The sequence below is a fragment of the Polynucleobacter sp. JS-Safj-400b-B2 genome (assembly GCF_018881975.1).
Classification (GTDB): Bacteria; Pseudomonadota; Gammaproteobacteria; order Burkholderiales; family Burkholderiaceae; genus Polynucleobacter.
Window position 1 is genome coordinate 1 of the sequence record NZ_JACVPJ010000009.1, and the last position, 107,114, is coordinate 107,114.

104 protein-coding genes, 7 tRNA genes and 1 riboswitch are annotated in these 107,114 nt (G+C 46.6%); of the genes, 49 read left to right on the top strand and 62 right to left on the bottom strand.

Annotated features, from left to right (window positions below; genetic code table 11):
* Window positions 1-76: 76 nt before the first annotated feature.
* Window positions 77-153, bottom strand: a tRNA-Arg gene (locus tag ICN48_RS09905).
* A gap of 18 nt (window positions 154-171) precedes the next feature.
* Here ICN48_RS09905 and greB point away from each other — a divergent pair.
* A complete protein-coding gene (greB, locus tag ICN48_RS09910) occupies window positions 172-672 on the top strand; it encodes a transcription elongation factor GreB (RefSeq protein ID WP_216153534.1) in 501 nt (166 codons plus the stop codon).
* Window positions 673-684: 12 nt separating this feature from the next.
* On the opposite strand, the gene ICN48_RS09915 is transcribed toward greB, so the two are convergent.
* From ICN48_RS09915 to ICN48_RS09930, 4 genes are read right to left on the bottom strand one after another with little or no spacing between them, the layout of a single operon-like run.
* Window positions 685-3,078, bottom strand: coding sequence for a RelA/SpoT family protein (locus ICN48_RS09915; RefSeq protein WP_216153535.1), 2,394 nt, complete (start codon window positions 3,076-3,078; stop codon window positions 685-687).
* A 15-nt stretch (window positions 3,079-3,093) separates the two neighbouring features.
* Window positions 3,094-3,297: a DNA-directed RNA polymerase subunit omega gene (gene rpoZ / locus ICN48_RS09920; protein ID WP_011902918.1), complete on the bottom strand. Its 204-nt coding sequence runs from the start codon at window positions 3,295-3,297 to the stop codon at window positions 3,094-3,096.
* 44 nt (window positions 3,298-3,341) lie between these two features.
* Window positions 3,342-3,980, bottom strand: a complete 639-nt coding sequence (gene gmk / locus ICN48_RS09925) for a guanylate kinase (RefSeq protein ID WP_216153536.1) — start codon at window positions 3,978-3,980, stop codon at window positions 3,342-3,344.
* 15 nt (window positions 3,981-3,995) lie between these two features.
* Window positions 3,996-4,925 (bottom strand): YicC/YloC family endoribonuclease, encoded by a 930-nt coding sequence (locus ICN48_RS09930; RefSeq protein WP_216153537.1) that lies wholly within the window; start codon window positions 4,923-4,925, stop codon window positions 3,996-3,998.
* Between the two features lie 55 nt (window positions 4,926-4,980).
* On the opposite strand from ICN48_RS09930, the gene rph reads away from it, so the two are divergent.
* From rph to hemW, 3 genes are read left to right on the top strand one after another with little or no spacing between them, the layout of a single operon-like run.
* Window positions 4,981-5,721: a ribonuclease PH gene (gene rph / locus ICN48_RS09935; protein WP_216153538.1), complete on the top strand. Its 741-nt coding sequence runs from the start codon at window positions 4,981-4,983 to the stop codon at window positions 5,719-5,721.
* 19 nt (window positions 5,722-5,740) lie between these two features.
* On the top strand, window positions 5,741-6,331 hold the full coding sequence (rdgB, locus tag ICN48_RS09940; protein ID WP_216153539.1) for an RdgB/HAM1 family non-canonical purine NTP pyrophosphatase: 591 nt from the start codon (window positions 5,741-5,743) through the stop codon (window positions 6,329-6,331).
* A complete protein-coding gene (hemW, locus tag ICN48_RS09945) occupies window positions 6,282-7,511 on the top strand; it encodes a radical SAM family heme chaperone HemW (RefSeq protein ID WP_370624200.1) in 1,230 nt (409 codons plus the stop codon). Before rdgB ends, hemW begins: the two co-directional genes overlap by 50 nt.
* On the opposite strand, the gene ICN48_RS09950 is transcribed toward hemW, so the two are convergent.
* Both ICN48_RS09950 and ICN48_RS09955 read right to left on the bottom strand, forming a co-directional pair.
* Window positions 7,508-8,305 carry an enoyl-CoA hydratase/isomerase family protein gene (locus ICN48_RS09950; RefSeq protein ID WP_216153540.1) on the bottom strand — a complete coding sequence of 266 codons (798 nt, stop codon included), beginning with the start codon at window positions 8,303-8,305 and terminating at the stop codon, window positions 7,508-7,510. The two genes, hemW and ICN48_RS09950, sit on opposite strands and share 4 nt — an antisense overlap.
* A gap of 7 nt (window positions 8,306-8,312) precedes the next feature.
* The gene (locus ICN48_RS09955; protein WP_216153541.1) at window positions 8,313-9,302 is read right to left on the bottom strand and encodes a tripartite tricarboxylate transporter substrate binding protein; all 990 of its coding nucleotides are present in this window, start codon (window positions 9,300-9,302) and stop codon (window positions 8,313-8,315) included.
* 76 nt (window positions 9,303-9,378) lie between these two features.
* Between ICN48_RS09955 and ICN48_RS09960 the strand changes: the two genes are divergently transcribed.
* On the top strand, window positions 9,379-10,629 hold the full coding sequence (locus tag ICN48_RS09960; protein ID WP_216153542.1) for a CaiB/BaiF CoA-transferase family protein: 1,251 nt from the start codon (window positions 9,379-9,381) through the stop codon (window positions 10,627-10,629).
* Window positions 10,630-10,705: 76 nt separating this feature from the next.
* Here ICN48_RS09960 and ICN48_RS13890 read toward each other — a convergent pair whose 3' ends face one another.
* From ICN48_RS13890 to ICN48_RS09970, 3 genes are all read right to left on the bottom strand, one after another.
* Entirely contained in the window at window positions 10,706-11,815 is a 1,110-nt protein-coding gene (locus tag ICN48_RS13890) for an alkyl sulfatase dimerization domain-containing protein (protein ID WP_255539534.1), read from the bottom strand.
* 42 nt (window positions 11,816-11,857) lie between these two features.
* Entirely contained in the window at window positions 11,858-12,811 is a 954-nt protein-coding gene (locus ICN48_RS13895; protein WP_255539535.1) for an MBL fold metallo-hydrolase, read from the bottom strand.
* A 94-nt stretch (window positions 12,812-12,905) separates the two neighbouring features.
* Window positions 12,906-14,354: a sensor histidine kinase gene (locus ICN48_RS09970; RefSeq protein WP_216153543.1), complete on the bottom strand. Its 1,449-nt coding sequence runs from the start codon at window positions 14,352-14,354 to the stop codon at window positions 12,906-12,908.
* 45 nt (window positions 14,355-14,399) lie between these two features.
* On the opposite strand from ICN48_RS09970, the gene ICN48_RS09975 reads away from it, so the two are divergent.
* Window positions 14,400-15,353 carry a hypothetical protein gene (locus ICN48_RS09975; protein WP_216863790.1) on the top strand — a complete coding sequence of 318 codons (954 nt, stop codon included), beginning with the start codon at window positions 14,400-14,402 and terminating at the stop codon, window positions 15,351-15,353.
* A gap of 99 nt (window positions 15,354-15,452) precedes the next feature.
* Entirely contained in the window at window positions 15,453-16,034 is a 582-nt protein-coding gene (locus tag ICN48_RS09980) for a hypothetical protein (RefSeq protein WP_216153544.1), read from the top strand.
* A 103-nt stretch (window positions 16,035-16,137) separates the two neighbouring features.
* On the opposite strand, the gene ICN48_RS09985 is transcribed toward ICN48_RS09980, so the two are convergent.
* Both ICN48_RS09985 and ICN48_RS09990 read right to left on the bottom strand, forming a co-directional pair.
* Window positions 16,138-16,227 (bottom strand) — tRNA-Ser (locus ICN48_RS09985).
* A 33-nt stretch (window positions 16,228-16,260) separates the two neighbouring features.
* Window positions 16,261-17,397 carry an NAD(P)/FAD-dependent oxidoreductase gene (locus ICN48_RS09990; RefSeq protein ID WP_216153545.1) on the bottom strand — a complete coding sequence of 379 codons (1,137 nt, stop codon included), beginning with the start codon at window positions 17,395-17,397 and terminating at the stop codon, window positions 16,261-16,263.
* A 100-nt stretch (window positions 17,398-17,497) separates the two neighbouring features.
* On the opposite strand from ICN48_RS09990, the gene pgi reads away from it, so the two are divergent.
* The 6 genes from pgi to nadC all read left to right on the top strand — a co-directional run bounded on the left by pgi (window position 17,498) and on the right by nadC (window position 23,166).
* Entirely contained in the window at window positions 17,498-18,988 is a 1,491-nt protein-coding gene (gene pgi / locus ICN48_RS09995; protein WP_216153546.1) for a glucose-6-phosphate isomerase, read from the top strand.
* A gap of 75 nt (window positions 18,989-19,063) precedes the next feature.
* The gene (locus tag ICN48_RS10000) at window positions 19,064-19,324 is read left to right on the top strand and encodes a PbsX family transcriptional regulator (RefSeq protein ID WP_216153547.1); all 261 of its coding nucleotides are present in this window, start codon (window positions 19,064-19,066) and stop codon (window positions 19,322-19,324) included.
* Window positions 19,324-19,692, top strand: coding sequence for a type II toxin-antitoxin system PemK/MazF family toxin (locus ICN48_RS10005; protein WP_216153548.1), 369 nt, complete (start codon window positions 19,324-19,326; stop codon window positions 19,690-19,692). The genes ICN48_RS10000 and ICN48_RS10005 overlap by 1 nt, the downstream gene beginning before the upstream one ends.
* Window positions 19,693-19,716: 24 nt before the next feature.
* A complete protein-coding gene (locus ICN48_RS10010) occupies window positions 19,717-21,102 on the top strand; it encodes a phosphomannomutase/phosphoglucomutase (RefSeq protein ID WP_216153549.1) in 1,386 nt (461 codons plus the stop codon).
* A 39-nt stretch (window positions 21,103-21,141) separates the two neighbouring features.
* Window positions 21,142-22,269 (top strand): quinolinate synthase NadA, encoded by a 1,128-nt coding sequence (gene nadA / locus ICN48_RS10015; RefSeq protein ID WP_216153550.1) that lies wholly within the window; start codon window positions 21,142-21,144, stop codon window positions 22,267-22,269.
* A gap of 42 nt (window positions 22,270-22,311) precedes the next feature.
* Window positions 22,312-23,166, top strand: a complete 855-nt coding sequence (gene nadC / locus ICN48_RS10020) for a carboxylating nicotinate-nucleotide diphosphorylase (protein ID WP_216153551.1) — start codon at window positions 22,312-22,314, stop codon at window positions 23,164-23,166.
* A 26-nt stretch (window positions 23,167-23,192) separates the two neighbouring features.
* On the opposite strand, the gene nadB is transcribed toward nadC, so the two are convergent.
* The 4 genes from nadB to ICN48_RS10040 all read right to left on the bottom strand — a co-directional run bounded on the left by nadB (window position 23,193) and on the right by ICN48_RS10040 (window position 30,109).
* A complete protein-coding gene (nadB, locus tag ICN48_RS10025; RefSeq protein WP_216153552.1) occupies window positions 23,193-24,851 on the bottom strand; it encodes an L-aspartate oxidase in 1,659 nt (552 codons plus the stop codon).
* Window positions 24,852-24,943: 92 nt separating this feature from the next.
* On the bottom strand, window positions 24,944-27,838 hold the full coding sequence (gene fdhF / locus ICN48_RS10030) for a formate dehydrogenase subunit alpha (protein ID WP_216153553.1): 2,895 nt from the start codon (window positions 27,836-27,838) through the stop codon (window positions 24,944-24,946).
* A gap of 41 nt (window positions 27,839-27,879) precedes the next feature.
* Window positions 27,880-29,682 (bottom strand): NADH-ubiquinone oxidoreductase-F iron-sulfur binding region domain-containing protein, encoded by a 1,803-nt coding sequence (locus tag ICN48_RS10035; protein ID WP_216153554.1) that lies wholly within the window; start codon window positions 29,680-29,682, stop codon window positions 27,880-27,882.
* A 202-nt stretch (window positions 29,683-29,884) separates the two neighbouring features.
* Window positions 29,885-30,109, bottom strand: coding sequence for a hypothetical protein (locus ICN48_RS10040; RefSeq protein WP_216153555.1), 225 nt, complete (start codon window positions 30,107-30,109; stop codon window positions 29,885-29,887).
* A 158-nt stretch (window positions 30,110-30,267) separates the two neighbouring features.
* Here ICN48_RS10040 and ICN48_RS10045 point away from each other — a divergent pair, with 158 nt between their 5' ends.
* Entirely contained in the window at window positions 30,268-30,861 is a 594-nt protein-coding gene (locus tag ICN48_RS10045) for a DUF1080 domain-containing protein (RefSeq protein ID WP_216153556.1), read from the top strand.
* A 1-nt stretch (window position 30,862) separates the two neighbouring features.
* Here ICN48_RS10045 and ICN48_RS10050 read toward each other — a convergent pair whose 3' ends face one another.
* The 4 genes from ICN48_RS10050 to ICN48_RS10060 form a co-directional block, all read right to left on the bottom strand.
* Complete coding sequence (locus ICN48_RS10050; RefSeq protein WP_216153557.1) at window positions 30,863-31,213, bottom strand: helix-turn-helix domain-containing protein; 351 nt, start codon at window positions 31,211-31,213, stop codon at window positions 30,863-30,865.
* Window positions 31,214-31,247: 34 nt separating this feature from the next.
* On the bottom strand, window positions 31,248-31,454 hold the full coding sequence (locus ICN48_RS14095) for a DUF6516 family protein (RefSeq protein ID WP_370624202.1): 207 nt from the start codon (window positions 31,452-31,454) through the stop codon (window positions 31,248-31,250).
* Window positions 31,455-31,625: 171 nt separating this feature from the next.
* On the bottom strand, window positions 31,626-31,931 hold the full coding sequence (locus ICN48_RS10055; protein ID WP_216153558.1) for a YciI family protein: 306 nt from the start codon (window positions 31,929-31,931) through the stop codon (window positions 31,626-31,628).
* A gap of 372 nt (window positions 31,932-32,303) precedes the next feature.
* Window positions 32,304-32,840: a hypothetical protein gene (locus tag ICN48_RS10060; protein WP_216153559.1), complete on the bottom strand. Its 537-nt coding sequence runs from the start codon at window positions 32,838-32,840 to the stop codon at window positions 32,304-32,306.
* Between the two features lie 83 nt (window positions 32,841-32,923).
* Between ICN48_RS10060 and ICN48_RS10065 the strand changes: the two genes are divergently transcribed.
* The 4 genes from ICN48_RS10065 (at window position 32,924) to ICN48_RS10080 (ending at window position 36,766) form a co-directional block, all read left to right on the top strand.
* The gene (locus ICN48_RS10065; protein ID WP_216153560.1) at window positions 32,924-33,301 is read left to right on the top strand and encodes a hypothetical protein; all 378 of its coding nucleotides are present in this window, start codon (window positions 32,924-32,926) and stop codon (window positions 33,299-33,301) included.
* 100 nt (window positions 33,302-33,401) lie between these two features.
* Entirely contained in the window at window positions 33,402-34,967 is a 1,566-nt protein-coding gene (locus ICN48_RS10070; RefSeq protein ID WP_223146600.1) for a recombinase family protein, read from the top strand.
* Between the two features lie 18 nt (window positions 34,968-34,985).
* Window positions 34,986-35,888, top strand: coding sequence for a ParB/RepB/Spo0J family partition protein (locus ICN48_RS10075; RefSeq protein WP_216153561.1), 903 nt, complete (start codon window positions 34,986-34,988; stop codon window positions 35,886-35,888).
* The gene (locus tag ICN48_RS10080) at window positions 35,885-36,766 is read left to right on the top strand and encodes a plasmid partitioning protein RepB C-terminal domain-containing protein (protein ID WP_216153562.1); all 882 of its coding nucleotides are present in this window, start codon (window positions 35,885-35,887) and stop codon (window positions 36,764-36,766) included. The genes ICN48_RS10075 and ICN48_RS10080 overlap by 4 nt, the downstream gene beginning before the upstream one ends.
* A 296-nt stretch (window positions 36,767-37,062) precedes the next feature.
* Here ICN48_RS10080 and ICN48_RS10085 read toward each other — a convergent pair whose 3' ends face one another.
* Window positions 37,063-37,359, bottom strand: coding sequence for a HigA family addiction module antitoxin (locus ICN48_RS10085; RefSeq protein ID WP_216153563.1), 297 nt, complete (start codon window positions 37,357-37,359; stop codon window positions 37,063-37,065).
* A gap of 10 nt (window positions 37,360-37,369) precedes the next feature.
* Complete coding sequence (locus ICN48_RS10090) at window positions 37,370-37,654, bottom strand: type II toxin-antitoxin system RelE/ParE family toxin (protein WP_370624203.1); 285 nt, start codon at window positions 37,652-37,654, stop codon at window positions 37,370-37,372.
* 125 nt (window positions 37,655-37,779) lie between these two features.
* Here ICN48_RS10090 and ICN48_RS10095 point away from each other — a divergent pair, with 125 nt between their 5' ends.
* Window positions 37,780-38,313, top strand: a complete 534-nt coding sequence (locus ICN48_RS10095) for an Rrf2 family transcriptional regulator (RefSeq protein ID WP_216153564.1) — start codon at window positions 37,780-37,782, stop codon at window positions 38,311-38,313.
* A gap of 17 nt (window positions 38,314-38,330) precedes the next feature.
* Here ICN48_RS10095 and ICN48_RS10100 read toward each other — a convergent pair whose 3' ends face one another.
* From ICN48_RS10100 to ICN48_RS10185, 18 genes are all read right to left on the bottom strand, one after another.
* The gene (locus tag ICN48_RS10100; protein WP_216153565.1) at window positions 38,331-38,618 is read right to left on the bottom strand and encodes a hypothetical protein; all 288 of its coding nucleotides are present in this window, start codon (window positions 38,616-38,618) and stop codon (window positions 38,331-38,333) included.
* Between the two features lie 29 nt (window positions 38,619-38,647).
* Window positions 38,648-38,723, bottom strand: a tRNA-Thr gene (locus tag ICN48_RS10105).
* A gap of 11 nt (window positions 38,724-38,734) precedes the next feature.
* A tRNA-Gly gene (locus tag ICN48_RS10110) sits at window positions 38,735-38,808 on the bottom strand.
* 2 nt (window positions 38,809-38,810) lie between these two features.
* Window positions 38,811-38,900, bottom strand: a tRNA-Ser gene (locus ICN48_RS10115).
* Window positions 38,901-38,977: 77 nt separating this feature from the next.
* A complete protein-coding gene (locus ICN48_RS10120) occupies window positions 38,978-39,127 on the bottom strand; it encodes a hypothetical protein (RefSeq protein WP_216153566.1) in 150 nt (49 codons plus the stop codon).
* Between the two features lie 106 nt (window positions 39,128-39,233).
* Window positions 39,234-39,593, bottom strand: a complete 360-nt coding sequence (panD, locus tag ICN48_RS10125; RefSeq protein WP_216153567.1) for an aspartate 1-decarboxylase — start codon at window positions 39,591-39,593, stop codon at window positions 39,234-39,236.
* 77 nt (window positions 39,594-39,670) lie between these two features.
* Window positions 39,671-40,897: a D-amino acid dehydrogenase gene (locus tag ICN48_RS10130; protein WP_216153568.1), complete on the bottom strand. Its 1,227-nt coding sequence runs from the start codon at window positions 40,895-40,897 to the stop codon at window positions 39,671-39,673.
* 166 nt (window positions 40,898-41,063) lie between these two features.
* A riboswitch (glycine riboswitch) is annotated at window positions 41,064-41,169 on the bottom strand.
* A gap of 20 nt (window positions 41,170-41,189) precedes the next feature.
* Window positions 41,190-41,561 carry a YkgJ family cysteine cluster protein gene (locus ICN48_RS10135; RefSeq protein WP_216153627.1) on the bottom strand — a complete coding sequence of 124 codons (372 nt, stop codon included), beginning with the start codon at window positions 41,559-41,561 and terminating at the stop codon, window positions 41,190-41,192.
* Between the two features lie 126 nt (window positions 41,562-41,687).
* Complete coding sequence (gene htpG, locus ICN48_RS10140) at window positions 41,688-43,589, bottom strand: molecular chaperone HtpG (protein WP_216153569.1); 1,902 nt, start codon at window positions 43,587-43,589, stop codon at window positions 41,688-41,690.
* A gap of 167 nt (window positions 43,590-43,756) precedes the next feature.
* The gene (locus tag ICN48_RS10145) at window positions 43,757-47,272 is read right to left on the bottom strand and encodes a DEAD/DEAH box helicase (protein WP_216153570.1); all 3,516 of its coding nucleotides are present in this window, start codon (window positions 47,270-47,272) and stop codon (window positions 43,757-43,759) included.
* A 122-nt stretch (window positions 47,273-47,394) separates the two neighbouring features.
* Complete coding sequence (locus tag ICN48_RS10150; protein WP_216153571.1) at window positions 47,395-48,801, bottom strand: DUF2130 domain-containing protein; 1,407 nt, start codon at window positions 48,799-48,801, stop codon at window positions 47,395-47,397.
* Window positions 48,802-48,805: 4 nt separating this feature from the next.
* Window positions 48,806-50,902: an ATP-binding protein gene (locus ICN48_RS10155; protein WP_216153572.1), complete on the bottom strand. Its 2,097-nt coding sequence runs from the start codon at window positions 50,900-50,902 to the stop codon at window positions 48,806-48,808.
* The gene (locus ICN48_RS10160; RefSeq protein WP_216153573.1) at window positions 50,899-52,329 is read right to left on the bottom strand and encodes an SIR2 family protein; all 1,431 of its coding nucleotides are present in this window, start codon (window positions 52,327-52,329) and stop codon (window positions 50,899-50,901) included. Before ICN48_RS10160 ends, ICN48_RS10155 begins: the two co-directional genes overlap by 4 nt.
* Window positions 52,330-52,677: 348 nt before the next feature.
* Window positions 52,678-55,710, bottom strand: a complete 3,033-nt coding sequence (locus tag ICN48_RS10165; protein ID WP_216153574.1) for a type I restriction endonuclease subunit R — start codon at window positions 55,708-55,710, stop codon at window positions 52,678-52,680.
* Between the two features lie 35 nt (window positions 55,711-55,745).
* A complete protein-coding gene (locus ICN48_RS10170; protein ID WP_216153575.1) occupies window positions 55,746-56,339 on the bottom strand; it encodes a hypothetical protein in 594 nt (197 codons plus the stop codon).
* Window positions 56,340-56,355: 16 nt separating this feature from the next.
* Window positions 56,356-57,672, bottom strand: a complete 1,317-nt coding sequence (locus tag ICN48_RS10175) for a restriction endonuclease subunit S (RefSeq protein ID WP_216153576.1) — start codon at window positions 57,670-57,672, stop codon at window positions 56,356-56,358.
* Window positions 57,672-59,909 carry a class I SAM-dependent DNA methyltransferase gene (locus ICN48_RS10180; protein ID WP_216153577.1) on the bottom strand — a complete coding sequence of 746 codons (2,238 nt, stop codon included), beginning with the start codon at window positions 59,907-59,909 and terminating at the stop codon, window positions 57,672-57,674. Before ICN48_RS10180 ends, ICN48_RS10175 begins: the two co-directional genes overlap by 1 nt.
* 35 nt (window positions 59,910-59,944) lie before the next feature.
* Window positions 59,945-60,844, bottom strand: a complete 900-nt coding sequence (locus ICN48_RS10185; protein ID WP_216153578.1) for a YafY family protein — start codon at window positions 60,842-60,844, stop codon at window positions 59,945-59,947.
* A gap of 126 nt (window positions 60,845-60,970) precedes the next feature.
* On the opposite strand from ICN48_RS10185, the gene ICN48_RS10190 reads away from it, so the two are divergent.
* From ICN48_RS10190 to terL, 4 genes are all read left to right on the top strand, one after another.
* Window positions 60,971-61,573, top strand: a complete 603-nt coding sequence (locus ICN48_RS10190) for a hypothetical protein (RefSeq protein ID WP_216153579.1) — start codon at window positions 60,971-60,973, stop codon at window positions 61,571-61,573.
* 109 nt (window positions 61,574-61,682) lie between these two features.
* A complete protein-coding gene (locus ICN48_RS10195) occupies window positions 61,683-63,089 on the top strand; it encodes a DNA methyltransferase (protein ID WP_216153580.1) in 1,407 nt (468 codons plus the stop codon).
* Window positions 63,086-63,589: a DUF5681 domain-containing protein gene (locus tag ICN48_RS10200; protein ID WP_216153581.1), complete on the top strand. Its 504-nt coding sequence runs from the start codon at window positions 63,086-63,088 to the stop codon at window positions 63,587-63,589. The genes ICN48_RS10195 and ICN48_RS10200 overlap by 4 nt, the downstream gene beginning before the upstream one ends.
* Window positions 63,586-65,037 carry a phage terminase large subunit gene (terL, locus tag ICN48_RS10205; RefSeq protein WP_216153582.1) on the top strand — a complete coding sequence of 484 codons (1,452 nt, stop codon included), beginning with the start codon at window positions 63,586-63,588 and terminating at the stop codon, window positions 65,035-65,037. The genes ICN48_RS10200 and terL overlap by 4 nt, the downstream gene beginning before the upstream one ends.
* Here terL and ICN48_RS13900 read toward each other — a convergent pair whose 3' ends face one another.
* Window positions 65,038-65,517: a helix-turn-helix domain-containing protein gene (locus ICN48_RS13900; RefSeq protein WP_255539536.1), complete on the bottom strand. Its 480-nt coding sequence runs from the start codon at window positions 65,515-65,517 to the stop codon at window positions 65,038-65,040. It abuts the gene before it with no gap.
* Between the two features lie 85 nt (window positions 65,518-65,602).
* Here ICN48_RS13900 and ICN48_RS10215 point away from each other — a divergent pair, with 85 nt between their 5' ends.
* The 6 genes from ICN48_RS10215 (at window position 65,603) to ICN48_RS10240 (ending at window position 71,360) form a co-directional block, all read left to right on the top strand.
* Complete coding sequence (locus ICN48_RS10215; protein WP_255539537.1) at window positions 65,603-66,649, top strand: DUF4268 domain-containing protein; 1,047 nt, start codon at window positions 65,603-65,605, stop codon at window positions 66,647-66,649.
* Complete coding sequence (locus ICN48_RS10220) at window positions 66,646-67,683, top strand: PDZ domain-containing protein (protein WP_216153583.1); 1,038 nt, start codon at window positions 66,646-66,648, stop codon at window positions 67,681-67,683. Before ICN48_RS10215 ends, ICN48_RS10220 begins: the two co-directional genes overlap by 4 nt.
* A 97-nt stretch (window positions 67,684-67,780) precedes the next feature.
* Window positions 67,781-68,512 (top strand): hypothetical protein, encoded by a 732-nt coding sequence (locus ICN48_RS10225; protein ID WP_216153584.1) that lies wholly within the window; start codon window positions 67,781-67,783, stop codon window positions 68,510-68,512.
* A 22-nt stretch (window positions 68,513-68,534) separates the two neighbouring features.
* Entirely contained in the window at window positions 68,535-69,488 is a 954-nt protein-coding gene (locus ICN48_RS10230) for a YafY family protein (protein ID WP_216153585.1), read from the top strand.
* Window positions 69,489-69,529: 41 nt separating this feature from the next.
* Entirely contained in the window at window positions 69,530-70,558 is a 1,029-nt protein-coding gene (locus ICN48_RS10235) for a PD-(D/E)XK nuclease family protein (RefSeq protein WP_216153586.1), read from the top strand.
* A gap of 46 nt (window positions 70,559-70,604) precedes the next feature.
* Window positions 70,605-71,360, top strand: coding sequence for a lysophospholipase (locus ICN48_RS10240; RefSeq protein WP_216153587.1), 756 nt, complete (start codon window positions 70,605-70,607; stop codon window positions 71,358-71,360).
* Window positions 71,361-71,543: 183 nt separating this feature from the next.
* On the opposite strand, the gene ICN48_RS13905 is transcribed toward ICN48_RS10240, so the two are convergent.
* Window positions 71,544-71,891 carry a hypothetical protein gene (locus ICN48_RS13905; protein WP_255539538.1) on the bottom strand — a complete coding sequence of 116 codons (348 nt, stop codon included), beginning with the start codon at window positions 71,889-71,891 and terminating at the stop codon, window positions 71,544-71,546.
* Here ICN48_RS13905 and ICN48_RS14100 point away from each other — a divergent pair.
* Genes ICN48_RS14100 through ICN48_RS10255 form a run of 3 tightly spaced genes read left to right on the top strand, consistent with a single transcriptional unit; the run spans window position 71,839 to window position 74,248 of the window.
* Window positions 71,839-72,069 (top strand): DUF3489 domain-containing protein, encoded by a 231-nt coding sequence (locus ICN48_RS14100; RefSeq protein ID WP_370624207.1) that lies wholly within the window; start codon window positions 71,839-71,841, stop codon window positions 72,067-72,069. The genes ICN48_RS13905 and ICN48_RS14100 overlap by 53 nt on opposite strands.
* Window positions 72,066-72,524: a DUF2924 domain-containing protein gene (locus ICN48_RS10250; protein ID WP_216153589.1), complete on the top strand. Its 459-nt coding sequence runs from the start codon at window positions 72,066-72,068 to the stop codon at window positions 72,522-72,524. The genes ICN48_RS14100 and ICN48_RS10250 overlap by 4 nt, the downstream gene beginning before the upstream one ends.
* On the top strand, window positions 72,521-74,248 hold the full coding sequence (locus ICN48_RS10255) for a recombinase family protein (RefSeq protein ID WP_216153590.1): 1,728 nt from the start codon (window positions 72,521-72,523) through the stop codon (window positions 74,246-74,248). Before ICN48_RS10250 ends, ICN48_RS10255 begins: the two co-directional genes overlap by 4 nt.
* Window positions 74,249-74,401: 153 nt before the next feature.
* On the opposite strand, the gene ICN48_RS10260 is transcribed toward ICN48_RS10255, so the two are convergent.
* Together ICN48_RS10260 and acs are read right to left on the bottom strand one after the other, a co-directional pair.
* Window positions 74,402-74,492 (bottom strand) — tRNA-Ser (locus ICN48_RS10260).
* Window positions 74,493-74,552: 60 nt separating this feature from the next.
* On the bottom strand, window positions 74,553-76,526 hold the full coding sequence (gene acs / locus ICN48_RS10265; RefSeq protein ID WP_216153591.1) for an acetate--CoA ligase: 1,974 nt from the start codon (window positions 76,524-76,526) through the stop codon (window positions 74,553-74,555).
* Window positions 76,527-76,713: 187 nt separating this feature from the next.
* Here acs and ICN48_RS10270 point away from each other — a divergent pair, with 187 nt between their 5' ends.
* Genes ICN48_RS10270 through ICN48_RS10290 form a run of 5 tightly spaced genes read left to right on the top strand, consistent with a single transcriptional unit; the run spans window position 76,714 to window position 80,919 of the window.
* Window positions 76,714-78,237, top strand: a complete 1,524-nt coding sequence (locus tag ICN48_RS10270; protein ID WP_216153592.1) for a fumarate hydratase — start codon at window positions 76,714-76,716, stop codon at window positions 78,235-78,237.
* A gap of 45 nt (window positions 78,238-78,282) precedes the next feature.
* A complete protein-coding gene (gene murI / locus ICN48_RS10275; RefSeq protein WP_216153593.1) occupies window positions 78,283-79,089 on the top strand; it encodes a glutamate racemase in 807 nt (268 codons plus the stop codon).
* Window positions 79,086-79,805 carry an energy transducer TonB gene (locus ICN48_RS10280; RefSeq protein ID WP_216153594.1) on the top strand — a complete coding sequence of 240 codons (720 nt, stop codon included), beginning with the start codon at window positions 79,086-79,088 and terminating at the stop codon, window positions 79,803-79,805. The genes murI and ICN48_RS10280 overlap by 4 nt, the downstream gene beginning before the upstream one ends.
* A gap of 5 nt (window positions 79,806-79,810) precedes the next feature.
* Window positions 79,811-80,503, top strand: a complete 693-nt coding sequence (locus ICN48_RS10285) for a MotA/TolQ/ExbB proton channel family protein (protein ID WP_216153595.1) — start codon at window positions 79,811-79,813, stop codon at window positions 80,501-80,503.
* A 2-nt stretch (window positions 80,504-80,505) separates the two neighbouring features.
* The gene (locus tag ICN48_RS10290; RefSeq protein ID WP_216153596.1) at window positions 80,506-80,919 is read left to right on the top strand and encodes a biopolymer transporter ExbD; all 414 of its coding nucleotides are present in this window, start codon (window positions 80,506-80,508) and stop codon (window positions 80,917-80,919) included.
* Window positions 80,920-80,947: 28 nt separating this feature from the next.
* Here ICN48_RS10290 and ICN48_RS10295 read toward each other — a convergent pair whose 3' ends face one another.
* Both ICN48_RS10295 and ICN48_RS10300 read right to left on the bottom strand, forming a co-directional pair.
* A complete protein-coding gene (locus tag ICN48_RS10295) occupies window positions 80,948-81,292 on the bottom strand; it encodes a hypothetical protein (RefSeq protein WP_216153597.1) in 345 nt (114 codons plus the stop codon).
* 138 nt (window positions 81,293-81,430) lie between these two features.
* Window positions 81,431-81,519: transfer RNA gene (locus tag ICN48_RS10300), tRNA-Leu, on the bottom strand.
* A gap of 125 nt (window positions 81,520-81,644) precedes the next feature.
* Here ICN48_RS10300 and ICN48_RS10305 point away from each other — a divergent pair.
* From ICN48_RS10305 to purU, 4 genes are all read left to right on the top strand, one after another.
* On the top strand, window positions 81,645-84,104 hold the full coding sequence (locus ICN48_RS10305; protein WP_216153598.1) for a penicillin acylase family protein: 2,460 nt from the start codon (window positions 81,645-81,647) through the stop codon (window positions 84,102-84,104).
* A gap of 102 nt (window positions 84,105-84,206) precedes the next feature.
* On the top strand, window positions 84,207-84,608 hold the full coding sequence (locus ICN48_RS10310; protein WP_216153599.1) for a surface-adhesin E family protein: 402 nt from the start codon (window positions 84,207-84,209) through the stop codon (window positions 84,606-84,608).
* A gap of 10 nt (window positions 84,609-84,618) precedes the next feature.
* Window positions 84,619-84,969: a hypothetical protein gene (locus tag ICN48_RS10315; RefSeq protein ID WP_216153600.1), complete on the top strand. Its 351-nt coding sequence runs from the start codon at window positions 84,619-84,621 to the stop codon at window positions 84,967-84,969.
* Between the two features lie 78 nt (window positions 84,970-85,047).
* Complete coding sequence (purU, locus tag ICN48_RS10320; protein ID WP_216153601.1) at window positions 85,048-85,902, top strand: formyltetrahydrofolate deformylase; 855 nt, start codon at window positions 85,048-85,050, stop codon at window positions 85,900-85,902.
* Between the two features lie 18 nt (window positions 85,903-85,920).
* Here the strand turns inward: purU and soxA are convergent, their stop codons facing one another.
* From soxA to ICN48_RS10350, 6 genes are read right to left on the bottom strand one after another with little or no spacing between them, the layout of a single operon-like run.
* Window positions 85,921-86,703: a sulfur oxidation c-type cytochrome SoxA gene (soxA, locus tag ICN48_RS10325; protein WP_370624205.1), complete on the bottom strand. Its 783-nt coding sequence runs from the start codon at window positions 86,701-86,703 to the stop codon at window positions 85,921-85,923.
* Window positions 86,700-87,029: a thiosulfate oxidation carrier complex protein SoxZ gene (locus tag ICN48_RS10330; RefSeq protein ID WP_216153602.1), complete on the bottom strand. Its 330-nt coding sequence runs from the start codon at window positions 87,027-87,029 to the stop codon at window positions 86,700-86,702. Before ICN48_RS10330 ends, soxA begins: the two co-directional genes overlap by 4 nt.
* Window positions 87,026-87,502: a SoxY-related AACIE arm protein gene (locus tag ICN48_RS10335; protein ID WP_216153603.1), complete on the bottom strand. Its 477-nt coding sequence runs from the start codon at window positions 87,500-87,502 to the stop codon at window positions 87,026-87,028. The genes ICN48_RS10330 and ICN48_RS10335 overlap by 4 nt, the downstream gene beginning before the upstream one ends.
* Window positions 87,503-87,513: 11 nt before the next feature.
* A complete protein-coding gene (gene soxX / locus ICN48_RS10340; protein WP_216153604.1) occupies window positions 87,514-87,954 on the bottom strand; it encodes a sulfur oxidation c-type cytochrome SoxX in 441 nt (146 codons plus the stop codon).
* Between the two features lie 27 nt (window positions 87,955-87,981).
* Window positions 87,982-90,198 carry a molybdopterin cofactor-binding domain-containing protein gene (locus ICN48_RS10345; protein WP_216153605.1) on the bottom strand — a complete coding sequence of 739 codons (2,217 nt, stop codon included), beginning with the start codon at window positions 90,196-90,198 and terminating at the stop codon, window positions 87,982-87,984.
* A 10-nt stretch (window positions 90,199-90,208) separates the two neighbouring features.
* Window positions 90,209-90,658: a (2Fe-2S)-binding protein gene (locus ICN48_RS10350; RefSeq protein WP_216153606.1), complete on the bottom strand. Its 450-nt coding sequence runs from the start codon at window positions 90,656-90,658 to the stop codon at window positions 90,209-90,211.
* Between the two features lie 139 nt (window positions 90,659-90,797).
* On the opposite strand from ICN48_RS10350, the gene ICN48_RS10355 reads away from it, so the two are divergent.
* Together ICN48_RS10355 and ICN48_RS10360 are read left to right on the top strand one after the other, a co-directional pair.
* Window positions 90,798-91,145, top strand: a complete 348-nt coding sequence (locus tag ICN48_RS10355; RefSeq protein WP_216153607.1) for a CidA/LrgA family protein — start codon at window positions 90,798-90,800, stop codon at window positions 91,143-91,145.
* On the top strand, window positions 91,138-91,866 hold the full coding sequence (locus tag ICN48_RS10360; protein WP_216153608.1) for an LrgB family protein: 729 nt from the start codon (window positions 91,138-91,140) through the stop codon (window positions 91,864-91,866). Before ICN48_RS10355 ends, ICN48_RS10360 begins: the two co-directional genes overlap by 8 nt.
* Before the next feature lie 15 nt (window positions 91,867-91,881).
* On the opposite strand, the gene ICN48_RS10365 is transcribed toward ICN48_RS10360, so the two are convergent.
* The 3 genes from ICN48_RS10365 to ICN48_RS10375 all read right to left on the bottom strand — a co-directional run bounded on the left by ICN48_RS10365 (window position 91,882) and on the right by ICN48_RS10375 (window position 93,887).
* The gene (locus tag ICN48_RS10365) at window positions 91,882-92,196 is read right to left on the bottom strand and encodes a HigA family addiction module antitoxin (protein ID WP_216153609.1); all 315 of its coding nucleotides are present in this window, start codon (window positions 92,194-92,196) and stop codon (window positions 91,882-91,884) included.
* An 8-nt stretch (window positions 92,197-92,204) separates the two neighbouring features.
* Entirely contained in the window at window positions 92,205-92,483 is a 279-nt protein-coding gene (locus ICN48_RS10370) for a type II toxin-antitoxin system RelE/ParE family toxin (RefSeq protein ID WP_216153610.1), read from the bottom strand.
* 63 nt (window positions 92,484-92,546) lie between these two features.
* Window positions 92,547-93,887: an aspartate aminotransferase family protein gene (locus ICN48_RS10375; RefSeq protein ID WP_370624208.1), complete on the bottom strand. Its 1,341-nt coding sequence runs from the start codon at window positions 93,885-93,887 to the stop codon at window positions 92,547-92,549.
* A gap of 88 nt (window positions 93,888-93,975) precedes the next feature.
* On the opposite strand from ICN48_RS10375, the gene ICN48_RS10380 reads away from it, so the two are divergent.
* From ICN48_RS10380 to ICN48_RS10395, 4 genes are all read left to right on the top strand, one after another.
* Complete coding sequence (locus ICN48_RS10380) at window positions 93,976-94,947, top strand: tripartite tricarboxylate transporter substrate binding protein (RefSeq protein WP_216153612.1); 972 nt, start codon at window positions 93,976-93,978, stop codon at window positions 94,945-94,947.
* A 39-nt stretch (window positions 94,948-94,986) separates the two neighbouring features.
* Window positions 94,987-96,576, top strand: a complete 1,590-nt coding sequence (locus ICN48_RS10385; RefSeq protein WP_216153613.1) for a gamma-glutamyltransferase family protein — start codon at window positions 94,987-94,989, stop codon at window positions 96,574-96,576.
* Window positions 96,577-96,979: 403 nt separating this feature from the next.
* Window positions 96,980-97,273 (top strand): ADP-ribosyl-(dinitrogen reductase) hydrolase, encoded by a 294-nt coding sequence (locus ICN48_RS10390; RefSeq protein ID WP_216153614.1) that lies wholly within the window; start codon window positions 96,980-96,982, stop codon window positions 97,271-97,273.
* 54 nt (window positions 97,274-97,327) lie between these two features.
* Window positions 97,328-97,678 carry a BrnA antitoxin family protein gene (locus ICN48_RS10395; RefSeq protein WP_255539539.1) on the top strand — a complete coding sequence of 117 codons (351 nt, stop codon included), beginning with the start codon at window positions 97,328-97,330 and terminating at the stop codon, window positions 97,676-97,678.
* Window positions 97,679-97,682: 4 nt separating this feature from the next.
* Here the strand turns inward: ICN48_RS10395 and ICN48_RS14035 are convergent, their stop codons facing one another.
* The 3 genes from ICN48_RS14035 to ICN48_RS10410 all read right to left on the bottom strand — a co-directional run bounded on the left by ICN48_RS14035 (window position 97,683) and on the right by ICN48_RS10410 (window position 100,622).
* Complete coding sequence (locus ICN48_RS14035) at window positions 97,683-99,014, bottom strand: ATP-dependent RecD-like DNA helicase (protein ID WP_216153615.1); 1,332 nt, start codon at window positions 99,012-99,014, stop codon at window positions 97,683-97,685.
* A gap of 109 nt (window positions 99,015-99,123) precedes the next feature.
* Complete coding sequence (locus ICN48_RS10405; protein ID WP_216153616.1) at window positions 99,124-100,173, bottom strand: diguanylate cyclase domain-containing protein; 1,050 nt, start codon at window positions 100,171-100,173, stop codon at window positions 99,124-99,126.
* A complete protein-coding gene (locus tag ICN48_RS10410) occupies window positions 100,170-100,622 on the bottom strand; it encodes an ABC transporter substrate-binding protein (protein ID WP_216153617.1) in 453 nt (150 codons plus the stop codon). Before ICN48_RS10410 ends, ICN48_RS10405 begins: the two co-directional genes overlap by 4 nt.
* A 478-nt stretch (window positions 100,623-101,100) precedes the next feature.
* Between ICN48_RS10410 and ICN48_RS10415 the strand changes: the two genes are divergently transcribed.
* Window positions 101,101-101,820 (top strand): response regulator transcription factor, encoded by a 720-nt coding sequence (locus ICN48_RS10415; protein ID WP_216153618.1) that lies wholly within the window; start codon window positions 101,101-101,103, stop codon window positions 101,818-101,820.
* A 67-nt stretch (window positions 101,821-101,887) separates the two neighbouring features.
* The gene (locus tag ICN48_RS10420; RefSeq protein WP_216153619.1) at window positions 101,888-102,988 is read left to right on the top strand and encodes a hypothetical protein; all 1,101 of its coding nucleotides are present in this window, start codon (window positions 101,888-101,890) and stop codon (window positions 102,986-102,988) included.
* Between the two features lie 15 nt (window positions 102,989-103,003).
* On the opposite strand, the gene ICN48_RS10425 is transcribed toward ICN48_RS10420, so the two are convergent.
* From ICN48_RS10425 to ICN48_RS10440, 4 genes are all read right to left on the bottom strand, one after another.
* Window positions 103,004-103,642 carry a hypothetical protein gene (locus ICN48_RS10425; RefSeq protein WP_216153620.1) on the bottom strand — a complete coding sequence of 213 codons (639 nt, stop codon included), beginning with the start codon at window positions 103,640-103,642 and terminating at the stop codon, window positions 103,004-103,006.
* A 23-nt stretch (window positions 103,643-103,665) separates the two neighbouring features.
* Window positions 103,666-105,132 (bottom strand): tetratricopeptide repeat protein, encoded by a 1,467-nt coding sequence (locus ICN48_RS10430; protein ID WP_216153621.1) that lies wholly within the window; start codon window positions 105,130-105,132, stop codon window positions 103,666-103,668.
* A gap of 11 nt (window positions 105,133-105,143) precedes the next feature.
* Window positions 105,144-106,454 carry a hypothetical protein gene (locus ICN48_RS10435; RefSeq protein WP_216153622.1) on the bottom strand — a complete coding sequence of 437 codons (1,311 nt, stop codon included), beginning with the start codon at window positions 106,452-106,454 and terminating at the stop codon, window positions 105,144-105,146.
* Window positions 106,455-106,900: 446 nt separating this feature from the next.
* The coding region (locus tag ICN48_RS10440; protein ID WP_216153623.1) for a hypothetical protein at window positions 106,901-107,114 on the bottom strand (214 nt) is incomplete at its 5' end.

The following is a 107,114-nucleotide window of genomic DNA, read 5'->3' on the forward strand; positions in this document are numbered from 1 at the left end:
TTTGGGGGATTCTATGATACAAAAGTACTTCTATGATACAAACTCAAAAGGGCATCGCCCGCTGAGCTATATAGGTTGGTGCGGCTGGCAGGAATTGAACCCACGACCCCTTGGTTCGTAGCCAAGTACTCTATCCAGCTGAGCTACAGCCGCAACAGCCATAATTATGCCATGGAAGAGAAGAACTACATCACCCCTGCTGGTCACGAACGGATTAAGACCGAGCTCTTACAGCTCTTAAACCTTGATAGACCGGAGGTTGTAAAGGTAGTCCACTGGGCCGCCAGCAATGGTGACCGATCCGAAAATGGGGACTATATCTACGGAAAAAAGCGCCTTAGGGAGATTGATAGGCGGATCCGCTTCCTCAACAAACGTCTTGAATTTGCAGTAGTTGTCGATAATGCCGCCCGAAAATCTGGTGAAAATGACGCTGAACAGGTTTTCTTTGGCGCTACTGTGACTTACTCAACCCTAGAGGGAGATCAGGCCGGCAAAGAAACCACCATCACCATTGTTGGTGTGGACGAGGTGGATTTAGATAAGGGGCACGTGAGCTGGGTATCACCTATAGCAAAAGCCTTGATCAAATCTCGGATCGGAGATTGTGTCTTTATTCAAACACCAACAGGCCCTGCTCAAATTGAAATCTTAGACGTTCAGTATCTATAGAACTTAAGAGGACTATGTTGCGCGAGTTCGAGTGACCCGCATGACATCAGGATTGGCGCGTAGGCTGCGCATCACTTTAGAGAGATGCAGGCGATCGTAAACCTGGATCGTAAAACGGATGGTGACGGAATCTTCTTTGAAGCGATCTTCCATCGATACATTCATGATGTTGGAATCTGCAGAAGTAACACTACTCGCTACTCTAGCCAACACACCCTTACCTTGTCGTGTATCAATAGCTAAATCCAATTCAAACTCACGATTGAGTTCTTTGCCCCACTCCACTTCAACCCATTTATCACTGTCCTTAGACAACATACGTAACGCTAACGGGCAATCATTGGTATGGACTTGCAGGCCCTCTCCTTTGCCGAGATAGCCAATGATGTTGTCGCCAGGAATAGGATGGCAGCAGGTTTGAAAGTGAATAGAGTTGCCCTCACGTCCATCTACCAATATGGCTTGACGTTGGTGGTGATGACCTATTTCTTGATTTGGTGCAACCCAATCTGCAACACCTAAACGCATCTGCTCAGTACCGCCCTCATCATCAATCAGAATTTTGAGGCGAATAGCTAGCTCTTGAGGTGAGCGCCTACCCAAAGCAATATTGACACAAGCTTCTTCACGCGTTTTATCACCGGTCCAGTGCATTAGCTTTTCCCAAATCTCAGGGCTCAGCAATGCAGCATCTACACCCTGCTGGCGCAATGCATTGGCTAATAGACGCTCGCCCAACTGAAGCGATTCAGAATAGTGTTTTGTTTTTAAAGAATGGCGAATTGAAGCACGTGCCTTGCCGGTACGCACAAAGGCTAACCAACCTGGGTTGGGCTGCGAGTTTGAAGAGGTAATCACTTCCACAATATCGCTATTTTTTAGCTCGCTGCGCAAAGGCAATTGCAGGCCATTAATCTTCACAGCCACGCAAGTATTACCCAAATCACTATGAATTGAATAGGCAAAGTCTAGGGCTGTCGCCCCTCTTGGCAATGCTCTGATCTGTCCAGTTGGCGTGAATACATAAACTGCATCGGGGAATAAATCAATTTTGACGTGCTCTAAGAATTCTTGAGAGTCGCCACTGCTGTCCTGTATATCAATTAAAGACTGTAGCCATTGATGAGCGCGGTTTTGCACTTCACTCATATCAGGAGAGCCGTCCTTGTAGGCCCAATGTGCTGCCACACCTGCTTCAGCTACCGCATGCATTTCAGTTGTACGAATCTGGAACTCTACCGGCACCCCAGATGGACCTAATAAGGTCGTATGCAAGGATTGATAGCCATTTAATTTAGGAATGGCAATGTAATCCTTAAACTTACCCGGCATGGGCTTATATAGCGCATGCAAGATACCAAGAGCGCGATAGCATTCGTCAATCGAATTCACCGTTACGCGGAATGCATAAACATCTAATACTTGTGAAAAGCTTAAATGCTTTGAGCGCATCTTGTGATAAATGCTAAAGAGGGTCTTTTCACGACCGCGGAGATCAACCTCTAAGTTGGCCTTAGCAAAAGCCATACGAGAGGATTGCAAAATCTTTTCAACCATCTCCTTGCGATTGCCACGCGCCCGCTTTACTGCGCCCTCAATAACCCTAAAGCGCATAGGCATGGAATAGCGGAAACTCAAATCCTGAAGGTCACGGTAAATCACATTTAATCCGAGACGATGCGCAATAGGTGCATAGATTTCGATTGTTTCAGCAGCTACACGACGACGCTTCTCCATCGGCACAGCATCTAGGGTACGCATATTGTGAGTGCGGTCAGCAAGCTTTACTAGAATGACGCGGACATCACGTGCCATTGCCATGAACATTTTGCGAAAGCTCTCTGCTTGAGCTTCTGCATGGCTTTGAAATTCTAATTTATCAAGTTTCGTTAATCCTTCAACTAGCTCAGCTACCTTATTGCCAAACTTTTCAACTAAGTCTGCTTTTGTACAGCCAGTATCTTCAATCACATCATGCATTAAAGCGGCCATGATGGATGGCGCATCTAAGCGCCAAGTCGCACAAAGCTCTGCTACAGCAACTGGGTGGGTTATGTATGGTTCTCCGCTATGACGGTATTGCCCTAAATGGGCGGCATCAGAAAACTGAAATGCCTTTTTGATTTGCACAATCTCTTCAGGTTTGAGGTAAGAGAGTTTTGCAAGCAAACCCTCTATCGAAACTACCTGATGTTTTAGTGGAAGGCTGGGCGCAGAAGTTGGGCCAAATAAATGACGGCTCGATTGCGCCAATAAGCTGGCGATAATCGATTTTTTACCACTTTGATTGGGTGTGTCGGAGTCTTCATCCAACAGCTGTGCTTGAGCTGAGCCAAGCGAAGCATCCTTAGACGAGACGCCTCCTACTTTTTCCGATGTTTTAACTATTCCTAAAGGAAGCTCCACACCGGAACTCCTTAATTACAGAGGTACTTTGGTCAACATGTCACGGTCAGTCACACCAGCAGCTACTTCACGCAAAGCAACTACGGTAGCTTTATCTCTGGACTCAACACGTGGGGAGTGACCTTGTACCAACTGGCGAGCGCGATAAGTCGCGGCCAAAACCAATTCAAAACGATTAGGGATAGTTTTAAGGCAATCTTCTACAGTAATACGTGCCATGCTGGACTCACTTAATTTAGCTTCAATACCTATAGGATAACTGATTAGACCCCAAGCCGCTTTAAAAGAGCTGGATTTCTGGCCATACTGGGCCCAGAACGTAGACGACTTGAAGCCAGAATGCGCTTTAAATCGACCAATGCTTGCTCAAAAGAATCATTTACCACAATGTAATCCGCCTCAGGAGCATGCAAAAGCTCTACGTGAGCAGCTGACAAGCGGCGCTGTATCGTTGCTTCATCATCTTGACCACGCTTACGAAGACGCTCTTCTAAAGCCTCTATTGAGGGTGGAAAGATGAAGATCCACTGCACCGAGGGAATTAACTTCCGAATTTGTTGAGCGCCCTGCCAATCAATCTCCAACATGACGTCGCTACCCGCCTGCATTTGGGATTCAATCCAAGGTTTTGAAGTGCCATAAAAATGGCCATGGACTTCAGCCCATTCCAAAAAATGACCTTGGTCGCGCTCTTGCAGAAAATCTTCTTTAGTCAGAAAGCGATAGTCCTTGCCATCCACTTCTCCAGGTCTTGGCGTGCGAGTGGTTGTTGATAAAGACAATTTAAGTCCGGCATCCTCTTTTAGCAAAGCATTTACTAATGAAGATTTTCCTGCGCCTGAAGGCGCAACAATCATCAGCATACTGCCTTGATAAGATGGGGTCAGGTTAGCGTTAGTCATAAATCAATCAATAGATTACTCGAGATTTTGAACTTGCTCACGCATTTGCTCGATAAACAACTTGAGTTCTAGGGCTGCTTGCGTGCACTCTTCGGATACAGACTTTGAACTTAAGGTATTGGCTTCGCGATTGAGTTCTTGCATCAGAAAATCCAAGCGCTTGCCAACTGGGCCTTTGCCTGCAAGTGCATTATCAACAGCCTGAAGATGGGTCTTTAAGCGCGCGAACTCTTCAGCCACATCAATCCGTACCGCGTATAGAACAACCTCTTGACGAATGCGCTCCATCAACTCAGTGCCAGCTTTCGCTTGCTCTTGTGTTGCCAGCGCTTCCGCCAAACGCTCGGTGAGCTTTTCTTGATACTGCGCTACATATTCTGGAATCTTGGGCTCTATGACCTTTACGATCTCACGCATCTTGCCGATAATGCTGGTTAATACGCCAACCAAGGCTTTACCTTCAGCATGACGACTTTCCATCAGAACGGCTAAGGCTGCACGCCCGGCTTCGACTGCAGCAGTAATCCAGCTATCTTCTTCACCCCGCGGTTCAGAAACAACGCCAGGCCAACACAGAACTTCAGCAATACTGAGCTCTTGTGCTTTAGGGAAAGATTCTTGGGCTTTTTCTTGGAGGGTATACAAAGCATCGAGACGATCTCGATTGATTGCTCCCAAGGCGTGCGGATTACTTTTGGCGGCGCCCGCAGCAGCGCTATTGACTCGCCATGCCGCCCTAAACTCCACCTTGCCTCGAGAAAGGCTTTGGGTAGCCATTTCTCGCAAGGCAGGCTCAGCCCCGCGACATTCGTCCGGAAGACGAAATCCAAGATCCAGAAAGCGGCTATTAACAGCCCGACATTCCACCTGCAGATCAGCAACTACACCCGCTCCTAAGGAGACTTGGCGAGAAGCGCTGCCATAACCAGTCATGCTCGATATCATATGGACATTGTAGATTCATTATTAATCTAGACACCAACCTTACAGGACCCCCTTTATGAGCACTGCTAACTCAGCCAATATTGCCCGCCCAAGCGGTCGTAAGCCAACCGATTTACGCCCAGTCACCATCTCCAGGGCCTTTACTAAGCATGCTGAAGGATCAGTATTGATTGCCTTTGGGGACACCAAGGTCCTGTGTACTGCCAGCATCCTGGAAAAGGTGCCTCCTCATAAGAAAGGCTCTGGCGAGGGCTGGGTAACCGCTGAGTACGGCATGCTGCCCCGCTCTACCCATACCCGCAGCGATCGTGAAGCAGCCCGCGGCAAACAGTCCGGTCGTACTCAAGAAATTCAGCGCCTGATTGGCCGCGCTATGCGTAGCGTCTTTGATTTAAAAGTTCTCGGCGAAAGAACGATTCACCTCGATTGCGATGTACTGCAAGCAGATGGCGGCACACGCACAGCTTCTATTACTGGCGCCTATGTTGCTGCTCGCGATGCAGTAAACCAACTTTTGAAAAGTGGCGCACTCGCTAAGGATCCCATCATTGATAGCGTTGCTGCAATTTCCGTTGGTATTTATCAAGGGGTGCCAGTGCTAGATTTGGATTACCCGGAAGATTCTTCTTGTGATACCGATATGAATGTCGTTATGACTGGTAAAGGCGGAATGATTGAAGTGCAAGGCACTGCCGAAGGCGTCTCCTTCTCAAGATCAGAACTTAATGCTTTATTAGATCTAGCTGAGCAAGGCATTGAAGAGCTCACGCAATTTCAAATTGACTCACTTAAATAAACTGATATTTACTTAAGCAATGCAAAAGCTCGTTCTCGCATCTAATAATGCTGGTAAGGTAAAAGAATTTCAGGCGCTATTAGCGCCCCTGAACTTTCAGGTCATTCCGCAAGGTGAATTGGGCATTCCTTCGGCCGAAGAGCCGCATCATACCTTTGTAGAAAATGCCTTAGCCAAAGCGCGTCATGCTAGCGCTGCATCTGGCTTACCTGCACTGGCTGATGACTCGGGTATTTGCGCCCATGCTTTAAATGACATGCCAGGGGTATTGTCGGCTCGCTATGCAGGAGATCAAGGCAATGATGCAGCCAATAATCAAAAACTCATCCAAGAATTAAAGGATCAGGTAGATCGAGGCGCTCATTATGTTTGCGCTTTAGTGTTTGTCAACAGCGTCAATGATCCCGAGCCCATCATTGTGCAAACCCGTTGGTATGGCCAGATTATTGAACAAGCAACGGGCGCTAATGGCTTTGGTTACGACCCCCATTTCTTCTTACCTGAGCAAAATCTCACTGCAGCACAACTAGATCCTGCGCAAAAGAATTTAATCAGTCACCGTGGCCAAGCCTTACGTGAACTTATTGCCCAACTCAAATCTCGTGCTTAATTCCACCCCCAATAAAGTCAGTCTTACTGCGTTGCCACCACTGGCTTTATATATTCACTTTCCTTGGTGCGAAAAGAAATGTCCCTATTGTGATTTCAACTCCCATCAAATTAAAGATAGTGTATCTAAAGCAGGCTTCGATGAGGATCGCTATATCAATGCACTCATCGCCGATTTAGAAACCGAATTGGCTAATACTTGGGGACGTCAGGTTCACAGCATCTTTATTGGTGGCGGTACACCTAGCCTTTTGTCTGCAGAAGGCATGGATCGATTACTCTGCGCTGTACGTGCCCGCGTTAACTTAGAGCCTGATGCTGAAATCACCATGGAAGCCAACCCAGGATCTATCGAAGCCGATAAATTTGCAGGGTTTGCAAAGGCAGGTATTAATCGAGTTTCGATAGGCGTTCAGAGCTTTCAAGATGAGCAGCTCAAAGCCTTGGGGCGTATTCACAATGGTGAAGAAGCTAGGCGCGCAATTGCAATTGCGCTGAAACACTTTAAATCAGTAAATCTTGATCTCATGTATGGCCTCCCAAAACAGACTTTAGAGTTAGCCAAGGCAGATGTGGAGACAGCACTTTCCTTCAAAACGCCACACCTATCTTTCTACAACCTCACGCTAGAGCCCAACACCTACTTCGCAAACTTTCCTCCGCAATTACCAAACGATGATGAAGTCGATGCCATCTTTGAGCAGAATTTGGATTTACTGACTAGGGCGGGCTACAAACGCTATGAGGTATCTGCTTACGCCCAAAAGAACCAAGAATGCAAACATAATCTGAACTACTGGCGCTTTGGTGATTACATTGGCATTGGCGCAGGTGCTCACGGCAAGATTTCCTATCCCGACAAGATTACACGCCAAGTACGTGAGCGCCACCCTGAAACGTATATGCAGGCAATGGAATCCAAGGGCAATGCCTTAATTGAATCCAAGTCGATTGAAGCCAAGGATCTCCCTTTTGAATTTATGCTCAATACCCTAAGACTGACTGATGGCGTTGCTACTAATACCTTTAGTGAACGTACAGGCCTACCTTTAAATGTGATTAGTAAGGGTCTTTCCGAGGCTAGTAATATGAAATTGCTCGATGAGAATCCCAGTCAACTCAAGGCCACTCCACTGGGAATGCGTTACCTGAACAATCTTCAAGAGATGTTTTTGGATTAGCTTCCAGTCCAATTAGGTGGCTGGCCTTTTAAGAACGATGCCACGCCATTCTTAAAATCATCGCTTCCGTAAGTTTCACTAATTAAGTCACTGCAATCGGGCAAATTATTTTTAATTAATCTTGCCAATACAAGTTTGCTGGATTTTTGTGTAATAGGCGCTAGATTGCTCAGGCGCTCTGCAAGCTTGTCAGCCTCATGACTCAATTGATCCTGCTCATGGATAGCAAGAACATGGCCTTGTTTTGCTAACTCTTCAGCAGAAATCATCTCCGCCAAAAGTAACATGCGCTTCACAATATTGATATTCAAATGGGCGACTAGCCAAGCCACATTGCCGGCAGATAAACAATTACCCAGGGTTTTAGCAATAGGCACACCAAACTTAGCGCCAGGAGTGGAGATACGGAAATCACAGCATGATGCAATTGCTAAGCCCCCGCCTATTGCCATGCCATCAATCACAGCAATTGTTGGAATAGGCAATGTTGCTAATGGCGCTAGGTAACTATCGATGCCCTCTTCGTATCGGACCCCATCATTACCATTTCGAAAATGAGCAAATTGGGCGATATCGCTACCCGAGACAAAGGACTTTCCGCCAGCACCACGAAAGATGGCTACACGTACCTTTGGATTCTTGGCAATATCTTCACAGATTGACTTTAAGCTCTGATACATGCTGACGGTCATCGCGTTGCGCGCCGCTACATGGTCAAAGGTAATGTGGGCAATGTTATCGCGTATCTCTAGTGTAACTTGCGCAATATTGCCCGCATTTTCTTGTTGTGTCATAAAACGCTTATTCAGCCTTGATGTTCAAACTCTTTACTAGACGCTGATACTTTGCAAGCTCCCCAGCCAAGAATAAGCTGAACGCTGCTGGTGTGGTAGGGCCTTCTGGCTGTAAGCCTTGCGAATTAAGTGTCTTTTTAATCTGTGGATCGGCCATGGCAGCCTTCACTGCCTGATCAATCTTGTTGACTACAACTGGATCCATCCCCTTCGGACCCATGACAGAGTACCAATTGGTGACATCAAATCCAGTGATGCCAACTTCATTAAATGTTGGCACGTTTGGAAGAATTGGCAAGCGTTTAGGTGTTGAAATCGCTAGCGCCTTCAAGCTACCATCCTTAATTTGTTGCAGGTTAGGCGGCAAGGTATCAAAGTTCATCGTGATCTGGCCACCAAGCAAATCAATAATCGCTTGACCGCTACCCTTGTAAGGAACGTGATTCAGTTGAATACCAGCAATCTTGGCAAATAAAGCGCCCGCTAAATGCTGAGTACTTCCAATGCCAGAGGAACCATAAGTCATCTGACCTGGATTTGCTTTTGCAAGTGAAATGAGTTGCGCTACTGAGTTCACGGGCAATGAAGCCTTCACAACTAGAACGTTAGGAACATATCCCAAATAAGTAATGGGCGTGAAATCTGTCGCTGGATTGTATTGAACATTAGTGAGAACAAAAGGTGCGATTGCATTGGAATTGGAATGCCCTACGAGCAAGGTATATCCATCAGGATTTGCTTTAGCAATTTGATCGGCTGCAATGGTGCCAGCTGCGCCAGATTTATTTTCAACAATCACACTTTGACCGAGAATCTCACCCATCTTAGGCGCAATTGCACGAGCAACTATATCTGTGCCACCGCCAGGTGCAAATCCAACAATCAGTCGAATCGGTTTTGTTGGGAAGGCTTGCTGTCCCAAAGCAAAAAATGGGGTCGTGGCTAGCGTAATTGCTAGCAAACTACGAACAGCCCATTGAGGCGTTTTAAGCAACATAAAGTCTCCAAAATTGTTTTTATTGTGTTTGATACTATTAGTAGTTAATTCTAAACATATAAGAACAATCGAGACAATGACGAAAACACCTATAAATGACGCATTAGATGATACTCATCAGCGATCATCAAAGCCATTACCCCTCTCTGGAGTGCGCGTTCTTGACGTAAGTCAAGTAATGGCCGGCCCCTACTGCTGCATGCTCTTGGCCGACTTAGGTGCAGACGTTATCAAGATTGAGCCTCCAGGTACTGGTGATCAAACACGTGGGGCAATGGGATTCAAAATGAAAGGTTCAGACAGCATGGGCTTTCTGAATATGAATCGCAATAAACGCAGTCTGACTCTTAATCTCAAAACTGAAGCGGGTAAAAAAGTATTTTTTGAATTGGTCAAGACTGCTGATATTTTGGTTGAGAACTATCGACCAGGCGTTATGAAGAAATTAGGGATTGACTATCCTTCTTTGCAAGCCATCAACCCGGGCTTGGTTTATGCCAGCATCTCTGGTTTTGGCCAAACCGGCCCTTGGGCAGATCGCCCTGGGTTTGATCTGATGGCGCAAGCAATGTCTGGCGTCATGAGCGTCACAGGTTATCCAGATGGACCTCCCGTCAAAGCTGGCGTGCCGGTAGCTGATATTGGTTGCGCACTCTTTGCGGTTTATGGAATTTTGTCAGCCTATATCGGCAAGACGAAAACTGGCGAAGGTCAATTTATTGATGCCTCACTCTTTGATTCTGCTTTGGCATTTTCTATCTGGGATACCGCTCAATATTGGGGTACTGGGGTGGAGCCTTATAAGCTTGGGACAGCAAATCATATGAGTGCGCCCTACCAAGCCATGAAAGCTTCGGATGGTTACTTTGTCATGGGCGCTACCAATCAAAAACTCTGGAAATTACTGTGTGACAAGATTGAACATCCAGAGTTATTTGATGATGCACGCTTCAAAACGAATCCATTGCGCTTGGCAAATCGTTTAGAGCTCGCCGCAGAACTAGAGAAGTCATTTGCAACTAAAACTGCTGATGAATGGGTTGATGCACTTCTGGCTGCAGGTATTCCAGCAGGTCCAATTAATACCTACCCAGAAGCATTTGATAGTGAACATGGTCGTCATCGCAAGATGCGTATGGAGATTGACCACCCTATTGAAGGCACAGTTCCCAACATTGGCTTTGCCGTCAAAATGAATGGCACGCCTCAGCAGGTATATCGTCACCCTCCTTTACTGGGGGAACACACCAGCGAGCTTCTAGCAGAACTGGGTATTGAAGGCGATGAACTGAAGTCTTTAGAAGCTGGCGGTGCTTTTGCACCATAGATTGCAACTTGATCAGCGAAGAGAATAAGTAAAAAGGGGCCCAACGGAGCCCTTTTTACTTGGCAAGAGTAACTCACTACTCGCCAGCTGTAATTGCCATCTCTTGTGCGGCAAATGGATCTTTAGCTGGGGATGCTGGTTTAGGGGCGACCTTTCCTTTTGTCCCTGGCATGAGTTCAAAATCAGGCACAAAGACAGTCAAGGTGCTTCTGAGCTGATCAAATGGCTTGCGATCGCCATCAAACTTTACCTTGCCTTCAGCTAAGAGTTTGTCAAAAGTCGTTTGGCCGCCCATTACTTGCTCAAGATCACTTCGATTCAGCGTAATAGTCAGATTAGGGTTCTTGGCCTGCTGACCCTTAATGTTGGTCAATGCAGAGTTACTCATTTCAATCACGAATTTTTCGCCATTGTCTGGAGTAGAAAGATTGATGACAAAATTCATACCTGCTGCTTTTTTACTATCCATGCTGATAGCTAAGGCATTGAGCCAGAGTTCGGTTGTCATGCCTTTGATCATGTCTGGGCCATTAGACTTTGGCGAGGCGCCTGATGGCATACCATGTCGAAGTTCGTAAGCAGCTCCCAAGAAGCTATTACGCATACTTGGGCTTTCTTTTTGGTAACCAATCTGCTCAAAGATGTCAGCAAGCAAGTCTTTTGCGGCAGTATTGTTCGGCTGTGCGTAGACCAACTTATTCACAATCTCCATAGCCTCGCGGTACTTACCCTGCTTATAGAGCTCTTTACCCTTTGCCATGATCTTGGCTGAACCACCCATCATCTCGACATACAGTGGCGCTGAGTCTTTTGGCGACAGTGGTGCCAGCGTTGCTGGATTAGCATCCCAATAACCCAGATAACGATTAATCACAGCGCGGCTATTGTGCTCTTCAGATCCATGATAACTATGGGCAGCCCACTGCTTCTTTAAGCTTTCGGGCTGCTTGTAGACATTCTGAATTTCATTAATGGTCACACCATTATTTGCTAGGTGAAGGACTTCATTATGCAAGTGAGCATAACTATCGCGCTGCGTACGCATCACTTCCTGAATACGTTCATTACCCCAACGTGGCCAAGTATGCGATGCAAACATGACTTCACTTTCATTGCCAGAGCGATATAAGGCGTTATTGATATTCTTAGACCATGCCAAGGAGTCGCGAACTAAAGCGCCGCGCAAGGTGTAAATATTGTGAATTGTGCCGGTGATATTTTCCGCAGCTCAAAAAGCTTTAAATTGCGGAAAGTAGGTATTCATCTCGGCAGGAGCTTCAGTACCAGGAGTATTTTGGAACTCCATCTCTACACCATCAACCGTCATTTTTTCGTATGGCTGATTGATATAGACGTTAGGCTCAATGAGGCCTAAATTGCCTGCTGCAGTATTTTTACCAATCGATTGATCCACGTGTCCAAAAGGACTTCTTGGCAATAACACTCCGTATTGGAAATACATTCTGCGGGTCATGGCATTACCGGCATAGACGTTCTCAGCAATCGCATGATCCATAAAGCCAGCCGGGGCAATGATCTTCACCTTGCCACTCTTAACATCCGCCTCATCCACTACGCCTCTCACACCACCAAAGTGATCTCCATGCGAATGGGAATACACCACAGCTACAACTGGACGTTTACCAAGCTTTTCATTTACCAACTCCAGAGCAGCACGCGCTGTTTCTTTGGCAGTCAATGGATCAAATACAATCCAGCCGCTATTGGTCTTCACAAAGCTAATATTGGCTAAGTCAAAGCCGCGAACTTGATAGATTTTTCCTGGCACCACTTCATACAAGCCATAACCCATGTTGAGGATGGCTTGACGCTGTAATGAAGGATGAACGCTATCAAAGTCTTTACCTTGTAATAAGAAGTCGTAGCTTCCCATGTCCCAGGCAACATTACCCGCATCGGCCATGATGGTTTTATAAGGAGGCGCAGCGATAAAACCTCTCTTTGACTCTTCAAAATCTCGCTTATCTTGAAATGGCAGCGTCTTGCGAAGCACATTTTGTAATTCAACCGTGTAACTGGATGGTGCCTTACCTTTCTCATCGAAGTGTTTACCCTGCATGGCGCCAGGATCAGCGACAACACCTCCGCCACCAGCTGCCATTGCGAATCCTGAAGTCATCATCATGATTGCAATTGAAATTTTGTTAAGTTTGATTTTCATAAGAGCCTAAAGAAAAGATGTTTTATTGCTTAAATGATATGTTTGAGTAAATCCATAGCAATTAGCCTTACAGCTAATAAGCAATATAGAAGGATTACGTTGAATAAACTGCAACCAAAGGTAAACGTACAAAAAAGGTAGCCCCCTTACGAGCAAATGACTCAAACCAAATAGAGCCGCCATGCCTAGAGATAATATGTTTGCATAACCAAAGGCCAATACCCATTCCCGAGCTTTTGGTCGTCGAGAGGAGTTCAAACATATGGGTCTGGACATCCTGGTCAATCCCTAAACCACTATCTGTGATCGATATTTGAATCTCAGATCCAATGTTCTTACCCAAAATGGTGATTGTTTTATCTGCTTTATCTGAGGACTTCAACGCATCAATGGCGTTAATCAATAGATTCAAAAGAACCTGTTGTAGCTCGCTCTTATTTGCCGTTATAAATAAATCTTTTTCTAACTTCAATACCATTTGAATATTTTGCTTAGCAATCTCAGGGCTAGCGATAGTAAGCACTAAGTCTATTAAATCAGCGACATCTACTTTGGATGTCAGAATTTTTTCATCAGAAAAAACAGATCTGAGAGAGCGAATGATGTTTGCTGCTCGCTGGTTATCCGATAGTAATGAATCTAGGATTTCTTTTTGCAACTCAGGATCTACACTTCCTTCAGTTAATTTTTTTTGCAGGAATTGTATATTTAGGTTTGATGCACCTAAAGGTTGATTCAGCTCATGAGCAATGGAAGCTGATAAGGCCCCAGTGCTAGCGGTCTTGTTAGCCTTTAATAATGAGGCAATCAAAAGGTCTCGCTCTTGCAATAGTTTTTTAGTTGTCTCATTTTCGGCTATCACATTGATATTGGCGACAACGACTTGCTCAGCCCAATAACTACCAATAGCAATGTACGAAAGCGTATTCATTACTAACTGAGAGATGGTGAATAAGATCAGTATTTGCGGAATTTGCTCAACACGCGTAATCGCAACAGCAGATGTAACTAATATTAAAAAACGGCCTATCGCAAAAAACATTTCTGCAAAGCTTGCACATTGCATATAAAGCAACTGTTTTGAGGGTGAAGTTTTTCTTTTGATGGCCAACTCATAAATTTGCCAGCAATAAAAAATACTGGCAATGGTAGCCATTACAGCAGTTCGAATCTCAAAAGTACCGTGTAGGCGCATGTATTCGAATGTAAGAATGAAAATGAGGACTGAAGCTAAGGCATAGATCTTTGTTTGCTTGGAGACCCCTCGATTAAGCGACTGACAAAATAAGACTTGCAATAACGCAGCGACATAAAAAAGGCTATTAGCTACCGTGAAATTAAATTCAGGGTTCACCATATTTTGTAGAGTGATGGCTCCAGCGCCAAAAGTTAATAAGCCCGCCACGCTAACTATTATTGAGAACATCCAATACAAACTAGGTTTAAGAAGGCTTTGGGAGCGGTAATAGTGATAAATACCCAAAAACAAGCCCATCTGAATGATGGCGAGAATAAAGAAGTAGATAGAAATTAGAGCCTTCATGTTCGCTATAGTACATCTACTAAATTGAATCGCTAAAATCGAATAATGCTGCCTTTTAGTAGAACCCAGCTCCTTTTCTTTGTCACCCTATTTGCCGCTGGGATTGACCTTGCACATGCCCAATCCGCCCTCTATAACGCCGCAAATAATTACCTTAAAAAGCGCGCTGATGCCTTTATGACGATTACTGGCTACTCTCTCACACCAGATGTCACTACGGGCCCCTTATCGATTCGCAACAATGGTGGCGATAACGCTGACTTACAGATGATCTCTTTAGGTGGTGGTGATCGTATTAGTGCAAATTTTCCACTCTACTTAGAAGGTACTATTGCGGTGAATCGCTACAACCCCACTTTTACCGACGGAATTGGGAACAGCTCTGTTACCGTACCGGTCCACTGGAATAGCGTAACTGGTACAGGGGGTATTGGATGGGATTTTCCGATTACGAATGAGCTGCGCTTTCGCCCTATTGCCAATGTCATGCTAGGTCACCTAGAGAGCGATCTTTCGATTGCCTCTCGAGTCATTCAAAATCAAAAAGGCGTTGACTTGCAATTCCTCAATGGTGGTCGCATGAACTCTTATGGCTTAGGCGGCTCAGTCATGCTCGATTATGAAAATTACAAACCTGATCAAGAAATTGATGTGGAATTGCGTTACACCAATATTCCGGTCCAAACATTTGCGACTTCTACCGCGGTCCAGGGATCAGCAGACTCGCAAAGTCTGGCACTTTGGGCCCGTAGTCGCATACCAACACCGATCATGCTATTGGATAGGCCATTAAGAGCCGTGTTTGAGCTAGCCCATACAGAATTTTTGGGTGACCTACGGGGGGCGCTGGGGTTTAATTCCCTTTCCTCCGTCGGCACTGGCATTGAATTGGATCGAAGCGCCTCTGACCCCATATTTACAAGGGTTAGGGTCGTATTTCGCTACCAATTTGGCCAAAATGTCCATGGAACCTCTATCGGATTAGCGGCAAGCTTCTAGCAATACAATAGACATAAGTACTAAATTGCTAGTATTTAGACATTCCCGCATCGCCATCTAATGGCGATGTACTTTAAATATCTTAAGGATCAAACGATTATGAAAAAAATTATCATTGCTGTCGTCATTGCTGCAATCGCAGTTGGCGGTTACTTTTACCTCACTAAACCAAAAGCACCTATTGCTGGTGTAGCCGCTCAAGAAGCCGCACTCATCTACGATGGTGAAGTAATTAAAATTGATGCTGCAACACGCACAGTTACTCTAAAAAATAAAGATGGCGAAACTTCTATCGTTGCCGGTCCTGAAGTGAAAAACTTTGCTGAAATTAACGTGGGTGACCATTTTGATGTTGTTTATGAAATGGCTGTAGCGATTGAATTAGTTAAGGTTAAAAATCCAGGCGTAACTAGCGAGCAAGTTACTACTAGCACCGCAACTGCCCCACAAGGTGACAAGCCAGGTATGATCACTACCAACACTGTTACTGCAACTGCCAATGTTGAAGCTATTGATACAGTTAAAAATGTTGTTTCATTAAAAGGCCCACAAGGAAACATCTTCAAGGTTAAGGTTCAGAACCCTGACTTGATGAAAGATATTGCCGTAAATGATCAAGTAAAAGTGGTTTACACAGAAGCAATTGCTGCAGTAGTAAGCGCACCAGCTGCTAAGAAGTGATCAAGCAATACTGTAGTTTTACGAAAGTTCCTTCATAGCTCTTTTCTAGGAGCTAGAAAGATAAAAGCCCAGCAAGTAGTTGCTGGGCTTTTTACATTCAATTTGGCGGAAGAGGTGAGATTCGAACTCACGGAGGACTTTCATCCTCGCCAGTTTTCAAGACTGGTGCATTCAACCGCTCTGCCACTCTTCCATTTACTTGAATCTGTTTGATTCAAGCCCTAGATTATAGAGAACTTTTGATTTGCCCTTCTAAATGCATGGCAATAGCTAGGCTGGAGGTCAATCCAGGGGACTCAAAGCCATATAGATTAAAGAGACCTTCCAAGCCATGGTCTTTAGGGGTATTGAAGCAGAAGTCACCTGCAGGAGTATTGGGCGGGACAATTTTAGCCCTCACTCCAGAGTAGTCTGGCTGCAAAGCATTGTCCTTAAGGCCTGGCCAGTAGCGCCTGACGGCCTCATAGAAGCCCTCGCCTCTTTTGGGATTGACTGTGTAATCAATCTGCTCTTCCTGGTCAATATCGAGCCACTCCACATCAGGACCAAATTTGGCTTGTCCACCCATATCTAAAGTGAGATGTACGCCGAGTCCACCAGGTTCTGGGATGGGATAAATCAAATGATTAAATGGTGATTTTCCGGAAAGAGAAAAGTAATTGCCTTTAGCAAAATACGCTTTCGGGATTTGATCTTTAGATAAAGATTCAATTTTTTGCGCCACTGCTGGTGCGCTCATACCCGCACAATTAATCAGAAGCTTTGTTTGAATTTTCATGCCATCGGCGCCACCGATTTCTAATTCAAATCCATCCTTGGCATTTTCGCCAATGGGCTTTGCACTGATCAGTGGTGATTGGTATGCCACCATGCCACCTGCATCTTCAAAGCCACCCAAGAGGGAAAGCATGTAGCCATGGCTATCAACAATGCCAGTACTAGATGACAAGATAGCTGCTACGCACTGCAACTGTGGTTCTAATGATTTTGCTTCATCACCAGAAATCATCTTGATCTCTGGTACGCCATTGTTCTGAGCTTTATACAAAATGGCCTGCAAGTCATCTATTTGGGATGCATCAGCAGCAACAATAAGTTTGCCGTAGGGTTGAGTTGCTACTTGATGGCTGCGGCAGTATTCATAAAGCAAGCGATTGCCTTCTACGCAGAGCTTCGCTTTAAGTGAATCCTTGGGGTAATAGATTCCGGCATGAATCACCTCACTGTTGCGCGCGCTACTAATCGTGCCAAAAGAAGCCTCACGTTCTAACAGAATCGTTTCCCTGCCTTGCAAAGCCATTTCCCTAGCAACAGCCAGACCAACCACCCCGGCACCAATGACGACACAATCAAGTCGCTCCATCTACTACGCTCGCTTTGTTTTTTTAGGTATTAACATACTTAAATCGTAACATTTTCAGTGTTTTAGTGGGTTTTTGGGCACTTCTTGATAGAATCTTTCTATGTCTACAAAACCAGCTGCAGTTAATCTGAAAACCCTATTTAGTACCCAAGATATCGTTTTAGATAGCGCTTATCAAGGCATTGATGCTGCCAGTTGGAAATCCCTCTTCAAACAAGCTAAAGAGGCTCATTTAGAGCAGTTTATTACCGACCTATTTGCTGGTAAGCCAGTCAATAACTCTGAGAATCGCCCCGCCCTTCATTCTGCTCTGCGTAATCTGGATAAAACTCCAGTATTAATCGACGGTAAAGATGTCATGCCTGAGGTTGCTCAAGTTTGGCATCGCATTGAGGCGCTGTGCAATAAATGGGTTGGCGTTACCGATGTTATTCATATTGGTATTGGCGGATCTGACTTTGGCCCCCGTTTAGCCATTGAAGCTTTAGCCCATGTTCCCGATATTGAAAGCCGCGGCATGCGCATGCATTTCTTGGCCAATATCGATACTGCTGAACTCAATCGTATTTTGCAACGCGCTTTACCCCACAGCACCAGGGTCATCATCGTTTCCAAGTCCTTCACAACACTGGAAACCACCATGAATGCACAGGCTGTGGTGAAGTGGCTTAAAAATAACGGCCTTACCGATAGCCAAGTGAGCAAATCCCTCTTTGCTGTCACAGCCAATATTTCTGCAGCCAAAGAATTTGGTATTGATCAAGACCGCATCTATCCATTCTGGAACTGGGTTGGCGGCCGTTACTCCGTATGGTCTGCCGTAGGATTACCAATTGCTCTGCAATATGGCTTTGATACCTTTAAGCAGTTCTTAGCTGGTGCCCAGGCAATGGATCTGCACTTTAAGTCTGCGCCTCTTGAAGAAAATCTGCCAGTAATCATGGCTCTGAGCCTACTCTATCAGCAAGAAAAACACAATATCAAATCATATGCTGTTATTCCGTATGCAGATGCTTTAGATTGGTTTCCGAAGTGGTTGCAGCAACTTGATATGGAAAGTAATGGCAAGAGCGTCGATCGCGATGGCAAGCCAGTAAAGTTTTCTTGCCCAGTTGTATTTGGTAGCTCAGGCAGTAATGCGCAGCATTCTTACTTTCAGTTATTGCATCAAGGCACCGAAATCATTCCCATTGATTTCATCGCAGTACGTGAGCCGATGAGTAAATTGCCTGAGGCAAAGGCGCATCACCGCATTCTGTTATCCAACTGCTTGGCGCAAGCCCAAGCACTTGCTAATGGCAAGAAGACTGATAACCCGAACAATACCTACCCTGGTAAGCGCCCTAGCAACCTACTAATTTTGCCTAAGCTGGATGCCTTCTATTTAGGCGCGCTCCTGGCGCTGTATGAAAATCGCACCGCAGCGCTAGGCGCTCTATGGAATATCAATAGCTTTGATCAACCCGGTGTTGAGCTTGGCAAAGTATTGGCCAAACCGATTGAAGCAGCCTTAAAGAATAGTGGCGCGGTAGAAGCTGATGCCAGCATCGATGAAGTGACTGCCGCCCGCATTAATTTATTTAATTCCTAGGCTATTTCTGTTTGAATTTGACAAGCCATCTATAGATGTATAAACTTGTATAAACAATTTCCTTAGGAGTAAATCATGGCTCCAGCACTTAAAGTAGAGCAAACGATCCAAGAATGGGGAAATGGTCTTGGTGTCAGGATTACATCACCCGTTGCTAAAGCAGCACATCTTTCGCAAGGCGTTCCAATCTCAGTTGAAGTCGTCAAAAATGGAGTACTTCTCAGAGTCGTAGGTAAACCTAAACTAAGCCTCAATCAAAAACTAAAGGCCTATGATCCAGAGCTACATGGTGGTGAAATCATGAATTGCTCCCCCATTGGTAAAGAAATTATTTAATGGTTGAAAAATTGAAACTCTGGGTTCCAGAGCGCAGGGATATGATCTGGATTAATTTCAATCCGCAATCAGGAAAAGAAATGAAGGATGAGCATCCAATGCTCGTTATTTCACCAAAACCTTTTAATGAAAAAACCGGCATTGTGATTGGTCTACCAATGACACACGCGCAATTTAACGAAACCAATCCCTTTGCCATTAAGTTTTCAATAGGAAAAGGTGATCCCGCATATATCTTGACCCATCAACCAAAGTCTTTTGATTGGCGCCTTCGAAATGCCAGACCACATCCTTGGAAAAGTCTCTCGCCTGCTCTTTTTCAAGAGGCATGCGAAGGATTAAATTCCATCATTGAAATTACCCATTAACACCAACTCTATTTAGGACCTACCGTGCAACTCTCTCCTTCTATTTTCAAAGCTTATGACATTCGCGGCATCATTGATGAGACTGTAGATCCATCAATTGCCAAACTTATTGGTCAAGCATTTGGTACGGAGATGCGTGAACTCGGTGAAACCGAAATCGTAATCGGACGCGATGGCCGCTTATCAGGCCCTAGTTTGATTGAGGCATTAACCGAAGGCCTACTTTCTACCGGTATCAATGTGATTGATCTGGGTATGGTTGCAACACCCATGGTGTACTTTGGTGCAAACCAAGAGATCGATGGCAAAAAGCCGAAGTCCGGCATTATGATCACTGGTAGCCATAACCCACCCAATTACAACGGCTTCAAGATGGTTCTTGGTGGTGCTGCAATCTATGGCGATCAAGTACAGAATCTGCGTAAGCGAATTGAAGCCAAGCAATTTGCTACGGGCCAAGGAACCAGAAGCAGCTTTGATATTTTCCCCATGTACTTAGAGCGCATTGTGAGTGATGTTAAGTTAGCTCGTCCCATGAAGATTGCTGTTGATTGCGGTAATGGTGTTGGTGGCGCATTTGCGGGAAAACTTTTTAGAGCTTTAGGATGTGAAGTAGAAGAAATCTTCTGTGAAGTCGATGGCCATTTTCCGAATCACCATCCAGATCCTGCGCATATTGAGAACTTACAAGATCTCATCAAGAACTTACAAACTACCGATAATGAATTAGGCCTCGCTTTTGATGGCGATGCCGATCGTTTGGGCGTTGTGACTAAAGATGGTCAAGTGATTTTCCCAGACCGTCAAATGATGCTCTTTGCTAAAGATGTACTCTCACGCAATCCTGGTGGTCAAATTATTTATGACGTGAAGTGCACTCGCAACCTAGCAACCTACGTGAAGCAACATGGTGGCGAGCCTTTGATGTGGAAAACAGGCCACTCTTTAGTAAAAGCCAAACTCAAAGAAACTGGCGCACCACTTGCAGGTGAAATGTCTGGTCACATCTTCTTTAAAGACCGTTGGTTTGGATTTGATGATGGTCTTTACACCGGCGCACGCTTACTGGAGATTCTTTCTAAGGAGAAAGATCCAAATGCAACGCTCAATGACTTGCCAAATGCCATTTGCACGCCTGAACTGCAATTAGCTTGTGCAGAAGGCGAGCCATTTGCTTTACTGGAAACCATTAAGGCGAATGCCAAGTTTCCAACTTCTGAATCGATCAACACAATTGATGGTGTGCGTGTGGAATATGCCGATGGCTTTGGTCTTGCCCGCCCTTCGAATACAACGCCTGTTGTAGTGATGCGCTTTGAAGCAGATAGTGAAGAGGCTATCAAACGTATTCAGGCAGAGTTTAAAGATGCTTTGCTTGCCGCCAAGCCAGAAGCTCAGCTTCCATTCTAGTAATTCAATAAAGATTATTAGGGTCAAGTAAGATTTCGTATGAATTCAATTGTTAGCACCCCTATTTCCTTTGATTACCCCCAGCAAGATTCTACTGGAGTGACTTGTACCGCCAAAGCTTGGGCTAAGACCCCTCCCCAGCTTCATGGCGCTGAAAAAGCAGTCGTCATTGCTCGTATCAAGCAATTGCTAGTTGAAAAAGATGCCGCTTTAGTTGCTCATTACTATGTAGATGGCGATATTCAAGACTTAGCCTTGGAGACAGGTGGTTATGTTGCCGACTCCTTAGAGATGGCACGCTTTGGTAAAAACCACTCTGCGAAGAATCTCATTGTTGCCGGTGTGCGCTTTATGGGTGAATCTGCCAAGATCCTCAGTCCAGAAAAACGCGTCTTCATGCCCGATCTTGATGCAACCTGCTCTTTAGACTTAGGTTGCGATGCTGCAGACTTTGCTACGTTTAGAGCAGTACATCCTGATCGTGTTGTTGTGGTGTATGCCAATACTAGCGCCGCAGTTAAAGCGCAAGCAGATTGGATGGTAACGAGTTCATGCGCGTTAGCCATCGTGCATCAACTAAAAGTTGAGGGCAAAAAGATTTTGTGGGCACCAGATCGTCATTTAGGTCGCTACATTCAAGAACAAACTGGTGCAGATATGTTGTTGTGGAACGGTGCTTGCATTGTTCATGATGAATTTAAAGCCGTTGAATTAGAGATGCTAAAAGCGGCTCACCCCAATGCCATGGTCTTGGTTCACCCTGAATCTCCGCAAGCTGTTGTTGACCTGGCAGACGTTGTGGGCTCTACTTCTGCCATGATTAAAGCCGTTGTTGAAGGTACAGCTACTGAATATATTGTTGCAACCGATAACGGCATCTTGCATCGCATGCGCCAATTGGCGCCGAATAAGAAATTGATCGAAGCTCCAACTGCTGGTAATAGTGCAACGTGTAAGAGCTGCGCCCACTGCCCATGGATGGCCATGAATGGCTTACAAGGTATTTTGGATTGCCTAGAAAATGCTTCTGGTGAAATCTTCATCGAAGAGCCTATTCGTGTTGAGGCATTAGGCTGCATAGAGCGTATGCTCGATTTCACCAAGAATCATCCCGACCTCTTAGCTAAAGCACAGCATGGCTTTGTAAAGAATATTGGTGCTGCTTAATTTAAGTTTTTTACTTTTTCTTTTAGATAGATATTGTTTGTCATGTTTGATTACAACGAAACTTTAGAGCAAGCTCGCCAACGCAATATTCATGACGCGCTGATGGAAGATATCGGTACTGGCGATTGGACGGCTAAACTCGTTCCTAGCAAGCCAGTAAAGGCACAACTCATTGTTCGTCAAGAAGCTGTTCTTTGCGGTGTGGATTGGTTTGAGGGCACACTAAAGAAGCTAGACCCCAATGCGAAGGTCACCTGGCATTATCTTGAAGGCGATCTCATGAGGCCTGATACCAAAGTTTGTGATATCGAAGCCGACTCTCAGGCACTACTCTCTGCTGAGCGTACTTGCATTAATTTCCTGCAAACACTTTCGTGGACGGCCAGCATTACGCGACAGCACGTGGATGCAATTGCAGGTGTCAGCCCCAACCCTAAAGGTTGTGCTGTACTGGATACTCGCAAGACTGTTCCGGGATTACGACAGGCTCAGAAGTACGCAGTGCTAGTGGGCGGCGGCAAGAATCAACGCCTAGCCCTATGGCATGGCATCCTCATTAAAGAAAACCATATTGCCGCTGCCGGCAGCGTGACTGCCGCCCTGAAAAATGCTCAGGCTTTAAATGCTGGTGTGGATATTCAGATTGAAGTAGAAAACTTTGCTGAACTTGAAGAAGCTTTGGCTGCAGGAGCCAAGAGTATCTTAATCGACAACTTCAATACTGATCAGATGAAGCAAGCGGTTGCCATCAATGCTGGACGCGCTTTACTGGAAGCTTCTGGCGGTATTAATTTAGATCAAATGCGCGCTATTGCTGCTACTGGAGTTGATCGCATCTCCCTTGGCAAGCTCACTAAGGATGTGCATGCAGTTGATTTCTCGATGCGCATTTTGTAGTAAAGGTGGTCTTAAACTTAAAAGACTTAAGAGACAGAATCGCTCTCAGAGCCCTCTGCCTGAGGAGTCAGGATAGTTGGATAAGAAACTGCCCAAGTACCTGGGTAATCGCGGCTGTAATGAAGTCCACGGCTTTCTCTGCGCATTAAGGCTGAGCGTACGATGAGCTCGGCACATTCCAATAGGTTTCTGAGCTCAATCAGGTCACGGGTGACCTTAAAGTTAGCGTAATACTCTTGAACTTCGTAACGCAGCAATTTGATGCGATGAAGCGCTCGCTCCAACCGGCGGTTAGTTCTAACGATGCCGACGTAGTTCCACATCAATGAGCGTAACTCATCCCAGTTATGGGCGATGACTACCTGCTCATCCGCATCCTCAACCTGACTCTCATCCCATAAGGGAAGATCTGGCATTACTGGGGTCTTGAGATTGGATATGTCTTCTGCTGCTGCCTTACCGATGACTACACATTCTAATAATGAGTTGCTAGCCAAACGATTAGCACCATGCAGGCCGGTATACGTCGCTTCACCTACCGCATAGAGTCCTGGTAAATCGGTGCGCCCTTTGAGATCGGTCACCACGCCACCACAGGTGTAGTGTGCAGCAGGAACAACCGGAATAGGTTCTTTGGTAATGTCTAAGCCAAGACTCATGCAGCGTGCATAGATCATTGGGAAATGCTCTTTAATAAATGCTTCGCCTAAATGAGTGGCATCTAGATGAACATAATCTAAGCCGTGCTTCTTCATTTCGAAGTCGATTGCTCTTGCAACAATGTCACGCGGGGCTAATTCATTACGGTCATCATGCTCTGGCATAAAGCGGGTGCCATCAGGCAATTTCAGTAAGCCGCCCTCACCACGCATGGCTTCAGTAATTAGGAAGGTACGATCGCTGGGGTGATACAAGCAAGTTGGATGAAACTGAATAAATTCCATATTACCTACGCGGCAACCTGCTCGCCAGGCCATGGCGATGCCATCGCCAGTGGCGGTATCGGGGTTACTAGTGTAGCGATAGACTTTGCCTACGCCACCAGTGGCCAATACCACTGACTTTGCTTCAATCGTTTCTACGCGATTATTTTTTATGTCAAGTGCATACACACCGTAACAACGATTAGGCTTTGTGCGCTGTGTCTTTGCATCTAGCTGGCGATTGGTAATGAGATCGAGTGCAATCCAATGCTCCAGGATCTGAATATTTTTATGGGCCTTGGCTTTATCCAGCAGTACTTCATGAATGGCTTTACCAGTGGCATCTGCAGCATGAGCAATGCGGCGATGACTGTGTCCACCTTCACGTGTTAAGTGCAAACCCATTGGACCGGATTTATCTTCTGTGAATGGAACACCCTGCTCTACCAACCAACGAATCGCATCAGCACTCTCTTCGGCGATATAGCGTGCTGTGGATTCGACCACAAGCCCTGCGCCGGCATCTAAGGTGTCGGCTACATGCGAATCAATACTGTCATGCTCTTTATCTACAACCCCAACAATGCCGCCTTGTGCCCAAGCGGTTGCTGCCTCACCTAGGCCGCGCTTAGCCATCAAAATCACTGGCTGAGACTCGGCCATGTGGAGGGCAACAGTCAATCCAGCTAATCCAGCCCCAATGATGAGAACAGGAAGCTCGGCTTTTGAGGGAGTATTTACGGAGTGTTTGGAACTGGCCATAGAGGGTTCATTCTAAAGGGCAATTAACTTCACCGGTTTAAATACAAAAAGGCTCCTTGTGGGAGCCCTTTTGTGATTTGCTGCAACGGTGCTTAAACGTTAGACATTTCCTTAGATCCACCCGGGGAATTCGTACCGTACCCCATGATCTTGGCCACTTCACCGCCTTTAGAGAGCTTCACAGCACAATACTTAAACTCTGGAATCTTGCCAAATGGATCTAGCGCTGAATTGGTAATCAAGTTGGCGGCAGCCTCATAGTAGGCAAACGGAATAAAGATTACGCCTCTCGGTGTGCCATCATCCCTTCTCACGTGGATACCGACTTCACCACGACGAGACTGAACAGTAATCACATCGCCAGCAGAAACGCCTAGCTGAGTCATATCTTCACCATTCATCGAAACAGTAGCCATAGGCTCAATCGCATCAAGCACGGTGGCACGACGCGTCATACTGCCTGTATGCCAATGTTCTAACTGACGACCAGTGATCAATACAAAGGGGTATTCAGTATCTGGGCGCTCATTAGCAGGAATGATATCGGCTGGGACTAACTTCACCCTGCCATCTTTGGTATCAAACTTGTCATTAAACACAATTGGACGACCCGGGTCTTCAGCAGACAAGCAAGGGTAGGTAACGCTAGATTCTTTTTCTAAGCGCTCCCAAGTAATACCATTGATAGCACCATGCATGGCTTGACGCATTTCGTCATAAACCTCAGCAACACCGGCATCAGGACCTTGGTAATTCCAGTTCAAGCCCATGCCTTTAGCGATTTGCTGAATAATCCACAAGTCAGGCTTTGCATCGCCAGGAGGATTAATCGCTTTCTTACCCATCTGCACCATACGGTCTGTATTGCTAGCAGTGCCAACCTTTTCGGGCCAAGCGCTTGCAGGCAAGACGACGTCAGCAAGTAATGCTGTTTCAGTCATGAAGATATCTTGTACAACCAAATGCTCTAAGGCTGCCAATGCATGACGCGCATGATTCAAATCAGGGTCACTCATTGCAGGGTTTTCACCTTCGACAAACATGCCGCGAATCTTGTCTGGATCAGAATCAGGAGCAGTGATCTTATGCATGATCTCCACCACGGTATAGCCAGGTTTTTTATCTAATGGCGTACCCCAGAACTTCTCAAACCAAGCATGCGCCTCTGGATTATCAACGCGCTGATAGTTCGGGAACATCATCGGAATCAAACCGGCATCACTAGCACCTTGCACGTTGTTTTGACCACGCAATGGATGCAAACCTGATCCAGGCTTACCAATTTGACCGGTGATACTAACCAAAGCGATTAAGCAGCGTGCATTATCGGTACCGTGCACGTGTTGACTTACACCCATGCCCCATAAAATCATGGCTGACTTGGTGGTAGCAAACTCTCTCGCCACTTCGCGCAAGATTTCTGCCGGGATACCGCAGATTGGCGCCATTGCTTCAGGGCTGTAGCCCTTAATGTTTTCTTTTAAGGCTTCAAAGTTATTCGAGCGATTTTGAATAAAGTCTTTATCAACCAAGCCTTCTTCAATAATCGTGTAGATCATGGCATTGAGCATCGCCACATCAGTGTCTGGCTTAAATTGCATTGTGCGCCATGCATGCTTGCTGATTTCGGTTGCACGTGGGTCGCATAAGACAATTTTGGCGCCACGCTTAGCAGCATTCTTGAACCAAGTAGCGGCAACCGGGTGGTTTGCAGTTGGATTAGATCCAATCAAGAAAATCATACTGGAGTGCTCAACGTCATTCACTTGATTACTTACCGCGCCAGAGCCAACGCCCTCGAGAAGCGCAGCAACAGATGATGCATGGCAAAGACGTGTGCAATGGTCTACGTTATTGCTACCAAAACCTGTGCGAACCAACTTCTGGAATAGATAAGCTTCTTCATTGCTACCTTTTGCAGAACCAAAACCAGCCAATACTTTTAAGCCGTGTTGATCTTTTAACTTCTTCAGTCCACCAGCAGCAAATTCCAAAGCTTCTTCCCAAGTGGCTTCACGGAAAATATCGGACCAGTCTTGTTTGCCTTCCAGGATGGACTCATCCTTAGGAACACCTGCTTTACGAATTAATGGCTTAGTGAGGCGTTGTGGATTATGGATATAGTCCATACCAAAACGGCCTTTAACGCAGAGGCGATTGTGATTAGCCGGTCCATCACGACCTTCAACACTGACAATCTTTTCGTCTTTGACGTTGTAAGTAATTTGGCAACCAACGCCACAGAATGGACAAACGGAGTCTACTTTGCGATCGACTGTTTGTGAGCCAATTAAACCCTTAGGCATCAATGCGCCAGTTGGGCAAGCCTGCACACACTCGCCGCAAGCCACGCAAGTACTTTCACCCATCGGGTCATTTAGATCAAATACGATCTCGCTGTGACCACCACGCATAGCGTAACCGATCACATCATTAACCTGCTCTTCACGGCATGCACGTACACAACGATTACATTGAATACAGGCATCTAAGTTCACAGCCATCGCTGGATGTGAAATATCACTACTTACCTTCTCACGTCGTAATGCTTTGAGCTCGGGTCGAACCGTGACATCCATGCGTGCTGCCCAGGTGCTGAGTTCGCCATGTTGATTTTTTTGCTCTTCTTCCTTGCTGTCTCCAACCCACTTAAATCCTTCGTCTGGCATATCGGAGAGCAACATCTCGAGAACTAACTTTTGACTCTTTACAGCACGCTCGCTATTGGCTTTTACTTCCATACCTGGAGTAGCGCTTCTGCAGCAACTTGGTGCCAAAGTACGCTCGCCATTAATTTCCACTACGCATGCGCGGCAGTTACCATCTGGGCGATAGCCATCTTTAAAACACAGATGCGGAATATCAATACCGTGGCGTTTGGCAGCCTTGAGAATCGTTTCACCTTCGTAGGAAATGATTGTTTGGCCGTCTAGCTTGAACTCAACCGTTTGCAGTTCGAGTTCTTTAGGATTTGTGGGTGCGTTCATGTTTGTCTCGTTATTCCCTGAATGGTGTTTAAGCGACTTCCTTATGCAACTTCATTAGGGAAATATTTATGAATACAGCGAATAGGGTTTGGTGCGGCTTGACCAAGACCGCAAATAGAAGCATCAACCATCACAGTAGCTAAGTCTTCTAAAGTGTCTTGATCCCAAGATTTGGCTTGCATCAACTTAGCAGCTTTGCCAGTTCCAACACGACATGGAGTGCATTGACCACAGCTCTCATGCTCAAAGAAATGCATCACGTTCAATGCCATGTCGCGTGCTTTATCTTTATCACTGAACACCATCACTGCAGCTGAACCAATAAAGCATCCGTATGGTTGCAAAGTATCAAAGTCGAGTGGAATGTCATTCATGGTCGCTGGCAAGATACCGCCTGATGCGCCACCAGGTAAGTAACCATAGAATTTGTGACCATCTTGCATGCCGCCGCAGTATTCATCAATCAATTCTTGAATAGTGATGCCTGCTGGCGCTAACTTGACACCCGGTTTATTCACGCGTCCACTGACGCTAAAGCTACGTAAGCCCTTGCGATCATGGCGACCGAAAGAACTAAACCACTCAGGTCCACGCTGAACAATATCGCGCACCCAGTACAGGGTCTCAAAGTTGTGCTCTAAGGTTGGACGTCCAAATAAGCCGACTTGCGCAATATACGGAGGACGCATGCGTGGCTCTCCGCGCTTGCCTTCAATACTTTCAATCATTGCGGACTCTTCACCGCAGATATAAGCGCCCGCACCACGACGCAATTCGATATCTGGTAATTTGAATGGCGGATTAGCCTTGAGCTTTGCTAACTCAAGCTCAAGTAATTCACGACAGCCGTGATACTCATCACGCAAATAGATATAACAAACATCAATTCCAACCACGCTTGCTGCAATTAACAGGCCCTCCAAGAAGCGATGTGGATCGCGCTCTAAGTAAGTACGGTCTTTAAATGTGCCTGGCTCACCTTCATCGATGTTCACTGCCATCAACTTAGGCGCCACTTGATCTTTCACAATACGCCATTTGCGTCCCGCCGGGAAGCCTGCACCACCTAAGCCGCGCAAGCCTGAGCTTTCCATTGCCTTGATGATGCTTTCGGCATCTTTCTTGCCTTCGAAAATCGCTTTAGCAAAAGCATAACCACCTTGAGCACGATAAGACTCATAACCAACGTAGTCGGGAGAAAGCGCTTGCATCTCACCTTGTGGTGAAACACCCTGCTCTGCTAAGGCAGCAGGATCAAAGATAGCATCATCTTTAGCCATTGGCTGAGTGGTTAACTTATTGTTTACAGCGGCCGATACCTTATCCAAGGTGGCAAACAACACCGGGTACTGATGAACTACCGCTACTGGAGCCTGTTCGCAACGACCTACGCAAGGCGCTGCAGCTACTTTGATGTTTGGATTACCCAAGATAGCAGGTAATTTAGCCAATAGATTTTGCGCACCAGCTAACTCACAGGCAATGCCGTCACACACGCGAATCAGAATATCTGCTACCGGATCATTACCACGCACTACTTCAAAGTGATGATAGAAAGTGGCAACTTCATACACCTCTGCCATGGGCAGATTCATTTCTTTTGCTAGAGCAACTAAATGACGATCATGCAAAGCACGGTATTCATCATTGAGCTTATGTAGATTTTCAATTAATAAATCGCGACGATGCGGAGCATCTCCAATGAGCTCACGCACTTGGGCAATGGAAGCATCATCTGCTTGACGACCCTTCAATTTACTTTTACGGCGAATGGTTTCCCTCAAATCATCTGCTGTTGCAACTGCAACCGCTTTGACTTCTCCAGAAGGCTTTGGATGATTCATAGTTCGTAGTCTCTAATTTTTCTATTTATTGCTATTTTTGCTCAGCACCAATGCAGAGCCATATCCTGGTTTGCGCACTAAAAAACCAGCTAAGCCAAATACTTAGCTTGCCACTAATACGCAAAGTAACGCTTTATTTTGGGTTATTTAGGACCCCATGTCCTTGACGGCGCTCAAGGACTTTAACTAAGGGTTTACCCTGCTATAGAAGTGAAGGAGAAGGCTGATCCCCGGGAGGAAGGGAGTAATCTAGCTTGCGCTCATAAAGCCTAGCTTTATAGCAATCCTGGTAGCCTTTACTGCCAATTTGCCAGCCAATTGACGTGCAGTCATCTTGTGCGGCAGATTCAATAGAGCCACAGCCCGCAAGACTGAGAACAGCCAACACGGTGGCAATAGGGAGAATGCGCATTTTTGTTGAATTCATGCCCTCAAGTCTACTTGATTCTGACCTCAACATCGAGAGGAATACCCTCTTTTCCGACCTCTGAAGTCTTAAGATCACCCTGTTGACTTGTCTTTAAGGGCCAATATCAGTAACAATGAAATTTATTAACAACAATAAATAAAACCCCGGGAGACCCCATGAAAGCATTCCTCAAAAAACTAGGTGCGGCAATTTTATGTCTTACCACCCTATCCATTGGGGGTGTTGCACATGCCCAAAATTCAGATGGCTTTACTGACCTCATTGATGGCGTGAGCCTGAGTGGATGGAGCATTATTGGTAGCGCCAACTGGGTCATTGGCAATGGCATTGTCGAGGGCAATAAGCCCAATGGTTTTTTAGTTAGCACCAAGACTTACAAGAACTTTGTAATCAAGGCAGAGTTTTATGCTGAGTCCAATACGAATAGCGGTATTTTCATCCGCTGCCAAGACCCTAATAAAGTGAGTCAATCCACTTGTTATGAAATCAATATTTGGGATACTCGTCCTGAGCAAGCTTACGCAACTGGGGCGATTGTGGATATTGCCAAGGTAGATCCAGTTCCTAAGGCAGGCGGGCGCTGGAATACTATGGAGATTGTTGCTAACGGACCCAATTTTAAAGTCATGATGAATGACGTTGTCACAGTAGCCAATGGTCAAGATAGTAAATTTACAGAAGGTCCTATTGCCCTGCAATCGGCAGGTGGCGTGATTAAGTTTAGAAAACTACAAATCAAGCCGCTTTAATTTATTGAAGGCTTATCTCGTAGCGATCACCGCATGCCACCGGCCTGAGGGCCCTGGCCTCTTGTAACATCTCAACTAAGCCGTAATGGGACATTGTTTTTAGTGTGCGAGATAAGTTGCCTTGCCTTCTTCCGGTAAGCTCTGCCAACTCAGAAATCGATACAGGCTTGGACGCCCTAATGACATGTAAAAGAGCTCTGTTTTCATCGCTCAATACTTGCGCCAAGGAGCGCATCGAGGTAAACCATATCTTAGGATCGGCTGATTTAGGTTTTAACTCGCCTTTAGCGATAGCGAGTACGCGTGCTCGAATATCTTTTTGTGTCGCAATCCCAATTTTGATAACTTTCATTTCTCTTTATCCAGTTTTAAGACCTTATCAACATCTATAAAAAATCACTTAACAGTCCATGTGCATCTTTAAAGTCATAGCAGATACCAGGATCCCTAGAGTTGCGATGCTTGTGATCGTAAGCTAATTTTCTGCCTGAATACCCCGATTTAGGCCTTACTGAATGAGCATTGTCGAAACCTAAAATTCTTACCCCTTTTGGGTTATGCAAGGTTAATGAATAGCGTATTCCATGAGGCACTGCAACACTAACCTCGACTTACCAGGCCTCTATCTTTACCCAGTAACCATCATCTTGATCAATGATCTCTTGGTGCAAATCCAAAAGGGTAGCAAGTCCACGTTTTCCCATCACCCATGATATATCATCAGATGATATATCAAAAGTGACAGCCCTGCTTAAGTAATGGCATTATTTTGCCGGTGGAAAGCCTGCTTTTTGTTCCCACATATTATTGAAAACGTGAACGATAGGCATTTCATAAACACCAGCCTTGGTATACGGCTCATCTTTTAACCAAGCATCCACATCTGCCCTGCTAGGAAAGTCAATTGCAATCAAACTACCAAGCGTCGTCTTGCCATCTTCCGAAGTGAGGGGCCCTGCAAAAGCCATCCGATCTGAAAGTTGCGCTAAATAAGCGCGGTGCTCTGGGCGAATCTGAATCCGTAATTCCGCTGTACCAGGCTTATCCATCAACATAATTGCGTAGATCATTTTTTCTCCATCTCTTGATTGGTTTTATTTCTTGTATCTCAACTACCAAGATATTACGGGAAGTTGAAAAGAAAAAACCACCCGAAGGTGGCTTTGTTACAACATGGCGGTGCACCAAGTCACCACCCACATTGTCTTTGCATCCTACCCTGTTATCAGGGAAATTTACAGGGTATTTTGTAATTCTGCTCCTCATATTTCCCCAAAAAATCTGCCTAGACCTTTATTGCATATGGACACCAAGCAATTTACTCACTATCTCAGCTTAAAAGAGCAGGGAATATTTTTCGTGATATCAGGGATTGCATTTATTTGATGCAGGGATCTTTTGTAATGCGATATGCCAAGCTCATCACAGGACCGCATAAATGCCTACACATCATCACGCCACTGCTCCTCATCAAAATCGACCGCTAGAAAATAGCAGGTGTCATCTTCCAAAAGAGGATAAATACCGATGGTTTTCTTACTGGTGAGGTGCTCATGGATGACGGTATCTGATAGCGTAATTAATTCGCGCCGGTTACAGTCACCACACTTAATGCGCGGCTTATTGCAAACCCCGGCACGCCATTCGTTGGCGCATGTTGGTGCATAACCCGAATTACCCGATTTTTTACTTTCCCACCTTAAGGAATAGACATCGGTGCGCCCGCGAAATAGTCGGCGGAACAAAGCGATCTTATCGGCGTTGGAAATACCTGCCGCAGGCTTGGCTGCTAAATGCCCCGGGATGCCGGAATCCCCCACTTCATCCGAAGCATTTAGAGTAACCGACCCATCGAAATTATTTGCTAATTGCCCATCGATTCCATGGGATTGCAGCAAAGCAATCAAACGGGCATTTTCAACCCTAAGTGATTGAATGCTCTCGATGAGCTCGGTGGGGTTGTTAGTCTGATTGGGCATGATGGTTTGATGATCTTAGTTTGGTCAATTATTTTTATGCCTTAGTCGCAGGTGGGTTTTCATAGTGGCTTTACACCAAGAAAATGATAATCACCAAACTCTGCGCCAACTGTTCCAGCACCTTTATTCCTCGCCCTCAAAGTCCCAATCAGCAATTTTGCCCGGAATCAACCTGCCAAAAAATACGGCGCAAAAGCTGGCGCCAAAAGAAAATCGCAGCCGATCCAGACTACCGCCTTAATCAATCAAGGGCGCAGCGCGCTTGGCTAGATCGAAACCCCGATTATTGGCGTAAGTATCGAAAAAATAGGGAAATAAAGGGGGATACAAAATCCTTTGGAGGGCAAATAGGTGCCAAGCAACCCCTCTCAGGTTTTTATCAAATGCGATTTATCTCCAAGAAAGAGGTTGCTAAGAGTGACGCATGGATCGTTGAAATCACCCCTATCAATGACGTTTGAATTTGCAAATGCAACGCCTGCAAAGAGATCACTTAATAGCGCTTCCCCCGCTTTTCCCTTAGCGTGCCATCTAACGACCAACATTTCACGATGATGTTTTATGCAAACCGACCATTCAAAAGAAGAAGATTTATATCAGCCAGCGCTTTTTAGGGCAGCCGAATATGTTCGGATGTCCACCGAGCATCAGCAGTATTCAAGCCAGAATCAGGCAGATAAGATTCGGGAATACGCAGCGCAGCGCGGTATTGAAATTGTGCATACCTATGCCGATGAGGGTAAGAGCGGATTAAACATTGGCGGGCGTTTAGCTCTGCAGCAACTGATTAAAGATGTGGAGACTGGCGCCGCTAACTTTCAATTGGTGTTGGTATATGACGTGAGTCGTTGGGGGCGCTTCCAGGACGCAGATGAAAGTGCTTATTACGAATACATCTGCCGCCGTGCTGGAATCCAGGTGACCTATGTTGCTGAGCAGTTTGAAAACGATGGATCGCCCGTCTCCACGATCGTCAAAGGGGTCAAGCGGGCTATGGCGGGGGAATATAGCCGCGAGCTTTCCGCCAAAGTCTTTGCCGGGCAATGCCGCCTCATTGAATTGGGTTACCGCCAGGGCGGCCCGGCCGGGTTTGGATTGCGTCGGGTTTTAATTGACCAGAATGGTTCGATCAAGAGTGAGTTAGCTCGCGGGGAACACAAAAGCCTGCAAACTGATCGAGTGATCTTGGTGCCTGGACCAGAGGGTGAAGTAGATACAGTAAATCAAATTTATAGCTGGTTCATTGAGATGGGCCTCTCAGAGACTGAAATTGCTGATCGTCTGAATCAAAGTGGTGTTCGCACAGATCTGGACCGCAACTGGACGCGCTCTACAGTACGCGAAATTCTGACCAACGAAAAGTATATTGGCAACAATGTGTACAACCGTATTTCATTCAAGCTAAAAAAGTATCGGATTACCAATCAGGCTGATATGTGGATTAAGAAGGAAGGTGCGTTTGAAGCTATTGTTCCGCCCGAAACCTTCTATGTGGCCCAAGGAATTATCAGGGCAAGAGCTCATCGGTTTAGTAATGAAGAGTTAATTGAGAAACTGCGTAATCTTTATCAGCACAAAGGCTTCTTATCAGGAATGATCATCGATGAGGCCGAAGGAATGCCCTCAGCCGCTGCCTATATTCAGCGTTTTGGCAGCCTCATTCGGGCGTATGAAACAGTAGGATTTACGCCAGACCGAGATTATCGGTTTTTGGAGGTAAACAAGTTCTTGCGCAAACTTCACCCTGAAATCGTAGGCAGTACTGAGGCTGCCATTCTCGATTTAGGCGGAACGGTCGAACGAGATCCTGCAACTGACCTCATCAATGTCAATCGTGAATTTACGATTTCAATTGTGATTGCTAGGTGCCAAACCCCCGAGAGCGGTCGCCACCGCTGGAAAATCCGATTTGATACGAGTTTGGCTCCCGATATTACGATTGCTGTTCGCTTGGATCGTACCAATCAAAGACCGCTCGATTATTACCTTCTTCCCTACCTTGATTTTGGATCTTCGCGCGTGAGCTTGGCTGAGCACAATGGGGTTGAGTTTGAGAGTTATCGCTTTGATGACCTTCACTATTTATATGGCATGGCTGAACGTGCTCGCATTAAACGAGCCGCATAAAACCAGAAGAGACCCTATATGAGTAAAACCTACCCAACGAGTAATCTCCAAATCATTGCGATTGATCAGATTGAGGTACTTAACCCACGGGATCGCAATGCCCGCACTTTTGATGACATCGTTGAGAACATCAAAAATATTGGCCTTAAAAAGCCAATTACCGTAACCCCGCGCAAAAATGCTGATGGCAGCGGTAAGTTCTTGCTCATCTGCGGTGAAGGTAGACTCAAAGCATTTAAGTCTTTGGGTGAGAAGACCATTCCAGCGGTCGTAGTCGATGTGAGTGATGAGGATGCTTTCATCATGAGTTTGGCTGAGAACATCGCCCGCCGGCAGGCGCGCACCATAGAGCTTTTGGCTGGTATCGAGCAATTGCGTGATCAAGGTTACGACAAGATAGAGATTGCTCAAAAGACGGGCCTGAGCCGGGAATACATTCAAGGGATTTTGCAATTATTAAAAAATGGGGAAGAGCGCTTACTCATTGCGGTGGAAAGTGGCCGCATTCCATTAAATGCAGCACTGACAATTTGTGGGGCGGGTGGTAGTGACAAAGATGTTCAATCAGCGCTTCAAGAAGCTTATGAAAACGGTAAGTTACGGGGCAACCATCTGATTTATGCACGCAGACTCATTGAGAAACGACGCTCTTTAGGGCGAGGCATGACTAAAACCGGACCCCGCAAAGCGCCCGGGCTCACCTCCTCTAGTTTGGTGAGGGCTTATCAAAATGAGGTGGGACGTCAAAAGCTAATGGTAAAAAAAGCGGAGCTCGTGCATCAACGGCTTTTATTTGTTACCCAGGCATTGCGCCAACTTCTTGGCAATGAAAATTTCACTAACTTATTAAGGGCGGAGAGCTTAGATACCTTGCCGCAATATCTTGCCGAGCGCGTCTGGGAAGGGCCCCACACGTTATGACTGACTCTCATTTGGGGTTTATTCCAGAGCCGATTACTGTACCGCTTGATAAATTACTCCCCTCACACCAAGTTCCCGAGCGCCTTGCGCACTCCAAAAAGTTCAAACAAATCCTTTCTTCCATTAATGCGGTTGGTTTAATTGAGCCACTAACGATCACAAAGCTCAATAAAGCTAGCGGCGTGCATTTATTGCTCGATGGCCATCTACGAATGCTCGCTCTTCAAGATCTCGGGTTTACTGATGCGCCCTGTTTGGTCGCCAAGGATGATGAACGCTACACCTATAACAATCGGATAAATAGACTCTCTACCATTCAAGAGCATTACATGATCCGGCGAGCCGTCGAGCGCGGTGTAACTGCGGAACGGCTTGCCAAATCCCTAAATATTGATATTGAGCACGTTGCCAAGAAAATAAAGCTACTAGATGGAATCTGCGCCGAAGCTATTGGCCTGCTAAAAGATAGAACCTTTTCAGCTAGCTTGAGCCCCATATTACGAAAACTCAAACCCACTAGGCAAATTGAATGCGTGGAGTTGATGATAGCAAGCAATAATCTGACCGTGCCCTATGCTCAGGCACTTTTAGCAGCCACGCCTACCAATATGTTGATTCGTGAAACCATTGCCAAGAAGATCAAAGGCGTTAGCGCAGAGCAAATGATTAAGATGGAGCACGAAATGGCCAATCTGGAGGGGCAATATAAAATTATTGAACAGTCTTATGGTCAAGATGTTTTGAATCTTGTATTGGCTAAAGGCTACCTGGCAAAGCTACTTGAAAACGAAACGGTGATACGTTATTTGTCTGCGAACCATCCGGACTTCTTAAGAGAGTTTTCCAGCATTACAGAGGCTACCGGTTTAGATCAGTAATCTTGATGTGGTAAGCCCAAAAAATTGAGCGCTTACTTATTGTCAAAACATAATGATTTATTTATGAAGGAACTTTATTAAATAAATGATGAAATTACTCTAGCAGATTTTCTTGAAAAATTTGATAACTTTAGAATCGCCCTGCTTGAACCTATCTAACCATATCATTACTTCAAAACACAATTTATTAGTATCGCCCAAAGCGCTGGGGATTAATCACATAGGAAAACACGGTGGTGCCAGATGAAATTGATTTGCGTTCTATAAGATGGTTATTGGATACATCCACAAATCTCTTACAAGTGCAACGGCCGCACTTCCCTTTCGATCTTCTTGGCCACCGCCTTTTGGGCCACTTTCAAGTCATAGGCTTGTTGTAGATTTAGCCATGATTGTGGATCTTCGCCAAAGTACCGCGCTAAGCGCAAAGCCGTATCCGGCGTAACGCCCCTAACCTCTCTGGCCACATCATTAATTCGCGCTGGTGTGACGTGTAAGGCCCTAGCCAATGCGTTAGCACTCATGCCTAAAGGCATGAGATAGTCTTCTCGCAAGATCTCTCCCGGGTGAATTGCTCTCATTGCATTTTTCATTCCACTCCCCTTAGTGGTAATCCACTATCTCTACATTGTCTGGGCCTAAGTTGGTCCAGGCAAAACAAATCTGCCATTGCACATTAATGCGAATACTGTATTGGCTGGCTCTACTACCCCTTAAACTCTCCAGACAATTGCCTGGGGGTGATCTTAAAAACTCCAAGGTCGCAGCACTACCCAAGTTGCTGCAACTTACGCTCTGCTGCCGACTTAATCGCACTAAATTGCTTAGTTTTCCCGGTGGTAAAAAGGGTTTCTGTGTGAGCGCACTAGAACGATGGGATGGAGTCATTACATTATTTCATATCATTTATCGGTAAAAAATATGTTTTTGGGCTCACAGGCACCTGACGGGAAGCTTGCCCCACCCAAATTGACAGGTATTGCATTATTGAGGGCATGCGGTATATTTACCCCATGAGAATTACCACCAAATGCAAGATTGCAACAGATGCCCTGCTTGAAATCGCCGCCCATACGCTAAAAGGGTATGCCATCTCACTGCCCATAGTCAGCAAAAGACTAGCCGTCTCTCACTCGTATCTTGAACTCATTTTCGCCAGCCTAAAGGCTACCGGACTGATTCACAGTCATAAAGGCCCCGGTGGCGGTTATTCGTTGGCCAAAAAGCCTGAGGCGATTTCCATCAAAGATATCGTTGATGCCACTGGTGATTCCCAACCTTTGGAGGGCGGCCCGAGCGCGCAATTATGGGTCAATTTAGACGCGCATATGCAAAATCATATGACGCAAATTACACTGAGCCACCTCTTGTTCAAGACGGCTGTTCAGATTGAGCCCAGCCTTGCGCATCTTCATCTCAGACTAGAAAAAACACCAAAATCCAAGGTGGCCAAAGCATCGGTAGAAAAGCAGTCCAATATGACTCGGAAACCTACAGGACCAAACTCCGTATTTAGCTTTGGCAAATACTTATTGCATAAGCAATAGCAATAGCAACCCAAGAATTAATGAATGGCCGAACTTCCCTGTGTTGTGGAGATCATTCTGTCAACTAACACTTGATCCCACAGGCGATCGAGCAGCGCTTTAGCTTGACTCTTTTCACTCTCGGAGAGTTCCATACCTATTAAGGTCGATTTAATCATCACTGCGTATGCCATCATCACTTCTGCAGTACTAGAACCCCTGACATGGGGCAATATTTCCTGCAAGGCATCAATGACAATTTCGCCCACCTTCTTAGCATCAATAGTTTGTTCAAGATCATCTAAATCTATGGAATCTGCTGTCATATGCTCTACGGATAATGGTTAATATTAAGTGGTGCCGCCCAGAAGAATCGAACTTCCGACCTACGCGTTACGAGTGCGTTGCTCTACCAACTGAGCTACAACGGCGTTTATGCAACTGGAGCGGGCGATGGGAATCGAACCCACGTCATTAGCTTGGGAAGCTAAAGTTCTACCATTGAACTACACCCGCCTTGGCGGAAACGGAGGGATTCGAACCCTCGATACTTTTACAAATATGCCGGTTTAGTAGACCGGTGCCTTCAGCCGCTCGGCCACGTTTCCTTGCTCGAATTATAGATCTCAATAATTAACGAGCGCTATCTGTTGCATCTTGGTCATTTGCATAAGGAGGCTTGAGTCTAAGCGCAATATAACGGGGCGACAAATCTTGAGAAACCACCCTCAACAGCTATAAAGATAATGGCAATGGCTCCACCAACCACCAGCAGCAGATGAACTACATTGCGCACCTGCTCTGATTTCATGCCCAGCATCATTCCGCTTGCCATAAACCCCAGTAAAGCTAGAGCCGCAATTCCAATATCTATATTTAATAGCAACCCCGAGAGTAGAAAAATAACCGTTCGCACCACTACACTAATGCCATTACCCTTGCTATGGCTTGATTTGGCTAATTTGATTCTTCTCGCCGACCAAAACTATCGTTGGGCGATGGTTTTCAAGATCGGCCTGATCAATCTGACCATAAGTACAAATAATGAGATGGTCGCCAACATGCGCCCTTCTCGCCGCTGCGCCATTTAACGAAATAATTCCTGAGCCCTTTGGCGCCTTAATAATGTAGGTAGAAAAGCGTTCGCCATTGTTAATGTTGTAAAGCTCAATTTTCTCAAACTCGCACATACCAGCAGCATCAAGTAAATCTTCGTCAATACCGCAGGAGCCCTCGTAATGCAGGTCTGCCTCGGTCACTGTGACACGATGTAGTTTTGCTAAAAGCATGATTCGATTCAATGTATTCCCCCGTATGTTCTGATATTGGCCCAGATTTTATAGTTATAAATCTAGGGCTCGGCAATTAATTAAAGTCGCTACATTTCCCATTCGGTGGGCATCATCATTTGCGCCACCATCTGTGCAGTGACCGCCGATAAAGTCCAGCCTAAATGGCCGTGACCTGTGTTGTAAAACACATTGGGCTTTGATCCTGAGCCTACTTTAGGCATGAGATTGGGCATCATGGGCCGCAATCCTGCCCAAGGCACCACAGATCTAGTGCCAACATTCGGAAAGCATCGCTCAACCCAGTCAATTAGGGGTTTAATGCGGTCAGCCCTAATATCTTTGTTAAAACCATTAAATTCTGCGGTACCTGCCACTCGAAAGCGATCAATCCCCAGACGACTAGTAACGAGCTTAGTCTCATCATCCAAAAGACTCACTGTTGGTGCTCCAGCCTGGCTTTGCACATCGATGAGATTGACTGTAATTGAATATCCTTTGACCGGGTATATATTGACAGAATCGCCAAGTTGGTCGGCCAGCTGCCTACTAGCGACGCCAGCACAAATCACCACCTTGTCAAAACTGGCCACATGAGAGCGCCCCGCCTGATCTAAAGTAATGTGAACTAGTTTGCCGTCTGAAGTGATTTTTTCTACCGATTGCTCATAAAGTGTTTTAACGCCAAGCTTTTCAATGGCAAGCGATAGACCATGGGTAAATTTATGTATATCGCCTGTCGAGTCGCTTTCGGTAAAGTAGCCGCCGTAATAAGTACCAGCTAAGGTGGGTTCTATGGCACGCATCTCATCTGGCGAGATGGCTCTACGCTCAAGACCACCTTTGGCCAATAATTTGGAGACTTTGCCCGCATGGGTAAAGCTCGCTTTATCACGGTAGATGTGCAAAATGCCCTTTTGTTTTAAATCAAAATCAATGCCCTCATCTTGTGCCCAGGAAAATAAGTACTCCCTGGCAGCAATAGCCATCTTGGCCGTTTCAATGGTATTTTTTTCGTAATGAGGGATGCTCGCAATAAACTCTCCAAACCAAGACAGCTTGTGCCAAGTGGGCGTTGGATTAATGAGTAGTGGCGCATCATTTTTGAGCATCCACTTCATTCCTTTGATTAGAGTAGACCAATGCGTCCACACCTCGGCGTTCGATGCGGAAAGCTGTCCGCCATTGGCAAATGAAGTCTCCATGCCAGCGTAACGATGACGCTCAATCACCGTTACATTAAATCCTTGTTTAGCTAAAGCGTAGGCCGTCGTAATGCCGGTGATGCCGCCACCGATAACTGCAATGGTTTTCATACAAGATCCTAAAGACGTCAAAAGGGTTAGGCTATCTAGCTAACAAGCGAGATAAGCCCCCTCTGTCTTGGACCTGAGAGATTCACGCACGCCAATGATGGCAATCCGCTTGCTCCTTCGGTATATTTGGCTGACGAAAAAGGCCAATAACTCTTCAGAGTGATAATACGCAACATCGGTTCATTTGCCTGAGAGTTTCCGGGGCTGTTGCTCCTTCGGCGTTGTCGGTAGAAATGCAATTACTACCAATCAATCTCTCCCGATGCTACGCAAAAGATCTTAACCGATTTTTTTACACCCCGATAGATTGGGGTGCAAGGTCAGATAATGGTTTTAAATCCACAGCCATGCGTAGCGCATTGCATTTGGGATTGACAATCCCATGCCCATCGTGGCAATTAAATTCTCGGCAAGGGCTGGGCCGGTTTTCGTAAATGGAGCAGCGATAACCCATTTGGGGCCAATATTTCAATGCAATACAAGGATGCCTACCCTGCTCTGTGCCTTTCATGCAAACCAGGTGTGGGCTAATTGACGTTACTAGCTCTGGCGGCACCGTGCCGTAGCCATTGCCGCTCACCTGCCCATGATAAAACGTGACCCGAAAATGCTGACAGCATTGAGCGCATTCGAGGCATGGGTTTGTTAAGGTGCTTGACTTCATCAATATAGATACCGGCTGAGCATTAGAGGTACTAATCCAATGCTCAGCCAATGTACAGCTAATGCGCAATTAAAAAAGCAATGGGCTCTTGACGGTCAATTACATGATTAATTTTAGCCATCCCAATTAATTTAAGAGTAGCTGATTCATGCGCTTCACAAAGCTAGCTGGATCATTTAACTGGCCACCTTCCGCTAGTAAGGCTTGATCAAATAAGAGATTCGTCCAATCATCAAATTGCTTATCATCACTTTTGAGCTTGGATAGTAAAGGATGCTCAGGATTAATCTCCAGGATAGGCTTCATATCAGGAGCATTTTGACCGGCGGCTTTGAGCATACGTAGCAAGTTTCCAGACAGTTCATTTTCATCCGCAATCAAACAGGCTGGGGAATCGGTTAGACGGAATGTCACCCGCACATCTTTAGCCTTATCTTCCAAGACTTTTTTCATGCGCTCAACTAAGTCTTTGAATTGCTTTTCAGTTTCCTCGTGCTCTTTCTTTTCTTTTTCATCGCTCAGGCTTCCCAAATCCAAGCCACCCTTAGCAACTGAGGCTAATTGCTTGCCATCAAACTCAATCATGAAGGAAAGCATCCACTCATCAACACGGTCAGATAACAAGAGGACTTCAACGCCTTTCTTGCGGAAAATCTCTAAATGCGGACTGTTTTTAGCTGCGTTGAAAGTTTCACCCGTGACATAGTAAATTCTATCTTGGCCTTCTTTCATACGCGAGACATATTCAGCCAAAGATACTGTCTGCTCAGCCGAATCAGTATGGGTGCTGGCAAAACGAAGGAGCTTGAGAATACGTTCTTGATTTGCCTGATCTTCGCCAACGCCCTCTTTGAGCACTTGACCAAATTGCGTCCAGAACGTGCGATATTTTTCTTTCTTAGCCTCATCTTCATTATTGGCAAGTTCTTCCAGCATGCTCAGCACTCGCTTGGTAGAGCTTTCACGAATAACCTTAATATCACGAGACTCTTGCAAGATTTCACGGGAAACATTTAGCGGCAAGTCGACCGAGTCAATTACACCAGTGACAAAGCGTAAATACATCGGCATGAGCTTTTCAGCGTCATCCATAATAAAAATGCGTTTAACATACAGCTTGATGCCGCCACGCTTATTGCGATCCCACAAATCAAACGGGGCTTTGCTCGGCACAAAGAGTAACTGGGTAAATTCACTTCTACCCTCTACTCGATTTAATGAATAGCAAAGCGGGTTTTCATAATCATGCGATAGGTGCTTATAAAACTCGTTGTATTGCTCTTCGGTAACATCTGATTTAGTACGAGTCCATAAAGCCGAGGATTGATTAATGCTCTCAAACTCATCTATTTTCACAATTTCATTTTTATTCTCATCCCAATCTTCTTTTTGCATCTGGATAGGCAAAGAGACATGGTCTGAGTACTTGCGAATAATCGATGTCAATTTGTAGCTATTGAGGAAATCATCCTCGCCTTCGCGCAAATGCAATGTTATTGAGGTGCCACGCTGTGGGCGGTCGATCGTTTCGATCGTAAATTCGCCTGAACCATCCGACTCCCAACGCACGCCATCAGAAGCAGGCAAGCCTGCACGACGAGTCTCAACGGTAATGCGGTCAGCAACAATAAAGCCAGAGTAAAATCCTACGCCAAACTGGCCAATGAGGGCTGCATCTTTTTGCTGGTCTCCAGATAGTTTGGTAAAGAACTCTTTAGTGCCGGAACGGGCAATCGTTCCCAAGTTGTTAATCGCCTCTTCTCGGCTCATACCAATTCCATTATCCGAAATGGTTAGAGTTCTGGCAGCTTTATCAAATTCGACTTTGATCTTGAGCTCAGAGTCATCGCCATACCAATCTGGGTGGGCAAGGCCTTCAAAACGCAATTTATCAGCAGCATCAGAAGCGTTTGAGATGAGCTCACGCAGGAAAATTTCCTTATTAGAATACAAGGAGTGGATCATCAACTGCAAAAGCTGCTTTACTTCCGCCTGAAATCCAAGAGTTTGTTTAGTAGCAACGGTCATTTTGATTTCCTATAGAAAAGAAGAATTCCCATTATTTGGGGATAATTTTTAGTATTTCAAGGCCTATAAACTGCCCTCTTAGAGAGGCTGGCGGTGCAATGAGGCGAGCATTCTCTAAACGATGCGGATCTAGATTTTCTATCGTCATTATCGTAGTCATGCTATCTTCACCGCATTAACGCAGGCTTAGATAAATGCTCATCCAGCAGTTCGTTTAATCGTTGAAATGTACTACTGTTACTTATCCAAAGTGGCTTATCACCAACCACGTAGATACGTTTTTTTGCACGTGTTAATGCGACATTGAGCAGGTTCGGAGTTTGCTCATTGCCTGCGAAAAAAGAAACGGCATCCGCTCCCACGTCTTTATACGGGGTAATAACATTAATATGCCAGTCGCCCTTATCGTTTTTCAACTGGCCATTTAGTTCTGGTGTTTGCAGCAATTGATTTATCAAGTTAAGAGTAAAATCCCCTTGCGTTTTCACCCAGTGACCCACACCCTCGCCACGAATATCGAACCATTGGCTTGATCCAATCCAATCAGATATCTTAGTGTCATCATGAACTCCATGCACCATCAGATTAGCGTAAGCAATCTCGTTAGCTGCGTCAAACATGGGATTAAGGCATCTTCTATGCACTCGGAGTGGGCTACCAACCCAAACTTTTCTATCTTCAACACCACCAACATCCAACTCAGTCCCGTATGGGGTTACATCATCAGCAAGCACCTGGACGGAACAGTCGGGAGGAGTCCATTGTGAGTTGGCTCCAACCCAATTTCTCCACGCAGCGATAGCTTCTTTGGGCTGAGGTACTACAGGTTCCAACTGCAGCGGATCGCCAACTGCGATTACTCGTCGTGATCGCCAAATTGCCCCCACCGCATTTTGTGGTGTGGATTGTCCAGCCTCATCAATCAGCAACATTCCGAGTTGCTCTTGATCAAGCCCCGCGAACAGTCGTCCGAATGAAGCAAATGTACTTGACACAACCGGCACGACAAGAAAAAAAGCATTCCAAAGGTGCGCCGTAGCCTTCCCAGCCTGAGCCGTTGAAAATTTCCCCCCTTGATAGTCCACAAATGCTGAAAGTGTGTTGCTCAGTCTCTTCCATGAAGCCACGACAAAGGACTCGTTAAGCTGCATTGCCAGACGGAAAACTTCAACCCTGAGTTTTCTTAATGTTGCATCATCGTAAGGGATGCCAAGTTGCAATTCGTGATCTGTTTTGTGATGCAAATCTGAGTTGTTGTGAAAGCTTGCATCTAAGGGGCCAAGTAGTTCATCAATCTTAACAAGTTGCGAATTTAGTTCTTGCAGGCGAGCTTGCTGATTTTTGTAGGAATTTTCTAAAAATTGCAGTTCGTCTTGTTTAGACTTAGCCATCTCTGTTGCATCAATATGTCTTTTGCGGGCGATATCAAAGGACTCATCAAGTTGATGCTCGATAAGCTGATTGCATGGCATCTGAATACCGAGTCGAGATGCCTCATCAATCGCCTGATTTTCTGAAACTTCAGAAGTCGAACATTCCAACTCAATTTCCTTTAAACGGATGGCAGCCGCGGTTGCGAACGCCACAATCTGGCGTGCATTGCGTAGACTTTCGCTGGCTGCACGCTCATTCTCACTTGCCGCGAGAAGCTGCACGCGCCAGCGTCGCTTAACACCCCACTGAAATAGAGCTTCGATGAATCCAGGTTTTGCCGCTAACACCAGCGTTGTGTGGCGCTGAGCAGAAGAAAACGCTTCTTCTGCTGACCGCTCAGATGCATTTACTATTGAGGCAGATGGATATTGAGCCTCTTCAACAGTAGCTTGTTGAAGTTGTGATCTAGCCTCGTTTAAAGCCGAATGGGCTTCTATTGCAACGCGGCAGACCGACAATCGCTGCTTGGCCACACGCATTTCTTCTGCAGTTGCGCGCATATCATCATCCAGCGAGCTTACGTCTGCACGCAAAGCTTGAATTTGAATGGGCAGAAGCCGAATTTGATCTTTTAATATTTCTGTTTCGCTAACTATTAGAATGCGCGATTGGATTGCGTTTGCTCGCTCTAGCATTTTGCGACGAGCTTCCTTGAATTCCTTGACTGCCTGCGCCCAGGGTACTGCTGCATGATCCTTTCTTTCGATAAGTCCTTTAAGACTGCGCAGTCGTTCTGGGTCGGTTTTTTCACCGTCGACTGGAGAAGTTTCAAACCAAAAACGACTCATAAATGCGCGCCGCTTGTCTGAACTCCCAAGTAGCGCCGCAACAAGGCCCCAAGTTGCACCGCTGCTCCGACGCTTTTCCTTTGGTCCAGCAGCGATGGAGTCAGATACTTCTGAAAAATACCGTAAACCGGCATTACGCATAGGATCTGTGAGCTTGGGGAGATCCTTGACCACATTTTCTATAGCGCCATTGTTCGATGAAACTACTGCTATGCCGTGTCCATGCAATACACTGTCAAGCTCCCAAAAGCCAAATTTATGCCCCTCAATTTCGCCACGACGAATAAACGCATCCAATGGATCGCCATAATTCGCCATAACCTCTGCCCGACTAACAATAAGATCGGCCATAATGTCTCTTAATAAAGTACTCTTGCCAGTACCCGGAGGGCCGTTGACACCATACAGCCCGCCATCAACGAGATGACTCCGCGACATATTGACTGCAAATTGTTGTGCCGCCACCAAGGGGTAGTCTGGCCAAGCACCTAGTGGCAGTTTATTTGGCGATAAGGCATCAATAAAAATTCCGTGTCCGCCGTTTACAGAACCATCGCGCAATTCAATGCGCGACATAGGTGTTTGCAACTTTAAATACTGACTTAAAGCTTTCCCAACACCATGTGCTTTTTCGTTTGTTAGATTATGGCGGACGCTGACTACATCGGAAGCAATCATCGAATTTAATGCGCCAAGATCAACTGATCTTTCTACATGACGCGTCATCGTCACAATCTTGATGCGAACAAGATGCGACTCTTCACGTGTGTCAGCGTCTTCCCAATCTGGTGGCCTCCAACCACAATGCCCCCAGATAATAGATAGCAGATCACGCACATCCGATACTAAAAGCGGACGCATTTCAGGGTGACCACAAATTTTGCCTTCGCGTGATTTCAGCGCTGATCCGTCTTGATGTTGTGAATTTTCTTGTGCACATACATCCTCTTCGCGAATTAACTGCAACTGCACGAGCTTTATGCGAAGTTTGCGCATCAAATCGTCCAAAAATCCGTCAAAGCCTTCTAGGATTAATGAATTGGATGGCTTTCCTTGGGCTAGATGATCATGAAGCCGTCCCATCATCCAAGCCAGCGATGAAACAAATACATCCCCGCAAACTCGGCCCGTATCATCGAGAGGAATAAGCAATATGGCAGCATCTCCACGCCCAAGATGCTTCTTTGCAATAGTTGTCGCCCCAAGGCTTGAACGCAGGGAAAATGCATAAGCTGCTTTTGAAAATAAACCACAGTAGGCAATTTGTGCTTTATATCGATTACCAGAGCTACTTAAAGCACTTGCACGGCTCCGATTTAACCATGGCAAATCCACATCTGATTCGATATCAAATACATTTTGGCGCTCATCGGTATCGGGCGCAGCCACTAAATTCATGTATTCGAGGCCAGTCCAAAAGTCGCACGCTCGAATAGCTTGTTGATTCGCTTCTGTTGTCATCGGATTGGTTATCTTTAATTCCTAGTTATCGTTTATCAATTCAAAATTTAAGACTAAGAAAAACTGTTTGAGAAAGCAAACTAATTTATCTTTTCAGTGAATTAACCATCTTTTTCTTCGAGTTAATCCGTGTCTTTGGAGACATTTTTCAGCTCAGTAAACTTGGCGGTCATGGTTGGGTTGTCCCGAGTGAGTTTTTTAATGGTCACATCCTGAGCCTTGTCATTGGCTAACCGTAAATTGCGATCAGTACCCAGCAAAGCATCTTTGGTTTTTTGCAAGTGGTCTATAGACTTGTCGATTTCATCGATGGCTGTTTGAAAGCGGCGCGAAGCCAAATCGTAATTCTTGCCAAATGACTCTTTGAAGCTCTCCAACTGATTTTCAAAGTTAGTGATATCGATGTTCTGCGACTTTACCAAGGCCAACTCTGTTTTGTACTTGAGTGAGTTCAAGGCTGCATTGCGTAGCAATGTGATAATGGGAATAAAGAATTGTGGGCGTACCACATACATTTTTGGGTAACGGTGAGATACATCAATGATGCCAGTGTTGTACAACTCACTCTCGGGTTCTAACAGCGAGATCAGTACAGCGTATTCGCATCCTTTCTCGGAGCGGTCCTTGTCAAGCTCCTTGAAAAAGTCTTCGTTCTTTTTCTTGGTGGCTGTCGCGTCACTTTCATTCTTCATCTCGAACATGATCGAGACGATTTCGGTGCCGGCGTCGTCCGAGTCCTTGAAGATGTAGTCGCCCTTGCTGCCACTGCTGATGTCGTTATCCTTTTCAAAGTAAGCGCACGGAAAGGCCGTGGCGCGAATGCGATTGAACTCAGTCTCGCAGTGTTGCTCCAAGGTTTCGCCCACCATCTTGGTGGAGAGCTTTGCCTTGAGGTCTTTCAGGCGTTCGATAGCGTCTTCACGCTCTTTGATCTGGAGTTCATACTTTTCTTTGAGTGATTGCTCAGCCAGACACTTTTCCAGCTGGGCTTGCTCAAAGCGATTTTTGAACTCATCTCGCTGCTTTTCTACGGTACTCAATGCCTGAGTGATCGCCAGTTGCTGATCCTTTGTGGCGACTTCCAATCGTGCCCGCAATGCTTGTATTTCGGCCGCGCTGGCGGCTGCCGCTTGCTGCAAATCGGCCACGCGTTGTGCCTGCGCAAGCGCTGCAGCAGCTTGGTTGTCGCGCTTGACCTGCTCCAATTGATGGGCCAGAGCATCGCGCTCTTTTTCGACGCCACTCAGTGCCTGAGCCACTGCGAATTGTTGTTCCTGGTTTGATGAGGCCACCTTGGCTTGCAAGGTTTGAATTTCTGCATCCTTAGTTGCTGCCGCTTTTTGTAATTCGGTAGTCAATTGCGCCTTGGTCAACTCGACAGCACTTTGCTTGTCCTTTTCGGCCAACTCCAGCCTTTCATGTAGTTGCTCCTCAAACGCGCTGTCGCGTACTTGCTTCAAGATTTCGGCATAGCCAGCCTCGTCGATCTTGAAGGCCTTATGGCAATGGGGGCAGATGATTTCATTCATAACCTTACTCCTCACTTTGATCAGTTGCATTTTTTGGTTCTATCGCCGAGATTTGCTGCCAATCGTCAGTAACAACCTTCCAATCAACGTTGCGCTCGACCTGCTCGCCTTGGCTATTTTTACCCGACCATACATCCCAGAAATCAGGGTCATTAGACTTTGGTCGATGATGCTCAGGTAGCGCGTTCATTTGAACAAGTACCGGCAGCTCCGATGCCCAGCCAAGGAGGATGGCGTGTCGGGAAGGCAGCGAGGGCAAATCGCGCAACAAACCACGTAAGTTGTCTGGCACAAGCTTGTGAACAAGTTCTTGGTCTCGGTCATTGCTGATGCGATGCAGTAGATAGCTGTTGCATTGCGAAAGAACGGTAGGCGATAACTCGCTTGGGCGCTGCGAGGACAGCACGAGGCCCAGTCCAAACTTGCGACCCTCGCGGGCAATTTTTTCGAACACCTGGCAACAGATGGCAGCCGAGTTCTGGTTCTCCGCATCGTCGTGGTAACGCTTGATGAAGGTGTGCGCCTCTTCCATCACCAGCACGGTAGGCAAGGTCTTGCCATGCTGTAGCTTGCGATAACGCTGCAGTGCCTCTAGCGTCATGCGGGCGATCACTGCCGTGATAATGTGCACCACCTCGGCGGGCACCAGCGAGAGGTCGATGACGGTGACCGAACCGTTCGATGCATTGTTATTACCAATGTAGTTGCACAGCCAGTCGTCCAGTGTGAGATTCTGGGTGGTACCCGATACGATCTTCATGCGGCTGTCGGACAGTAGTGTGCGAATGCGCATCTGCATGGTTTCAACGTACTCGGAGACTCCGAGCAACTCCGCAGTGGCTTCGACGCTGCGGAGAAGCTGGTCGCCGGTAAACGAACGTGGCACATCGGCGTCAATGGGCAGGATGTCGGTGTCACTGCCGCCGAAAATGGAGTGTGCGGACTGGATCAACGACAAAAGATTGTCAACTTCGCCAAGCGTAAACTCGTAGGTCGGATATTGGCTGGAGCGAGCATTGACCAAACTGGTGAGTTCGTCTCGTACAGCGCTGAGCGATGCTTTCTCGGCGCCTGAAAATGAGTCCTGAACAGCTAAACCCTCCCGCCACTTCTTCAACTTTTCAAAGAAGCCTTTGGGCTGGGGAAACCTACCCCAAGGACTACCGGCATTACGCTCTAGTTGCAATATGCTGACCAAGGTGCGTAGATAGCGCCGCATTTCATGGCTGGGCGTGACTGTGGCGCCGAATACGCCGTCACGGACTGATCGCAGCGCCTGTACCAAGGTTGGTCGCTGGGTCTTTGCACTGGCCTGAGTAAAGGCACTCCATTCGGCGCTGTTCCAGAACCACAGCGGGATTTGCAGTTGTTCCACGCCTTCACTGGGCTCGACGGCGAATACCCGCACCTTGCTCATGTCGCTAAAAGTGTTAGCATATTCACCATTGGGGTCAAGCACGATGAATCGAGCATTGGGATCTGCACCACCACGAGCCTTACGAGCCTCATCCATCGACCAACGGATCAGGCCAGCGACCGAGCAGGATTTTCCACTGCCAGTGTTCCCTAGAATAGCAAGATGGCGGCCAAACAGGCGATCTGGATCGATCTTTACTTCGGCATTGGCAGCCAGCGGGCTCGTACCGATAAGTACATGGCGGTTTTCGCCAGACTCGACGATGGCATGCAATTGGTTTTGTGTGGGTAGAAGTACCGAATCGCCAACAGTCGGGTAACTTTCGACGCCTCGCCGGAAGCGATAGACATCTTTGCTTTCATATGCAAGTACCCCTAGCGGGTTCAGACTCATCTTGCGCAGGGGATAAGGTAAATCAACCAAGCCGAAGTCTTGCATGCCCTTGCGCTTGGGATATTGCGAGCGCTCAATGGTGATCCACTCAACCTGAGCGACCAGATGTCCTTCGTCACTGGGAATCAGCACATAACCATTGATACGAGGGAAAGGGCGCGGTGTGCCGGTATTGAGCGCCACACCATCGGGAGCCTCAATGTCGAGCAGGACCTTGATTTCATCAGGTGAGACAAAGTCAATGGCACCAATGCGAAGTGAGTCGGCATAGGCCAGAGGTGAGAAGCTCATATGAGGTCACTCCCATCTAAAGCCTTTGTGTCCGTATCTGATCTGTTGATAGTTTGAGGCTCTACCCCCATTCGCTGCTTAAGCAGTTCACTCATACGGAAGGTTGTTTTGTCTATGGCTGGTTTGGGCAGATAATGTTCGGTCAAGGTAGTCAGATCTGCTAGCGCAGGGCCTATCAGCAGGCTAATCTGGGAGGGCCTCCCAAGCTCTTGATAATTCTGCATGATGCGGCCCAGTGGGTCGTCATAGGAGATAACGACCAAGTGGGTTGAGGGGATGGTGAGCATGTCGCGAATAACCCGATTAATGTGCTCATCGCCAAAGCTGTAACCGTAGGTAACCAAGGTGCTATTCGGACGGCAAACTGCAGCAGCAAAGTCGCGGAACAGCTCGACGTAGGGGTAGTCAGCAGTTTCCCTATCTTTGGCGGAATTAGGATAGATCATCAGCTCGTGGGCAGACAATCCACTAAGGCCTGGTGCTTGCAAATATGGTTCAACGCTGACGGCCCCAAACGGCAATCCGATCCGGCGAATGTCTTTACCTGTCTGCACCCAGTCCACTGAGCCATGCAGCTTGGTGTAACGGGCTACACCTTCTAGATAGCGCGGTTCGCCACGGATGCCGGGTGGGTTGTAGTGCATGTCTAAATCTAGGCGTGAAGATCGAAAAATCGGCATCAGCTTGCCAATGAAACGATCCAGCAAATGCAGTCCTGCCAACTCGGCCCCTGCCTCGATCAGTCGGTCGTAGTTAGTGGTAAAAATGTTAAGCCGATCGCGCACGCCAGTACGACTGGCAAAACTCATCAGGAATGTGACGAGAATATTGAAGGCCTGCTCGCGCTGGTCATGGTGTGCGGTGGCAATTCCTGTTTCGCTCTTTAAAATTGATTGAGCAAAGGTTTGCATGCCATTATTAAGTTCCGAGCGCAAGGCATCCGCCTCAATTTTATTTTGCAGAATCTCAAAACCACGGAGCAGTTCGTTGGCAACCCGAAGTTGATCTTCTAAGTTGCCCTTCTTACGCCCAGCCGCTTCAGACGCCATTTCGGCAGCATGATTGATTTGGGTTTGATTGTTACTTAACGTTAAGGCCCCCATGCCGGCAGCGCTTTTTTGCGCAGCTAAGCAATGCACCGCATGGGTCAGCCCCGATCCGGCAAGCAGTGACAGATGCTCAGATTGAAACAACGACGTAAGCCAAGGCTCAATACGCTGACGGAGATTTTTATAACTTAACTCATCTGCGCCTAGCCAAGATGGTTTATTATTTCCCTCCAGCTTATACTTCCCGTCGCTTTCAGAGAACCATACCGGGCTAGCATCATCGCGAACCTTAAGAATATTTTGGCATTCAGGTTTCTTACCTTCAGATGCAACTTTATTAGCAAGAACTGGTCCAGGGTCAGAAATTTTATTTGTCATTTTGATTACTCCGATGATAGAACTAGTAGTCGGTTAAATTTTCGGCAAGTTGCTGAATCTTGTCATCATTCCAGACGAACCCTCGCTGATATGTATCCACTGCAAACGGATGTTTCGACTTCTCGAATAATTCCGAAAAACTTCTGATGTACACACGTGCTGGAGATTGAATAGATTTGTCGTTCATACCAGTCGAATTCTGCCGAGCTGAAGCGACTCCTGCAACAGTATGACCTGCCGAATGATGGGGGATGTCATGACAGGTGTTGATTGTTCATTTTGTTTTGTCATCGGACGGCCTTCTTAAATATTTTACAGTTACAGTTTTTTTGAGATTGAAAATTCATTTCAATTCTCCGCAGCCTTAACCTGTTGGTATACAGCACGCATCAGGTGGCTTGCAGCAACATTCCTAAACGCCTCATCGTTCATCAGGCGTACAAAGATTTCTTCGTTGCCGTCCATGCGCTCAATGAAGAGGTTCTCAAGCTGCTTGTTGAACACCGGCTCGAAGTTTTCGATGCTGTTGGCCATAACCGCTTGTCGCAACTGCTCATTGGCCACGGCAGTTTCGCGAACTTGATCGAAGAAAAGCTGGTCAGCAGGTGTGAATTCTGTGCCGAAGCGCTCATTGAGCTTGCCAACCAAGGTCGAAAGCTGAACATCCTCGTCTGCTTGACCTGTGCCTACGTCGGTTGGGCCCTCAAGCGCATCTGCCTCGCCCACCTTCAGATCAATTGCCCCTTCGCTGATTTTTTGCAGGCGGTAGTACTTGAGCTCGACCTCGTCGTCGATCTGAACCGCCCGGTTGTCCGTCGTGCGTGGCAACTTGGTCAGCAGGAAACGGGCATAGGTGTACAGCTTCTCGTGATCGGAATCCTGGTAAGGCACAATCTGAGAAACAAAACTATAAAGATTGCGGAAGCTGACCAGCTGCCCCTTAAACAGATTCTGATCTTCTTCTCCGAGTTTCTTGAATCGCTCAATCGCCAGATCAAGCAGGCCGTTCAATTTCTTGTGCTCGCCGCCAGTGGGGTTCAGCCGATTGCGGAACCAGATCTCGCACCAAGCGCTAACCTCTTCCTCGGTGTAAATCTTCCAGCCAGCCAGCGTATGCGCCAACGTGTTGAGTTGTTGCGGATCAGTGTCGTCGCCTTTGTCCGTTGTCTCATAATAGGGCTTGAAGGCCGTGTAGATGTCCGCAGGCTCGTTGACAAAATCTAGCACGAAAGTGTCCGTCTTGCCTCGTGTCGTTCGATTTAGGCGCGACAAGGTCTGCACTGCATGGATGCCTGACAGGCGCTTGTCGACATACATGCTGTGTAACAGCGGCTGATCAAAACCCGTCTGATACTTCTCGGCCACCAGCAAGACTTGGTATTCCTCGGTGTTGAACTTCTCCGGCAGCTCGGACTCCTTGATGCCGTTGTTCATGTTCACTTCAGTGAATTTCTTGTCGACGAACTCCTTTAGCGTGATCTCGCCCGAGAAAGCCACCAGCGATTTCACGTCAGTGTAGCCTTTGTCCTTGATGTACTTGTCGAACCCCAGCTTGTAGCGCACGGCATGCTCACGCGAGCCGGTGACCACCATCGCTTTAGCCCGGCCGCCAATCTTGTGGCGGGTATGGGTGCGAAAGTGCTCAACAATCACTTCGACCTTCTGCGCGATTTCGTAGTCGTGGAATTCAACGAATCGCGCGAGTGCGCGGGCGGCCTTGCGGCGCGGCACCTCGGGATCAGCCTCCACCTTCTGGATCAGCTTGTAGTAACGCTTGTAGCAGGTGTAGTGCGCCAGCACGTCGTGAATGAAGCCTTCCTCAATGGCTTGGCGCATGCTGTAGTGGTGGAATGGCGCTTTGCCATCAGGGCCGGGCTCGTTGAAAACGGCCAGTGTCTTGAACTTGGGCGTTGCGGTGAAGGCAAAGAAACTCAAGTTGGGTTGTTTTGCGCGCTTGAGTTGTTCGCGCAGCAGCTCCTTCTTTGCTTCCTCGCTCAAGGCATCGTCGTCCATGTCCAGCAACTGCTCGGCAATGGCGGATTCAATACCGTCTTTATTCAAGATCTTGCGCAGTTCCATCGCGGTTTCACCGCTTTGCGAGCTGTGCGCCTCATCCACGATCACCGCAAAGCGCTTACCCGCTGTTGAGATAGCCACCCCTTTGCCGTTGGCCTCCATCGTGCGGATGGCTTGAGTGATAAAGGGGAACTTCTGGATGGTGGAAATGATGATCGGCACGCCATCGGCCAGCGCCTTGGCCAACTGTTGTGTGTTTTCGTCGATCTTCTGCACAACGCCCAGCTTGTGCTCAAATTGAAAGATTGTGTCTTGCAGCTGTTGATCCAGCACGCGCCGATCGGTGATCACCACCACTGAGTGAAAGATCTTCTCGTTGTTGGCATCGTGCAAGCTGGAGAGGCGATGCGCCAGCCATGCAATCGAGTTCGATTTGCCTGAGCCAGCGGAATGCTGGATCAAGTAGTTGTGCCCCGAACCATGCGCCTGCGCGTGGTCGGTCAGTGCGCGCACCGCATCTAGCTGGTGGTAGCGCGGGAAGATCATCGTCTCTTTGCGGTGGCGCTTGATGCCCTTCTCGGTGACAACGGTCTTTTCCTCAACATCCAAATGAATGAACCGAGCAAGAATGTCCATCAAGCTGTCACGAGTCAACGCCTTATTCCAAAGGTAGCTGGTACGCACATCGCCCGCTGCTGGCGGGTTGCCCGCGCCGTGATCATGCCCCAAGTTGAAAGGCAGAAAGAGCGTGTCTTTGCCTTCCAGCTTTGTGGTCATGAAAACTAGCTCAGTATCCACGGCGAAATGCACCAGGCAACGCTGCTTGAAGGTAAACAACAATTCTTTGGAGTCGCGCTCAAAGCGATATTGGTACTTGGCGTTCTCCACGTTCCAGCGCGTGGCCGACATCGGGTTCTTCAGCTCCAGCGTGGCCACGGGCAAGCCGTTTACCGCCAACACCACATCGGGAATGGCCCCGCTCTTGGTGTTGACCTGCCGCACGATGGTCAAGCGGTTGTCGTAGTAACGTTCAGTACTCGCGGGGTCTAGCCCGGTGTTGGGCGCAAAGTAGGCCAGCCGCACCGTCTTGCCCACGCACTTAAAACCCTCGCGCAAGATCGCCAGGGCACCTTTGGCTGCAAGCTCCTTCACCAAGCTGTCCAGCAGCATCGCGGGCGCTTTGGCGGCGTCTAGCTGGGTCAGGCGCGTCCAGATCTTGGGCTGCGTCTTCTGCACAAAGGCAACGACATCCGCCGGAAACAGGGCCGCTTCCGGGTCGTAGGTGTTGGGATCACCTTTTTCGTAGCCACCGCCGCTGATCAGTGCGTGCTCAATGTCATTTTCAAAGTCGATTTCTTTGTGCATAACTCTCACCCTTTAAATAAGTCGGATTCGGCCCGTTAGCGAATCACCTCAATATTGCTGTTTTCCAAATCCGCCAGCGCCATTCCATTGAGATCGGCATAGCGATAGTGGCGTATCGTGTGATCGCGCTTCAAATATTTACCTTCCACATCCAAATAAGGACTATCAGCGAGCTCGTGCTCACTAAAAACGTACTTCGTAACACTCAACTGCATCTTTTTCCCCGTATAAGCATTGATTGTTGCTTGAAGGGCTTTGCACCATGCCAGGCTGGCCGTCAATTGATCAGGCACATCGGGAGGGATCGTCGCTGATTTGAATTCCATGCAATAGGGAAACAGTTTTGACTTCCGCAGATTAAAAATCACAAAATCGCATCTCTTTGACCACGGTTTTGCGGTGTCATCCAAAAAATGGAAAAGTCTGTCCTTTTTCCCGTCCAGCTTGATGACGATTACGTTCCCCTCGGTCGATAGGGTTACCTTGAACTCCTTTGGTCGCTCCCCCTGTGCTTTATGAATTTTCTCCTTCAGAACAACAGCTCCCGCAGTTGGCTGCTGGACTCCATAGTCATCATGATGGAGATATGATTTCAGACAGTTGAAGTAACCTTGCGCATTCAATGCCATTTTGGATAGTCTCCATTCATGAGGCTAATCCTTCGGCGGACTGTGGTATCTGAAAATCACGCACATCGATTTTTCCAGTGACTGCATTTGTAATTAGCGATGAGCGATATTCCAAGAGCTTTGCAATTACGCTTTCCACCTTTTTTACCTGCTCATCAACTTTGGCAGTTTTCGCATCTAGGAATCGAACAATCGTCCTCTGTTCGTCTAACCCTGGGATTGGTATCCAGATTTTCTTCAAATCATCCTGACTTAAATTGGGTTGTCCGCCGCCATTAGAAAGAGAAATAAGTATTGGGCGACGCATCCAAAGCCAGTAGTAAACAAAGCGATTGTCGAAAACCATTGGATCAGAAAAGACGCAGCATGCTTGATTGAAGGTGGCCTCTACGCCAAGTATGCCTAGTCGCCCAATCGTTGCGCCGTACATCGCAATCGCCAAACTGCCCGCCGGATAAATTTTCAGAGCAGAGTGAGAAGCAACGGCCTCGACAGTAACTTTTTGCATCGTATCAAAAATCACAGACTCTCTAAGCTCCGAGGTTGTCACCCAAGGGATGGTTCCGTCATAAAAAATGGGGTTATCACTTTTTGGTGTTGTACCGCTGCCGATTTTTCCAAAACCATGTGTCACTTTCCAAACATCCCAGTTCTCTGGAATCTTCCCCAACCACGCTACTCCCGAATCCTTCATCGACACGGATGGATCTAGCCCCTTGACGACGGCATGGCTGATTAACGCTGTGCGCATTTCGGCCAACTTATCGAGCAGAGTCTGTTGTTTAGTGATCAGTGCATCGATTTGTGCGGTCTTGAAATCGAGGAAGCACGCGATGACCTTTTGTTCTTCTACATCTGGCAACAGGACCGGAAGGTTTCCAATGGAATCCCAACTTGCTCGCGGCATCTTGCTGCCATAGGTTGAAGAATCCACAATATTGATGAAGTCACGAGACAGCATGTAGTACTTCAGAAACTCGGCATCAAGCTCATCCTTGCTTCTTATAACCAATGCTTCGCTCGAAATCAGTCCATCCTGCTGAGCCAAGTAAACTTTGGCGAGATATGGGCGCAACTTCCCGAAGAGGACATCCCCCACTACGAACGACGATGCCAGGCCTTCGCTATTGCTAATTTCACCCTCGATCTTTCTTCCAGTCCATGATTCGATATGTTCCAGGCCAAGATAAGGCAATGGCGAATCTTCGACGCTTACTTTGTTGTTGATGAGATCAGTTGAGAATTTCAGCCTCTTGATTCGCCAATGGCTAGGCTTTTTCTGCAACCATGAGACCCCCGAGCTGTCCAACTCCTTGTATTGCGCGTACCCCATCACACCACCTCACTCAGCATGGCCATGATGTCTTTTTCGAGTTGGCTGATTTCGCCTGCGATATCTTCCAATGGGCGGGGCGGCTGATAAACGTAAAAGTGTCGGGTTATCGGAATTTCGTAGCCCACCTTGGTTTTGCTGTGGTCAATCCAAGCATCGGGCACGTGCGGTAGGACTTCAGCCTTGAGGTAGTCCTCACAGTGGTCTTTCACCAGCGCCAACAGCTTGTCGTGGCCGGTCTCGTTGTCGTAGCCCAGTGGCAGCGGCAATTCAATATCAACCGGCAGGGCCACGATTTCGGTATCGCGCAAATCGGCATCGGGTTCCGGGTTGCCCTTTGCATCCAGACAGATGTCTGCCTTGGGGTCGCGCTCAGACAGCGCTGCCAAAATCGCTTTCTTCACTGGCGCAGGAAGCTTGTTGGGTAACTTTTTCAGAGCTGCATCAAGCACAGCCTCGAATGCAGGGCGATTGCGGTACAGCCGTTTTTCATCATCTGTACTTTTACTGTCCATGCCCTGCAGGGCAGCCTTGATGGCTGCCTGTGTTTCTTGGCCTGCCGCGACTTCCGCGCGATAGGCTGCATCATCTTTACGCTTCTTGCTGCTTGCCAAATTGACAAAGGCACTCTGCTCATCGAGCTTGGCAATGCGCTCTGCGCTGGCTTGGAAGTTCAGCCGCAGCGGGCGCTCAACGGTAATCTTCAAGAAACCAAATTCGCGGTTCTCGAAGAGCTTGCTGCAAACCCGGCGTTCGGGCTTCCCGTCCACCAGCACTTCACTTTCCGCGTCGTGGTCGTGCTCAGCGTACAGGCGCACCAGTTCCCTGATGTGGTCGTCCGAGAGCTCGTTGCGCTTGTTGCCCAGGCTCTTGTCCATCTTCTTGAGGTGGCGGGTGCCGTCGATCAACTGCACCTGGCCTTGATGATGAGCGGGCTTCTTATTGGTGACGATCCAGACGTAGGTGTAGATGCCGGTGTTGTAGAACATTTGGTCTGGCAGTGCAACGACTGCGTCGAGCATGTCGCGCTCGATGATCCAACGGCGGATGTTGGACTCGCCCGATCCAGCATCGCCGGTAAACAGCGGTGAGCCATTGAACACGATGGCGATCTTGGAGCCGTCACCACCAACTTTTTTTCCGTCGACCAGCTTGGGCGGCTGGTGCATCTTCGAGATCATGTGCTGCAAGAAGAGTAGCGAGCCATCGTTGATGCGCGGCAGGCCAGCGCCGAAGCGGCCGGAAAAGCCCTGGTCTTCGTATTCTTCGCGCACGAAGTCTTCTTCCGGCTTCCACTCCACTCCAAAGGGCGGGTTGGCCAGCATATAGTGGAATTTCTTGTCCGGATGGCCGTCGTGCGGCACAAAGCCGTTGGTCTTGTTCTTGGCGTCCTTGATGCCCAGAGTGTCGCCGTAGATCAGGTTGTTGATCGGCTCATCCTTGATCAGAAGGTCAGAGCAGCAGATGGCGTAGGACTCTGGATTGTATTCCTGACCGAATAGCTCGATGTTGGCCTGGGGGTTCTTAGCCATCGCGGCTTTTTCAGATTCAGACAGCATGCCGCCCGTGCCCGCAGTTGGGTCGTAGACACTTCGGTAGATGCCCGGCTCGAAGATGCCGTCTTCTCCCGTGAAGACCAGCTCAACCATCAGGCGAATGACTTCACGTGGGGTGAAGTGATCCCCAGCCTCTTCGTTGGCTTGCTCGTTGAACTTTCGCACCAGCTCTTCGAACAGGTAGCCCATCTGCAAATTGGTGATGGCCTTTGGCGACAAGTTGATGTCTGCCGAGCAGAACTCCTTGATGATCAAGTACAGGCGGTTCGCTTCATCCAACTTGGCGATCTCAGTTTCAAATTCGAACTTGTCGAAGATGTCGCGGGCGCGTGGCGAGAAGCCCTGGATGTAGGCGATCAAGTTGCCCGCGATGTTAGGTGCATCACCTAGAAGCTTCTCAAATGTGAAACCGCTGGTGTTGAACAGCTCCTGCTTGCGGCCTTCGGCAGCAATGCGGGACAGCGCCTTTTCCAGCGCAGGGCCAGTGATTCCTTTGTCTTCCAAATGCTTTTTTTCGTCTAGTACCTTCTGCTTGTTCTCTGCCAGCACCAGATCGAAGCGGCGCAAAACAATCAGCGGCAGCATGACGCGGCGGTACTGCGGCGGACGGTATGGGCCGCGAAGCTTGTTGGCGATGTTCCAGATGAAGCCGACTAGGTTTTGGTGTTGTGCGTTTTGCATTGGCGATTCCTGAATGCTGTTGAGTTTGTTGACTGCTATTTCTTGAGTGCGCTGGCCGGTGGTCTATATCCCGGCGCGAGCTTTGCGTTCTCGACGCCATACAAGGACAGCGGATCGCTGAGCCAGAGGCGGTACTGTTCTTCTTTAAGACTGTGATCGGGCGACGCATCGACGCTCCAGCGCAACAGCATGTAGCCTGCGACGGCGGCGCGAACGCGCATGCGTATCGAGCCGTCGGTCATCCCGTAGTCCATCTTGATGATCTCGGGACGGGCGAGACGTGGATGCGGCACCAAGTCCAACTCCACGATCCGCGTCCACTGGATGTCGTTGTCTGGCTGTTCCTTGGCCTGTGGTTCCTCGTCGAGCAGCGTTGGCGCTTCGATGCGGGTGACAACAAAGTCGCGGAACTCACCGCTCTTGCGATCAAAGGCCCGGACATGCCAGCGCAGGCCGGTATCCACTAGCGCGAAGGGGATGATCACCCGCTCGGACTCGCCATTGCTCATTGAGTGATAACGAATCGCCACCGGGCGCTTGGCGTGGATGGCGCGGCAGATCGGGGCCAGTACGTCCATTCGAGGGCTGCTCAACACAGCCGGCGACTCGCAGGGGAGCATGGGCTGCGGCTCGCCATTCACGCCATCACCAAACCCTAGCGAAAGCGCTGACAACACGCGCTGCAATGCATGATCGAACAAGGGCGAGAATTCTTTGCCGATCCGGTAGATCTTGCTGCTGCTGTCAAAGGTAATATTTTGAGGTGCGATTTCCCTATACATAGCCAAATCGCGTGTTGCTCCTGCAGGTGCAACTCCAAAACGACTACATAGATCTGGGCGACCAACTTCACCAAAAAAGTAAAGCCTGAAGTCGATGTAGGCCATCCGCTCACGCAGAGGTTGACTCAAACTTTTAAGGCGCTGGATGCCCATATCTAGTCAATTGATAAATAATGATCTAATCATATCATTAAAATGATGAGGTAAAGAGATGCAAATTATTATCTTGCATTTTGAAATTAATAAACGTAAAATTACTTTAAATACACAAAGGCAACCATGAACATCCCCCCGCTAACACTCACCCTCGGCCAAGTTGCTTGGATTCTTGCGCTCGGACAAGAGCCCAAGCGCCATATGCTCGACAAACTAAACTACCTGCGCCAGCTGGGTATTCCATTTGAACAGGGCCAGCGACAGCTGGGTAGTGGCAACAGGGTAAGCTATTCATATGCAGAGATGGTGGAGATGGGGGTTGGACTATGGGGGCTTATGCATGGCGTCAAGCCCAGCGTTATCACCAAATTTTTGATTGGCCAGCGCACAAGCTTGCGCGATCTCTATGTTCAAGCCCTCCTTGAACTGCATCCAACAGCATTGGATGCGCCCTGGGTACGTAGCCGTGGCAAATCAGGGGCAGTCAGGGAAAATGACATCCTCTTACGCCTACATGATATGTATGACAAGCCTCTTGGTAAATTTGAAGTTGTTTTTCAGAAGGACTTGCAAAACAGCTCGTTTGATCAATTCGTTAACACCGTTGAAATAACAGGCTTGGGTTCACCCAAGCTCTTGATGCCTTTGACCACGATGGCTATTCAGTGGCTCGCGTGGGCTTTGCAAGCTCCACCAATCCGCCCTGGACGTAGAGCATGCAAATGAAACTAACCAAAAAAATGCAAAGGAGACTTTCCTATGCTAAATCAAACGTAATTTTACGTTTGAATGATATGTCAACCATGCAGCAAGCATTATTTAAAAGGAACACAAAATGAATGACGTAACCAGTACGCAAACCAATGACTCGACAAGACAGACACTTGGCACGCAATTTCCCAAATCCTTGCATATCGAGTATCTCCCCATCACAGCAATATCACCCAATCCGCGTAATCCACGCAACCATTCCAAGCGTCAGGTACAGCAGCTCGCAAAATCTATCGAGACATTCGGCTTCAATGTGCCGCTGCTCGTTGATCAATCAGAAATGCTGATTGCTGGACATGGTCGGTTGCAAGCCTGTCAACTGTTGGGATGGCGTGAGGTGCCTGTGATTCGACTTGAGCACTTGACCACAGAGCAGGCACAAGCATATTTGATTGCAGATAACCGCTTGACTGAAATCTCCAGTTGGAATGATGAACTGCTCGCACAAGAACTCAAGCTACTAAGTGATTTGGATCTGTCCTTTTCGCTGGACGTGATTGGCTTTGATATGGGCGAAATCGATGTACGTATCCAGAGCCTGGATGTGGTTGATGAGAACGACGCAGATCCTGCGGATGAAATTCACATGGTGTCAGGCACTCCAGTTAGCCAGCTTGGGGATTTGTGGTTGTTAGATAAGCACCGCGTCCTGTGCGCAGACAGCCTATTGGCAAACACTTACGAAATCTTAATGAATAATCAACGGGCAACCGTGGTGTTTGAAGATGCTCCGTTTAACGTCAAAGTGAATGGTCATGTTGGGGGTAAAGGAAGCATCAAGCACCGCGAGTTCGAGATGGCCAGCGGCGAGATGACTTCAACTGAGTTTCAACAATTTCTGCGAACGGTTTTGGGATACGCAGCCCAATTCAGTAAAGACGGATCAATCCATTTTCAGTGTATGGACTGGCGGCATATTGACGAGATGATGGCTGCTGGGCGCGCAGTCTATACCGAACTCAAAAACCTCTGCGTGTGGTCTAAGCATGCTGGTGGCATGGGCTCGCTTTATCGATCTCAACATGAATTGGTTTTTGTATTCAAAAACGGCACTGCGCCACACATCAATAACGTTGAGCTTGGACGTCATGGACGCTACCGCACCAACGTCTGGTCATATCCAGGAATCGGAGCCATGCGCCATGATAGTGATGAGGGTGATCTTCTAAAACTGCACCCTACCGTCAAACCGATTCGCATGGTCGCTGATGCCATATTGGATGTTTCCAATCGTGGTGACATTGTGCTCGATGGTTTTTTAGGCAGTGGAACCACACTGATGGCTGCACAGCGCACAGGAAGAATTTGTTACGCCATTGAACTCGATCCGCTTTATGTGGATACCGCGATTCGTCGCTGGCAGAAGGACGCAGGTATTGATGCCATTCACGCCCAAACAGGTCAAACCTTCACGCAGCGACAGCAACGCATCGAACAGGTGGCAACTCAACAACAGGAGGGACAATCATGACCACAGATCATCAACGCACAGAAAAAATACCCAGCCAAAATCCGAAGGATAAGCTCTGCGATGAAGTCGAGTATGACGTCGGCTATGGCAAACCCCCTCAGCACACCCGATTTAAAAAAGGTCAATCAGGCAACCCTGCAGGTCGTCGCAAAGGTCGAGCCAATTTAGGAACGCTGCTCAACAGCGTGCTGCATGCAACTGTGCAGATCAACGAACGCGGTAAACGCGTCACCAAATCCAAACTCGAAATCGCGTTGACCCAAGTAGCTAATAAGGCGGCAACTGGAGATCTCAAAGCTATTGCCATGATCACCCGCCTGGCACAATTCTCCGAGGACATAACGCGTTCTGAATTGGAGCTCCGCCTTAATGCGGATCAACAAATAACCAAAGAGATGGCGCGTGCGCTGGGGGCACGTATGGTGCTAGACCTTGCACAGAACTGCGCATTTCAACAATCCGATATTACCCATCAAAATCAAACGGGAGAGAGGTCATGATGTTGTCCGAAGATAATCTCAAAACACTCATGAGAGGCTACCTCTCCATATTTCTTGAGCGCGTTTTTCGGCAACTCGATCCAGGCGCGCAATATTTACCCAACTGGCACATCGATCTAATTGCCTACAAACTTGAACTCGTGCTATCAGGACGCATCAAGCGTCTGATCATCAATGTGCCACCGCGATCCATGAAATCAATGCTGGTATCGGTTGCTTTGGTGGCTTGGGCACTAGGACATGATCCTAGAAAACGATTTATCTGCGCCAGCTATGGTCAAGATTTGGCCGACAAGCTAGCACAGGATTTTCGTGCGGTCATGCAAAGTCAGTGGTACCGCGATTTGTTCCCCACGCGCCTTAAAGGAAGTAGGCCAGCAGTTGCAGATTTGATCACGTTTGAAGAAGGCGGAAGATTTTCAACCTCCGTGGGTGGGGTTATGACCGGACGCGGGGCAGACATCATGATTTTTGACGATGTCATGAAACCGGAGGAAGCGCTCTCTGATTTGCGTCGCAAGAGTGTCAACGAATGGGTGGGGCACACAGCGCTCAGTCGATTGAACGACAAACGCGAAGGTGCTGTCATCGTGGTTATGCAACGTTTGCACGAAGATGATCTTGCCGGTTATTTGATGGCCCAAGGCGGTTGGGAGGTTCTCTCTTTGCCTGCCATAGCCGAAGAAGCCGAGGTGTTCGAATATGAAACTCTCTATGGCTCTCAGCGGCATACACGCGAGCCCGGGGATGTGCTGCATCCCGAACGCGAACCCATGGGCACCCTTCAAACTATCAAAACGCAAATCGGGGAATATAACTTTGCCGGGCAATACCAGCAAAGGCCCGCGCCATTAGGTGGTGCGATGGTGCGCAATGACTGGTTGCGTTATTACGATGAGAATGAATTACCCAAATGCTTTGATCTGGTTTTACAAAGCTGGGATACAGCCAATAAGGAATCAGAGCTTTCTGATTTTTCAGTCTGCACAACGTGGGGAATTGTCGAAGGCAGACTTTACCTTATCGATGTTCTACGTGAAAAAATGGAGTACCCCAGACTCAAGCAAGCGGTACTTAAACAATTGCAACGCTTTGAGCCCCATAAAGTACTTATTGAGGATCAAGCGTCGGGAACGCAGTTAATTCAAGAACTCCGCGCACAAGGACAACACAAAATCATAGGCATCAAGACCAATGGAAGCAAAATCATGCGCCTGAATGCCCAAACCTCGATATTTGAAGCCGGCCAAGTCTGGTTGCCGACACAAGCGCCATGGCTAGATGCATATCGACATGAATTACTAACTTTTCCAGGATCCAAGCATGATGACCAGGTAGATTCCACAACCAATGCATTGCAATATCTTGCAATGCACGGCATAGAGCCAGGCTTACTTACCTATATGCGTGAAGAAGCGATGCGCCACGGCTGGCGCCCCCGACAATAATCACCGATAAACTTTGGACCTCAAAGCGGAATCTGGCACATAACCTGGATCGAGCAATTGGTGCAGCGGCAACCCTAAGACCGCCGCCAAGCGAGCCATGTTGTCTACTGAAATATTGCGCTCACCCAATTCCACGCCGCTCACGTAACTACGACTCATTCCAGAGCGCAAAGCCATTTCTTCTTGGGAAATCTCAAGCCAACGACGACTGCGACGCAGATTGCGCGCAAACATCAAGCGCTCAGCACTGGGTACAGCTTGCCCATCCCCAGGACTGCGCTTGGGCCGCCCTGACCCGCCGCGCTGACCTTTTTTACGCTGTGTAGACACCTTTTCCTCAACACTTCGAGCAACCGGGCGCACAGGAGGGATTTTTACAGTCTTTTGAGCTCTGTTACCTGGTTTTAAAGCCGCCTTAGGGGTGCTAGGTACTTGCAAATGGGCTGTTTGCGCCCTTTTGGCGCTTGGTGTCTTTTTCATTTGCCAAGGTTCATGCCCACAGGCAAAACTCTCAACACTTTATAAATGACGTATGGCACACTATAAGTATCATTTAAATCATTTAATGAACCTAAACGCACTTATTAAGCAAAAATTGGACACCCCAACTACCATCATGACCAAACCCATCAATCTTGGGCGGCTTGAAACGCTAACGATGAATCAACTCATGCCAGGTGAAGCGACCACCTTCACCCCCTGGCTATCCCAAAACATCGACTTGCTCTCTGCTCGGCTGGATATGAATTTGCTAGTGGAAGGCACTGAGGTCGATGCAGGAGACTTTTCGGCCGACATATTGGCGCGCGATGTTTCCACCAATAAATTGGTTGTGATTGAAAATCAATATGGCAGTACCGATCACCGCCATCTAGGGCAGATTCTGACCTATGCCTCCATGCTTGACGCTCAGACCGTCATCTGGATTGCTGAAACCATTCGGATTGAGCATCAAGCCACAGTCAACTTTTTAAATCAGCACCTGCGCTCAGGCTTGGCGCTCTATGCATTAGAAATGAGTGCTATATGCATTGACGACTCACGTCCAGCCTTAAGTTTTAATGTGGTCTGCGCTCCAAATGAGCGCTTTGTTAAACCTGCGGGTGATGAGATCAGCCAAACGCAGATGCGCTATCAAGCGTTTTTTCAAAGGCTGATCGATGTGCTGCGTACGCAGCATCAATTTACCAATGCCAGAGTTGGCCAACCCCAAGGCTGGTACAGCTTTAGCTCTAGCAACTCCAAACTCTATCGCTACAGCGTGAGTTTTGCCGCCAAATCGCGCATTCGTGTCGAGGTGTATATTGACTCGCCAGAACGTGATCTCAATAAGGCACTGCTTGCAGCGCTGCGTGAGAGGGCATCTCACATTGAGGCGGCCTTCGGAGCGCTTGGATCCTGCCTACAGTGGGAGGAACTAGAAACCAAGCGCGCTAGTCGGGTAGCCCTCTATCGCGAGGGTAGCATCGATATGCCTAGCGAGCAGTTGCAAGAAATAGAGCAATGGGCAGTAGCGCAGCTGCTTAGCTTTAAGCGAGTATTCCCCACCTTTATTAAAGAGGTGATGAGCGAGCTAGTGAAAGAGCATATCGCTTGGGAGGCCTACCTATGACACGGCCGTCCGCTAAACACCTTCGTCGGCGTGCCGCATTGGCAATAAAATATATCCTATTGAACTCTGTTACCTTGGGATTGGTGGGATGGACAAGCGTAGGTGGCGTAATCACGGCAGTTGCCACAGTAGCTGCAGCCACAACAACCCTAGTAGTCGGATCACTGACCATCACCCCGGCACACGCAGCGCAGGCGATTGAGGTCACCGAATCGGAAGATCAATATGCCAAGGTCACCACCCTAGCAACCGAGAAATTTACCATACCCGACCTTGGATCCTTTGTCGATCCGATGTTTGCTAAAGCCTGGTTATCGGTAATATTGGATCCCGGATTTGCACCCTCAGCGGCGCTTCAGGTCTATTTTTACAGATCCCATGGTTGGCGCTTTTATGATCGCGCCATCGATCGAGATGGCAAGGCGTTGGCAGTTGATGTGCTCGCTCGTAATGTTCAGTACGGGGGCGCAGTCGTTGAGCAATTTATGGCTAAACTGTCAGTGCCCTACCTCCAAAGTCATCGTGATGCAGGGCTTGATATTCGCTTTGATGGCAAGGGCGGCAGTCTGGTAGTGCAACTACCAGCATCCTATGTACAGGCGATGCTCGATCGCTTGGGGGATCGAGTAATTTCCTCTCCTGCAACACCCGCCCTGGCAATACCCCCTCTTGGCACTCATAATGGATCGGCTAACAACCCATCGGCCGCATCTAAACCCATCCCACCAACATCGGCCCCGCAAAAATTACGCTTAGGCATCCGATATTTAGATGAGGCCATGGCTGCAAAGATGCCCGAGGCGGCGCGCGCCAAACTTCCTAGTAACGGCTTGCTGCTCATCTACATAGAGCCAGCAAGCCCAGCGGCAATAGCAGGGCTTGCCGTTGGCGATGTACTCACGCAATTTGCTGGCACATCGATTTATGTGCCAGCCGACATGGGATCGGCTCTAGAGAAAGTGCCACGTGGCGGCAAAGTGGATGCGGTGATAAACAGAGGCGGGAAAACAATCACAGTAGTGGTGCAGCTGTAATAAAACACATCCAATTCATCAATGAAAATCAATTGATCATTTCTATGCGACAAATTCTGTCGAATGACCATCTTATGATGTTTCATAGCATTGGGGAATGGAATATATGGGGCAAACACAACTCACAAGACAAATGTTGCAAAACCGTATGGCGGCAGATAGCCTTTGCCAGCAATTATTGCTTGCCAATAATGCGCTAGGAATCCTATCCTTATGCGAAGACTCAATTTACTCCCCACCCCCTTGGAATTATCTGCATCAACAATCCATTTCCCACCATCAAACCATCAGCAACCTGAAGAATCAATGTTTTCAAATACGTCAAGAGCAAACCAAACAACTGCCAAACTTGTCTGACGACTTAGTTAAGGATCTACAGGCGTTAAATCAATCTCTATTGGATGCCGATCAGAAAATTACCAAATGGCTTATTACCCAGGGCGTTGCCGATAATTTAGAAGATGCCATTCAGTATGGTTTGAGTCTTTATGCGCGCTTTGATATTCATCCTCAATTTGATCCTGAGCTTTCGCAAAACCATCACTTGCATCTAGGCTGGCAATTTCCCTATGTTTTTTGCCCGAGTAATGCTTTAAATGATGTCGATGCATTAGGATCGGATTGCTACCAGCTTGGCAGGTGGGGCGAACTGGTTTCGCAAGATCGCCCAGAGTTGGCAATGGTTACCAATTCCTTGCTAAAGGAATTTATCTGCTTTGTTCCTGAATTAGGGTTTGTAGCAAGGTATGCAACACAACTTCATCTTTTTTATGCACAAGAATGTCTTTCAATTGATCTGGCGATACCATCTGCTAAGGCGTTCAAGTAAAGCCGCCCAATTACACTAAGCCATGGATCAAAACTTTCCACGCCTCTTAGATACCTTGCGGCTCATTCCCGTAGGGCATAAAGTTACCACCACTCAAATTCATCAGCATCTTGAAAGTTTGGGTTATCAAACGACCCGTCGCACCATTGAGCGTGATCTAGAGGCTTTGGCCACTCATTACGGCATTGTTTGTGATAAACGCTCCAAGCCCTATGGCTGGTCATGGGGAGCTAGAGCTGATATACCTGTGATTCATGATCTAGGTTTAACGCAAGCCTTATCCCTAAAGCTATTAGAGCGGGAGTGTGCCGATCTTATTCCGGCTTCTGCCCAAGAGGTACTCAAGCCGTGGTTTGGGGCAGCTAAAAAACGACTTAAGAGTGCTGGCCACACACAGACAGCAAAGTATGAAGAAAAGATTCTCATAGCGCCAAGCGGCTCACCTCTGCTTGCCGCCAAGATTCCTAAGGGGGTTATGGATGGGGTTCAAGAAGCGCTATTTTTAGGAAAACAAATCCAGGCGCACTATCGCAGCAAACATCAAGAGCAATCCAAGGCGATCCATATTCATCCCTTAGGTTTGATACGCACCGAACTAATTACCTATCTCGTGGCGATCTTTGATGGCTTTACTGATCCTAGATTGCTTGCGCTGCACCGCCTAAGTCAAATTCAGATTTTGGAGGCCAAAAGCGTCACCCCTAAGGGATTTGATCTGCAAGAGTACGTTAAATCTGGTGCTTTGCAGTTTGGGCAAGGAAAACTCATCAAGCTTCAATTTAGGATGGGTGATGCAGCCGCAGCGCATTTATTTGAAACCCCACTCTCAGAAGATCAAGTCATTACTCCTGATGGTAAGGCTCACTTTGTGGTGAGTGCTACAGTGCAAGATTCACCACGGCTGCAATGGTGGCTCAGAGGGTTTGGTAAGCAAGTCAAGGTGTTACTGCCAAAAAATTATTTGACTAAGGCTTAACTCTAAAATCAATTAGCCCCTTAGAAAGGATGACGCACCACATGAGTCAACCCAATTTATTCAGATTTGCAACAAGCGAACTCTCTCAAGACGCCTTTCTATGCTGGCTATTGTCATGGGCATCACCTCAATATCAAAATCAGGATCTAACTCTGCATCAATGCGCTCAAGAATTACTCAAGGCATTTTTTAAGCAACACCCTGACAAACAATTTCCTCATCAAATAGAATCAATTGAGGTATATAAACAAGATGACAATATTGATGTATGGTGCACAATCAATGACAAGTACGCCATTTTGATTGAGGATAAAACCAATACCTCTGAACATGACAATCAATTGACTAGATATCTGAGTAAATTAGAAGAGCGCGGAATCGATGCCAATTGCATCTTCCCAATTTATTTAAAAACTTATGAGCAAAGCGATTACAAACCTGTTCAGAAAGCAGGTTATTCCGTGTTCACTAGGAAGCATTTATTAAGCGTTTTTTCAAACCATCAAGACAGAATAGAAAATGCCATATTCAAGGATTTTTATAGTCATTTGATCCACATTCAAAATGATGTCGATAGTTTCCGCAACACCCCTCTTGATAAATGGACCTTTAATGCCTGGAAGGGGTTTTATCAATACCTTCAAGATGAGCTAGGGGTGATGACAGGCTGGAGTTATGTGCCCAATCAAAATGATGGATTTATGGGGGCTTGGTTCTGTTTCGAGGGTCTGGGTGATGGCAATTCCAAACCCTATCTTCAGCTCGAGCAAAGCAAGCTTTGTTACAAAATTGAAGTTGATTCGCCAGATAGCGCAATACAAGCCTCACTATGCAACTATTGGCATAGCTTGTTTTTAGATCGGGCAAAAAGCGGCAACTTAAACCTTATCAAACCAGCTCGTTTTGGTAGGGGCAGAACAATGACCTTTTGCGTAGATCAACAAGACTATCGTCAAACAATGCCCGATGGACTCATTGACCTAAAGACCACCGCTAATTACCTTCGAAAACACATAGAATTTTTATGTTCTGCTGGCAAGCTATCCGATGCCACAGGGCAAGCTGAGTAATTTCATGGGTCATTTAAGATCGATTCTCGGACTCTGGGCGATCCTTGTGGCGACCATCCCAATGCCCTGTCAGGCCAGTGAATCCATCCAAACCATTTCTGTCACGCCAGATGCAACGCTATCTTTTATAGTCAATGCCAGTACCAACAAACCCAAACATGTATTAATTCTCATGGTTGGCGGTGCTGGCAACATCAATCTAGTAAAGACTGAAAATGGTTATCGCTATGCTAATGGCAATTTCCTAATGAGGGCAAGGCCACTACTTGCCGATCAAGAGTTTGTCACGATTTCCCCCGATGTGCCCAGTGATTTAACGGGCACAGGTTATAGCGATGAGTTTCGTAATTCAGACCGCCATTTGGGCGATATTCAAAAACTCATTGGGTATATTCATGAGCAATATCCAAGCGCAAACATCTATTTAGTAGCCACCAGTCAAGGAACGGTTTCATCGGGGGTGTTGGCCTTAAAGCTAGGTAATCAGATAGCAGGGGTGATCCATACCGCAACGTTTAGCGCCATGAGTATTCGAGCCGGTGCGCCGCTGTGGAATCTACCTTATGATCAAGTTAAATCAAGGCAGGTATTTATTCACCATGCCGACGATGGATGCAAGTGGACTCAATTTGGCCCATTAGAAACCATTGCCAAGAAAAATAAGATTGAGCTGATTGCCATTTCAGGCGGCGATGCCGGCAGCGGTGACCCCTGCCAAGCATTTACCCATCATGGGTTCTTGGGGGTGGAGTCTCAGGTAACGGGAAAGATGAAAGATTGGATTAATAGCACCCCCAAATGATCAATGGCAGCTTTGTGAAGGGATCAGCTTCATTGCCTATCAACGAGAATGCTCCGCCCGCCTATTCCACCCCCATTTACGTAATGTCGCTACTATCTGACAGGTATTGCGCACAATATTTATTCTTGCCAATACCCCACATTTGACTTGATTCATTACTCGTTCAGAGCGTTACTGGTGTTGTTACCCCAATGGTGGGGCAATAACACCAGGAGAGTTCATGAGCACCACACAATCAGCCAAATCGATTAAATCTATTAAATCTATTAAAGCCAAAATAGTACAAGTCAAATCCAAAAGCACATCTAAGCTTAAAAAAGAGGTGCCTGCTGCAACCCTAAACACATCAAAACCCCTCAAGAGAGCCGCAACACCTAGGCAACTTCCCCGGCCATCAACATCAAAAACGCCGCCTTCCTCAACACCCCCAACATCAACCACATCAACCATACCCTCTACAAAAATCCCCTCACCTGCCGTGGTCGGCAAGGATTCATCAAAACGCAAACCCACTACCAAGCACGAACTCATAGTTACTCTACTGGAAAATCAAGGTGCATCCATTGCCGATCTGGTGAAGGCTACTGGCTGGCAAGCCCATTCTGTCCGAGGTTTTATCAGCGGCACCATCAAGAAAAAACTACAGCTTGCCTTAACTAGCCAAAAGCAAAATGGTATTCACACTTATCGCATTGCCAAGCAAAAATGAGTGCGGACATTAAGGAGCAATTATTAGAGCTAGAAACATTAAGTAGGTCTGCGTTGGCTGTGCGTTGGCAAGCATGCTTTGGCGTGAGTGCACCCCACCTTTGTCGCTCTGCACTATTGCGCCAAGTCATTGCCTGGCAGATGCAGTCTACAGTAAATGGTGGCCTCACTGCGCTGGAGCGGCGTCAAATCCAATCAGGATCACCTAAACCGAGCATGCAAGCGAGCACAGGTTCTCGCCTGGTTCGGGTATGGCAAGGCAAAACCCATCAGGTGACTGTTTTGGAGTGTGGCTACCTCTATGAAGGCAAGACCTGGAAAAGTCTGTCTGCGATTGCGCGCCATGTTACCGGCACCCCTTGGTCAGGACCGGTCTTCTTTGGTCTGAAGAAAGCCAATGCCAAACCCATGGGTGTGATAAACACCAAAGACAGCATGGAGAATCAAAATCCATGAGTAAGCCCACTTTGCGCTGCGCCATCTATACCCGAAAATCCTCTGAAGAAGGTTTAGAGCAAGGCTTTAATTCCTTAGATGCGCAAAGAGAGGCGTGCGAAGCTTTTGTACTGTCTCAACAACATGAAGGTTGGAAGCTCATTCCCGCGCACTACGATGATGGCGGATATTCTGGTGGCAATCTGGAGCGCCCCGCCTTAAAGCAGCTGCTTTTGGATATTGATCAACAGAGGATCAATGTCGTTGTAGTTTACAAGGTAGATCGCTTAACCCGGTCTTTGGCAGACTTTGCCAAGATTGTGGAGCAATTTGATGCTAAGGGGATTTCCTTCGTGTCGGTGACCCAGCAGTTCAATACCACCAGCTCCATGGGTAGACTCACTTTAAATGTCCTACTGTCTTTTGCTCAGTTTGAAAGGGAGGTCACTGGTGAGCGCATTCGGGACAAGATTGCCGCCTCCAAAGCCAAAGGCATGTGGATGGGCGGTACACCGCCAATGGGTTATGTGGCCAAAGAGCGCGCATTAGAAATTGAGCCCCTCGGGGCTCAATTAGTACATCGTATTTATGAGCGCTATCTTGCGCTAGGCAGCGTACGCCTACTGACAGAGGAGCTAGCAAGCCAATCGGTAAAAACACCCGTGCGGATTTCTTTATCAGGGCAAACGCATGGCGGAAAACCCTTTTCACGAGGCCATGTCTATCGAGTTTTGACCAATCCAGTCTATATCGGCCAAATTGCCCATCGCCATCAAGTCTATGAGGGTAGGCACCCACCGATTATTAATCAAGACCTTTGGACTCAAATACAAAAGCGCATCATTGAAAATCGACAAGGGCTTCGAGCGCGGCAAACCGCTCCATCCGATAGTCTTCTCAGTGGCATTGTCTTTGATGATGAGGGTCATCGCTTGATTGCCTCTCACAGTCAAAAGCGCTCAAAGCGCTATCGCTACTATCTATCCAAACCCTTACTCACTCAAAGCCGAGCTGATGCACCCAAAGGTCTGCGCATCCCCGCTAGTGATTTAGAGATGGTGGTCATCAATGCTCTGATCCAATGGCTAAGTGACACCAATGCCTTATTAGATGCCCTAACAATCGGCGCAGAGCATATACAAAACGTTCAGGAGTTGGCTTTGCAAATCGCAAGCCAATTGCAAGAACCTCATACTGAGCGCTATAGCCTAGTACATCAGCTGGTGAACGAAGTAATTGTGAGCGCTTCTTCCATTCAATTGGAAATCAATCCCGCCCTCTTGCATGGGGATGATTGTGCGCCTAATCCTAATGCCCTCCCTCAATCGGATTCTTGCTCTGGCTCACAATCTTACCCACCATCCCGCCAACTCATCCACATCACCATCCCGATGCAAGTTACCCGCTGCGGGTTTGCAATGCGTCTGGTGATTGATGGCAAACGCACTGCCAGTCAAGTGCCCGATCAACGATTAATTGCTTCTCTTGGCAAGGCGCATGATTGGTTAGGGCAGCTAACTTCAGGGAAAACCACCTCTCTTGGAGCCATTGCAAAAGCGGAAGGTGTCACCACAACCCATGTGACTAACATCATCCATCGCGCTTTTTTAGCACCCGATATTGTGCGGATGATATTGAATGGCACACAACCAGCAAGCCTGACCTCTGACTCTCTCAAAAAAGCCTTGCCACTTCCTCTCGATTGGGAGAATCAGCGCAAATTATTGGGCATTAAATCGACCTAAGCCAACCGTTTTAGTAGCGCACTGAGAGAGGCGCCATAATGCCCTGCCAAAGTGCAAATAAGACAACTGTAGAGAAACTAAAAACTAAAAAGCCCCGCGGTGTGCGGGGCTTCTAGAAAAATACCCATATAAATCAACAACTTACAGACTAAATGGCGGAAGAGGCGGGATTCGAACCCGCGGTAGGCTATTAACCTACGCACGCTTTCCAGGCGTGTGACTTAAACCGCTCATCCACCCTTCCGTACAGCCTTCAATTATACGATTGCCGAAAGGGTTTCTGCCAAAAGCTGATGCATGCTGCTTATACAGACTCTTTAAGCTGCTCCAAGATGTGTGGATTTTCCAGAGTTGAGGTGTCTTGAGTCACTTCCTCGCCCTTAGCAATCACACGCAAGAGACGGCGCATGATCTTGCCAGAACGGGTCTTAGGCAAGTTATCGCCAAAACGAACATCCTTAGGTTTAGCGATCGGGCCGATCTCCTTGCCTACCCAGTTACGCAGTTCAGTAGCAATCTTCTTGGCATCTTCGCCCGTTGGTCGACCGCCTTTGAGAACCACGAACACGCAAATAGCCTCGCCAGTTAGCTCATCAGGACGACCAACCACTGCCGCTTCAGCAACCAATGGGTTAGCCACTAAGCACGATTCAATTTCCATGGTGCCCATACGGTGACCAGAGACATTCAAGACGTCATCGATACGACCAGTAATAGTGAAGTAGCCAGTCTCTTTGTTACGGATTGCGCCGTCACCTGCCAAATACAAGGTACCGCCCAATTCTTCTGGGAAATACGATTTCACGAAACGATCTGCATCGTTCCAAATCGTGCGAATCATGGAAGGCCATGGACGCTTCACAACCAAGATACCGCCCTGACCATTTGGAACGTCTACACCAGCCTCGTCCACAATCGCCGCCTGAATACCTGGCAATGGCAAGGTGCAGGAACCTGGAATCATTGGGGTTGCGCCCGGCAATGGTGAAATCATGTGACCACCAGTTTCGGTTTGCCAGAAAGTATCTGCAATTGGGCAGTTGGAATTACCAACATGCTCGTAGTACCACATCCATGCTTCTGGATTAATTGGCTCACCAACAGAACCTAAGAGACGCAATGATGACAAATCATAGCTCTTTGGATGGACTGTTGCATCGTTGCTGGATGCTTTAATCAACGAACGAATTGCAGTTGGTGCTGTATAGAAAATAGATGCTTTGTGTTTTTGGATCATGTCCCAGAAACGACCTGCATTTGGATAAGTTGGCACACCTTCAAATACGATCTCTGTAGCGCCGACTGCGAGTGGGCCATACGTAATGTAGGAGTGACCCGTTACCCAACCAATGTCGGCAGTACACCAAAACACATCATTAGGCTTAATATCAAAGGTCCACTTCATTGTGAGAATAGCCCACAAGAGATAGCCGCCCGTGGAGTGCTGCACACCCTTTGGTTTACCGGTTGAACCGGATGTGTAAAGAATAAATAATGGATGCTCAGCACTGACCCACTCTGGCTCGCAGGTCGTTGCTTCATTCGCTACGATTTCTTGCATCCAAACGTCGCGACCAGCCTGCATGGTGACATCAGTGCCAGTACGCTTGCTCACGATCACATGCTTAACTTTAGGGCACTCGCCTGTAGAAAGGGCTTCGTCACAAATCGCTTTTAATGGCAATGCTTTACCACCGCGGAACTGTCCATCAGCAGTAATCACTGCAACTGCACCCACGTCCATGATGCGGTCACGCAAAGCTTGAGCAGAAAATCCACCGAACACTACCGAGTGAATTGCGCCGATACGCGCGCAAGCCTGCATAGCAACAATGCCTTCAATCGTCATGGCCATATAAATAATGACGCTGTCACCAGACTTAACACCCATCTTGCGCAGTGCGTTTGCCATTTTGCAAACGCGCTCCAGCATCTCTTTGTAAGTCACTTTAGTAACGGTGCCGTCATCAGCTTCAAAAATGATGACAGTCTTGTCACCCAAGCCAGCTTCAACCTGGCGATCTAAACAGTTATAGGAAGCATTGGTTGTGCCATCTTCAAACCATTTGTAGAAAGGGGCCTTGGATTCATCCAAAACCTTGGTAAATGGCTTTTTCCAATAGAGGTTCTCTTTAGCAAGACGGCCCCAAAATCCGTCGTAATCAGAATTCGCTTCAGCGCAAAGCTTGTTATAGGCATCCATACCTGGAATTGCCGCACCCTTTACAAAGTCTGCAGGTGGGTTAAAAACGCGGTTTTCTTGCTTTAATGGTTCCATGCTTCACAGCCCTCTATCTAATAATCAATATTCTAAAATCCACAACAAATGCGAGAAAATGTCGCAAAATGACATGTTTACACCCTCAAGACCTTAGAAGATAAGTGAAAACACTGGGGATTTGCTCTATGGCAAACCCTTAAAATAGGGCAAACCTTACTAATAATGTGGAAATAAGCCTAAAACCATGACCAATATTAAACAAAACGACCTTATTCAAAGCGTTGCAGACGCGTTTCAGTTCATCTCCTACTACCACCCAAAGGACTTTATTACTGCCATGGGTAAGGCCTATGAGCTTGAGCAAGGTCACGGCACCAAAGATGCTATTGCCCAAATTTTGACCAATAGTCGGATGTGTGCCGAAGGCCATCGCCCAATGTGCCAAGACACTGGTATTGCAGTGGTATTTTTGAAGATTGGCATGAATGTGCAATGGCCTGATGCAACGATGAGCGTCAGCGATATGGTGAATGAAGGCGTACGTCGCGCTTACCTCAATCCAGACAATATGTTGCGTGCTTCAGTATTGGCTGATCCAGCAGGTAAACGTAAAAATACAGGCGATAACACCCCTGCAGTAATCCACTATGAAATTGTTCCCGGTGATGATGTTGAAGTGATTTGCGCAGCTAAAGGAGGCGGCTCAGAAAACAAAGCGAAGATGGTCATGCTCAACCCTTCCGATTCCATTGTGGATTGGGTTCTCAAGACTGTTCCTACGATGGGTGCAGGCTGGTGCCCTCCCGGCATCCTCGGCATTGGTATTGGTGGCACACCAGAAAAAGCGATGCTGATGGCTAAAGAATCTTTGATGGGTCCAGTAGATATTCAAGAACTCATTGAGCGCGGTCCTAAAACGCGTGCTGAAGAACTGCGTTTAGAGCTCTATGAAAAAGTAAACAAACTGGGTATTGGCGCTCAAGGCCTCGGTGGACTTGCTACAGTGCTGGATGTCAAGATCATGGAATACCCAACTCACGCAGCTTCATTGCCTGTTGCCATGATTCCTAACTGTGCAGCTACACGTCATATACATTTCCATTTACATGGGGATGGCCCAGCTAAGCTAGAAGCCCCTTCCCTCTCCGATTGGCCAGATGTCACCTGGACACCAGATGTTCAAAAATCCAAGCGCGTGAATGTGGATACCCTTACCGCTGAAGAAGTTGCCAGCTGGAAGCCAGGTGAAACTTTATTGCTCAACGGCAAAATCTTGACTGGTCGTGATGCCGCTCATAAGCGCATTGCCGACATGCTCGCCAAGGGCGAAGAACTCCCTGTGAGCTTTAAGAACCGTGTGATTTATTACGTTGGCCCAGTTGATCCAGTACGCGATGAGGCAGTTGGTCCAGCAGGCCCTACTACCGCTACCCGTATGGATAAGTTCACTGAGATGATGCTCGCCAAAACTGGCTTGATTTCCATGATTGGTAAAGCAGAGCGTGGGCCTGAAGCAATTGAAGCTATCAAGAAACATAAATCAGCTTACTTAATGGCTGTTGGTGGCGCTGCTTACTTGGTATCGAAAGCAATTCAAACGTCAAAAGTAGTGGGCTTTGCTGATTTGGGCATGGAAGCTATTTATGAGTTTGACGTGAAAGATATGCCAGTAACTGTTGCGGTAAATTCAGAAGGCATCTCCATGCACAATGAAGGCCCGCGTGAATGGCAAGCCAAGATTGCTGGTATTCCAGTCAAGATTGCTTAATTACTGAATTGTTTAAGCACTTCATCAGCGACTACTGAGCATATATTGGCACTCATCGGGGTTTTCGATTCTGGCGTTGGAGGTTTATCCGTATTGGATGAAGCTCTGCGTCAGCTACCACAGTATGACTACATCTATCTTGCCGATTCAGCTAATGCCCCTTATGGTGAAAAGTCTAGCGAGTGGATTACAGCGCGCAGCCTCGCCATTTGCAAATATTTAGACATCAAGGGATGCGATGCGATAGTAGTTGCTTGTAATACGGCAACTGCTGAAGCGATTCAGCAAATTCGGGAAGCGCTTCCGATTCCGATCATTGGAGTTGAGCCTGGCATTAAGCCAGCAGCAATGCAATCGCAAAATAATATTGTGGGCGTCCTTGCTACTGAGGCAACCCTTAAGAGCGACAAGTTCAATGCCTTACTAAATACCCTGCCAAATGATTGTCAATTCATCATACAAGCAGGCGCAGGGTTAGTTCCGCTTATAGAGTCAGGCGAAGCAGATGGTGAAGAAACCCTAGAGTTATTAGCAAAACATCTTGAGCCTATTCAGGATGGAGGAGCTGACACCCTAGTTCTGGGCTGTACCCACTACCCTTTCTTAAGAAAATCAATCCGCAAACTTCTTGGTGAGTCCATTACGCTAATTGATACTAGTGATGCAGTAGTCAGGCAACTCAAGAGACAAGTTGAGACCTTAAAGAAAGACCGTAGCGAGAAAAATTTTGGATCAGTGCTATTTCTGAGCAGCAAGAATGAAGAGTCATTGCTGTTGATGGCACAAAATTTATTGTCTGCGGATTTAAGCTTACATGCTGTTGAAGCTCGTTTCTTAGGTGAAATGAGATGAGCGCTTTCCTGAAAAAATTGGATGCTTATATTCCGTTCAGTAAAACTGAACGCATCATTATTTGTATCGTGGTGCTTTTACATGCCCTCCCTGCCTTAGAGTTTTTACAATTTAGCAAACGTCCACCGCAAATGGATGATGAGCGTGTCATGGCTAATCTAGTGAGCCCAGAAGCTTCTAAGACACAGCAACCCCCTGCTCCCCCTGCTGCCACTCCGCCAAAACCCAAGGAAGAGAAAAAGGTTCAGGAGAAGCCAAAAGAAAAACCTGCAGAAAAGCCTAGCCCTACTCAGCCGCAGCAGCAGCAAACACAACAAAACCAAGCGCAAAGCAAATCCGAATCCCAGTCACAGTCACAATCACAATCTCAAGCGCAAAATGCATCTGTAGCCCCTGCAACCAGTGGGGGTGCTAGTGGCACACCGATTCAGACTGACATTGGTAAACTGATTGTGGTTTATCAACCTGATGCTGATGCTTACTACCCCTCGTTCTCAAAACGCTCTGGTGAACAAGGTGCAGTTGTAGTGCGCTTAATCATTGATGAAACCGGTAGCGTAGAAGATGTGGCATTGCTGCAGTCAAGCACTTTTCCCAGGCTTGATCGTGCTGCCACAGATATCGGTAAACGTTATCGCTTTAAACCCTATTTAGTAAATGGTTCACCCCAAAGAATTTCCACCAATCTTTTAATTAAATTTAATCTCAAGAATTAATCAATATGAATACACCATTTGGCATTGCAAATCTCTGGCTTGAAGGCGATGCAATTACCCGCTTTGTTGCACTTGCGCTTCTCACCTGCTCTATCGTGACTTGGGTAATCCTGTTGACCCGTCTATGGGATTTGCGCAATCTGCGCAAACTCAAACCAGAGCTAGAGCAATTCTGGCGCGCCACTTCATTTGATCAAGGCTTACAGGCTTTTAGCAATCATGCCGTCAATCCTTATTATCAAATTGCCAAGTCGGCAACTAAGGCATCGGCGCATCATCAAAGCCAATCCACCAATCACCGTGAATTACTACAAACACTGAACTATTCCGAGTGGATGGCTAGAAGCGTAAAAAATAGTGTTGATGCTATTGCTGCGAGCTTGCAAAAAGGCTTGACCTTCTTAGGGTCTACTGGCGCGATCGCCCCGTTTATTGGCTTATTTGGTACCGTATGGGGCATCTACCATGCCTTAATCTCTATCAGCAGCTCTGGCAGCGCTCAAATTGATCAAGTAGCTGGGCCAATTGGTGAAGCGTTGATCATGACTGCACTTGGATTGGCTGTAGCGATCCCGGCCGTTCTTGCCTTTAATGCCATTAACCGCGCTAATAAATTATTTGTTGCTGACCTCAATCGCTTTGGTAATGATCTATTGGCTTATTTTGTGACCGGTGCCCGCATTAACGCTGGGGAATAATTATGTCTTTTCATATTCAAGACGAACCAAACGACGATAGCATCATGTCGGAAATCAACATGACACCCATGGTGGATGTTATGTTGGTGCTATTGATTATTTTCATCATCACCCTACCCGTCATTCAACAAGCAGTGAAGGTAGAGCTACCTAAGGCCAATAGCGTACGCAACGAAGTGAAGCCTGAATCAGTTCAGCTATCGATTGATGCCAATGGTCAAATCTTTTGGAATAGCACTCCCATTGATTTAAAAACCTTTGATGGCTATGCTGAGAAGGCTGCTCAGAAAGATCCACAGCCAGAAATTAATCTGCGTGCTGATAAATCCGTGAAATATGAATATGTTGCGCAGGTGCTTGCAGCCTCACGCCGCGCTGGCTTAACTAAGCTGGGGTTTGTAACTGAACCTAACTAGGTTTAAGCAAGGCTTTTGATTCAATCTTTTATTTGCTTTTATACGGCATTTTAGAAGGCAAGCACGTCTCTTCGCTAGTGTGAGTGCCGTTTCCTATAGTTGCACCTAGGATCCCACCCTGTATCTTCTCGACCTTAATGTATTTTCCAGTGACAGGATCCAGAGTAATGTTGGTTAGCACATTACCTGCGGGATAAGAAACGCCCATGATTTCTTCAGGTTCAAACTTTGCCTCAATTGCAATCAAGATATTGGGGCGCGCAATAATAATGCTCTTAACAACCTGCGTCCCAAATACATCTGAATGATCCAAGTCACGACCATCTAAAAATACCTTTGCCTTTTGGGTGCCCGAAGCAAGGATCATTTTCATCTCATACTCTTCGGTAAAGCCTCTTTCAGAACGCTTGCAATTGAATTCTAAAACGTCAATACCCCACGCAGGAAAGCAAGAAAAGGCCAGGCCAGAGTAAAGTAAAAGTTTAGATAAATTCATTGGTATGAGTGTCTTTGGTGCCCGAGGCCGGAATCGAACCGGCACGACTTTTTTGAGTCGGCAGATTTTAAATCTGCTGTGTCTACCAATTTCACCACTCGGGCCCGCACTAAAAGTAAAGAAGTGCCAAATAAATCAAGACAAGCATAATTTTAGCACGCAAGCCCGCTGCAGACCCTTTCAAACCTATGCCTAGAACCAGACTTGATAAAACAACTAAAATAGGTCCATGAATTTACCGGCAAAATCTTCGGGCATCAGCAAGCTTACGCGGGCTGGTCTATTGCTAATAGGGCTATGCCTTGTGGCTGGTTTAGCCCTTACTGTTGCCTATTTATATTCTGCACAATCCAACATCTCTGGCAAGAGAACCATTAAGAGCATTGGTGACTCTGTTGCCATTACTTTTGATGAAGTGGATATCCCACATATCAAAGCAAAAAGTCAGGCAGACGCCTACTTTGCCCTAGGTTATCTTCATGCTACTGAGCGTTCCTGGCAAATGGAAATGAATCGCCGTCTTGCTAGTGGCCGTCTTTCAGAGATTCTCGGTAACGACACCGTCAAGATTGATCGCTTTATACGCACCCTCGGCATCAAGCGTGCAGCTGAGCGTCAGTTTGATCGCTACCCCGTTGCCGCCAAGCGTCTGCTGCAAGCCTACGCCGATGGCGTTAATGCAGGTAACGCGCAATTGGGATGGGCGTTGCCAATTGAATATTTTTTAACAGGATCAAAACCTGGCCACTGGTCTCCAACAGACAGTGTTGCCTGGATGTTGATGATGGCTTATGACCTTGGGGGAAGTTGGCAAAAAGAATTGCAAAGACTTGAGCTTTCTCAATATCTGACAACCCAAGAAATTTGGGAAGTTGTACCAACCTTTGAACCTGGTGAGCCGGTCAGTAATATGGATTTTTCCAAGCTTTATCGTGATCTCAAGGTCTTTCGCCCCTCTGCAGGTCCAACTGAAGGTAAGCCACAAAATCTTCCCTCTACCGAGCTGAGCCAATGGGAGCAGATGGGCGGCAAGGATGGCATTGGCTCAAACAATTGGGCCCTCAGTGGCAAGCTAAGCGCCACAGGCAAGCCATTGCTGGCCAATGATCCTCACCTGGGACTATCGGCCCCTGCTATTTGGTATTTCGCCCATCTTGAGGCGCCTGGTTTAAATATTATCGGCGGAACATTGCCCGGAATACCGGCTATTATTTTGGGAAGAACTGATAAGTTTGCTTGGAGCTTCACTAATACAGGGCCCGATGTCCAGGATTTATACATCGAGCAAATTGATCCAAAAAATCCAGGAATGTATCGCGGACCAGATGGCCCACTTCCATTCAAAGTTCATCAAGAGATCATTGACATCAAAGGATCTCCGCCCTTCACTTTTCTTGTTAAAGAAACTCGACATGGTCCTGTTATCTCGGACTCTTATGCAAAAGCCAGGCGTACGATTGATACCGATCGTTTTGCACTAGCACTACGCTGGACGGCACTAGATATTGAAAATCAATCTATTGCTGGATTGCTAGATATGAATCGCGCCACCGATCTTGAGCAATTTAAGCAGGGCCTACATAAAAATTATGCGCCGATGCAAAACGTCGTGATGGCAGATAGCGAAGGCAATATTGCGTATCAAGCAGCTGGAGTTGCGCCCAAAAGAATTTTGCATCAAGGCTTATATGGCGTAGCACCGGCACCAGGTTGGGAACGTCAATACGATTGGAATGGTTACGTCCCTTTTGAACAGCTCCCTGCCAGCAATAATCCCGAGCAAGGCTGGATTGCAACTGCCAATCAAAGAATCATTGCAGCGAATGATCCCAATCCGCTAACGGGTGATTGGGAACTACCAACGCGCTATGACCGCATCGTTGATCTCATTAAATCTAAAAACATCCACTCTGTAGATGATATGAAAACCATGCAGGGAGATACCCTATCGCTTGCCGCTACACCACTACTAGAGCTCTTTAAGTCCAGCCAATCGTCCCATCCTTTAAGTGCAAAAGCAATGGAAATTGGCAGAGGTTTTGATGGCGATATGAAATTAGACAGCGCAGGCGCACTGATTTTTAATGCCTGGGCTGATCAACTCACCCGCATTCTGTTCTCAAGATTAAGCTACCTTTTTTCTGACAATTATGGCTCTCGTAATTACCGCATGCCACTAATTATTCAGGTTCAAAATCCCAATAGCCCATGGTGCGACGATCCTAAAACAGAACAAGTTGAATCATGTCAAGATTCATCAAATAAAGCACTTGATAAGGCGCTGGAATATTTAAGCAAGGAATATGGCAACGATCCTAAATCTTGGGCTTGGGGCAAGGCACATATCGCCATTTCCGAACATCGCCCATTCAGTAAAGTGCCATTGCTCGGAAGTGTATTTAATATCCGCACCCCCTTCCCTGGCGACAGCTTTTCAATCAATGTTGGTAGGCTTGAACTTGCGCAATCCAAAAACCCTTATCAGACACTTCAGGCCCCTAGTTTGCGCACAGTTTATGACTTATCTGACCTCGAAAAATCCCTCTTTATTTATCAGACAGGTCAATCTGGATGGGTACAAAGCAAGCTATATCGCAACATGAACTCTTTATGGGCTAACAATGAATATCTACCCTTGCGCATGAAATCTGAGAACGTGAATCGTCAGCTTGAGCTGAGCAATAAGTAAACCTTAGTAAATATTGCTAAAGATGGCAAAAATATCATCCCATCGGTCTGTGATGGGTAAAATGAAGCAATATTGTTACCAGAAAATTTAAGGACTATTTAAATGAAAAAAACTTCTATTCTTTTGTTGAGCGCTGCATTACTATGCTCTGGTAATGCCCTGGCAGAATGGCAGGAAGTTGGTAAGACTGATCTATTTACACTTTACGTAGATCCTGCAACTATTCAAACTCAGGGCAACCTGTCTCAGATCATGTCGATGCTGGACTTTAAAAAACCCGCTCAAAATCCAACAACCAAAGAAAATGCAAGCTCTATTATTGGCCTCAATGAATATGAATGCGGCACTGTGAAATATCGACCGATTGAATTTAAAGTTTTTTCCGGAAATATGGGTAAAGGCAAAGTTGTTGAACAACAGAAAACGCCAAATAGCTCTTTTGAAACGATTGAAAATGGCTCTTGGCCAGCCGGTGTCTATAACGTTGCCTGCAGCGGCAAGTAAAGCGAACCTTTTGACGCTGAATACCTTTAGGTTCTCAGCGCTTGCTTTAACTCTTTGCATAGTTAATGGTTGCGCAGCGCCACTTGCTGCGCTCACTACTTCGAGCACTGCAGCGGCGAGTAGTATTGGAACAGTCGCAGTCGCCAACCCGGGCACTGCAGCAAGCTTGGCTTCTTCAGCTGCCACAGGCAAATCTCCTCTAGAACACGCGGCTTCAGCTGCTACCAAAAAGGAGTGCAGCTTCTTTAATTTCATTGACTCCAAACCAATTTGTATCGAGATAGTGCTTCCACCTGTCACCGACAGGAGCGAACCACTACTAGGGTCTACAGAAGCTCCAAGAAAGTCTGCTCAGCAATAGACTTATTGCCTTACTCGTAAATAAGGGCGATAACAGTCTAAAATCGACCTTTTACACGCAATCATTGAACGCTTTCATATGTCCACAGAAAACTACTACCTCACGCTTACCTGTCCCAATAAACCCGGCATTGTGGCTGCGGTTTCTACCTATATATTTGAACTTGGTGGTGATATCGAAGAGGCGCAGCAGTTTGATGACAAAGCATCTAAACGCTTTTTTATGCGCGTCAGCTTTAGTTGCCCTGCAAACGTAGACTCTTTAAGGACTGGCTTTCTGGAAATTGCGAAGCGCTTTGAGCTTACGTGGGAATTGCGTGCAGTAAAAGATCTCAAGCGAGTCCTGATTATGGCTTCTAAGCTAGATCATTGCTTAGTTGATTTACTTTACCGTTGGCGCATCGGTGAATTGCCTATGATTATTTGCGGTATCGTTTCTAATCATCCGCGTGAAGTTTATGCCAGCATTGATTTTGCAGATATTCCGTTCTATCACCTGCCAGTTACACCGGATACTAAGCCAGCACAAGAAGCTAGACTTCTGGAAATCGTTGCAGAGTCTAAGGTAGACATGGTGATTCTGGCGCGCTACATGCAAATCTTGTCCGATGATTTATCAACCAAGCTTTCTGGACGCTGCATCAACGTGCACCATTCATTCTTGCCAAGCTTTAAAGGCGCTAAACCTTATCACCAAGCACATGCTCGCGGGATTAAATTGATTGGCGCTACCGCCCATTTTGTTACCAGTGATTTGGATGAAGGTCCGATCATTGAGCAAGACGTTACTCGCGTTACCCATGGCGATACCCCAGATGATTTGGTGCGTAAGGGTCGTGATTTAGAGCGCACGGTTCTTTCAAGAGCCTTACGCTACTACCTGCACGATCGCGTTCTCATCAATAGCGCAACTTCTGTAGTTTTCTCTGACTAATTAGCGTATTACTATTGATTAAGGCCTGACCCCTGGAGACTCCAGGGGCATACCTCTGGCACGCCACATTAGAAACAACTCTAGTTGAGCCATTTCTGGTGAGCCATATTCAAATTGTTGAGCTCTCACACCACTCATGCAATTGCGCAGACGACGTTGCAATGAACCTAAGGTTTGCCACTCCAGTCGATAAATAGGATAGGCATTGGGATGTCCTTGCGGTATTGGGCTACCGCCTAACTTCAGCCCTGCCCGGTCCTCATGGCATTGTGCACAAGATAAATTGAGCTGCCCCATACGTTCATTAAACGACTCACGACCTTTTTTTAAAAAAGCAGTATTGGCCGGGGTTTCACTTACAGAAATTGGCATTCCTTTTGATTGAAAAGCGATCAATGCTGTTAATGCAAGCAGGTCTTTACTCTCATACGCCAACGGCGGAGAAGATTGATTACCCACTCGGCATTGATTGATCTGTCCCTCTAAGGTCTGGAGCTTACCTTTAATTACCTTAGGAAACTGAGTTGCTACACCACGCATTGAATTTTTAGGATCACCATGGCAGCTGCTACAGGCTTTATTTTGAGGACCCATTTTCTGTTGCCACAATGTTTCACCATCACCCACCCAAAACATAGCGGGGTTTAATGATGGGTCATCCTGCATTACCTTATTCTCTGCAGACATCAACTCATAACTCGATTGTTGACGTGGGGAAGCCGCACTTGCTACCCCAACACTAAAGAGGCTAATCAGTATTAGATAAATACTGCTCAGGAATAATAAGGTTTGCTTGTTCACGTAACAGTAATGCGGGCCTGATTCACTGCCTCATATCCGTCATCCCCTGCCCATTTAAACTCTAGGGTTCCATTCTCCACAGCAATAGTGGTAAAGATGATTAAGGGATTTGCGCCTATACCTGAGTAGAAGTCTGCTTTAAACACTTCAATATTGTTATAGGTACAAGTAAAAGTGCGAATAATATCGCGCGGAATGAGTTTGCCACCTTCGGTATAACGAAAACCAGATTCCATATCATGTTGCGCAATTGCACGGATCTCAATAATAGAATCTTTTTTTGCTGTCGCAGGCATGGTGATCGATGTACGTGATGTTTTACTCATACCATCTCCGTACATGCTGAAAGGGTTACCAAAGTTTCTGCAGAGCCCTGCCAAAAACTTCCATTACTCATCTGCGCAATAGCCCAGACTTTCTGACTATCAGCCAAGCGAACGCGAGTTGTGATGTTGGCAGTGCCAGATCTTGGGCTGAGGTAGACGGTAAAAATATTAGGCAAAGGATTTCCCTCGGCAATCACGTGAATAGTCTTTACATAATCATTGGCTGTCATTGGGCTATCTACACGAACCTTGAGAACGACTAAGTTTCCATTCTCTACCAGCGGCGGTATGGTTAGGGTCACTTTACCTTCACGGATAGAAGCGCCACCAGTAATCTTTTTAATCGCCTCATCAGCCTCTTCTTTTTTAGCAAAGGCTGTTATCGGATTTAAGCAAAACCCCAAGGCTATTAATCCGAGACCTTGCATTTGCTTGAGCCAATGTCGACGATGGTTATGGATAATTTTCTTCATCTGGATTTCGGTTAATTTGAATTATTTAAAGTCATTAAGAAGGCCACAACATCCTCTATCTCTTGGCCGTTCAAAATCGTTTGGCCCACAAATTTTGGAGCCACTCGATTGAGGTGACTCATTTGATAATAAGCAGGCATGATGGTCTGCGGATTGAAATATGCTGCATTGACGATTCGAGCCCTTAATTGAGGTGCATTTAAACGTGCAACACTCGCTTTAAGCTCAGGCGCCAGATTCCCCTGAAAACGCTCCTCTGGAAATGGTCCGTTATGACACAACAAGCATAGTCCCGTCTGACGACTCACCACAATTGCCCTGCCTCGCACTGGATTGCCTGGCTGCGCAGAAAGGGATTCGAATATCGAATCCCCCTTGATTACTTGTGCATTTGCGGCGTTGAAATTGAGGAAGACTAGCAATAAAGACGCTAGTGCAATCCCCTTTTTCATCGATACAGTTTCACTATGAGCTAACTATTAAACCAACTTGATGCCGCTGTTTTTCAATGGCACAGTGCGCAAGCGTTTACCTGTTGCCCGATAGAATGCATTCAGTACTGCTGGCGCAGCCACCGCAATCGTTGGCTCACCAACACCGCCCCACTCTTTGCCGCCACCTTGAATAATGATAGTTTCCACTTTTGGCATTTGAGAAAGGCGAATCGAGTTAAAGGTGTCAAAGTTCTTCTGAACAACAGCGCCTTTTTCGATCGTGATCTCCTCTTCGAATAAAGCGGATAAGCCATAAACAAAAGAACCAGCAACTTGACGCTCGATTTGCGCTGGATTCACCGCATAACCTGGATCGGTTGCTGCTACGATGCGATGAATTTTCACGTCAGTACCATTTGTAACTGAAAGTTCGCAAGCGGCAGCTACATAGCTTCCATAGGAATGCATCTGTGCGACACCACGAAAAACTCCAGGCGCTGCTGGCTTAGTCCAGCCAATGCCATCTGCCACAGCATTAAGAACGGCTACAGCACGTGGGTAATCCTGCATATGCTGCCTACGGAACTCTACAGCATCCTTACCGGTAGCTTCTGCTAACTCATCCATAAATGTTTCTAAGAAGATAGCATTTTGATTGACGTTCACACCACGCCAGAAGCCTGGAGGGACATGAGTATTACGCATAGCATGGTCAATATTTAAATTCGGGAATTTATAAGTAATGCCGTGTTCACCAGTCTCGTCTACACCTTGAAACGCTGCAGGATCTTTGCCCTTATTCGAAGCCACCACTGCTGGACGAACTGCAGCCAGAATGGATTGCCCAGATAAACGCATATTTAAACCGGTCACATTTTTCTTATCGTCAATGGATGCAGACATCTTGCACATCATCACCGGGTGATAGTGATCATGCGTCATATCCTCTTCACGAGTCCAAATCAACTTGATAGGTGTACCCGGCATTTGCTTTGCAATATTTACCGCCTGAGTTGTGAAGTCCTGAAAGGCGCCACGACGACCAAAGCCTCCACCAAGGTTGACTTTGTAGACATTACATTTTTCAGCAGGCAAACCAGCTGCCGCTATCAAGGCCGCCAATGATGCTTCGCCATCCTGGGTTGGAACCCATGCTTCACACATCTCTGGAGTCCACTTTGCAGTTGCAGTTTGTGGCTCCAAGGTTGCGTGACTCAAAAATGGATAGAAATACGTTGCCTCCATTGTTTTAGAGGCGCTAGCAAAAGCAGCTTTTACATCACCATTAGCGCTTCCAACAAAAGCGTCATTTGCTGTCAAACCTTCTTCTAGATTTTTCTTAATAGATGCGCTCGAAACGGTAGCATTTACTCCCTCATCCCAAGTAATGTTTACCTGTTCAAGACCAGTTTTAGCATGCCAGAAAGTATCAGCAATAACGGCAACAGCGTTATCACCTACTTGCACTACCTTCTTAACGCCCTTAACATTCATTGCTTTTGCAGAATCGTAAGTCTTAACCTTGCCGCCAAATACCGGGCACTGTTTGATTGTTGCAACTAACATGCCAGGCATCTTCAAATCAATTGCGTAAACCTGACGGCCCGTTACCTTATCAGCAACACCATCAATACGATTAACCGACTTGCCAATCAGAGTCCATTCTTTAGGATCTTTTAGTGGAACTTCTTTTGGCACTTCTAACTGTGATGCAGCAACAGAAACTTTACCGAAAGTCGTTTTCTTGCCAGATGGTGTGTGTGTAATCACGCTGTTCATGGCAACACACTCTGAGGCCGGTACATTCCATTGATTAGCGGCAGCCTGAACAAGCATCATGCGGGCAGCGGCACCACCTTTACGAACATATTGCTCAGAAGTTCGAATACCACGACTTCCGCCAGTGGAATAGCTACCCCAAGCCGCCTTACGCGCCAAGCTTTCAGCAGGAGATGGATATTCATAGCTTACTTTTTTCCAGTCGCATTGGAGTTCTTCAGCAACCATCTGAGCCAAACCAGTGATAGTTCCTTGGCCCATTTCTGAGCGAACGATACGTACAACAACATCATCATTTGGCTTAACCACAACCCACACACCAATCTCTGGAGTGGCCAATGGAGTCATGGCAGTTGTGCCAGTACCCATAGCTGCATGTGCAGCAGACATAAATGAAAGATCAAAGCCAATCGCTAGGCCAGCTGCAATTGCACTGGAACCAATAATAAAGTGGCGGCGGGAAGTATTTGTATTTGTAGTCATGTCTTTCCCCTTAAGCCTTGCTAGCCGCATGAATTGCTGCACGGACTTGCTGGAATGTGCCACAGCGGCAGATATTAGTAATGGATTCATCGATTTGAGCATCGGTGGGCTTTGGATTGTTTCTGAGCAAAGCAGTGGTTGCCATCACAATGCCTGATTGACAGTAGCCGCACTGAGGCACTTGATTGTCAACCCAAGCTTTTTGCACTTTAGAAAGTTGACCGCTCTTCTCCAGGCTTTCAATCGTTTCAATCTTTTTGCCCTCTGCTGCAGCAACTGGAATTGAACAGCTACGAATGGCTTGGCCTTCGAACAAAACTGTACAGGCGCCACATTGACCAACACCACAACCGTATTTAGTGCCAGTTAAGCCAACTTGCTCGCGGATTACCCAAAGCAATGGGGTCTCGGGATCTACATCTACCTTGTACTTTTTGCCGTTGACATTCAATTCAGCCATGCATTCTCTCCTGTATTTTCTTAATTACTTCTTTTATTGTTTCAGGGATATAGATATACCCCTGGTTTCGGTGTGTTTATCTTAACCAAGAATTGATATATTGCGATGCAACATAAATCCCGGGCTGTAAGATCAAGGCATGATTTTCGGTCTAGTACAAATTCTTATCTTTCAAAGTCTTGGCGAACTTGTTTCTAAATTTCTTCTGCCAACGCTACCGGGTCCAGTCATTGGGCTAGTTCTCTTGGTGCTGTGGCTTGTCCTGCGCAAAGGGATTAATTCTGAGCTAGCCATGGTGGCAGACGGTTTTAGTCAATACCTGGGTCTACTCTTTGTGCCAGCGGCAGTTGGCGTGGTGCTTTTCTTGCCTCAACTCAAGGCCAATGCCCTAGCCATTATTAGCGCTTTAATTGGTAGCGTCATCCTCACTATTGCAACCAGCGCTCTGGTTGCACGCTTTTTAAGCAAGAGAGAATCTCATGGGTGAAAAGCACTCCATCGTCGAGATTTGGGTCTATTTATCGGGCAGCCCGCTGTTTGCTCTGTTCATCACGCTTGCCGCCTATCAAATTGGATTGAGTATTTATAAGGCCAGTCATCAGAACCCGCTCGCCAACCCTGTGGCAATAGCTATTCTGATTGTGGCATGTACGATTCAATTTATAGAAATGCCCTACTCAACCTATTTTGAGGGCGCTCAGTTTATTCATTTCTTACTAGGCTCAGCAACAGTCTCACTTGCTATCCCCATCTATCGAGGATTAAGCAGTCTTAAGGGACGCTCCTTGCCCTTAATTGCCTCGCTCTGTTCCGGCGGCCTAGTCTCGATCATGAGCGCCGTGGGTATTGCCACCATGCTCGGGGCAGACTCCAGCATTACTGGTGCCATGTATCCCAAATCGGTTACAGCACCAATCGCCATGGGTATCGCTGAACGCATTGGAGTCTCACCTACTCTGACTGCGATCTTTGCGGTAAGCACCGGAATACTTGGGGCGATTTTGGCGCCTTTTGTTCTCAATGCATTAGGTATGAAGGCTTGGTGGCAAAGAGGTTTTGCCATTGGCATCGGTGCGCACGGTATTGGTACATCACGTGCTTTTAGCATTCACCCAGAAGCGGGCACCTATGCCAGCCTAGCGATGGGGATGAACGGCGTGGTGAGCGCCGTTGCTATCCCAGTGATTTATCACTTATTTAATCGCTAAGTGAGTCGCCAATATTTAGGCAGCCAGTAAATCCGGTATTTGTATGTGCTTCACTTTAGGTTTAATAGTCTTTCTAGCTTTCCACAAATCATAAGCAGACTGTTGGGCCAGCCAAATACTTGCACTGCCACCATTTTCAACGCCTAACCATGCCTCAATTCTCAATGCCATCTCGGGCGAAATTGCTGCTTTAGCATTTAATACTCGAGATAAAGCGACTCTAGTCACACCGAGCTGATCAGCTGCGGCAGTAACAGTAATCCCTAAGGCAGGGAGAATGTCATCACGCAAAGTGAGTCCTGGATGCGGGGGGTTGTGCATTTTTCTCATTTTTATCATCAATGGTAATCCTGATAATTTACCAACACTACGTCTTCGCCTTCAAACCTAAAAGTAATTCTCCAGTTTCCACTAACAGAAATTGAAAAGTGGCCAATCAATTTTCCGCTTAAGGAATGCAATCGCCAGCCAGGAATATTGACATCCTCCCAATTGCGAGCCTCATTCAATCTGGATAATTGTCGTGAAAGACGAGGAGCATGAGAGCTTTGGATACCTGCACGGCTTCCAGTTTCAAAAAATAGCTGCAATCCTTTATGGCGGAACGATTTAATCATACCATATTGTATAGCATAGCTATACAATAATTAAAGCCAATTAAAAACCTAATATTTGCGCGGCTAATTAATCTTCATCGCCTCATCAATAGCTTCACCTAAAACGCTACACAGGAATTCCACTTCTTCAGGTTTAGAAATAAACGGTGGGCCCACGGCGATCGCATCACCCGCTACTCTCACCAACGCACCTCTTTCGATACAGGCTTCCAATACCTTCATCGCACGAAGACCAGGCTTTCCAGGAACAGGATCAAGCTCTACAGCGCCTGATAAGCCAAAGTTGCGTATATCCAAAATGCCTGACTTACCTTTTAAGGCATGCAGTCCATTCTCCAGAACCGGCTCAAGTGCCTTCGCCCGATTGACTAAATCATCAGACTGAAAAATATCCAGTACCGCATGACCTGCAGCTGCTGGAATCGGATGGCCTGAGTAGGTGTACCCATGGAAAAATTCAATCGCTTGCTCTTGTCCACCGTTAGCAATGATGTTGTCATAAATATCGCCACGCACTATTACGCCACCCATTGGAATAACGCCGTTGGTTATGCCTTTGGCAAAGGTAATCATGTCGGGAGTAACTCCAAAACGATCGGCGCCAAAGTTTGCACCTAAGCGACCAAACCCGGTAATCACTTCATCAAAGATCAGCAAGATACCGTGCTTAGTACAAATCTCGCGAATCTTTTGTAAATAGCCATCTGGCGGCACGATCACTCCGGTAGATCCTTGCACAGGCTCCATGATGACGGCAGCAATCGTATTGGCATCATGAAGTGCAACGATCTTTTCTAACTCTTCCGCTAAGTGCGCGCCCCACTTTGGCTGCCCTTTTGAAAAAGCCATTTGAGAAAGATTGAGAGTGTGCGGCAAATGATCCACCCCAGGAATCATCATGCTAGCAAACATTTTTCGATTAGCAACCATGCCGCCCACCGAGATACCAGCAATACCAACACCGTGATAAGCGCGATCTCGCCCAATTAACCGGATGCGAGATGCGTTACCCATGACACGGTGGTAACCGATTGCTATCTTTAAGGCAGTATCGACCGCCTCTGATCCAGAGTTTGTAAAAAATACTTTATCTAAACCCTTTGGCGCCATTTTGGCAATTCGATTGGCTAAGCTAAAAGTAGTTTCACTGGCCATCTGAAACGCTGGGCAATAGTCCATGGTTTCAAACTGCTTCTGAATCGCTGCACCAATACGTGGATCAGCATGCCCCAATGGTGAGCACCAAAGCCCTGATAGGCCATCAAATAACTTACGCCCCTGGTCATCAAAGTAGTAAGCTCCTTTAGCTGACTGCATGATCTTTGGATGGTGCTGAAAGTAGCGGTTAGGTGTAAACGGCAGCCAATAGGCCGACATATCAATTCCGCCTGGTGTTTTATTCATTGTTGTCATGTATCTCTTTGATTGACCTTTGCAAACTAGATTCTGAATTTCTAATACTATAGTACTCATCTCACATTCGGATCCTTAAATGAACCTCCTTAAATCTTTGCTCCTTAGCGCAGCCGCCCTTGGCAACTCAGCTCTGGCGGCTCCTGAAACAGATTGGCCTAAAAAACCGATTGTTGCGATCGTCTCATTTCCAGCTGGCGGTTCTACCGATATCTTCGCGCGCAGCGTCACTGCCCCTTTAGCTGAAGCCTTAGGTCAATCTATTGTTGTTGAAAACAAACCTGGTGCTGGTGGCATGATTGGCTTACAAGCTGCTGCTAAAGCGGCTCCCGATGGCTACACCATCAACATTAGCGCATTGACCAATCAGTCGATCTCTTCAGCTTTATTTAAAAATCCACCGGCTGACTTGCAGAAAGATTTTGTTCCTGTGGCATTAATTGGAACAATTCCTCACTTAATTGTCGTGAACCCAAGTGTTCCAGCAAAAAATCTTCCCGAACTTATTGCCTTCATCAAATCTAAAAAGGGTGACTTTAATTACGCTTCACAGGGTAATGGCAGTCTCTCGCACTTAGAGTCCACTTTATTTATGCAGCGCATTGGCGCAACCGGTACGCACATCCCTTATAAAGGCAGCAGCTTTGCTTTACCGGACTTGATTGCAGGCAACACCCTCATGATGTTTGATAGCGTGACTGCATCACTCCCCCATATCCAAAGTGGGAAGCTACGCCCCATTGCTATCGCTGCTGCGGAGCGCTCTCCTTTAATGCCCAATGTTCCGACTCTCGGACAGGATGGTATGAAACAGTTTGATGTGGAAAACTTCTATGCGGTTTATGTTCCCAAAGGAACATCACCAGTGATCATTGCAAAATTAGAAAGAGAAATCCGTAAAATTCTCACAAATCCGGATTTCAAAGCCCGTATGGCAGCCCAAGGTATTCACCCCCTGTTTGCAAACTCTGAAAAATTGTCTGAAATTACCGCAAGTGAAGCCAGCAAATGGGAAAAGGCAGTAAAGTCAGCGAATATTAAGATTGACTGATACCAATCATTAGCAGCATTGAATAAACAGAAAAATACTATGTTGATTTCCCCTCCTTTTGGTGGCGGCCGCGCGCCCGTTTTAGCCAGAAACACCGTGGCAAGCTCTCAACCGCTTGCCACTCAAGCTGGTATTGAAGCCCTACAAAATGGTGGCAATGCAGTAGATGCTGCACTTGCAACCGCAATCACACTCACAGTAGTTGAACCAACCATGAATGGCATCGGTGGAGATGGTTTTGCAATTCTGTGGGATGGGAAAAAGATACATGGTCTAAATGCCTCTGGTCGTGCTCCCGCTGCTTGGACGCCAGAATACTTTGCTGGTAAATCAGCGATGGATCTTATTGGCTGGAATACCGTCACTGTCCCTGGTATGGTTGCTGGCTGGATTGAACTTTCCAGAAAGTTTGGCAAGCTACCTTTCGCTCAATTATTTACACGTGCAATTGACTATGCTGAAAATGGCTTTCCAGTTTCTCCTGTTATCGCTCGTCAATGGCGTGAAGCTATTCCGATTCTGAAAAATCAACCGGGGTTTGCAGAATCATTTTTGATTGATGGCAAATCGCCTCAGGCAGGTCAAATCTGGAAATACCCAGCCCAAGCTAAAACTCTGAGAGAAATCGCTGCTACTGAAGGAGAATCTTTTTACAAGGGTCCACTTGCTCAGAGTATGGTGGATTTTGCACAAGCGACTGGTGGTTGCTTCACCATGCAAGACTTTGCTGATAACCAATCGGAATGGGTTGAGCCTCTTGCTTTTGACTATGGTGACCACACCCTGCTTGAAATTCCACCAAATGGCTCAGGTATTGCAGCCCAAATTGCATTAGGCATTTTGCAGGCAGCCAATGTCAAACAATACCCCGCAAATTCTGCGCAGCGGATTCATCTACAGATCGAAGCGATGCGGATGGCCTTTGCTGATGCTTATGCTCATATCTCGGATGCCGGCACCATGAAAGTGTCCACAAGCACATTATTAGATAGAGATTATTTAGCTAGCCGTGCTGCACTCATTAACCACAATCAAGCGGGCAGCTATGGCGCCGGGGATCCACATGCTGGTGGCACTGTTTACCTGTGCGCCGCGGATACGAACGGCATGATGATCTCGTATATTCAATCAAACTTTAAGGGCTTTGGTTCTGGCGTAGTAGCGCCTGGTGGCATCGCTTTTCATAATCGTGGCATGAGTTTTAGACTGGAAGATGGGCACCCTAATCAAGTTGCTCCAGGTAAGCGCCCTTTCCATACAATTCTTCCTGCTTTCCTTACCAAGGATAGTAAACCCACGATGGCATTTGGTGTCATGGGTGGCAATATGCAACCCCAAGGTCATATTCAGTTTGTGATGCGCTTTGTAGATGAATATCTCAATCCGCAGGCTTGCTCAGATGCACCACGCTGGCGTATTGATGATTTAGGCAAGTTGACTGTAGAAGCGTCAATGCCCACTAGTGTTGTAGAGGGGTTAAAGGCTCTTGGTCACGAAGTGGCTGTGCAGCCTGCCAACAGCCTGGATTTTGGTAGTGCACAAGCGATTGCGTTATTAGGCGAAGAAACTCAGAATGCTTATATTGCTGGAAGCGATCATCGTCGAGATGGCTTGGCAGCTGGGTTTTAAGGCTGAGAATTGAATTCTTCGGCAACTAACTTACCAATACAGATCTTCCTCATCTCGATTTAAAAATTCACGAAGAAGTAAATCAACGCCATCCATAGAGATAGCCTTAGCAGTTTTGCGCTAACCAACTCTCATCTTCTTATTGAATGGTTTTAGATGCTCAGCATATAAACTTGCTTAGTCAGCTTGCTTAGTCGGCTTGCTTAGTGAACTTGCTCGTCTTTATCATTGAACTCATTTTTGATGAGAATAGGAATGGTTGGATGGCATTTCAATTTTATTAAAAGTCTACGCAGAATTTCTAGAATAAATTCCTGCGTTTCTAGTGAGGAGATTAATACTCCCACTTTTTATAAGTTTACCTGTTTGATAAAATATGTATATACATATTTAAGGTAAGAGCATGCAAAATCTAGTCATTAGCCCAGCGATCCATGGGAAGCTGGAACTAAAGCACGGCATAAGCCGCAGTGATGTTGAGCAATGCTTTATCAATAGGCAACGCTCCTACCTTGTTGATAATAGGCTAGATCACCTAACAGAACCGCCAACTGAATGGTTTATCTCAGAAAATGATCGTGGGATATTAATTAAAGTGGTTTTTATATTTGATAACGGAATGATTTATCTAAAAAGTGCATTTCCACCAAATTCAACAGAAATTCGTATATACAATACAATATCAATACCTTACTAAAAGTGTCACTTCCATAGAATTGACGAAACGTAAAGCTTGCAAGGAAGGAAAGTAATGATCGCAAAAATGAAGAAGGTAAAAAATCACAACACCGCCGATGCCTGGGAGAGCGGTGATTTGGGTAGAGATATTAAGCACGCTAGAGCGGTAGACAAAAAACTAGGATCTCAAATTGATGATGTTCTAGGTCTGCAGATGATCTCCATTCGTCTAGAAAAAGACTTGATTGAATCCTATAAGCTTTTAGGCGCAAAATATGACATGGGTTACCAGCCTCTTATGCGCGAAGCCTTAAAAAGGTTTGTTGAGGGTGAATTTAAGCTGATTGCCAGTGAGGCACTTGAAAAACAAAAAGCAGCCAAACCAAAACTAAATACAATCAAAAGAATCAAGAAGGCGGCTTAAGGTCCTATTTTGAAGGCAAGCAATTCAGATAAAAACGCTTCACCTCTTGGTCACAACTCACATCCTTAGGCTGTATGGGGCGCTCTAGAGTGATACCTTCAATTGAGGTGCAGCGGCTGAGGGCCACATACACTTGTCCCGAGGCAAAAGCCCCTGAAGATAAATCCACTTTGATCTTATCGAGAGTCTTGCCCTGACTCTTATGAATGGTGACAGCCCAAGCTAACATTAATGGGATCTGTTCAAAGGTGCCAATAATGTTTGGCGAGATCTTGCCAGACATCATGTCATGGTCATAGCGATAAGATTCCCACTGATGCCCTTTAACCTCTACTGTATTTGAGTAAGGCCCGTTCTGCACCATGACTTTGACAGTATTGGGTAGCAACTCACGCACTACCCCGATCGTGCCATTCACCCAGCGCTTAGGAAAATTACTATCGGTTGCTGTAAACATGACCTTTGCACCAACCTTCAGAGTCAGGTGATTAGGTGACGGCAGATTGCGCTCATCCATATTGAACTTACCAGTGCTATTGCCCATGTAAATCTTGGCGTCAGTTGTAAGCCCTCTTAATCCTGCGCCATTAATTTGGTCTGCACGGGCGTTAGTTGTGGTTAGAGTGATGGTTTGCTCATCAACTCCTTTTTTGGTTTCATAACAAACGGCATTTAAGGTATCGAGCGCTTCTTCAATATCTTGATTGATACGAATCTGATTGAGTAAACCAGCAAAATGCTCATCCTTTTGGCGAAATATTTTAGAGAGCTCCACCATCGTGACATCTTTGCGATGCAGCGCCATGGCGCAAAAGAAGTAAGGCCCCTCATAGCCACGCTCGGATAGAACTTGCATATCGGTGTTTGAGACTACCGGCGGTAGCTGAAATAAGTCCCCCACAAACATCACTTGAATACCGCCAAAAGCTTTACCTTTTTGTGGACCATTCTCACGTAAGAACAAATCTATGGCATCCACTACATCTGCTCGTACCATCGAGATCTCATCAATGATGAGTAGACGTATATCTTTATAGAGCCGCTTATCTCGTAGTGGCTTAATATCCTCTTCTGGAAATATCAGCCTTGGCGGTAATCGAAAGAAGGAGTGAATTGTGACTCCTCTCACCTGAAGTGCAGCGACGCCCGTTGGCGCAACCACCACTACATTGCCGGGGATGGTTTCCCGTAAATAACCGATGAGAGTGGTTTTGCCAGTCCCCGCTTTACCGCTAACAAAAATATAGGGGTCATGGCGCTCAATTGCCTCAATCACGGCCTGATAATCAGGGGTAATTTCAATATCGGAAGAGCTAGGGTTGGCAGGAAGACTCATGAGCAAGCAAACTATACCCTGAGTTCAGTAAATATCATGAAAGAGGGTCAGGGATGCTCGGCGCTGATGTTTTCAAAACCGATTTCGAGACCCAGCCTCTTCTACTAACTTAATTGGAAATATCGCTATAAAAATGAATTGTGTTTTTGCCGCTCGTCTTAGATCGATACATAGCCGTATCAGCATGCCTAAATAAATCCTCTTCAGAATCCGCATCATTTGGAAAAATAGAGATGCCGATACTAATCGTTGTCGCGATCAATTGACTATTACTAGATATACCAAGTGCAATTGCTGACTGCATTTTTTTGGCAATTCTTAAGGCATCCTCTGGTGTCTGCAAATCTTCCAACAGAACCACGAACTCGTCACCGCCAAGGCGACCTAGAGAATCGGAATCACGTATACAAACCATCATCCGATTCGATGCAGCCTTGAGCACTTCATCACCTGCGCTATGGCCATATTGATCATTAATACTCTTGAAATGATCAATATCAATATAGAGAATAGCAAAGAGGGATTTATTGCGACGGGCCTTCACAATGGCGCGTTGCAATCGATCAGTAAGCAATGATCTATTTGGCAATCCAGTTAAGGGATCATGGCTTGCCAAATGCTGCACTTGAGATAGTGAATGATGGAGGCGGCGATTCAGCCTCCAAATATAGTAAGCTATCCCTAAAATACACACTACAGCAATGATCGAAAAGGTTAAAGCGCTGTACAGCCAAGTGAGATTTTTCTTAGGATTAACGTCGTAGATAAAACCTTCTAAAGAAAAATCTGGGTTTAAAGCGCCCGACTCTTTATAGATTTCTGCAGTATGTTGCCAACGGGATAAGTTCATAAAACCTACTGGAACAAGATCTGCCCTGATTAAAGGATCTAATTTAGAACGCTCGAATGCAATTTTCTGATCTGTTGCTGCAGGGGCGTATTTTTGAACAATGGCTGCAGCCTCCTCTGGATGCTTTAACGCGAACTCCCAGCCTTGCAGAGTAGCCACTCGAAAACGCTCTGTTCTTTGCGCATTTTTTTCTATCTTTGTGCTGGTAGTAAATAAATTATCACCATACATATCAATGCCAGCAGAGCGAGGACTGTAGATATCGTAAACAAACCCTGCCTTAGACAATTGGTAAGGCTCATTGCTCACGTATCCTGATATAGCGAGTACTGAGCCATTGATGAGCTTTCTACCGTATCCATGCCTGGAGAAAAGGCCGTCATGTTTTTTAAATCCACTCTTTCACTCCTCAAATACACCTGCAACTCATCAGAGAGTCTTCTTAATAAGATAGGCTTTTGACTTAAATCGTGAATACTTTGGTTCTCTTTAAATCGTTTGGCAATAATCACATAGGGTGAATGCTGAAAAATGGTGGCCAGTACCACTACTGGAGCGCCATCTTGTCTTGCCAGCAATAAACCACTGGTACCAGAGCCATAGTTGGCCTTACCCGATAAGACCTCTGCAACCACATCTTGCCCGGGTTGAAGCGCTCGAATATCCACATCCAATCCGGCTGCTTTGTAATAGCCCATTTCTTTGGCGGCGTAATAACCTACAAACTGATAGCCGTGATTCCACTTGAGCTGCAACACCACTTTTTCCAAGGCGAATGCGGGCTGGGCAAAAATGAATATGCCAGCCAAGAGCAAAAGAAAGCTTTTTAGAATACGGATTAGCAGAAAAAAAGGGGGTATTGGGGTATTGGGGTATTGGGGTATTGGGGTATTGGGGTCTTAGCAAGTTAAACAATTGATAGCAACAATCCGGTCTGAATATAAGCAAAGCGAGTTTACTTTACAGCTTCTGACTTTATATTGGTAGATAAATACTGTTGTGATTTCATATTATCAGCTAAAAGTACTGTAGTTTTTAGAAAAAGTGTTCGTCAACACAGCATTATCTCGTCAAAAACAGGGGTCATAAATCATCCCATTATTTAGCTAGGGTAATACCTGATTTGCCACCCTCAATTTACTAGTATTTATCTACTATATTGATTAAGTTTGGTGCATAAAAATGGTGCAAACCTTATTAATAGGTAATAAAAAACATATACACTACGCACTGATTATGAACAACGATAAAAAAGAAACCAAAATCAAAATACAGATTGTTGATCCTCAACAGATCGCCTTATGGGGTATGAAACACCTCATCTCAACTGTAAAGTCATTTCATGTCTGCGCCACCGTTACCAATGGCAAAGAAGCAGTAGAACATGCAATTGCCCACAACCCAGATATCATTGTTTTAGAGCCTGAATTAGATGGCGAAGATGGTCTTGGCTTAATCTCCATCTTGCTAGAAAAAACAAAATCCAAAATCATTATCTACACTGGCACCAAGAACACCAGCATTCATGATCAAGCGGTAGTAAAAGGTGCGCGTGGCGTCATTACCAAAACTGAATCCACTGACACTCTATTAAAAGCGATTGAGAAAATCCATTTAGGTGAATTGTGGATTAACCGCAATGCCACTTCTCGCATCCTGATGCAAATTGCACAAGCGAATGCGCCAAAAGCATTAAGTAATGAGCAAAAGAAATTAGCCAGCCTTTCTACTAAAGAAGAAAAAGTGACGCGCGCTATTCAAATGTATGCTGAAAAAACACTTAAAGAGATTGCAAGTACACTCAATATCAGTGAGCACACCTTACGCAATCACTTAGCCTCAATCTACAGCAAGCTTGATCTGCGCAACCGCTTAGAGCTTTACGTGTTCTGTGGCAAACATCAAAAAACCGAGAACCCTGAAGCTCACCCAAGACGCCGCGCTTCTGATATCTAAGCAATGCATCACCCGCCATTGCCTAACTCTTTGTGCGGACTCTTCAATTTAGCTTCTTCTTAAATTGATGCACAAACAAACTCAGCGATACCCTTCTCAAAAGATGATTGCTCAGTTTGAGCAATTTGGCAAATCGATTTTGCTAATTGCTTTGCAATGCGGCATCTTCTTTCTGGCATTCACTAACATTTCTGTTGCAATGACTTTTGAAAAACAAGAGCGTTGCGTTATTCCAGCTAAACCAAAATGTCAAACGGTGATCTTAGCTGTTGGACAAATCGATCAACAAACGCCTGAACAATTTAAAGCAATTGCCAAGGACTTTCCTCAGGGCTCTTGGGTAGTACTTTCAAGTCCTGGCGGTAACGTAGTCAGCGCCATGCGAATGGGTCAGCACATTCGTGAAGCGGGATTGAATACGACGATAGGCTCAACTGATTACAGTCCACCCAATTGCCTATCCTCTTGCGCATATGCGTTTGTAGGTGGTGTATCACGAAGCCTCCCTGAAGGTAGTAAATACGGCATCCACCAATTTAGAGGTAAAGATAAAGCGCTCAGTGAGGATGAAGCGCAAAAAATTAGCGCTACGCTAGCTGCATATCTGGATGTCATGGGGGTAGATCGCCATCTACTGGATTACGCTCAGGTGACTACCAGTGAAAAGATGAGTGTCTTATCCCTTGCCCAAGCAAAGTTACTCAAGGTAGATAACACAGGACAATCCCCTTACCCACGTTGGCGACTAGAAGCTACCGCCAACAGCCAGTTAGTGGCAGTCAATAATCCCCCCACCCTCAGCGGCAATCCCTCTAGCATCTTAGGGCTCTTGCAAGTAAGCAATACAGACAAGAGCAAGAAGATTGTCTTTTTAATCTTTTATAAAAGTGAGGATGAAGCCACTTTTAAACAAAAGATTGATCATCAGCTCACCATTGATCAACAAACCTTCACACTCAAACAAGCAGAAGACTGGCAAAAGAAAGCCAACGGCTATCAAGCAGGTTTTTTGATTGCAGACGAAGCGCTCAAAGCCCTAGCGCAAGCACCGGAAGAAAGCACCATCAACCTCCAGTCCAGTCTAGGTAAAGTTCGTTTTGGTGTGGGTGGCTTTAAAAATATCTACCAGGTTTTTGTAGGAAGCGATAACAAAGAAGTGCGGAAATAATTCCTCCGCCTTAACTTAAGAAAATAAATCTAATAGCGGCTGCGAGCTAATCCTGCCATCAAATCGGGCTGACTTACGTTGCGCAAATAGAGCGCGATCCGTGGGATGAACGCTAGTGCTATCTTTATCCCAATCGACTTCAACCAAAACACTGTTGGCATCATACGCATAGAGGCCAGCTTGCAATGCTAATAGCGTAAGCTCTGCATCAGCGAAGTGACGTTGATAGCCTGGGTGGAAAAAATTTCCTGCATAATTGTTTTGTGCCCAAACTCGTTTAGCCAAACCAAAACCTGCTAATGCGCCCGCCCACTTGCCGTCGTTAAATCCTAAAAAAGATTTAGTTTCACCTAGTGCTTCAATAGCTAGTTTGAGCCACTGACGACCTGCGAAAGCATCTTGAGCTACATAACCAAAATAAGGGCTTTTGCTTTGCTTAAATACCGTATTCACAATCGCGATAAATCCCAGTTTGCCATCGTCATGAACGGCCAATATGAAGCCCTTTGCGGCTGCCCTACTGGACATCAATTCGCAGGCTTGTTGGGCTTGGCTGGCATTGATAAAGGGCATCACCACTAAGGCGCCCTCAACTACCAATGGGTGATTCTCAAAGTCTTGCAGTTCAGATGAAGAGATATATTTGATTTGCATAGTTAAATCATTTCCTCAATCACTCATTTACTTATTTTTGTATTTAATGCAGCAATAGAAACCGTGTGTCTTTCGCAAAATAAATGACCAGAGTGTAGAACTTGTATCTTGGTACCCATGAACAGCGCTTCACGGGCTGTTAAGCCACTGCTATACGGAAAGGTATCAATCATCGTCGCATGGCGATTGAGCTCTTGTAAAGCCTCCTCGTGCGTCTTGGGAATCACAAACTCGACTTGCTCCCCCAGTACCGCATTAATACGCTCTTGTACCTGAGGGTAGCGATACTGACGATGGATAAATACTTTTTTGCCGGGCATCTTGGCCAACTCTTGTAGAAAAGGTTTTGATACCTTAGCTGGGTTAGAAAAAACGCAAGGTGTTTTGGATTTTTTGCTGGCAGGCTTGGGTAAGTATGAAGGCGGCGTATATGTAGCATAACCCTCAGGAATCTGTATCAATGGTTCTCTGTACAGACTTTGCAGCTTTGCTGGAGACTGCCACTGATCCCCAATCCAGCCATCAAAACTCTCTAAACCGGTAGTGGCACTCTGACCTCCTACCCACTTAAATTGTTGGCGGGCCGGCTTAACTGATAAAGCTTGCAGTGCAATCGGGTCCATCCAGCCGCCTAGATCATAAAGAACGTCTAAATCGGCTTCATGAATTCTCTTCGCTAAATCGCTTGCGCCCCAATGCGCAACATCAACCCACTCACTTGCAAGAGATTTAAATTCAGCTGTTGCTACATCATTTTGATGGCCGCGATTAAAGATCACAATATCGCACTGCGGTGCTATTTTGTGCCAACCTGCGATCGTTAAAAAATAGACTGGAGAAATCCCAAACTGGGGCGATAGCAATCCTACTCTGGGACGATAAGACGCTTTAGCGTAGGCTGGTGTGCGATCCACTAAAGCTGGTAATTGCAAACTGGGTAATCGCAGGTGCTGAGCAGAAAAAGTTTGTATCTCGTCACTTAACTGCTGTGCTGATTGAAGTGTATTCCAGTGGGGCCGCTCGTAAAGACGCGCCATGAGTGAAGTGAGTTGTGCGTCCATACTGTATTCAGCATCACCTTTAAGAGGCTCAACCAGCGCAATGGCTGCTAAGGGGTCGCCATACTCATTTAAAGTGATATTGGCCAGACCTAAGCGCGCCTGAGCGTTACTCGCATCAATTTTTAATACTTTCTGAAAAGCATGTTGCGCTTGCACTATTTGACCTAGAGCTTGATAGCTCTTGGCCAGAATCATCAGGCTTTGCCATAGGCGTGGCTTGAGATGGATTGCCTTCTGACAGGCTACTACCGCTAAAGCGGTATTGCCCATCCCAAAATGGCACAGACCCAAGTTATGAGCAAGCTCGGCAGATTGGGGATGGCTTTGGAGTAACTCCGAGTACAAGTGAATCGCTAAAGCCCACTGCTTAGTATCACGCGCATGATCGGCGTGAGCTAATACATTACTAATGTCCCCTAGCTTAGCCACCGGAATTCAGATTAAGAAAACTTAATATCGGTTGGTGTAATGGTGCGTAAATAGGTTTTAGCCCACTCCTTGCCATTGATCTGCGTCAGGTAAAGATTACGGTAATTGACCCAACATACGCCAAGCCAAGCCGACTTGGTTCGATGGGCAACATCCTTCATCTCGCGCAATAGCTTCAAATGCACATTGAGCTCACGCTCACGCTCAGGCAAGGCTATCTTGTAAGACTTCATTGATTTACCGGCCGTTTTCATAAAGACTGGAAAAAGGCGTTCAACGATGAAAGGCACGTAAGTAGCCCCATTATGAATGCCCTGCTTATCTGCCATTGGGGAGTGCATCAAGTCACGTACCTTAGGCGGTAATTTTTTATTCGCTAGCGACAAAATATCACGTACCCATGGCAAATACGCTGCCCAGAATTTAGGGGTTGCAACTAAGAAGTTCGTGGCAGAAAATTGCTCAGAAGAACTTAAGCTCGTCAGCTCATCAACCGGCAAACCCGTTACCTGAAATACCGCTTGTGAGAGCGCAAAAAACTGTGGGTGAGCAGTCTCACCTTGAAGCCAACTATTGTGATACAGGGCTTCAATCTGTGGATAAGGATTACAGAAATACACATCATTGCCAGGGTGCGCTTGAATACTTTTCACCCAATCAGCACCACCCATACCAGTAAGCTCAGCAAAGCGCCAGGACAATGTACCCCACAATTGCGCATCTTTAACATACTCCGTATTCATGAGTTGTTCAAAGACTGCAAAGTCCATCAGCTCAGAGGTATTTTTACTATTATCGAGAGGTGAAAAATTAGCATCGAGTAAGTCACGTTGCCACGGCTCGTTATAGATTTGGAAAATTCGCAAAGGCGACTTTAAAGAGCCCGCTGGTTTTTTAACGAGATCTTTTTCAAGGCCAGTTTCTGCTTTAGGAATAGGGCCAGCAGAACTCTCAAGCAATGAGTGATCATCATCCTTATCATTGCTCTTACCGTTTGACTTGCCGTTAGTTTTGCCATTCACCTTACCATTCATTTTGTCATTGGCTTTAACGTTGATCGCCTCATTGGCTTTATTGCTCTCTTTAGGTCCTTTTTTTAATTCCGGAGACTTCGCAGTAGGAACTTTTGATGGAGCTTTAGCAGCAGCATTTTCAGTAGAATCAGTAGTTTTATTGTCAGGCGCAGCATCAACTTGGCGCGCCACAGAAGGCCCAATAGCGGCTTTTTGCACTACGGCACGATTTTTATTGCTCACTCCCGCGCGACTTGCAGCTTGAGGTGCTTTAGTGCCAGTTTTTGGTGGATTTTTTTTGGTCGCCATGGCTTTTGCTCAATACCCTAATATTGGTGAGATAAGATGAGATAAGGAAGTTAGATTATTGAGGTCAATAATATCGTAAAAAATCTAATTTTAACCGCGTTAGACCAATAACTGAGGGACAAAATGAATGTCCAACTTTGGAATCTTTGAGCCCATCCTCACAATTAAAATGCTGTGGATTATTAACATAGTGATGATGCGTTGCTGGGCAGATCTAGTGCCCAAGTACATTGTTAATGAAACTGTTGAGTAGGCCTCTCAGAAAAAATCAGGCTACCTATTTCTTTATAAAATTGCTTCGCATATCTTAATAAGTATGGCAATTTTTTAGAAATATGCGCGCCGATTACCATCAATCAAGCACAAATAAAGCAAAAGGGGCCCGAAGACCCCCCTGCTTTACCTCACTTGAACACTGGTACTGCTCAAACTTACTTCAGCAGCAATTAAGCAGCGATTAAAGATCCTGCTTTTACTTGACCTGCATCGGCATTCATTGCATCGGCACGTGCACTCAGTCTTGCTTGTACAGTCTCTACTACTGGACCGCTGGTATGAAGCTTGCCGTAGCCTTGCGTATCCCAAATATGACGCCAGAGCGGCACATCTTTAGGGGCTGGCATTTGCTCTGCAGTACCAAATACTTTGCTATCGCCTAGG

What these genes read in the sequence shown, in the direction of transcription:
- greB (WP_216153534.1), top strand. Translation starts at nt 172, where the DNA reads ATGGAAGAGAAGAACTACATCACCCCTGCTGGTCACGAACGGATTAAG.
- rpoZ (WP_011902918.1), bottom strand. Translation starts at nt 3,297, where the DNA reads ATGGCACGTATTACTGTAGAAGATTGCCTTAAAACTATCCCTAATCGT.
- gmk (WP_216153536.1), bottom strand. Translation starts at nt 3,980, where the DNA reads ATGACTAACGCTAACCTGACCCCATCTTATCAAGGCAGTATGCTGATG.
- ICN48_RS09930 (WP_216153537.1), bottom strand. Translation starts at nt 4,925, where the DNA reads ATGATATCGAGCATGACTGGTTATGGCAGCGCTTCTCGCCAAGTCTCC.
- rph (WP_216153538.1), top strand. Translation starts at nt 4,981, where the DNA reads ATGAGCACTGCTAACTCAGCCAATATTGCCCGCCCAAGCGGTCGTAAG.
- rdgB (WP_216153539.1), top strand. Translation starts at nt 5,741, where the DNA reads ATGCAAAAGCTCGTTCTCGCATCTAATAATGCTGGTAAGGTAAAAGAA.
- ICN48_RS09950 (WP_216153540.1), bottom strand. Translation starts at nt 8,305, where the DNA reads ATGACACAACAAGAAAATGCGGGCAATATTGCGCAAGTTACACTAGAG.
- ICN48_RS09955 (WP_216153541.1), bottom strand. Translation starts at nt 9,302, where the DNA reads ATGTTGCTTAAAACGCCTCAATGGGCTGTTCGTAGTTTGCTAGCAATT.
- ICN48_RS09960 (WP_216153542.1), top strand. Translation starts at nt 9,379, where the DNA reads ATGACGAAAACACCTATAAATGACGCATTAGATGATACTCATCAGCGA.
- ICN48_RS13895 (WP_255539535.1), bottom strand. Translation starts at nt 12,811, where the DNA reads ATGAAAATCAAACTTAACAAAATTTCAATTGCAATCATGATGATGACT.
- ICN48_RS09970 (WP_216153543.1), bottom strand. Translation starts at nt 14,354, where the DNA reads ATGAAGGCTCTAATTTCTATCTACTTCTTTATTCTCGCCATCATTCAG.
- ICN48_RS09975 (WP_216863790.1), top strand. Translation starts at nt 14,400, where the DNA reads ATGCTGCCTTTTAGTAGAACCCAGCTCCTTTTCTTTGTCACCCTATTT.
- ICN48_RS09980 (WP_216153544.1), top strand. Translation starts at nt 15,453, where the DNA reads ATGAAAAAAATTATCATTGCTGTCGTCATTGCTGCAATCGCAGTTGGC.
- ICN48_RS09990 (WP_216153545.1), bottom strand. Translation starts at nt 17,397, where the DNA reads ATGGAGCGACTTGATTGTGTCGTCATTGGTGCCGGGGTGGTTGGTCTG.
- pgi (WP_216153546.1), top strand. Translation starts at nt 17,498, where the DNA reads ATGTCTACAAAACCAGCTGCAGTTAATCTGAAAACCCTATTTAGTACC.
- ICN48_RS10000 (WP_216153547.1), top strand. Translation starts at nt 19,064, where the DNA reads ATGGCTCCAGCACTTAAAGTAGAGCAAACGATCCAAGAATGGGGAAAT.
- ICN48_RS10005 (WP_216153548.1), top strand. Translation starts at nt 19,324, where the DNA reads ATGGTTGAAAAATTGAAACTCTGGGTTCCAGAGCGCAGGGATATGATC.
- nadA (WP_216153550.1), top strand. Translation starts at nt 21,142, where the DNA reads ATGAATTCAATTGTTAGCACCCCTATTTCCTTTGATTACCCCCAGCAA.
- nadC (WP_216153551.1), top strand. Translation starts at nt 22,312, where the DNA reads ATGTTTGATTACAACGAAACTTTAGAGCAAGCTCGCCAACGCAATATT.
- nadB (WP_216153552.1), bottom strand. Translation starts at nt 24,851, where the DNA reads ATGGCCAGTTCCAAACACTCCGTAAATACTCCCTCAAAAGCCGAGCTT.
- fdhF (WP_216153553.1), bottom strand. Translation starts at nt 27,838, where the DNA reads ATGAACGCACCCACAAATCCTAAAGAACTCGAACTGCAAACGGTTGAG.
- ICN48_RS10035 (WP_216153554.1), bottom strand. Translation starts at nt 29,682, where the DNA reads ATGAATCATCCAAAGCCTTCTGGAGAAGTCAAAGCGGTTGCAGTTGCA.
- ICN48_RS10040 (WP_216153555.1), bottom strand. Translation starts at nt 30,109, where the DNA reads ATGAATTCAACAAAAATGCGCATTCTCCCTATTGCCACCGTGTTGGCT.
- ICN48_RS10045 (WP_216153556.1), top strand. Translation starts at nt 30,268, where the DNA reads ATGAAAGCATTCCTCAAAAAACTAGGTGCGGCAATTTTATGTCTTACC.
- ICN48_RS10050 (WP_216153557.1), bottom strand. Translation starts at nt 31,213, where the DNA reads ATGAAAGTTATCAAAATTGGGATTGCGACACAAAAAGATATTCGAGCA.
- ICN48_RS10055 (WP_216153558.1), bottom strand. Translation starts at nt 31,931, where the DNA reads ATGATCTACGCAATTATGTTGATGGATAAGCCTGGTACAGCGGAATTA.
- ICN48_RS10060 (WP_216153559.1), bottom strand. Translation starts at nt 32,840, where the DNA reads ATGCCCAATCAGACTAACAACCCCACCGAGCTCATCGAGAGCATTCAA.
- ICN48_RS10065 (WP_216153560.1), top strand. Translation starts at nt 32,924, where the DNA reads ATGATAATCACCAAACTCTGCGCCAACTGTTCCAGCACCTTTATTCCT.
- ICN48_RS10070 (WP_223146600.1), top strand. Translation starts at nt 33,402, where the DNA reads ATGCAAACCGACCATTCAAAAGAAGAAGATTTATATCAGCCAGCGCTT.
- ICN48_RS10075 (WP_216153561.1), top strand. Translation starts at nt 34,986, where the DNA reads ATGAGTAAAACCTACCCAACGAGTAATCTCCAAATCATTGCGATTGAT.
- ICN48_RS10080 (WP_216153562.1), top strand. Translation starts at nt 35,885, where the DNA reads ATGACTGACTCTCATTTGGGGTTTATTCCAGAGCCGATTACTGTACCG.
- ICN48_RS10085 (WP_216153563.1), bottom strand. Translation starts at nt 37,359, where the DNA reads ATGAAAAATGCAATGAGAGCAATTCACCCGGGAGAGATCTTGCGAGAA.
- ICN48_RS10090 (WP_370624203.1), bottom strand. Translation starts at nt 37,654, where the DNA reads ATGACTCCATCCCATCGTTCTAGTGCGCTCACACAGAAACCCTTTTTA.
- ICN48_RS10095 (WP_216153564.1), top strand. Translation starts at nt 37,780, where the DNA reads ATGAGAATTACCACCAAATGCAAGATTGCAACAGATGCCCTGCTTGAA.
- ICN48_RS10100 (WP_216153565.1), bottom strand. Translation starts at nt 38,618, where the DNA reads ATGACAGCAGATTCCATAGATTTAGATGATCTTGAACAAACTATTGAT.
- ICN48_RS10120 (WP_216153566.1), bottom strand. Translation starts at nt 39,127, where the DNA reads ATGGCAAGCGGAATGATGCTGGGCATGAAATCAGAGCAGGTGCGCAAT.
- ICN48_RS10130 (WP_216153568.1), bottom strand. Translation starts at nt 40,897, where the DNA reads ATGAAAACCATTGCAGTTATCGGTGGCGGCATCACCGGCATTACGACG.
- ICN48_RS10135 (WP_216153627.1), bottom strand. Translation starts at nt 41,561, where the DNA reads ATGAAGTCAAGCACCTTAACAAACCCATGCCTCGAATGCGCTCAATGC.
- htpG (WP_216153569.1), bottom strand. Translation starts at nt 43,589, where the DNA reads ATGACCGTTGCTACTAAACAAACTCTTGGATTTCAGGCGGAAGTAAAG.
- ICN48_RS10145 (WP_216153570.1), bottom strand. Translation starts at nt 47,272, where the DNA reads ATGACAACAGAAGCGAATCAACAAGCTATTCGAGCGTGCGACTTTTGG.
- ICN48_RS10150 (WP_216153571.1), bottom strand. Translation starts at nt 48,801, where the DNA reads ATGAATGAAATCATCTGCCCCCATTGCCATAAGGCCTTCAAGATCGAC.
- ICN48_RS10155 (WP_216153572.1), bottom strand. Translation starts at nt 50,902, where the DNA reads ATGAGCTTCTCACCTCTGGCCTATGCCGACTCACTTCGCATTGGTGCC.
- ICN48_RS10160 (WP_216153573.1), bottom strand. Translation starts at nt 52,329, where the DNA reads ATGACAAATAAAATTTCTGACCCTGGACCAGTTCTTGCTAATAAAGTT.
- ICN48_RS10165 (WP_216153574.1), bottom strand. Translation starts at nt 55,710, where the DNA reads ATGCACAAAGAAATCGACTTTGAAAATGACATTGAGCACGCACTGATC.
- ICN48_RS10170 (WP_216153575.1), bottom strand. Translation starts at nt 56,339, where the DNA reads ATGGCATTGAATGCGCAAGGTTACTTCAACTGTCTGAAATCATATCTC.
- ICN48_RS10175 (WP_216153576.1), bottom strand. Translation starts at nt 57,672, where the DNA reads ATGGGGTACGCGCAATACAAGGAGTTGGACAGCTCGGGGGTCTCATGG.
- ICN48_RS10180 (WP_216153577.1), bottom strand. Translation starts at nt 59,909, where the DNA reads ATGCAAAACGCACAACACCAAAACCTAGTCGGCTTCATCTGGAACATC.
- ICN48_RS10185 (WP_216153578.1), bottom strand. Translation starts at nt 60,844, where the DNA reads ATGGGCATCCAGCGCCTTAAAAGTTTGAGTCAACCTCTGCGTGAGCGG.
- ICN48_RS10190 (WP_216153579.1), top strand. Translation starts at nt 60,971, where the DNA reads ATGAACATCCCCCCGCTAACACTCACCCTCGGCCAAGTTGCTTGGATT.
- ICN48_RS10195 (WP_216153580.1), top strand. Translation starts at nt 61,683, where the DNA reads ATGAATGACGTAACCAGTACGCAAACCAATGACTCGACAAGACAGACA.
- ICN48_RS10200 (WP_216153581.1), top strand. Translation starts at nt 63,086, where the DNA reads ATGACCACAGATCATCAACGCACAGAAAAAATACCCAGCCAAAATCCG.
- terL (WP_216153582.1), top strand. Translation starts at nt 63,586, where the DNA reads ATGATGTTGTCCGAAGATAATCTCAAAACACTCATGAGAGGCTACCTC.
- ICN48_RS13900 (WP_255539536.1), bottom strand. Translation starts at nt 65,517, where the DNA reads ATGAAAAAGACACCAAGCGCCAAAAGGGCGCAAACAGCCCATTTGCAA.
- ICN48_RS10215 (WP_255539537.1), top strand. Translation starts at nt 65,603, where the DNA reads ATGAACCTAAACGCACTTATTAAGCAAAAATTGGACACCCCAACTACC.
- ICN48_RS10220 (WP_216153583.1), top strand. Translation starts at nt 66,646, where the DNA reads ATGACACGGCCGTCCGCTAAACACCTTCGTCGGCGTGCCGCATTGGCA.
- ICN48_RS10225 (WP_216153584.1), top strand. Translation starts at nt 67,781, where the DNA reads ATGGAATATATGGGGCAAACACAACTCACAAGACAAATGTTGCAAAAC.
- ICN48_RS10230 (WP_216153585.1), top strand. Translation starts at nt 68,535, where the DNA reads ATGGATCAAAACTTTCCACGCCTCTTAGATACCTTGCGGCTCATTCCC.
- ICN48_RS10235 (WP_216153586.1), top strand. Translation starts at nt 69,530, where the DNA reads ATGAGTCAACCCAATTTATTCAGATTTGCAACAAGCGAACTCTCTCAA.
- ICN48_RS13905 (WP_255539538.1), bottom strand. Translation starts at nt 71,891, where the DNA reads ATGAGTTCGTGCTTGGTAGTGGGTTTGCGTTTTGATGAATCCTTGCCG.
- ICN48_RS10250 (WP_216153589.1), top strand. Translation starts at nt 72,066, where the DNA reads ATGAGTGCGGACATTAAGGAGCAATTATTAGAGCTAGAAACATTAAGT.
- ICN48_RS10255 (WP_216153590.1), top strand. Translation starts at nt 72,521, where the DNA reads ATGAGTAAGCCCACTTTGCGCTGCGCCATCTATACCCGAAAATCCTCT.
- acs (WP_216153591.1), bottom strand. Translation starts at nt 76,526, where the DNA reads ATGGAACCATTAAAGCAAGAAAACCGCGTTTTTAACCCACCTGCAGAC.
- ICN48_RS10270 (WP_216153592.1), top strand. Translation starts at nt 76,714, where the DNA reads ATGACCAATATTAAACAAAACGACCTTATTCAAAGCGTTGCAGACGCG.
- ICN48_RS10280 (WP_216153594.1), top strand. Translation starts at nt 79,086, where the DNA reads ATGAGCGCTTTCCTGAAAAAATTGGATGCTTATATTCCGTTCAGTAAA.
- ICN48_RS10285 (WP_216153595.1), top strand. Translation starts at nt 79,811, where the DNA reads ATGAATACACCATTTGGCATTGCAAATCTCTGGCTTGAAGGCGATGCA.
- ICN48_RS10290 (WP_216153596.1), top strand. Translation starts at nt 80,506, where the DNA reads ATGTCTTTTCATATTCAAGACGAACCAAACGACGATAGCATCATGTCG.
- ICN48_RS10295 (WP_216153597.1), bottom strand. Translation starts at nt 81,292, where the DNA reads ATGAAAATGATCCTTGCTTCGGGCACCCAAAAGGCAAAGGTATTTTTA.
- ICN48_RS10305 (WP_216153598.1), top strand. Translation starts at nt 81,645, where the DNA reads ATGAATTTACCGGCAAAATCTTCGGGCATCAGCAAGCTTACGCGGGCT.
- ICN48_RS10310 (WP_216153599.1), top strand. Translation starts at nt 84,207, where the DNA reads ATGAAAAAAACTTCTATTCTTTTGTTGAGCGCTGCATTACTATGCTCT.
- purU (WP_216153601.1), top strand. Translation starts at nt 85,048, where the DNA reads ATGTCCACAGAAAACTACTACCTCACGCTTACCTGTCCCAATAAACCC.
- ICN48_RS10330 (WP_216153602.1), bottom strand. Translation starts at nt 87,029, where the DNA reads ATGAGTAAAACATCACGTACATCGATCACCATGCCTGCGACAGCAAAA.
- ICN48_RS10335 (WP_216153603.1), bottom strand. Translation starts at nt 87,502, where the DNA reads ATGAAGAAAATTATCCATAACCATCGTCGACATTGGCTCAAGCAAATG.
- soxX (WP_216153604.1), bottom strand. Translation starts at nt 87,954, where the DNA reads ATGAAAAAGGGGATTGCACTAGCGTCTTTATTGCTAGTCTTCCTCAAT.
- ICN48_RS10345 (WP_216153605.1), bottom strand. Translation starts at nt 90,198, where the DNA reads ATGACTACAAATACAAATACTTCCCGCCGCCACTTTATTATTGGTTCC.
- ICN48_RS10350 (WP_216153606.1), bottom strand. Translation starts at nt 90,658, where the DNA reads ATGGCTGAATTGAATGTCAACGGCAAAAAGTACAAGGTAGATGTAGAT.
- ICN48_RS10355 (WP_216153607.1), top strand. Translation starts at nt 90,798, where the DNA reads ATGATTTTCGGTCTAGTACAAATTCTTATCTTTCAAAGTCTTGGCGAA.
- ICN48_RS10360 (WP_216153608.1), top strand. Translation starts at nt 91,138, where the DNA reads ATGGGTGAAAAGCACTCCATCGTCGAGATTTGGGTCTATTTATCGGGC.
- ICN48_RS10365 (WP_216153609.1), bottom strand. Translation starts at nt 92,196, where the DNA reads ATGAGAAAAATGCACAACCCCCCGCATCCAGGACTCACTTTGCGTGAT.
- ICN48_RS10370 (WP_216153610.1), bottom strand. Translation starts at nt 92,483, where the DNA reads ATGATTAAATCGTTCCGCCATAAAGGATTGCAGCTATTTTTTGAAACT.
- ICN48_RS10375 (WP_370624208.1), bottom strand. Translation starts at nt 93,887, where the DNA reads ATGAATAAAACACCAGGCGGAATTGATATGTCGGCCTATTGGCTGCCG.
- ICN48_RS10380 (WP_216153612.1), top strand. Translation starts at nt 93,976, where the DNA reads ATGAACCTCCTTAAATCTTTGCTCCTTAGCGCAGCCGCCCTTGGCAAC.
- ICN48_RS10385 (WP_216153613.1), top strand. Translation starts at nt 94,987, where the DNA reads ATGTTGATTTCCCCTCCTTTTGGTGGCGGCCGCGCGCCCGTTTTAGCC.
- ICN48_RS10390 (WP_216153614.1), top strand. Translation starts at nt 96,980, where the DNA reads ATGCAAAATCTAGTCATTAGCCCAGCGATCCATGGGAAGCTGGAACTA.
- ICN48_RS10395 (WP_255539539.1), top strand. Translation starts at nt 97,328, where the DNA reads ATGATCGCAAAAATGAAGAAGGTAAAAAATCACAACACCGCCGATGCC.
- ICN48_RS14035 (WP_216153615.1), bottom strand. Translation starts at nt 99,014, where the DNA reads ATGAGTCTTCCTGCCAACCCTAGCTCTTCCGATATTGAAATTACCCCT.
- ICN48_RS10415 (WP_216153618.1), top strand. Translation starts at nt 101,101, where the DNA reads ATGAACAACGATAAAAAAGAAACCAAAATCAAAATACAGATTGTTGAT.
- ICN48_RS10420 (WP_216153619.1), top strand. Translation starts at nt 101,888, where the DNA reads ATGCACAAACAAACTCAGCGATACCCTTCTCAAAAGATGATTGCTCAG.
- ICN48_RS10425 (WP_216153620.1), bottom strand. Translation starts at nt 103,642, where the DNA reads ATGCAAATCAAATATATCTCTTCATCTGAACTGCAAGACTTTGAGAAT.
- ICN48_RS10435 (WP_216153622.1), bottom strand. Translation starts at nt 106,454, where the DNA reads ATGGCGACCAAAAAAAATCCACCAAAAACTGGCACTAAAGCACCTCAA.